General features: G+C 42.6%; 110 protein-coding genes, 2 pseudogenes, 1 CRISPR repeat array and 1 riboswitch (1 of these 114 cut by a window edge). Of the genes and pseudogenes, 94 read left to right on the top strand and 18 right to left on the bottom strand.

Annotation, left to right across the window (positions count from 1 at the left end):
- Nucleotides 1–622: the 5' portion of a GNAT family N-acetyltransferase gene (locus tag H580_RS0120325; RefSeq protein ID WP_051217611.1), read on the bottom strand. 269 nt of this gene lie to the left of the window's left edge; only the first 622 of its 891 coding nucleotides appear in the window; its start codon is at nucleotides 620–622; its stop codon lies off the left edge, out of view.
- 412 nt (nucleotides 623–1034) lie between these two features.
- Between H580_RS0120325 and H580_RS0120320 the strand changes: the two genes are divergently transcribed.
- The 3 genes from H580_RS0120320 (at nucleotide 1035) to H580_RS0120310 (ending at nucleotide 4420) form a co-directional block, all read left to right on the top strand.
- Entirely contained in the window at nucleotides 1035–1628 is a 594-nt protein-coding gene (locus H580_RS0120320; protein WP_028596413.1) for a TetR/AcrR family transcriptional regulator, read from the top strand.
- Nucleotides 1629–1683: 55 nt separating this feature from the next.
- Complete coding sequence (locus H580_RS0120315; protein ID WP_028596412.1) at nucleotides 1684–2337, top strand: DJ-1/PfpI family protein; 654 nt, start codon at nucleotides 1684–1686, stop codon at nucleotides 2335–2337.
- A gap of 247 nt (nucleotides 2338–2584) precedes the next feature.
- The gene (locus H580_RS0120310; protein ID WP_028596411.1) at nucleotides 2585–4420 is read left to right on the top strand and encodes a UbiD family decarboxylase; all 1836 of its coding nucleotides are present in this window, start codon (nucleotides 2585–2587) and stop codon (nucleotides 4418–4420) included.
- A gap of 125 nt (nucleotides 4421–4545) precedes the next feature.
- Here the strand turns inward: H580_RS0120310 and H580_RS0120305 are convergent, their stop codons facing one another.
- On the bottom strand, nucleotides 4546–5001 hold the full coding sequence (locus H580_RS0120305; protein ID WP_051217605.1) for a MarR family winged helix-turn-helix transcriptional regulator: 456 nt from the start codon (nucleotides 4999–5001) through the stop codon (nucleotides 4546–4548).
- A 255-nt stretch (nucleotides 5002–5256) separates the two neighbouring features.
- Between H580_RS0120305 and H580_RS0120300 the strand changes: the two genes are divergently transcribed.
- On the top strand, nucleotides 5257–6840 hold the full coding sequence (locus tag H580_RS0120300; protein ID WP_028596409.1) for an MDR family MFS transporter: 1584 nt from the start codon (nucleotides 5257–5259) through the stop codon (nucleotides 6838–6840).
- A 709-nt stretch (nucleotides 6841–7549) separates the two neighbouring features.
- Here H580_RS0120300 and H580_RS24975 read toward each other — a convergent pair.
- Nucleotides 7550–8230, bottom strand: coding sequence for a DUF559 domain-containing protein (locus H580_RS24975; protein WP_036605537.1), 681 nt, complete (start codon nucleotides 8228–8230; stop codon nucleotides 7550–7552).
- Nucleotides 8231–8564: 334 nt separating this feature from the next.
- A riboswitch (adenosylcobalamin (AdoCbl) riboswitch) is annotated at nucleotides 8565–8716 on the top strand.
- Nucleotides 8717–9270: 554 nt separating this feature from the next.
- Here H580_RS24975 and H580_RS0120290 point away from each other — a divergent pair.
- The 23 genes from H580_RS0120290 to H580_RS24960 all read left to right on the top strand — a co-directional run bounded on the left by H580_RS0120290 (nucleotide 9271) and on the right by H580_RS24960 (nucleotide 30009).
- Nucleotides 9271–10413 (top strand): 1-propanol dehydrogenase PduQ, encoded by a 1143-nt coding sequence (locus H580_RS0120290; RefSeq protein WP_028596408.1) that lies wholly within the window; start codon nucleotides 9271–9273, stop codon nucleotides 10411–10413.
- A gap of 195 nt (nucleotides 10414–10608) precedes the next feature.
- On the top strand, nucleotides 10609–10962 hold the full coding sequence (locus H580_RS0120285) for a BMC domain-containing protein (protein ID WP_028596407.1): 354 nt from the start codon (nucleotides 10609–10611) through the stop codon (nucleotides 10960–10962).
- Nucleotides 10963–10976: 14 nt separating this feature from the next.
- Nucleotides 10977–11408: a EutP/PduV family microcompartment system protein gene (locus H580_RS0120280; protein WP_028596406.1), complete on the top strand. Its 432-nt coding sequence runs from the start codon at nucleotides 10977–10979 to the stop codon at nucleotides 11406–11408.
- Between the two features lie 72 nt (nucleotides 11409–11480).
- Complete coding sequence (locus tag H580_RS0120275; protein ID WP_028596405.1) at nucleotides 11481–12053, top strand: ANTAR domain-containing response regulator; 573 nt, start codon at nucleotides 11481–11483, stop codon at nucleotides 12051–12053.
- Complete coding sequence (locus tag H580_RS0120270; protein ID WP_028596404.1) at nucleotides 12046–13470, top strand: sensor histidine kinase; 1425 nt, start codon at nucleotides 12046–12048, stop codon at nucleotides 13468–13470. Before H580_RS0120275 ends, H580_RS0120270 begins: the two co-directional genes overlap by 8 nt.
- Before the next feature lie 137 nt (nucleotides 13471–13607).
- Nucleotides 13608–15038 carry an ethanolamine ammonia-lyase reactivating factor EutA gene (eutA, locus tag H580_RS0120265; RefSeq protein ID WP_028596403.1) on the top strand — a complete coding sequence of 477 codons (1431 nt, stop codon included), beginning with the start codon at nucleotides 13608–13610 and terminating at the stop codon, nucleotides 15036–15038.
- Nucleotides 15039–15078: 40 nt separating this feature from the next.
- Nucleotides 15079–16443, top strand: a complete 1365-nt coding sequence (locus H580_RS0120260) for an ethanolamine ammonia-lyase subunit EutB (RefSeq protein WP_028596402.1) — start codon at nucleotides 15079–15081, stop codon at nucleotides 16441–16443.
- 17 nt (nucleotides 16444–16460) lie between these two features.
- Complete coding sequence (gene eutC, locus H580_RS0120255) at nucleotides 16461–17459, top strand: ethanolamine ammonia-lyase subunit EutC (protein ID WP_028596401.1); 999 nt, start codon at nucleotides 16461–16463, stop codon at nucleotides 17457–17459.
- Nucleotides 17460–17477: 18 nt separating this feature from the next.
- Nucleotides 17478–18131 carry an ethanolamine utilization microcompartment protein EutL gene (gene eutL, locus H580_RS0120250; RefSeq protein WP_028596400.1) on the top strand — a complete coding sequence of 218 codons (654 nt, stop codon included), beginning with the start codon at nucleotides 17478–17480 and terminating at the stop codon, nucleotides 18129–18131.
- Between the two features lie 11 nt (nucleotides 18132–18142).
- The gene (locus H580_RS25645) at nucleotides 18143–18814 is read left to right on the top strand and encodes a BMC domain-containing protein (protein WP_051217604.1); all 672 of its coding nucleotides are present in this window, start codon (nucleotides 18143–18145) and stop codon (nucleotides 18812–18814) included.
- Nucleotides 18815–18842: 28 nt separating this feature from the next.
- Nucleotides 18843–20315 (top strand): acetaldehyde dehydrogenase (acetylating), encoded by a 1473-nt coding sequence (locus H580_RS24965; protein WP_051217603.1) that lies wholly within the window; start codon nucleotides 18843–18845, stop codon nucleotides 20313–20315.
- Nucleotides 20316–20559: 244 nt separating this feature from the next.
- Complete coding sequence (gene pduA / locus H580_RS0120235; RefSeq protein WP_028596399.1) at nucleotides 20560–20850, top strand: propanediol utilization microcompartment protein PduA; 291 nt, start codon at nucleotides 20560–20562, stop codon at nucleotides 20848–20850.
- A gap of 206 nt (nucleotides 20851–21056) precedes the next feature.
- Nucleotides 21057–21923 (top strand): ethanolamine utilization cobalamin adenosyltransferase, encoded by an 867-nt coding sequence (locus H580_RS0120230; protein ID WP_028596398.1) that lies wholly within the window; start codon nucleotides 21057–21059, stop codon nucleotides 21921–21923.
- 27 nt (nucleotides 21924–21950) lie between these two features.
- Nucleotides 21951–22586: an ethanolamine utilization phosphate acetyltransferase EutD gene (gene eutD, locus H580_RS0120225; RefSeq protein WP_028596397.1), complete on the top strand. Its 636-nt coding sequence runs from the start codon at nucleotides 21951–21953 to the stop codon at nucleotides 22584–22586.
- 212 nt (nucleotides 22587–22798) lie between these two features.
- Nucleotides 22799–23641, top strand: a complete 843-nt coding sequence (locus tag H580_RS26545) for a hypothetical protein (protein WP_028596396.1) — start codon at nucleotides 22799–22801, stop codon at nucleotides 23639–23641.
- 21 nt (nucleotides 23642–23662) lie between these two features.
- Nucleotides 23663–23938 (top strand): EutN/CcmL family microcompartment protein, encoded by a 276-nt coding sequence (locus H580_RS0120215; protein WP_028596395.1) that lies wholly within the window; start codon nucleotides 23663–23665, stop codon nucleotides 23936–23938.
- Entirely contained in the window at nucleotides 23931–24476 is a 546-nt protein-coding gene (locus H580_RS0120210) for a BMC domain-containing protein (protein ID WP_028596394.1), read from the top strand. Before H580_RS0120215 ends, H580_RS0120210 begins: the two co-directional genes overlap by 8 nt.
- 60 nt (nucleotides 24477–24536) lie before the next feature.
- Nucleotides 24537–25640, top strand: coding sequence for an ethanolamine utilization protein EutH (gene eutH / locus H580_RS0120205; protein WP_028596393.1), 1104 nt, complete (start codon nucleotides 24537–24539; stop codon nucleotides 25638–25640).
- A gap of 280 nt (nucleotides 25641–25920) precedes the next feature.
- A complete protein-coding gene (locus H580_RS0120200) occupies nucleotides 25921–26655 on the top strand; it encodes a hypothetical protein (protein ID WP_051217602.1) in 735 nt (244 codons plus the stop codon).
- The gene (locus tag H580_RS0120195) at nucleotides 26645–27403 is read left to right on the top strand and encodes a hypothetical protein (protein WP_028596391.1); all 759 of its coding nucleotides are present in this window, start codon (nucleotides 26645–26647) and stop codon (nucleotides 27401–27403) included. Before H580_RS0120200 ends, H580_RS0120195 begins: the two co-directional genes overlap by 11 nt.
- A 273-nt stretch (nucleotides 27404–27676) precedes the next feature.
- Nucleotides 27677–28495, top strand: a complete 819-nt coding sequence (locus tag H580_RS0120190; protein ID WP_028596390.1) for an amino acid ABC transporter substrate-binding protein — start codon at nucleotides 27677–27679, stop codon at nucleotides 28493–28495.
- 14 nt (nucleotides 28496–28509) lie between these two features.
- Nucleotides 28510–29178, top strand: coding sequence for an amino acid ABC transporter permease (locus H580_RS0120185; RefSeq protein ID WP_028596389.1), 669 nt, complete (start codon nucleotides 28510–28512; stop codon nucleotides 29176–29178).
- Nucleotides 29179–29190: 12 nt separating this feature from the next.
- The gene (locus H580_RS24960; protein ID WP_051217601.1) at nucleotides 29191–30009 is read left to right on the top strand and encodes an amino acid ABC transporter ATP-binding protein; all 819 of its coding nucleotides are present in this window, start codon (nucleotides 29191–29193) and stop codon (nucleotides 30007–30009) included.
- 140 nt (nucleotides 30010–30149) lie between these two features.
- On the opposite strand, the gene H580_RS0120175 is transcribed toward H580_RS24960, so the two are convergent.
- Both H580_RS0120175 and H580_RS0120170 read right to left on the bottom strand, forming a co-directional pair.
- Nucleotides 30150–30776, bottom strand: a complete 627-nt coding sequence (locus H580_RS0120175) for a TetR/AcrR family transcriptional regulator (protein WP_028596388.1) — start codon at nucleotides 30774–30776, stop codon at nucleotides 30150–30152.
- Between the two features lie 333 nt (nucleotides 30777–31109).
- Complete coding sequence (locus H580_RS0120170) at nucleotides 31110–31955, bottom strand: VOC family protein (RefSeq protein WP_028596387.1); 846 nt, start codon at nucleotides 31953–31955, stop codon at nucleotides 31110–31112.
- A gap of 302 nt (nucleotides 31956–32257) precedes the next feature.
- On the opposite strand from H580_RS0120170, the gene H580_RS0120160 reads away from it, so the two are divergent.
- The 27 genes and pseudogenes from H580_RS0120160 to racE all read left to right on the top strand — a co-directional run bounded on the left by H580_RS0120160 (nucleotide 32258) and on the right by racE (nucleotide 57017).
- Nucleotides 32258–32698: a VOC family protein gene (locus tag H580_RS0120160; RefSeq protein ID WP_028596386.1), complete on the top strand. Its 441-nt coding sequence runs from the start codon at nucleotides 32258–32260 to the stop codon at nucleotides 32696–32698.
- Nucleotides 32699–32768: 70 nt separating this feature from the next.
- Nucleotides 32769–33368: a TetR/AcrR family transcriptional regulator gene (locus H580_RS0120155; RefSeq protein WP_028596385.1), complete on the top strand. Its 600-nt coding sequence runs from the start codon at nucleotides 32769–32771 to the stop codon at nucleotides 33366–33368.
- 97 nt (nucleotides 33369–33465) lie between these two features.
- Nucleotides 33466–33930, top strand: coding sequence for a 2-thiouracil desulfurase family protein (locus H580_RS0120150; protein ID WP_028596384.1), 465 nt, complete (start codon nucleotides 33466–33468; stop codon nucleotides 33928–33930).
- Nucleotides 33931–34221: 291 nt separating this feature from the next.
- Entirely contained in the window at nucleotides 34222–35052 is an 831-nt protein-coding gene (locus tag H580_RS25640; protein ID WP_051217600.1) for a stalk domain-containing protein, read from the top strand.
- A 416-nt stretch (nucleotides 35053–35468) separates the two neighbouring features.
- Nucleotides 35469–36365 carry an AraC family transcriptional regulator gene (locus H580_RS0120140; protein ID WP_028596383.1) on the top strand — a complete coding sequence of 299 codons (897 nt, stop codon included), beginning with the start codon at nucleotides 35469–35471 and terminating at the stop codon, nucleotides 36363–36365.
- 118 nt (nucleotides 36366–36483) lie between these two features.
- Nucleotides 36484–37449 (top strand): N-acetylglucosamine kinase, encoded by a 966-nt coding sequence (locus tag H580_RS0120135; RefSeq protein ID WP_028596382.1) that lies wholly within the window; start codon nucleotides 36484–36486, stop codon nucleotides 37447–37449.
- Nucleotides 37450–37485: 36 nt separating this feature from the next.
- The gene (locus tag H580_RS0120130) at nucleotides 37486–38796 is read left to right on the top strand and encodes a 6-phospho-beta-glucosidase (protein ID WP_028596381.1); all 1311 of its coding nucleotides are present in this window, start codon (nucleotides 37486–37488) and stop codon (nucleotides 38794–38796) included.
- Nucleotides 38797–39449: 653 nt separating this feature from the next.
- A complete protein-coding gene (locus H580_RS0120125) occupies nucleotides 39450–40373 on the top strand; it encodes a hypothetical protein (protein WP_028596380.1) in 924 nt (307 codons plus the stop codon).
- Nucleotides 40374–40459: 86 nt separating this feature from the next.
- Nucleotides 40460–45970 (top strand): polymorphic toxin-type HINT domain-containing protein, encoded by a 5511-nt coding sequence (locus tag H580_RS26540; RefSeq protein WP_028596379.1) that lies wholly within the window; start codon nucleotides 40460–40462, stop codon nucleotides 45968–45970.
- Between the two features lie 12 nt (nucleotides 45971–45982).
- Nucleotides 45983–46273, top strand: coding sequence for an immunity 53 family protein (locus tag H580_RS0120115; RefSeq protein WP_028596378.1), 291 nt, complete (start codon nucleotides 45983–45985; stop codon nucleotides 46271–46273).
- 90 nt (nucleotides 46274–46363) lie between these two features.
- Nucleotides 46364–47257, top strand: coding sequence for a polymorphic toxin-type HINT domain-containing protein (locus H580_RS25635; protein ID WP_051217599.1), 894 nt, complete (start codon nucleotides 46364–46366; stop codon nucleotides 47255–47257).
- An 18-nt stretch (nucleotides 47258–47275) separates the two neighbouring features.
- Nucleotides 47276–47743 carry a hypothetical protein gene (locus tag H580_RS0120105; RefSeq protein WP_028596377.1) on the top strand — a complete coding sequence of 156 codons (468 nt, stop codon included), beginning with the start codon at nucleotides 47276–47278 and terminating at the stop codon, nucleotides 47741–47743.
- 190 nt (nucleotides 47744–47933) lie between these two features.
- Nucleotides 47934–48053, top strand: a pseudogene (locus H580_RS26870) (polymorphic toxin-type HINT domain-containing protein); the annotation flags it as partial.
- A gap of 12 nt (nucleotides 48054–48065) precedes the next feature.
- On the top strand, nucleotides 48066–48602 hold the full coding sequence (locus H580_RS25630) for an HNH/endonuclease VII fold putative polymorphic toxin (protein ID WP_281167988.1): 537 nt from the start codon (nucleotides 48066–48068) through the stop codon (nucleotides 48600–48602).
- On the top strand, nucleotides 48592–49059 hold the full coding sequence (locus H580_RS0120095; protein WP_028596375.1) for a YxiF family protein: 468 nt from the start codon (nucleotides 48592–48594) through the stop codon (nucleotides 49057–49059). Before H580_RS25630 ends, H580_RS0120095 begins: the two co-directional genes overlap by 11 nt.
- Before the next feature lie 342 nt (nucleotides 49060–49401).
- On the top strand, nucleotides 49402–49692 hold the full coding sequence (locus H580_RS26720; RefSeq protein WP_028596374.1) for an RHS repeat-associated core domain-containing protein: 291 nt from the start codon (nucleotides 49402–49404) through the stop codon (nucleotides 49690–49692).
- A gap of 25 nt (nucleotides 49693–49717) precedes the next feature.
- Nucleotides 49718–49879: an RHS repeat-associated core domain-containing protein gene (locus tag H580_RS26715; RefSeq protein WP_245583606.1), complete on the top strand. Its 162-nt coding sequence runs from the start codon at nucleotides 49718–49720 to the stop codon at nucleotides 49877–49879.
- A gap of 56 nt (nucleotides 49880–49935) precedes the next feature.
- Nucleotides 49936–50124: pseudogene (locus tag H580_RS26710) on the top strand (polymorphic toxin-type HINT domain-containing protein); the annotation flags it as partial.
- Nucleotides 50125–50255: 131 nt separating this feature from the next.
- Nucleotides 50256–50939, top strand: coding sequence for a hypothetical protein (locus tag H580_RS0120080; protein ID WP_028596373.1), 684 nt, complete (start codon nucleotides 50256–50258; stop codon nucleotides 50937–50939).
- A 237-nt stretch (nucleotides 50940–51176) separates the two neighbouring features.
- On the top strand, nucleotides 51177–51587 hold the full coding sequence (locus tag H580_RS0120075) for a phage holin family protein (RefSeq protein ID WP_036605536.1): 411 nt from the start codon (nucleotides 51177–51179) through the stop codon (nucleotides 51585–51587).
- A gap of 133 nt (nucleotides 51588–51720) precedes the next feature.
- Nucleotides 51721–52680: a methyltransferase domain-containing protein gene (locus tag H580_RS24940; RefSeq protein WP_051217598.1), complete on the top strand. Its 960-nt coding sequence runs from the start codon at nucleotides 51721–51723 to the stop codon at nucleotides 52678–52680.
- A 139-nt stretch (nucleotides 52681–52819) separates the two neighbouring features.
- Entirely contained in the window at nucleotides 52820–53254 is a 435-nt protein-coding gene (locus H580_RS0120065; RefSeq protein WP_028596371.1) for a DUF86 domain-containing protein, read from the top strand.
- Between the two features lie 92 nt (nucleotides 53255–53346).
- Nucleotides 53347–54003, top strand: a complete 657-nt coding sequence (locus H580_RS0120060; protein ID WP_028596370.1) for a helix-turn-helix transcriptional regulator — start codon at nucleotides 53347–53349, stop codon at nucleotides 54001–54003.
- Nucleotides 54004–54519: 516 nt separating this feature from the next.
- Nucleotides 54520–54795: a hypothetical protein gene (locus H580_RS0120055; RefSeq protein WP_028596369.1), complete on the top strand. Its 276-nt coding sequence runs from the start codon at nucleotides 54520–54522 to the stop codon at nucleotides 54793–54795.
- A 282-nt stretch (nucleotides 54796–55077) separates the two neighbouring features.
- Entirely contained in the window at nucleotides 55078–55545 is a 468-nt protein-coding gene (locus tag H580_RS0120050; RefSeq protein WP_028596368.1) for a hypothetical protein, read from the top strand.
- Between the two features lie 68 nt (nucleotides 55546–55613).
- Entirely contained in the window at nucleotides 55614–55976 is a 363-nt protein-coding gene (locus H580_RS0120045) for a YtxH domain-containing protein (protein WP_028596367.1), read from the top strand.
- Between the two features lie 231 nt (nucleotides 55977–56207).
- On the top strand, nucleotides 56208–57017 hold the full coding sequence (racE, locus tag H580_RS0120040) for a glutamate racemase (protein WP_028596366.1): 810 nt from the start codon (nucleotides 56208–56210) through the stop codon (nucleotides 57015–57017).
- A 93-nt stretch (nucleotides 57018–57110) separates the two neighbouring features.
- On the opposite strand, the gene H580_RS25625 is transcribed toward racE, so the two are convergent.
- Together H580_RS25625 and H580_RS0120030 are read right to left on the bottom strand one after the other, a co-directional pair.
- Nucleotides 57111–57656 (bottom strand): GNAT family N-acetyltransferase, encoded by a 546-nt coding sequence (locus H580_RS25625; RefSeq protein WP_169449386.1) that lies wholly within the window; start codon nucleotides 57654–57656, stop codon nucleotides 57111–57113.
- Between the two features lie 113 nt (nucleotides 57657–57769).
- Nucleotides 57770–59104 carry a YncE family protein gene (locus H580_RS0120030; protein ID WP_028596364.1) on the bottom strand — a complete coding sequence of 445 codons (1335 nt, stop codon included), beginning with the start codon at nucleotides 59102–59104 and terminating at the stop codon, nucleotides 57770–57772.
- A 237-nt stretch (nucleotides 59105–59341) separates the two neighbouring features.
- On the opposite strand from H580_RS0120030, the gene H580_RS0120025 reads away from it, so the two are divergent.
- The 5 genes from H580_RS0120025 (at nucleotide 59342) to H580_RS0120005 (ending at nucleotide 62642) form a co-directional block, all read left to right on the top strand.
- Complete coding sequence (locus H580_RS0120025; protein ID WP_028596363.1) at nucleotides 59342–60550, top strand: M14 family metallopeptidase; 1209 nt, start codon at nucleotides 59342–59344, stop codon at nucleotides 60548–60550.
- Nucleotides 60551–60694: 144 nt separating this feature from the next.
- On the top strand, nucleotides 60695–60940 hold the full coding sequence (locus H580_RS0120020) for a YkvA family protein (RefSeq protein WP_028596362.1): 246 nt from the start codon (nucleotides 60695–60697) through the stop codon (nucleotides 60938–60940).
- A gap of 89 nt (nucleotides 60941–61029) precedes the next feature.
- A complete protein-coding gene (locus tag H580_RS0120015; protein ID WP_036605534.1) occupies nucleotides 61030–61254 on the top strand; it encodes a YuzB family protein in 225 nt (74 codons plus the stop codon).
- Nucleotides 61255–61497: 243 nt separating this feature from the next.
- Complete coding sequence (locus H580_RS0120010) at nucleotides 61498–62175, top strand: hypothetical protein (protein ID WP_028596360.1); 678 nt, start codon at nucleotides 61498–61500, stop codon at nucleotides 62173–62175.
- 182 nt (nucleotides 62176–62357) lie between these two features.
- Complete coding sequence (locus H580_RS0120005) at nucleotides 62358–62642, top strand: hypothetical protein (protein ID WP_028596359.1); 285 nt, start codon at nucleotides 62358–62360, stop codon at nucleotides 62640–62642.
- Between the two features lie 66 nt (nucleotides 62643–62708).
- Here H580_RS0120005 and H580_RS0120000 read toward each other — a convergent pair whose 3' ends face one another.
- Both H580_RS0120000 and H580_RS0119995 read right to left on the bottom strand, forming a co-directional pair.
- Nucleotides 62709–64670 (bottom strand): LTA synthase family protein, encoded by a 1962-nt coding sequence (locus H580_RS0120000; protein WP_028596358.1) that lies wholly within the window; start codon nucleotides 64668–64670, stop codon nucleotides 62709–62711.
- Between the two features lie 46 nt (nucleotides 64671–64716).
- Nucleotides 64717–65877: a THUMP domain-containing class I SAM-dependent RNA methyltransferase gene (locus tag H580_RS0119995; RefSeq protein ID WP_028596357.1), complete on the bottom strand. Its 1161-nt coding sequence runs from the start codon at nucleotides 65875–65877 to the stop codon at nucleotides 64717–64719.
- An 84-nt stretch (nucleotides 65878–65961) separates the two neighbouring features.
- Between H580_RS0119995 and H580_RS0119990 the strand changes: the two genes are divergently transcribed.
- The 3 genes from H580_RS0119990 (at nucleotide 65962) to H580_RS0119980 (ending at nucleotide 69511) form a co-directional block, all read left to right on the top strand.
- A complete protein-coding gene (locus H580_RS0119990) occupies nucleotides 65962–66606 on the top strand; it encodes an O-methyltransferase (RefSeq protein ID WP_028596356.1) in 645 nt (214 codons plus the stop codon).
- Nucleotides 66607–66747: 141 nt separating this feature from the next.
- Entirely contained in the window at nucleotides 66748–68082 is a 1335-nt protein-coding gene (locus H580_RS0119985; RefSeq protein WP_028596355.1) for a sodium-dependent transporter, read from the top strand.
- Between the two features lie 76 nt (nucleotides 68083–68158).
- Entirely contained in the window at nucleotides 68159–69511 is a 1353-nt protein-coding gene (locus tag H580_RS0119980; RefSeq protein ID WP_028596354.1) for a sodium-dependent transporter, read from the top strand.
- A gap of 127 nt (nucleotides 69512–69638) precedes the next feature.
- Here H580_RS0119980 and H580_RS0119975 read toward each other — a convergent pair whose 3' ends face one another.
- From H580_RS0119975 to H580_RS24930, 4 genes are all read right to left on the bottom strand, one after another.
- Nucleotides 69639–70850: an MFS transporter gene (locus H580_RS0119975; RefSeq protein ID WP_036605533.1), complete on the bottom strand. Its 1212-nt coding sequence runs from the start codon at nucleotides 70848–70850 to the stop codon at nucleotides 69639–69641.
- 122 nt (nucleotides 70851–70972) lie between these two features.
- Complete coding sequence (locus H580_RS0119970) at nucleotides 70973–72073, bottom strand: Ger(x)C family spore germination protein (RefSeq protein WP_028596352.1); 1101 nt, start codon at nucleotides 72071–72073, stop codon at nucleotides 70973–70975.
- Nucleotides 72070–73239 carry a GerAB/ArcD/ProY family transporter gene (locus tag H580_RS0119965; protein ID WP_028596351.1) on the bottom strand — a complete coding sequence of 390 codons (1170 nt, stop codon included), beginning with the start codon at nucleotides 73237–73239 and terminating at the stop codon, nucleotides 72070–72072. Before H580_RS0119965 ends, H580_RS0119970 begins: the two co-directional genes overlap by 4 nt.
- A complete protein-coding gene (locus tag H580_RS24930) occupies nucleotides 73239–74639 on the bottom strand; it encodes a spore germination protein (RefSeq protein ID WP_051217596.1) in 1401 nt (466 codons plus the stop codon). The genes H580_RS0119965 and H580_RS24930 overlap by 1 nt, the downstream gene beginning before the upstream one ends.
- Before the next feature lie 322 nt (nucleotides 74640–74961).
- Here H580_RS24930 and hemE point away from each other — a divergent pair, with 322 nt between their 5' ends.
- The 6 genes from hemE (at nucleotide 74962) to H580_RS0119930 (ending at nucleotide 81723) form a co-directional block, all read left to right on the top strand.
- On the top strand, nucleotides 74962–76020 hold the full coding sequence (gene hemE / locus H580_RS0119955; protein ID WP_036605532.1) for a uroporphyrinogen decarboxylase: 1059 nt from the start codon (nucleotides 74962–74964) through the stop codon (nucleotides 76018–76020).
- A 21-nt stretch (nucleotides 76021–76041) separates the two neighbouring features.
- Entirely contained in the window at nucleotides 76042–76989 is a 948-nt protein-coding gene (gene hemH / locus H580_RS0119950) for a ferrochelatase (RefSeq protein WP_028596349.1), read from the top strand.
- A gap of 60 nt (nucleotides 76990–77049) precedes the next feature.
- Nucleotides 77050–78507 carry a protoporphyrinogen oxidase gene (gene hemG, locus H580_RS0119945; RefSeq protein ID WP_028596348.1) on the top strand — a complete coding sequence of 486 codons (1458 nt, stop codon included), beginning with the start codon at nucleotides 77050–77052 and terminating at the stop codon, nucleotides 78505–78507.
- Between the two features lie 193 nt (nucleotides 78508–78700).
- Complete coding sequence (moaA, locus tag H580_RS0119940) at nucleotides 78701–79702, top strand: GTP 3',8-cyclase MoaA (RefSeq protein ID WP_157283041.1); 1002 nt, start codon at nucleotides 78701–78703, stop codon at nucleotides 79700–79702.
- Between the two features lie 7 nt (nucleotides 79703–79709).
- Nucleotides 79710–81191, top strand: coding sequence for a molybdopterin molybdotransferase MoeA (locus tag H580_RS0119935; RefSeq protein WP_051217595.1), 1482 nt, complete (start codon nucleotides 79710–79712; stop codon nucleotides 81189–81191).
- A 52-nt stretch (nucleotides 81192–81243) separates the two neighbouring features.
- Nucleotides 81244–81723 (top strand): DUF1579 family protein, encoded by a 480-nt coding sequence (locus tag H580_RS0119930; RefSeq protein WP_028596345.1) that lies wholly within the window; start codon nucleotides 81244–81246, stop codon nucleotides 81721–81723.
- A 122-nt stretch (nucleotides 81724–81845) separates the two neighbouring features.
- Here the strand turns inward: H580_RS0119930 and H580_RS0119925 are convergent, their stop codons facing one another.
- Genes H580_RS0119925 through H580_RS0119915 form a run of 3 tightly spaced genes read right to left on the bottom strand, consistent with a single transcriptional unit; the run spans nucleotide 81846 to nucleotide 84854 of the window.
- Nucleotides 81846–82991: a GNAT family N-acetyltransferase gene (locus tag H580_RS0119925; RefSeq protein ID WP_036605531.1), complete on the bottom strand. Its 1146-nt coding sequence runs from the start codon at nucleotides 82989–82991 to the stop codon at nucleotides 81846–81848.
- Complete coding sequence (gene murQ, locus H580_RS0119920; protein ID WP_028596343.1) at nucleotides 82966–83901, bottom strand: N-acetylmuramic acid 6-phosphate etherase; 936 nt, start codon at nucleotides 83899–83901, stop codon at nucleotides 82966–82968. The genes H580_RS0119925 and murQ overlap by 26 nt, the downstream gene beginning before the upstream one ends.
- A gap of 5 nt (nucleotides 83902–83906) precedes the next feature.
- Nucleotides 83907–84854, bottom strand: a complete 948-nt coding sequence (locus H580_RS0119915; RefSeq protein WP_028596342.1) for an N-acetylglucosamine kinase — start codon at nucleotides 84852–84854, stop codon at nucleotides 83907–83909.
- A 201-nt stretch (nucleotides 84855–85055) separates the two neighbouring features.
- Between H580_RS0119915 and H580_RS0119910 the strand changes: the two genes are divergently transcribed.
- From H580_RS0119910 to H580_RS0119875, 8 genes are all read left to right on the top strand, one after another.
- Nucleotides 85056–86255, top strand: coding sequence for an anhydro-N-acetylmuramic acid kinase (locus H580_RS0119910; RefSeq protein WP_036605530.1), 1200 nt, complete (start codon nucleotides 85056–85058; stop codon nucleotides 86253–86255).
- Nucleotides 86256–86358: 103 nt separating this feature from the next.
- Entirely contained in the window at nucleotides 86359–87573 is a 1215-nt protein-coding gene (locus tag H580_RS0119905; RefSeq protein ID WP_245583605.1) for an exo-beta-N-acetylmuramidase NamZ family protein, read from the top strand.
- Between the two features lie 62 nt (nucleotides 87574–87635).
- Nucleotides 87636–88991 carry an ABC transporter substrate-binding protein gene (locus H580_RS0119900; RefSeq protein WP_028596339.1) on the top strand — a complete coding sequence of 452 codons (1356 nt, stop codon included), beginning with the start codon at nucleotides 87636–87638 and terminating at the stop codon, nucleotides 88989–88991.
- Nucleotides 88992–89086: 95 nt separating this feature from the next.
- Entirely contained in the window at nucleotides 89087–89962 is an 876-nt protein-coding gene (locus H580_RS0119895) for a carbohydrate ABC transporter permease (protein WP_028596338.1), read from the top strand.
- 21 nt (nucleotides 89963–89983) lie between these two features.
- Nucleotides 89984–90817, top strand: a complete 834-nt coding sequence (locus tag H580_RS0119890) for a carbohydrate ABC transporter permease (RefSeq protein ID WP_028596337.1) — start codon at nucleotides 89984–89986, stop codon at nucleotides 90815–90817.
- Nucleotides 90818–90829: 12 nt separating this feature from the next.
- Entirely contained in the window at nucleotides 90830–91951 is a 1122-nt protein-coding gene (locus H580_RS0119885; protein WP_028596336.1) for an ABC transporter ATP-binding protein, read from the top strand.
- 67 nt (nucleotides 91952–92018) lie between these two features.
- Nucleotides 92019–92696 (top strand): DUF2189 domain-containing protein, encoded by a 678-nt coding sequence (locus tag H580_RS24925; protein WP_051217594.1) that lies wholly within the window; start codon nucleotides 92019–92021, stop codon nucleotides 92694–92696.
- Nucleotides 92697–92735: 39 nt separating this feature from the next.
- A complete protein-coding gene (locus tag H580_RS0119875) occupies nucleotides 92736–93581 on the top strand; it encodes a MurR/RpiR family transcriptional regulator (RefSeq protein WP_028596335.1) in 846 nt (281 codons plus the stop codon).
- A gap of 122 nt (nucleotides 93582–93703) precedes the next feature.
- Here H580_RS0119875 and H580_RS24920 read toward each other — a convergent pair whose 3' ends face one another.
- Nucleotides 93704–94117 carry a hypothetical protein gene (locus H580_RS24920; RefSeq protein ID WP_051217593.1) on the bottom strand — a complete coding sequence of 138 codons (414 nt, stop codon included), beginning with the start codon at nucleotides 94115–94117 and terminating at the stop codon, nucleotides 93704–93706.
- A gap of 187 nt (nucleotides 94118–94304) precedes the next feature.
- On the opposite strand from H580_RS24920, the gene H580_RS0119865 reads away from it, so the two are divergent.
- The gene (locus H580_RS0119865; RefSeq protein WP_028596334.1) at nucleotides 94305–95396 is read left to right on the top strand and encodes a ThiF family adenylyltransferase; all 1092 of its coding nucleotides are present in this window, start codon (nucleotides 94305–94307) and stop codon (nucleotides 95394–95396) included.
- 76 nt (nucleotides 95397–95472) lie between these two features.
- On the opposite strand, the gene H580_RS24915 is transcribed toward H580_RS0119865, so the two are convergent.
- Nucleotides 95473–96270 (bottom strand): molybdenum cofactor biosynthesis protein, encoded by a 798-nt coding sequence (locus tag H580_RS24915; RefSeq protein WP_051217592.1) that lies wholly within the window; start codon nucleotides 96268–96270, stop codon nucleotides 95473–95475.
- Nucleotides 96271–97091: 821 nt separating this feature from the next.
- Between H580_RS24915 and H580_RS0119855 the strand changes: the two genes are divergently transcribed.
- The 17 genes from H580_RS0119855 to cas2 all read left to right on the top strand — a co-directional run bounded on the left by H580_RS0119855 (nucleotide 97092) and on the right by cas2 (nucleotide 115192).
- On the top strand, nucleotides 97092–98369 hold the full coding sequence (locus tag H580_RS0119855; protein WP_028596333.1) for a helix-turn-helix domain-containing protein: 1278 nt from the start codon (nucleotides 97092–97094) through the stop codon (nucleotides 98367–98369).
- A 314-nt stretch (nucleotides 98370–98683) separates the two neighbouring features.
- On the top strand, nucleotides 98684–98854 hold the full coding sequence (locus H580_RS27090; protein ID WP_169449385.1) for an aspartyl-phosphate phosphatase Spo0E family protein: 171 nt from the start codon (nucleotides 98684–98686) through the stop codon (nucleotides 98852–98854).
- Nucleotides 98826–99053 carry a hypothetical protein gene (locus tag H580_RS0119840; RefSeq protein ID WP_028596332.1) on the top strand — a complete coding sequence of 76 codons (228 nt, stop codon included), beginning with the start codon at nucleotides 98826–98828 and terminating at the stop codon, nucleotides 99051–99053. The genes H580_RS27090 and H580_RS0119840 overlap by 29 nt, the downstream gene beginning before the upstream one ends.
- Nucleotides 99054–99208: 155 nt before the next feature.
- Entirely contained in the window at nucleotides 99209–99538 is a 330-nt protein-coding gene (locus H580_RS0119835; RefSeq protein ID WP_028596331.1) for a hypothetical protein, read from the top strand.
- Nucleotides 99539–99632: 94 nt separating this feature from the next.
- A complete protein-coding gene (locus tag H580_RS0119830) occupies nucleotides 99633–100019 on the top strand; it encodes a hypothetical protein (protein ID WP_028596330.1) in 387 nt (128 codons plus the stop codon).
- A gap of 598 nt (nucleotides 100020–100617) precedes the next feature.
- Nucleotides 100618–101244: a matrixin family metalloprotease gene (locus H580_RS0119820; RefSeq protein ID WP_028596328.1), complete on the top strand. Its 627-nt coding sequence runs from the start codon at nucleotides 100618–100620 to the stop codon at nucleotides 101242–101244.
- Nucleotides 101245–101261: 17 nt separating this feature from the next.
- The gene (locus tag H580_RS0119815; protein WP_028596327.1) at nucleotides 101262–102014 is read left to right on the top strand and encodes a hypothetical protein; all 753 of its coding nucleotides are present in this window, start codon (nucleotides 101262–101264) and stop codon (nucleotides 102012–102014) included.
- A gap of 815 nt (nucleotides 102015–102829) precedes the next feature.
- A CRISPR array of direct repeats spans nucleotides 102830–103472; the repeat unit is 32 nt; unit sequence GTCACTCTCTATACGAGAGTGTGGATTGAAAC.
- A 421-nt stretch (nucleotides 103473–103893) separates the two neighbouring features.
- Nucleotides 103894–104388 carry a PH domain-containing protein gene (locus H580_RS0119810; protein ID WP_028596326.1) on the top strand — a complete coding sequence of 165 codons (495 nt, stop codon included), beginning with the start codon at nucleotides 103894–103896 and terminating at the stop codon, nucleotides 104386–104388.
- Nucleotides 104375–105871, top strand: a complete 1497-nt coding sequence (locus H580_RS0119805; RefSeq protein ID WP_028596325.1) for a PH domain-containing protein — start codon at nucleotides 104375–104377, stop codon at nucleotides 105869–105871. The genes H580_RS0119810 and H580_RS0119805 overlap by 14 nt, the downstream gene beginning before the upstream one ends.
- Nucleotides 105872–105978: 107 nt before the next feature.
- The gene (locus H580_RS0119800; RefSeq protein ID WP_028596324.1) at nucleotides 105979–106929 is read left to right on the top strand and encodes a helix-turn-helix transcriptional regulator; all 951 of its coding nucleotides are present in this window, start codon (nucleotides 105979–105981) and stop codon (nucleotides 106927–106929) included.
- A 63-nt stretch (nucleotides 106930–106992) separates the two neighbouring features.
- Nucleotides 106993–109467 (top strand): CRISPR-associated helicase/endonuclease Cas3, encoded by a 2475-nt coding sequence (locus tag H580_RS0119795; protein WP_028596323.1) that lies wholly within the window; start codon nucleotides 106993–106995, stop codon nucleotides 109465–109467.
- Between the two features lie 245 nt (nucleotides 109468–109712).
- A complete protein-coding gene (gene cas5c, locus H580_RS0119790; protein ID WP_028596322.1) occupies nucleotides 109713–110423 on the top strand; it encodes a type I-C CRISPR-associated protein Cas5c in 711 nt (236 codons plus the stop codon).
- A 4-nt stretch (nucleotides 110424–110427) separates the two neighbouring features.
- The gene (cas8c, locus tag H580_RS0119785; protein WP_028596321.1) at nucleotides 110428–112350 is read left to right on the top strand and encodes a type I-C CRISPR-associated protein Cas8c/Csd1; all 1923 of its coding nucleotides are present in this window, start codon (nucleotides 110428–110430) and stop codon (nucleotides 112348–112350) included.
- Between the two features lie 2 nt (nucleotides 112351–112352).
- Entirely contained in the window at nucleotides 112353–113213 is an 861-nt protein-coding gene (gene cas7c, locus H580_RS0119780; RefSeq protein WP_028596320.1) for a type I-C CRISPR-associated protein Cas7/Csd2, read from the top strand.
- Entirely contained in the window at nucleotides 113203–113862 is a 660-nt protein-coding gene (cas4, locus tag H580_RS0119775; protein ID WP_028596319.1) for a CRISPR-associated protein Cas4, read from the top strand. The genes cas7c and cas4 overlap by 11 nt, the downstream gene beginning before the upstream one ends.
- The gene (gene cas1c / locus H580_RS0119770; protein ID WP_028596318.1) at nucleotides 113859–114890 is read left to right on the top strand and encodes a type I-C CRISPR-associated endonuclease Cas1c; all 1032 of its coding nucleotides are present in this window, start codon (nucleotides 113859–113861) and stop codon (nucleotides 114888–114890) included. Before cas4 ends, cas1c begins: the two co-directional genes overlap by 4 nt.
- 11 nt (nucleotides 114891–114901) lie before the next feature.
- Nucleotides 114902–115192 carry a CRISPR-associated endonuclease Cas2 gene (cas2, locus tag H580_RS0119765; protein WP_028596317.1) on the top strand — a complete coding sequence of 97 codons (291 nt, stop codon included), beginning with the start codon at nucleotides 114902–114904 and terminating at the stop codon, nucleotides 115190–115192.
- Nucleotides 115193–115343: the final 151 nt, after the last annotated feature.

Genomic DNA, 115343 nt, shown 5'->3' with positions numbered 1-115343 from the left:
TCGTATCACCTTCACGTACAACCATGGCTGTCCATCGCGGATTATTTTTATACTCCGCTAGTTTATCGGTGCCAAGCGGTGCGTCAGGCCATATGTCGGCTTCTATGTCCAAATAATGTTGTTCCTCTTGCGAGGACTCCATCTTCCAATGTGAAAATTGAAAAGATTCAGGCAGCAGAAACGATGGAATCGGCTCTCTAAGATCTCGGGACATCCCGAACGAACTGTTTAAATAGTGGAAGCCTTTTTGTATAAAATACTGATTGTTAGCTGCGTCTGATATATCATTGCCAACACAAAAATGAGTGCCGTAATCGTTAGGTAAAGTTGCCTTTAATTCCAAGGCCGTTGTGTAGAGATAAGGATATACTTTATCGAGCAGTGCATAGTCATATTCTCTTTGCGGCAGCGTCTTCAAGTTCACATAAATCGAATGTTTATAATGAGCGGGACGACCAGGAGGAAGCGTATTTATAATGCTTACCTGGCCTTTGGCGACCATTTTGCCATCTTCAAAAGCGCAGTATACATTGTTCCAATTATGCTCATCGCCAATCCACCAGAAAGAGTCTGGATCACCTTCAGCGACAATAGCATTGTACAATTCACCGAGAGCTGGCATGTCACCATGTTGAAAGTTACGGATTACGATCTCATGTTCTTGTTTGAACGTAGATGTGCTCAACAGAATACCCCTTTTCTTTAGATAGGGGGGAGCTCGCGGTTAAGAGGGCTAGGTAAGCGGCTTCCCCTGTAGAGATATGCCCTGCGATAACAGTTCTGTTTTCATAACAAACGCCTCCTGTAGGTGGAATTACTGTTGATGTTATCACGAATGGTATATTTTCTCAAATAAAATATTTGCATATTTACATTCAGTATGCATGTATCTCAAAGTTTGAATAGGTGGAGTTACTTGAGTCATTCACAACTAGCATTACATAGTTAAAGAATACAGTTGCATCTAGTTGAGAAAATGTGGTAACTTACGTATTGAGACCGAATGGTCCCTATTTTTTCGCGGGAGAGTTAGTATGAGAAATGGTCAAGAGACAAGAAATCGAATTATTGAACAATCTGCTGTCCTCTTTAATGAGAGAGGTTATTCCGGCTCTTCGATAAACGACATTATGGATGCAACAGGGTTAAAAAAAGGCGGCATTTACCGTCACTTCAAAAATAAAGATGAGCTGGCACTAGAAGCTTTCAACTATGCTGTTGACGTGCTGAGGAAGTCCTATCGACAGGCAGTCAGTGGCAAGAACTCAGCAGAGGAGAAGCTGATTGCAGTCCTGTCTGTCTATAGAAATGTCGTAGAGGCACCGCCTTTGCAAGGAGGCTGTCCGGTGTTAAATACGGCTGTCGATACAGACGATACGCATCCGCTCTTAAATCAAAGAGTACGAGAAGTGATGAGCGAATGGTTATCGTTGCTTAGCTCTATTCTGCGCGAGGGGATTCAGAAGAAGGAGTTTCGAGCAGATTTGGACGTGGAAGAGGCGGCTATTTTTTTAACATCTGCTTTTGAAGGCAGCATTATGATGGGGAAGTTGTATAAAGACAACGAGTATGTGGAGAAATATGCGGCTCAACTGAAAAGATATATCAATTACTGCGTAAAGCAGTAATTTTTATATAATAAAGAGACCGAACGGTCTCGTTAAAAAGGGATGGGATGATCGTATGAAAAGTCAGTGGAACGTAGGTATTTTATTGTTCGATGATGTTGATGTCATGGATTTCGGGGGACCGTATGATGTATTTAACTTGACGTTTAGAGATTTTAATAAGATTCAGGAGTCTTTTGAAAGTGAGAAGGAGATCGAGGACAAACCTTTTATCGTGAAGACAATTGCTCAGCACGAGCGAATGATTATTGCCGATCACGGAATGAGAATAATGCCAGACTTCAGCTTCGATACGTATCAGCAGACGTTTGATATTGTTATCGTTCCAGGGGGACCTATTAAGGCGATTAGAAATGGAATGGGCAATAAGGAATTATTGAGCTGGATTGTTACCCAGCACAAGTCAGGAGCAACGATTGCATCTGCATGTACAGGAGCCTTTTTCCTTGCCGCAGCGGGATTGCTAACGAATAAAAAAGCGACGACAAACGTATTAGCGCTGGATATGTTAGAGAGCAAATTCCCACAAATAGAAGTCGTACGCAATACGCGCTTTGTAGACAACGGTGATGTGCTGACTTCCGCAGGTATTTCGGCGGGGATTGATATGTCGATGTATATCGTGGAAAGGCTTCTTGGAGCAGAGGCTGCTCGTACGGCAGCACTGACAATGGAATATCCTTATTATGATTCCGCACTTTTAAAGTAATAGCCTTATCCTTTTTAGTTACCTTTTAGTGAAAAATGGGCTTAATTGCTTCAATCGTACAGAAGTATAAATGATTAATTACAATGTAAATTGGTCCGTCATTGACCTGAGCTGCCAGATTCCTGATAATAGAAGGGACAACTTTTTACTTCGTGAATGAACAGGTTTCATACGATACATTTTAGAAGTGACTCATACGTTTCAGGAAGTCATGAGCTCACTATCTTCAACAGATTGGAGCAATACAATGAGATATCGCAATCTAGAAGAATGCATCCTTGATTTGGAGAAGCATGGGCATTTGATTCGCATCCATGAAGAGGTTGACCCGGATTTGGAAATGGCAGCAATCCACTTGAAAGTGTATGCCGCTGGCGGTCCAGCATTATTATTTGAAAATGTAAAAGGCTCGAAATATCGTGCTGTATCGAACTTATTCGGGACGATGGAGCGCAGTAAATTCATGTTCCGCGATACATTAGAATCGGTGCAAGAGGTTATTGGGCTTCGCAATGATCCGATGAAGGCACTCAAAAATCCTTTCAAATATGCAGGAACAGGCTTATCCGCAGCGAAAGCACTGCCGATTAAGAAGTCGGGTGTACCTTCTAATTTTGAGGAGATCCAGATCTCTGATATGCCTTTAATTAAATCATGGCCGATGGATGGCGGTGCCTTCATAACGTTGCCGCAAGTATATTCGGAAGACCCGGATAAGCCTGGCATTATGAATTCCAATTTAGGCATGTATCGTGTCCAAATTAGCGGTAATGAATATGAACTGAACAAAGAAGTGGGCGTTCATTATCAAATTCACCGTGGTATCGGTGTTCATCAGCATAAGGCGAATAAGCTGGGCAAGCCCTTGAAAGTAAGCTGCTTTATTGGCGGTCCGCCGTCGCATACGTTGTCAGCGGTTATGCCTTTGCCTGAAGGGATGAGCGAGCTAACCTTTGCAGGCTTGCTTGGCGGACGCAATTTCCGTTACAGCTATGAAGAAGGCTATTGCATCAGTCACGATGCGGACTTCGTCATTATGGGTGAAATTTTCCCCGAAGAAACGAAACCGGAAGGGCCATTCGGCGATCACTTGGGCTATTACAGCCTGACGCATCCATTCCCGATGATGCGCGTGCACAAAGTATACGCGAGGAAAAACGCCATCTTCCCGTTTACGGTCGTTGGCCGTCCACCACAGGAAGACACTTCTTTCGGTGCGTTAATTCATGAGCTTACGGGGAGCGCGATCCGTCAGGAAATTCCGGGTGCGAAGGAAGTTCACGCGATTGATGCAGCAGGTGTACATCCATTGCTGTTTGCCATCGGCAGCGAGCGCTATACGCCTTATCAGCAGGTGAAGCAGCCAGCCGAAATTTTAACGATAGCTAACCGTATTCTTGGTACAGGTCAGTTGAGTCTGGCGAAGTATTTGTTTATTGCAGCGGAAGAGAAGCAGCCGATTAGCACGCATCATATTGAGGAGTTCTTAGGCTATATTTTGGAACGTATCGATCTGCATCGTGATATTCATTTCCAGACGAATACGACAATCGACACCTTGGATTACTCTGGAACGGGATTAAATACGGGAAGTAAAGTTATATTTGCAGCCGTTGGTGATAAGAAAAGGGAACTGTGCACAGAAGTGCCACTGCCATTAAAGTCGCTGCCAGGGTATGATCAGGCTCATCTGATTATGCCGGGGATTGTAGCGATTCAAGGTCCTGCCTTTACGAGCTATGCGGAAGTGCAGCGTCAAATGGACGAGCTGAGTGCGGCGATTCGTGAAAAGGGGGAATTGTCATCCTGTCCGCTAATCATCGTGTGCGATGACAGTGCGTTTATGAGCGCGACGCTCGATAATTTCCTGTGGGCAGCCTTTACGCGCAGCAATCCGTCCCATGATATTTACGGTGTGAACAGCTTCTATGCACATAAGCATTGGGGCTGCGATAATGTTATTATCGATGCGCGTACGAAACCGCATCAAGCACCGCCGTTGATCCCTGATTCAGACGTAGAAGAGGATATTCAGCGTTTCTTCCAGCCTGGAGGAGTTTTGAATGGTATTTCAATAAAGTAAATGAAGCAGTAAGTATATAGCAAAAAGTTTTGTTTCATATAAAATGCATCGTGAAATGAAAAGTGACTGTTCCGTTTAATCATTTGGGAGCAGTCACTTTTTTTGTTGTGAGCGTGTTGGCGTTATTATTGTTCATCCAATTGATCGAAATAATCTAAGGATTGGGTGAGGAGTTCAATGAGCTGATCACTTTGTTCTTTGCCAAGATGGTCAATGAGTCCGGAAAAAATAGTCGTAATCATTTCCTGAGCGTCTTGTGCGATTTGTGCGCCTTTCTCGGTCAGTGTAATTTCAACAATTCTTCGATCACTCGAATGAACCGTCCGGTTTACGTAGCCGTCTTTCATTAGGCTGTTAAGCATTTGTGTCACCGTGGGGGAAGTAACTTGTAACAGTTTGCTCAAATCAGACACCGTCAGGCCTTCTAGACATGGCTTATTGTTTGCCTCTTTAAGCGCAATTAATAGACGGACTTCGCTTCCTTTCAGGGTCCACTTCATTTTTTTTCGCCAATCCATTCTTGCCAATGTGGAAAATACACGGCGCAGCGCAATTACATTTTCATATTTAGATTTTGTCATGTATCGTCACTCAATTCCGATTGAAATGGTAGCTAGCTCTAAAAGTAAGGTTACGCAAGTAATGATAAGGATTTGAAACTATTCAGTCAATAAAGAGGAATAAGCGGCATATTTCAAGACATTTCGTCGCTTGAAAGGTTATAAAAATTTATATACTATTAGATAGGTTGCCTAACTAATTAAATTGCAGGTGATATAAGATATATGCAGTGGGCATTCAACAGATAGTTAACACAACTAGAAAAGAGGAATGGAATGGAGAGTTTGTCTCACAAGAAAAAGGTTGTCGTGATGGTCGCGTTAATGACTTCGATGTTTTTTGCAGCGATCAATCAGACACTAGTCGGCACCGCGATGCCGAGAATTATTGCTACGCTAGGCGGAATGGAATATTATTCGTGGGTCATCACGATTTATATGCTTACTTCAACAGTCGCTACCGTATTGGTTGGTAAACTGTCAGATATATATGGCCGTAAGCCGTTCTTGTTATCAGGGATTGTTATCTTTATGGTGGGTGCCTTTTTAACCGGATTATCCACAACGATATTTGAAATGATTACGTATCGCGGTATTCAAGGCTTAGGCGCAGGGGTGTTGATGTCATGTACATCGATGGCTGTCGGTGACTTATTTGCACCGCGAGAACGTGCAAAATGGACAGGGCTTATGATGGCTGTATTTGGCTTCTCCAGTATAATTGGACCTACGCTAGGCGGAGTTATGATCGATCATATGGATTGGCAATGGGTATTCTGGGCGTTTCTGCCGCTCGGTGTTATCGCCTTTGTGATGATCTGGAGAATATTCCCCAAGACTGCCAAGGCTCAAGCGGAATCCATCGATTACTTGGGATCGTTATTGCTATCCCTATCGCTGGTAGCGTTGTTAATTGGTTTCTCATGGGCAGGGACGAAATATGCATGGGGATCGATTGAAATTGTTAGTCTTTTTGCAGCAGCTATTTTGTTTGCAGTTATTTTTGTTATGGTTGAACGCAAAGCAAAAAGTCCGGTCATGCCACTATCCTTATTTAAAAATAAGATTGTTGTAAATACGAGCTTGAGCGGTTTCCTAATGAATGCGGGCATGATGGGTGCTATGATTTACTTGCCATTTTTCGTGCAAGGGGTAAAAGGGTTAAGCCCGACTGAATCTGGCTTCGTGAATATGCCGATGTCGATCATGATGATCGTGTTAAGCTCATTAACGGGGCGGTGGATTTCCAAATCCGGTAAATACAAACGATATGCGATAAGCGGTATCGCGTTCATGGTTGCAGGTATGCTGATGATGGTGATGATGGACAGCATTGCAATGGCTCTGGCGAGCATGTGTGTGTTCGGCATTGTTATTGGGCTAGCAATGCCCGTCTTTACGTTAGCAGCGCAAAATTCCGTTCCGTTGGATCAATTGGGTGTTGTTACGGCTACATCTACGCTGTTTAGAAACTTAGGCGGCACGATTGGAATTGCCGTATTTGGTTCGGTGATGAATGGGGTTCTTACCCGCAATATGGAACAAGCGATGGCTGCCGGACAAGGTCCAGATTTGTCTAAAATAGACCCCGCGCAGGCCGATCAATTGGGCACGTTGATGAATCCGCAAATTTTGCTGAATCAGCCGAAGTTGGCGGAGATTGAAGCTTCGCTGCCTGAACAATTGCAGCAAAGCTTTGTACAGCTTATGGATATGCTTCGCTCGGTATTAAGTGATACCGTATCTACGGTGTTTATGCTCGGAGCGGCTTTGCTTGCGTTGGGTCTTATTTTGACGTTATTCCTGAAGGAAATTCCGCTGAGATCTGCGAATAAAGGTGCAGAAAAGCAAGAGGCATAGGCTGCGGCAGAGGTTATCGTGTAAGGTTGGTAATGTATTGTACTGGTAATGGTAAATTGGTCACGCATCCGCTTGTCGGAATAATCACACAAGCCGACAGGCTAGAAGTAGATTGATTGTGTTGGTGGTAGCTTACGGTAAATATTAGCTGTCAGCAGTAGCAATGTAACATACATGTTTGCAACTTACTTGTATATATGTACTTAGCTCGAATATATGGTATATGCTCGTTTTACTTTTTAGATGTTGAGGTGGATTAACGTTTAAGTTGATCCACCTCTTTTTTATTGGTGTATATACCCAGCTGACCGAACACAATTCGCATAACACTCCAGCCCGCATTCTGTATATCTGTATAACCTGTGTACCTTTATAACCAATAAATCGCCCCCCTTTTCTCTAAAATAATTGCAAAAGTGCAGGCTTTTCATGTGATACAGTCTAAAGAGAGAAAATTCCTGCAAAAGTGCAGGAATTTTACCCTCATTTTGGCCAATCGCTAGTTTTCAACCGTTAAAAGATGCTCTTTTGCAACAATACTACGCTTCACTAACTTTTTGAGGTGAATAAGATGTACAATTGCAGCTTTTTAGCACTTTACTTTTAACACTGTCGAGAATTTTCACTTATGGAGCCAGATCTTCAATCGATTCATAAAAGTTTGTATGACCTTAATAATGAGCGGTTTTTAAGAATGCATACTTTATTTTCATACAGGAGATAACAATTGGTTCCATGCCATAGGTTGTAGCTCGTAACGAACAATATGCCGACCACTCGCACCAGCTATTCCAGACATCATTCCTTTTTTACATAACGTTTGGAGTGTCCGAACAGCGGTGCGATGATTTAGATGGAGATGTTGTTTTACATCAATGGGACGAAGGGGACGAGCCAGTGAGTAGGCAAGTAAGATGATTTCTCGTTCTATAAGGCAAGTTACATTAGTTGAAGAAGAAGTAGGATGATATCTACTGAGCACCATACGAAGCAGAGAAACACATAATTCGGGTCGTTGTGCAACATCATCGTAGGAGTAAGAAATTACCTGATATCCCATCGCAGTCAAAAACGTTTCACGATTAAGCTCGTTGCAATATTTTTGCCTATCCATATCGCGAACATGTGGGCCATATCCTTTTATCTCAATGATTAGTTTGACCGTTGATGTAAGAAAGGCAAAATCGCAGAAATAAGACCGTCCTCGCCAATCCATCACTTCATATTCGGGATGCAACTGCTCAAAATTTCCTCGCAGCGGCCACCATACATTACAGCAAAATAGTTGTTCTCCATGCTGGTGTCCACGCTCCAATCTACCTTTCCGTTCCCCTGATCTTCTTTGAAGATGATGTTGCAAAAAGGCTGCATGCGCTTGCTCGCTAGTCATTTGAAGTTACTCCTTCCTTAGTGAAAAAATAAAAAAGAACGCCCTGTACGATCTCCACAAAAGGATTCGCGTTCAGGACGTTCTTCGTCTATGCTTTATTATACTCGAACGATGAGCAGCTCTCTATCCACATTTTTAATCATTGTTAAAAATTGCAAATGACAGAGGTGTGAAGTATATAATCTGCACGTAGAAGTGTAGTCTAAGAAGCACAAAGTGACAGAATATCGAAATTCACAAAAATTTTCTGAATGCAAAATGTTGTATCTAATATTGCCAAGCAGCATCGATATGCTATAATGATGTCGAATGGGAGACCATTCACGTCATGTACAAACAATAGAAAAAGTTATAGGCAATGGAAGTTTGGTGCAAATCCAACGCGGTCCCGCCACTGTGATAGACCGATCTACGCGGTCTTAAGTCAGGTCGATTGTCTAATAGCTTTGTCTAGCCAATCCTTTCGAGGCAAAAGGATTGGGTTTTCAAGTCTAGTGACGTTTTACGCCTCGCTAGGCTTTTTTTATTAGCTAGAAGGCTGTCAACGATGAGGTTGGAAGGCCAGGTGCTTGCACCTAACTATACAACGGCGTATAGCTAGCACGCGGGAAGTTCTTCAATGATGAAGAATGATATGCACAATGAAGTGCATCCCATTTTTTACATAGATTCTCGTGTGAGAAATCGCACAGAGGACACAATGTATCTGCATATACAATAAATGCGAATGATACTGTAGAAATTCACATATCTTTCATGCACATCGGACAAATGTGCGATTCTGCCACATATCCTGTGGTTGACGAGCATCTGGATCGCAGTGTACAGTAGTAACAGACAATTTCATGAATGTTGCACAATGGCGTGCATCTAACATAACAAGCGAAGAGGCTTTTAAGGGAATACAACTGTATTCCTTTGAAGGCCTCTTTTTATTTTTTTACGTATTTTTCATTTCTTTACGTATGCAGTACTCATTTTTAAGCATGAACGCTTTACGATTTTTTACTATGACTTTGACTTCTTTTGGAGGTGCTTACATGGAAAAAATTTCGATTAGAACAGAAATTTATCTTGGTGAAGGCTCGCTAGATCGCCTATCTGAATACAGAAATCGCCGTATATTCGTAGTAACAGATCCTTTTATTGTGAAGGCTGGACTCCTTCATATGCTGTTTGAACGTGTACATGACAGCAATGAACAGTACATTTTCAGCAATATCGTCCCTGATCCACCGATTGAAACCGTAACAGAAGGCGTTGAGAAGCTTGCTGAATTCAAAGCTGACCTCATCATTGCCATTGGTGGCGGTTCTGCGATTGATGCGGCAAAAGCAATGAAACTGTTCGCACATAAATTGATGGATCAAGTGGACATTCCGTTTGTGGCAATTCCCACAACAAGTGGAACAGGATCAGAAGTAACAAACTTCTCCGTCATTAGCGATACAGAAAAAAATATTAAATATCCGCTCGTATCTGACTTGATGCTGCCGCAGGAAGCTATTTTAGACCCAGCATTGGTGAAGACAGTTCCTGACTTCATTACAGCTGATACAGGTATGGACGTGTTGACGCATGCGATTGAGGCGTACGTTTCCACGAAAGCGAACGATATTACCGATGCTTTGGCTGAAAAAGCGATGAAGCTTGTATTCACTTATTTGCCGCGTGCGTACAAAAACGGGAACGATCTCGTTGCACGTGAGAAAATGCACAGCGCATCTTGCCTAGCTGGTATAGCATTTAATATGACATCCCTTGGATTGAATCACGGAATTGCGCATAATGCAGGTGCGAAATTCAAGATAGCGCATGGGCGTATGAATGCATTGCTATTGCCGCATGTCATTGAGTACAATGCGAACTACAAGCCAGGATACAGCAGAGATGAAGAGACAGCTACAGCGGTGAAATATGCAGAAATTGCGAAAACACTCGGTCTGTCTGCTCCAAATGTGAAGAGCGGTATTCGCAACTTGATGCAGGCGATTAAGCAATTGCAGAAGGAATTGAACATGCCATTGTCCTTGCGTGATTGTGGAGTGGACAAGGCTGCATTGAAAGAGCATAGTCAAGCGATTGCAGAAGGTGCTTTGCAAGATGGATGCACGGCTACGAATCCACGTGTGCCTACACTGGAGGATATTGTTCAAATTTTGAATAAAATGTATCAATCTTAAAATGAATTAACTTTTCGTGCGTTATGCGGTTGACAACGTTTACACAATTAAATATAGTGAAAGTAACACAACGGCGTGTTGCATACAAATACAAGCGATGAGGCTTCTTAAACTTTCCATTCGGATATTTAAGGGGTCTTTATGTTTTTTTTCAGCTAAATCGTGTTTCTGAACAAGAGATAGGATGAGATAAGTATGGATCAACACAACGAAAAGCAACGTGTCATACAGGAATACGTTCCTGGTAAACAGGTCACGCTGGCACATATTATCGCTAACCCCAATGCTGATATTTACAAGAAGCTTGGATTAGGAACCGATACACACGATGCCATCGGTATTATGACCATTACACCAAGTGAAGCCTCCATTATCGCAGCGGATATCGCGACGAAGGCAGCTGGCGTGCAGATCGGCTTTGTCGATCGCTTCAGCGGATCGCTTGTTATTACAGGTGATGTATCTTCGGTAGAAGCATCTGTTAATGAAGTGCTGCTTGGCTTGCAAAATATTTTAGGCTTCTCCGCTTCGAAAATTACGAGAACGTAAGGAGAGAAGCTGGGATGAAGAAATTAATCGTTGCCGGTAGTACCGGTTCAGGCAAGACGACCTTATGCCAATGGCTGCATGGTCAAGAAATTGCCTATAAAAAGACGCAAGCGATTGAAACATTCGATCAAGCGATTGATACGCCTGGGGAATGCATAGAAAATCGATTTTTGTACAAGATGCTGCTCGTTTCTAGCGTAGATGCAGACGTCATTGGTCTTGTACAAGACTGTACGAAGGAAGAAAGCTATTTCCCGCCAGCCTTTGCGACTGTATTTGCGAAACCTGTTATCGGTATCGTGACGAAGATCGAGTTGGCTGAGTCGCAGGAGCAGATCGCGGAAGCGAGAGCTCATCTGCAAGCAGCGGGAGTAGAGCAAATTTTTGAAGTCTCGACGATAGAAAATGTGGGAGTAGATGCGCTTCGATCCTATTTGGAAGCGTAGACGACTTTTTTCATCTAGGTCTTCACAATGAAAGCAAAAGCTAAAAACGGCAGACAATGAGGTGCATGACACATGAATGGAAAAATTGTAATAGTCGACGATGAACCTATTACAAGAATGGATATTCGTGAGATGCTTGAAGAAGCAGGCTACACTGTAGTAGGCGAAGCTTCTGATGGTTTTGAAGCCATCGAACTATGTAAAAAGCATCTACCCGATTTAGTGATTATGGATGTTCAAATGCCTATATTGGACGGGCTAAAGGCGGGTAAACGAATCATTTCAGAGCAGCTTGCAGGCGGAATTATTCTCCTAACTGCATTCAGCGACAAACAGACGATTGAGAAAGCATCTTCTGTCGGAGCGCTTGCTTATCTGGTGAAGCCGTTAGACGAAAAGTCGTTTATACCGATGGTGGAAGTCACTATCGCCAAAGGGAAAGAAATTCGCAAGCTCGAACAAAATCTATCTAAGCTAACGCTAAAGATGGAAGAGCGAAAAGCAGTCGAGAAGGCCAAAGGCATCCTGATGAAGGAAAATGGCTGTACGGAAGAGGAAGCGTATCAAACGCTGCGCAAACTTAGTATGGATAGACGATGTCCAATGATCGAGATTGCGTCGACAATCGTCATTTCTTATGACTGATTTTAAATCGCAAATCGAGCACTTGTGTACTCGGCAAACATCATTGACAGATACAGATATCGGTCGAATTAAAGAGATTGCCGAGTCATTCGAAATATCCGATGTGCAGCATGATGTGTTCATCGATGTGCTATCGAGCGTATCTAATGAGGCTATCGTGGTTTACCACCGTCGCCCAGAAGAAGGAAAGTCGTTGTACGCTCGTTCGGTTACAGGTGAGAAGGCATTACGCGAAAATGAGCCTGGTGTGCTGCGAACGCTGGAGACAGGCATTATGTCTCAAGGACTTGTAGCGAATACGCAGGAAAATCATCTCGTTCGTCAGACCGTATATCCGATCAAGAGCCAAGATGATGTCATCGCGGTCGTTATTTATGAAAAAGACGTTAGTGATAATATACAAGATCATTTCAATGTAACAGGTGCGGAATACGAAGAGAGTGAACTTTCTTCGATGCTGTCTACGATATTGGGCTTTAAGGCTTCGATTATTAATCAGCTTGAGGATGCAGTACTCTTGTTTGACAAGAAAGGCTTTCTGAAGCTGAAAAATAAGAAGGCTGATGAATATTACAGACAGCTGGGCTATTTGGAAAATATACAAGGGTTGCACTATGACAATTTGTCATTGGACCAGACGATATTTTCCGAATTAATGCGACAGCATACCACGTTACCTTCTTCTACATTGACGAAGGATGTAAAGGCAGCTGGACGCTATTATCAGGTGAAGCGAGTGTTTATTGAGCAGCAGGATCTATGTGTAGGCGTTATCTTACACGACGTGACGGAGATTAAGGATAAAGAAGCTGAGATTATTTCCAAATCAGTTGCAATCCGTGAAATTCACCATCGTGTAAAAAATAATTTGCAAACGGTCGCTTCCTTGCTTCGCATACAGAGCAGGCAAAGTGAAAGTCCAGAAGCAAAGAAATGCTTGAACGACAGTGTCAGCCGGGTTCTCGCTATTGCAGCGACGCATGAACTGTTGTCGACAGAGATTGAAGCGCAGGTAGATTTATTGGATGTCATTCGGCTTATTGCCTCAAACGTTCAACGAACATTTGTTAACAATAAAGATATTGATGTTCAAATATGTGCGGAAGAAAGCATTTGCTTGGATAGTGATCGCACGGTTGCGATCGCACTTATCGTAAGCGAACTGCTGCAAAATAGCTATGAACATGCATTTGATAATGGCATGGAAGGTGCAATTACGGTGACTACACAAGTAGAAGCTGGATTAGTAACCGTCGTTGTAGCTGATAACGGAGCTGGATTCGATGTAGGCGAAGTATCACACAAGAGCTTGGGACTATCGATTGTTCGCAGCTATGTGAAGGACAAGCTGAAAGGCAAGCTTGCATTTGTATCCAATGAAGAAGGTACGGCGGTTTCATTTACTTTTAAAAAATAAATATACTAATCTGGCTACAACGAAGTAGTCTAGTAAGCAAAGAGGCTTAAAGTGGACCATTCCTAACGATAGGAGGGGTGTAACTTTAAGCCTTTTTATATACATCTTGGTCAATTCAAGCGATGGGAGATGAGGTTGTGAACGAGCAATTGCTAAGTGTAGGCATTGATATGGGGACTTCTACGACTCAACTTGTGCTGTCGAAGCTGCATATTGAGAACTTGGCATCCTCCTTTACGGTGCCTCGCTTGGTCATTACGAATAAAGAGGTTGTTTATCGCAGTGACATCTGCTTTACGCCAGTACTAGCGGACAACCGAATCGATATGATTCAGATTCAACAGTTTGTTCAAGAGCAGTATGCGAAAGCAGGCATTTCCAAGGAAGAAATCCAAACAGGAGCTGTCATTATTACAGGCGAGACAGCTCGCAAGGAAAATGCCAGTGAAGTACTGCAATCTTTGAGCGGATTTGCCGGTGACTTCGTTGTTGCTACGGCAGGTCCAGACTTGGAGAGCATTATCGCTGCCAAAGGAGCAGGAGCTCATACGTATTCGAAAGATCGTTCGACTTCGATCGTAAATATCGATATTGGCGGCGGTACGAGCAATTTGGCGTTATTCGCAAGCGGTGATTTGTTGGATACAGGTTGTCTCGATATTGGCGGTCGCCTTATCAAGGTAGATCAGAACAGTCACGAGATTACGTATATCGCACCGAAAATAAAGCAGCTCGCGGAACGCAGAGGGATTCCACTTGCCCTTGGGCAGCGTGTGACTCCAGTTGATCTGGAGCCGATTATCGGTGAAATGGTCAAGCTGCTTGAGGAAAGTGTTGGTATTCGACCGCTTGGTGATTTCTACGACACAATCGTTACGAATAAAGGCTTGAAGCTGGATCGAAACATTGCAAGTATCTCGTTCTCTGGTGGAGTAGCTGATTATATTTACAACGAATCTACAGGCGATGTGTTCCAATATGGAGATATCGGCATCTTGCTCGGTAGAGCGATTGCTGCCTCTCCATTGACGAAGCAATTAACGGTTGCTCGTGCTGCAGAGACGATTCGAGCGACGGTTGTTGGTGCAGGATCGCATACGACGGAGATCAGTGGAAGTACTATCACGTATACAGATGAAAGCTTCCCGATTAAGAGCGTTCCGATCTTGAAGTTGTCACTATCAGATGAATCTAGTGATGACGAAACACTGGCACGTGCCATTACGGACAAGCTGAGTTGGTTTAAGCTTAACAACGACCTACAGCAGGTTGCGATTGCGATTGAAGGGAAGAGCAGTCCGAGCTTCCAAGAGGTGCAAAAATATGCTCGTGGTCTCCATAAAGGGATGGCGGAGCTGTTGGAGCAGAAATATCCGCTTATTGTCGTTGTTCATCATGATATGGCAAAAGTACTCGGGCAGACGCTATACGCGCTGCTTGATTACAAGAAAGATGTCATTTGCCTGGACAGCGTGGTTGTAGACAACGGCGATTACATCGATATCGGCAAGCCGATTGCGGATGGAAAAGTGTTGCCGATCGTCATTAAGACGCTTGTGTTTCATTAAATAGAGTTATCAATAGGTGCATTTGGAAGGAGGAGCTTTTGTGATTTTGAAAACGAAACTGTTTGGCCGTGTCTATCAATTCAATTCCTTGATGGAAGTGATGGCTAAAGCAAATGAAGAGAAATCGGGAGATATGCTCGCTGGTTTGGGGGCTACTTCCTCTGAAGAGCGCGTCGCTGCAAAAGTGGTGCTTTCCCAGATTACATTGGCTGACTTGCGCAACAATCCTGCGGTTCCTTACGAACTGGATGAGGTTACTCGTATTATTCAGGATCAAGTCAATGAGCGCATTTATGACGAAATTAAAAACTGGACAGTAGAAGAGCTTCGCGAGTGGATCTTGAACGAGAACACAACCGAGTCCGACATCAAGCGCATTTCTCGTGCGCTTACAGCTGAGATGGTAGCTGCGGTTGCTAAGATCATGTCCAACCTTGACCTTATGTACGGTGCGAAAAAGATTCGCATTACAGCTACAGCGAACACGACAATCGGTCGTTCTGGCACTTTGTCAGCTCGCTTGCAGCCGAACCACCCGACGGATGATCCAGACGGCATCATGGCTTCCTTGATGGAAGGTTTGACGTTCGGTATCGGTGACGCTGTACTTGGTCTGAACCCAGTAGACGATTCCGTAGAAAGCGTTACTCGCGTTCTTAATCGTTTCGAGGAGTTCCGTACGAAGTGGGACATTCCAACGCAATCTTGCGTATTGGCTCACGTTACAACACAAATGGAAGCTGTGAAGCGCGGTGCGCCGACAGGACTTATTTTCCAATCAATCGCAGGTTCTGAAAAAGGGAATGCAGCATTCGGCTTTAACGCAGCTACAATCGCGGAAGCACAAGATCTTGTGTTGAAGCATGGACAAGTAGCTGGCCCGAACGTGATGTACTTCGAAACAGGTCAAGGTTCTGAGCTTTCATCTGAAGCTCACCACGGTATTGACCAAGTGACGATGGAAGCACGCTGCTACGGCTTTGCGAAAAAATACAATCCGTTCCTTGTGAACACGGTAGTAGGCTTTATCGGACCTGAGTATTTGTACGATGCGAAGCAAGTTATCCGCGCTGGTCTTGAAGATCACTTCATGGGTAAACTGTCCGGTATCTCTATGGGCTGCGACGCTTGTTACACAAACCATATGAAGGCTGACCAGAATGACTTGGAGAACTTGGCTGTTCTACTTGCAACAGCAGGCTGTAACTTCTTCATGGGTATTCCTCATGGCGATGATGTTATGTTGAACTATCAGACAACTGGTTACCACGAAACAGCTACCTTGCGTGAATTACTTGGCTTGCGTCCAATCGACGAGTTCGAAAAGTGGATGGAGAAAATGGGCTTCATGGAAAATGGCAAGCTGACTAAAAAAGCTGGGGACGCATCTGTGTTTCTGAAGTAGGAAAGGAGGAATTGAACATGAACGAAAAAGATCTAAAATCCATGATTGAATCGATCCTTAATGAAATGGTAGGGAATGCTCCAGCTGAGACAAGTGCGAAGCCTACAGCTCCGGCTCCTGCGCCAAGCGCTGCTCCAAGTGTGGCGGCTGCTGCGGTTGCAGCACCTGCTCAACAAGCTCAACCTACTGCAAGTGCTGCTGCTCAGCCAACTATGGCTCCACAAGAGCAAATGCAGGAGCAAGTGGACACAGGTGAATGCTTGGATGATATTACGGAAATCAACTTGCGCAAGCTATTGCTCGTTGATAATCCAGAAGATCGCGAAGGCTACTTGAAAATGAAAGAGAAGACACCGGCTCGCCTAGGGGTAGGTCGTGCAGGTCCTCGTTATAAGACGATTACGTCTTTGCGATTCCGTGCGGACCATGCGGCAGCCCAAGATGCGGTATTCTCTTACGTTTCCGAAGATTTCGTAAAAGAGATGAATCTCGTAGCAGTTGAGACGTTGTGCAGCCACAAGGATGAGTACATTACGCGTCCTGACTTGGGCCGCCAGTTCTCCGCTGAAACGATTGAATATATCAAGCAAAATACGACGAAGCAGGCAAAAGTTCAGATTATGGTCGGAGACGGCTTGAGCTCTGCGGCTATTGAAGCGAATTTGCGCGATATCGTGCCAGCCATTACGCAAGGTCTTAAAATGTACGGCCTTGAGGCGGGCAACATTTTGTTCGTTAAACACTGCCGTGTTCCTTCCATGGACGTTATCGGTGATGCAACAGAAGCAGATGTTGTTTGCTTGCTAGTTGGTGAGCGTCCAGGTCTTGTAACAGCAGAATCGATGAGTGCTTATATCGCTTATAAGCCAACTGTCGGTATGCCTGAAGCAAGACGTACGGTAATTTCGAACATTCACTCAGGCGGAACGCCAGCTGTAGAAGCAGGTGCTCACATTGCTGAGTTGATTAAGACAATGATCGATCGCAAAGCTTCAGGTATCGATTTGAAACTATAAAATGTCTAGGAGGAACGTATGAGAAACGATCCGATTCATGCAAAGGTGTTGGGCATGAAGCTCATTTCCAACGTTAGCCCTGATATGGCAAGCCAGTTGGAGCTGAAGCCGCACCATAAAAGCTTGGGCATTATTACTGCTGACATTGATGATGTTACGTACGCGGCACTTGATGAAGCTACGAAAGCAGCAGTCGTAGACGTTGTTTACGCGAAGAGCATGTACGCTGGTTCCGCAAATGCTTCCACGAAGCTTGCAGGTGAAGTTATCGGCATTATCGCAGGGCCTAGCCCAGCGGAAGTGCGCAGCGGACTTAACGCAGTCTCTGATTTCATTGAGAGCGGCGCACACTTTGTGAGCGCAAATGACGATAACAGCATTGCCTATTTCGCACATTGCGTATCTCGCACAGGTACGTACTTGTCCCAAACGGCGAACGTTCAAGAAGGCGAAGCACTTGCTTACTTGATCGCGCCTCCGTTGGAGTCGATGTATGCACTTGATGCAGCATTGAAAGCTGCTGATGTTTCGATTGCGACGTTCTTCGGACCGCCATCCGAAACGAACTTCGGTGGTGCGCTGTTGACAGGCAGCCAATCCGCTTGTAAAGCAGCATGCGACGCATTCGCTGAAGCTGTGCAATTTGTAGCAGATAACCCGACGCGTTATTAAGGTGCTAGCTTATGAGACATAATGCGCTAGGTCTAATAGAAGTAAGAGGCTATTTAGGAGCAATTGCCGCTGCGGATGCTGCCTTGAAGGCGGCAAACGTAACTTGCATTGGTATTGAGCGAGTGAAAGATGGGTTCCGTATGATCAAGCTCAGCGGTGATGTAGGTGCTGTGCAATCTGCAGTGGATGCAGGAGCAGAGATTGCCGTGCAATTGGATGTACTCGTTACCCGCCATGTGATTGCAAGAATGCATGAAGAGACGGCTGCAATGGTATTGGGCCCGAACGAAGGCGAGAAAAAGGTTTCTGTTGCTGCTGATGCGAAAGCACCTGCTGATCGTGTAGATTCTGCTGCGGCAGCGCCATCTGATGCAGACTCATCTATCCCGGCAGAAGAAGCAACTGCACAGGTGACAGCTGCAATGGAGGAAACGTCATCGACGATTGAACCTGCAAAAGTTGCAGAGCCAACTACGACGAAACATCAAGAGTCTGCATCAAATGCTGTAACCATTTCAAATAAACAAGAAATTACGAAAGAGCTGACGCCTTTGAATGGCAAGCAAGAGACAGTAGGGAAGCCTGAAGTGAAACTTGAGGCCAAGCCTGCCGCTGTTCCTGTAAAGCCAACTGCCCCATCGGCAGCAAAGCGTTCTAAGCACAAGAAGAAAGCTAGCTCTTAATTAACGTAATGGGAGAGTAGGAATATTGATGGAAATGCTGGATAAAGACCTAAGATCCATTCAAGAAGTCCGTGATCTTATTAAAAAAGCCAAAGAAGCTCAAGCAAAATTGGCTGTTATGACACAGGCACAAATCGACGCTATCGTCAAAGCAATCGCAGATGCGGGTTATGCACATCGTGAGAAGCTTGCAAAGATGGCTAATGAGGAAACTGGCTTTGGCCGTTGGGAAGACAAAATCGTCAAAAATGCATTCGCTTCTAAACATGTCTATGAGTCTATCAAAGATATGAAGACGGTTGGCATTATCAATGACGATAAAGCCCACAAAGTGATGGATGTAGCTGTACCAGTTGGTGTCGTTGCGGGATTGATTCCTTCCACGAACCCGACATCTACAGTTATCTATAAAGCGCTAATTTCACTTAAAGCAGGAAACAGTATTGTGTTCTCCCCGCATCCGAATGCATTGAAAAGCATTTTGGAGACGGTAAAAGTAATCAATGATGCTGCTGTACAAGCTGGTTGTCCAGAAGGTGCAATTGCATCGATGACAGTTCCTACAATTCAAGGAACAGATCAATTGATGAAGCATAAAGATACATCTGTCATTCTTGCAACAGGTGGAGAAGCGATGGTAAAAGCAGCTTACTCCTCTGGTACGCCAGCTATCGGTGTAGGTCCTGGTAATGGTCCTGCCTTCATCGAGAAGAGCGCGAACTTCGAGCTTGCTGTTAAACGCATCTTGGATTCCAAGACGTTCGACAACGGTACGATCTGTGCTTCCGAGCAGTCAGTAATCGTAGAAGCTTGCAGCAAGGAAGCGGTAATGGCTGAGTTCAAGAAGCAGGGAGCATACTTCCTGACTGCTGAAGAAGCTGTTCAGCTTGGCAAGTTCATTATGCGTGCGAATGGCACGATGAACCCGCAAATCGTGGGTCGCAGCGTTGACCATATCGCGAAGCTTGCGAACTTGAACGTACCAGCTGGTACTCGTGTCCTCATTGCTGAGGAAACAAGTGTTGGCCGCAACGTTCCATACTCCCGTGAGAAGTTGGCTCCAATTCTTGCCTTCTACACAGAAGACAATTGGGAAGCGGCTTGCGCGCGTAGCATCGAGATCTTGAATGGTGAAGGTGCTGGACATACGATGATGATTCACTCTGAAAATGAGGAAATCATTCGTCAGTTCGCACTTAAGCAGCCAGTATCTCGCTTGCTCGTTAATACGCCGGGTGCATTAGGTGGTATTGGTGCTACAACAGCAATCGCTCCTGCACTTACATTGGGATGCGGTGCTGTAGGCGGAAGCTCTACTTCCGACAATGTTAGCCCGATGAACCTGCTTAACATCCGTAAATTGACTTACGGATTGAGAGAGTTGGAAGACTTGGTTGAACAACCAACAACACAAGCTGCTCCAGCAGCAGCAACTATTTCTCAAGACGACAAAGAGCAATTGATCAGCATGATCGTAGCTCGCATTCTCGAAAAAATGTAATTGTTCTCGTTTTCTTATTTTGGACTGGTTATAAGCAACCGCTCGTAATGGCGAAAGGGAGCAGAATCATTTTAAACAATGGCATGGTTCGACGTTATAGATGAGTTTTTCCCCAATAGTTATATAAAAACTCAAGGACAACAGCGAATGAAAAATGTATTGTTTCCCAACTGCTATTGCGAGCAACTGTTTATATATATCTATTTATTCACTAATTTCACATATAACTTAGGAGGAATTTACAATGGCAAACGCAAACGCACTAGGAATGGTAGAAACTAAAGGTTTGGTAGGCGCAATCGAAGCAGCAGACGCAATGGTAAAAGCAGCAAACGTTACACTTATCGGTAAAGAGCAAATCGGTGCAGGTCTAGTAACAGTAATGGTACGTGGTGACGTAGGTGCAGTTAAAGCAGCTACAGACGCAGGTGCAGCAGCAGCTGAGCGTGTAGGTGAGTTGTTGTCCGTACACGTAATTCCAAGACCACACACTGAAGTAGACGCAATTCTTCCAAAAACAAAAATTACGGAGTAATTTCGTTCTGGAAGCATAGGATCTCTCCTATTTAGGCATTACGCATTATGCTAGTTTATTCAAGTTCACGGCTCATGAAATAATAAATGATTTTTACCTAAAGGTTAGGTTGGAGGGTGCGGTGTAAACTTGCACCCCCATCTTGCCTATAGCGATTTTCTCTAAAGGCAGCGGCTCAAACAGCCGCATGTAAAGGATGTGAGAATATGGCTGTTATAACGGAAAGCGAACTGCGCAAGCACTTTCGCAATCAGAACTTGAAAGAGGTTGCCGTTTATGAAGTAGTGAAGGGGACAATTTTGACGCCTTCTGCCAAGAGCTTCCTAACGGATCATCAGATCGAGCTTCGCTTCGTACAACCTGGTCAAGCTTCCGCTTCTGAGACGGAGACATCAATCAAGACGTCAGCAACGACAGAGGCATCAGAGCTAGCTAATACGTCCGCAGCATCTTCCGCTTCACAGCGGGAAGTAAAGCTTCAAATTACGAAAAATTTAGACACCGAGCCACAAACGGCAATGAAAAAGCGTTTTCGTACGTTATATGGTGGTTTTCTAGAAACAAAGCCAGAGCATATGACTCATTTGTATGGAAATATGCTGGTGTTTAAAGATCATCCTCGGATTTTGTTCCGCGGCAAACTAGATTCGCTAGAAACGAAACTATTAGAAGCACAAATCAGCTGTCACAAGCTGAACATGACCAAGCTGGTCGAGGATTTGGAAGAAGTATTGCAATTTGTAAGACGCATCGTTCGATGTGAAGTGTTAAGTGAACCGATTGAACAATTTCATTTGCTTGGGATGACTTCTGAGGAACTGCGGGCGCAGTCTCATTTTCCCAAGAAGCATTTTGGATTGGAACATTTTCAACCCAGCTTTGATATGGGCGAAGCGGTTGTTGTCATAAATGCGTTGCGCACAATGACGAGGGAGACGGAACTGCTGGCTTATCAAGCCTTCAAGAAGGAACACGGCGAAGCCGATCGTGAAGATATCATTTTATCATTGAATCGACTCTCTTCGTTGTTCTGGATTATTATGTTCCGCATCCGCGTAGGACAGTACAACTAAGATCGTACAACTGATGAGGTGAGCAGAATGGATAATCAGCTAGTTGAAAGCATTGTAAATGAAGTTATTAAACGCGTACAGGATGAAGCTTGCTTCGAGGTAGAAGCATCAGGCAAACACGTTCATTTGAATCGTGAAGCAATCGATGCTTTGTTCGGTGAAGGCTATCAATTGACGAAAGCACGCGATCTTTCTCAACCAGGACAATACGCTTGTAAAGAGCGTGTTACGCTAATCGGACCAAAAGGCAGCTTGCACAATGTTATCGTACTTGGACCAGAGCGTAAACAGTCCCAAGTGGAAATTTCACTTACGGATTCAGTCGTACTAGGTGTGTCTGTACCTGTAAGAGAGAGCGGAAAAATTGAGGGAACACCTGGTGTTATTATTGCTGCTGGCAGCAATGTGCACAAGCTTGATCAAGGTCTTATCGCAGCACAGCGCCACATTCACGTAAAGGCAGAAGATGCAGCGAAATTTAACGTGACAAATGGTGAGATCGTGCAGGTAAAAGTAATGGGCAAACGTCCACTTATTTTCGACGATGTACTCATTCGTGTTAGCCCTAACTTTGAGACGTATATGCATATCGATTATGACGAAGCGAATGCATGCGGCTTTGTAAAAGGTACGAAGGGCCAAATTTTAAAGAAAACCAAGTAAAAGTTCGAGCGCAGCATTGTGCTTGTCAAAGTGGGAGTAGCAGGTATTGCTTTCGATCGCTGTTGTCGTCGAGTTCTTTCTATGAATGAATGCTTTCACAGTGGGAGCTCGACGACAAAGGCGACCACTTCGTTTTTTATATGATGAGATGCTACTTCCTATACGCTAAGTAGTATCTTTTTGTTCAATCTATCCTTACAGGGGGTGAAAAAATGAACTTAGAAGCTCATCAACAGGCCGCACTCATTCAGGCGGTAACGGATGAAGTGATGCGAAGACTTGAGCAGATGAAACAAGATCAATCGACAGTAACGAAAAAACGAGCGGTACTACTATCTATGGAATCGCTTCCAGAGTTAGAAAGTATGCTGAATCCGCATGTTGAGGTTTCCTATTATGAAGCATCGATGCGAGATTGTGATTTGCTCATTATTCCAAAAGTATGTCTCCAACTGCTTGCTAATTTAGCAAATGGACTTAGTGCAGGACCGCGTGAACGATTTGTGTTGACGATGCTTCTCAAAGGCAGACAAGTTGTCGTGTTGGAAGAAGGATTGCTTTATCGCAAATACAAAGCAACGGCTCCTATCCATTTGTACAAGTTGTATGAAGGTTTTGCTCATCAGCTTAGCAATTACGGGATCAGAACGATCAAGACTGCGGAATTGTTATCGGTATGCCAAGAGAATCGTTCAGGTGCTGCAGTGTCTGTGGAGACATCTGCTGAAAATATGAGTCATCAAGATCCGAAGCAGGAAGTGAAGCAATTACAACACGACCAGCAGCAATCCGATGCTCAATTGAGATGCTCGCTCACGCGTACACATACGGAAGCAACGGCTTCATCTTGCACGATTCCTCAAGTCAGCACAGCAGAACCGACAGAAGCAATGACACCCGAAGTGTTGACTTCAAAAGTAATCACGGAAGCAGTTGTGAAGAAGTTCCGTCAATCGCACCATCGCGATGAAATCGTAATTAGTAAGCGCAGCATTATCACGCCGCTGGCGCAAGATTATTTGCGTATGCAGCAGATGCAAGTACACAGAAGATAACGGCAAGGTGAGGTGAACCCGATGATCGTGGGAAGAGTGGTAGGCAGCCTGTGGGCTACTCGTAAAGACAACAAGCTTAATGGGTTGACCTTTTTGGTAGTGAAGCCCATAACGCATGAGGATGGAGCGATTCCGCGCGACAGCATTGTTGCTGCGGATAATGCGGGTGCAGGTATTGGCGATACGGTGCTTGTGACGACAGGAAGCGCTGCCCGAACGTCGATATCGAATTCGGATGTTCCTGTGGATGCAGTGATCGTGGGAATCGTCGATTCTATCGAGGTATCCCATGACTAGTGCAGTAGGCGTCGTTGAGCTGCGAAGCATCAGCAAGGGCTATGAGACGGCTGATCAGATGCTGAAAACTTCACCTGTGACGGTTCATCATCTCAAGCCGATATGCCCAGGTAAGTTTCTAATCATTATGAGCGGTGACACGGCTGATGTAGAAGTTGCGATGGCAACAGCCAAAGTAGAGGCAGGCGACTATCGCATTAGTGACTTTGTGCTGCAGGGCATTCATGCTGACATCATCGAAGGGCTAAAAGGACGTAAGTCCTCTATTGCTGTAGATGCGATCGGTATCATAGAAACATCTACCGTGTCTTCTGGTATTTTTGCTCTTAATGAAGCTTTGAAGCAGTGCGATATACATGTGAAAAAAATGAACCTCGGCATGGCAATTGGCGGCAAATTTCTCGCCGCATTTACAGGAAGCGTCAGCGACGTGGAGCAAGGAATGAACGTCTTTATTTCCGCTATGGATCAGAAGCGGATCATTCATACGACGGTGCTGCGCTCTCCAAGCGAAGAAATCAAGCAGCAGTTCCGCTAAGAGGTCATTATAGAAAGATCATTGTAAGAACGCTCATCATAAGAATGGGGGATCACCTTCGTGGAAATCAACGAAATTATTATCTACGCCATGGTACTATTTATGGTTCTCGGTGCGCTTGATAAAGCCATTGGAAACAAATTCGGATTGGGACATCAATTCGATGAAGGGATTATGGCGATGGGGTCTTTGACCCTTGCGATGGTAGGGATCATTTCTCTATCTCCGGTCTTGGCAAAAGTATTAAGTCCGATCGTTGTTCCGATTTATAGCGCGCTTGGCGCAGACCCAGCTATGTTCGCGACTACACTGTTAGCGAATGATATGGGTGGATATTCACTTGCGATGGAGCTAGCGAACACACCTGAAGCAGGATTGTTCGCAGGTACGATTTTAGGCGCAATGTTAGGACCGACAATCGTATTTATTATTCCAGTTGCACTAGGTATCATTAAGAAAGATGACCACAAGTTCCTTGCAACGGGTGTATTGGCTGGTATTATTACCATTCCACTTGGATGCTTGGTTGGTGGATTGGTTGCAGGCTTCTCGATTGGCATGATTTTATCCAACCTAGTACCAATTATTATTTTCGCAGTACTTATCGCACTTGGTTTGTGGAAGTTCCCGCAAGGGATGATTAAAGGCTTCACGATCTTTGGTCAATTTATCGTAATTGTAGCTACACTAGGTCTTGCAGTAGCTATTATTCATCAGCTTACAGATGTTACGATTATTCCTGGTATGGCTCCAATTAGTGAAGGAATCGAAATTGTTGGTCACATTGCTATCGTTTTGGCAGGTGCTTTCGCGATGGTATTTGTTATCACGAAGCTGTTCAACAAGCCATTGATGAAAATGGGTAAATTGCTTGGCATGAACGAAGTTGCAGCAGCTGGTATGGTTGCGACACTTGCTAACGTTATTCCAATGTTCGGTATGATGAAAGACATGGACGCTCGTGGTAAAGTCATCAACGTTGCTTTCGCAGTATCCGCAGCATTCGTGTTCGGTGATCACCTTGGCTTCACAGCTGGGGTAGCAAAAGAAATGATCTTCCCGATGATCGTCGGTAAGCTGGTTGGTGGTATTACAGCTGTATTTGTGGCTATTTTCCTAGCGAAGAAGATGGCTCCAGAGCCTGCAGCTGTAGAAGGAAAGTAATATCTCAATTTAGCATGTGAATTAACATGCAACATAAATGATTAGAGATAGATGATAGTCACCTAAGGAAGTTAACAAAGTAGAACTCGCAGCCCAGACACGATGTCATATGTGTGCTGAGCAGCGGGTTCTTTTTTATTTTGATTACCAGGCGCTCAGGGTTCGTTTCATTTAGAAAGCAAGGAATATGCAAATACGATGTTGAATAAGAAAATAAACGAATAAACGGAAAGAACGCTCTGTTGATGAGGTGATTTTAGAGTGTTGGAGAGGTGAGCTAATGGTTGCTGAGACGAATGGATACAGCCAATATAACATTTTTCAATCTGTCGGCATTGCTTTGGGTGGGGTAATCGTCTTGATTATCGCCATATATATGTATCGCAAAAAGCAAGATAAATCTGTGAAACTAAGGGTCGTTGCTATTGTTATCTACGTAGGATTATTCTCTTTCTCAACTAGTTTTACATTTAATCAACAAACAATGAAGCTCGCCATACTTCCGCTTGGAGTATGGTTTCTACTCGCGGTTCTACCGAAACAATCGAAAGAAAGATACCGTCCTTATGCATGGCTAGGTTTCTGTTCCAATTATTTGTTCCTCTTTCTCACGATTGTTATTAGCTTTATTCATGAAGGCGTGTATCCAAAGTCTAATCCGGCAACCTACATTTCCTACCTCGATAATGCCGCTCTCATTTCAATTCATTCTTCAGCACAGCCAGCCGAATTCAATAAAAATCGACTTCAAGAGCAATTAGAACATCTAGTTCCTACGGATATGCAGGTCGATGAGTGGCATCGTCAGTCAGTTATGAGCACACAATCTCATTATAATCGTGAGCGGTTTCCTTATATGCTCGTTGGTGTAAAGGCTCGGTGGGGAAGCGGTCTGTCTTCAACCATTTATATCGAACACGACGGGAAAGGATTATTGCTTACGACACCTGAACAGCAGCTATACTATCGGGTCGGAGAGTCACTCCTTAAGAAGGAGGTTAACGATGCACAGTAGAAAGAAACAGTGGACAATAGCTGGAATAGTACTATTGGCAGTCATTTTTAGCTGCATTTGGTTTATATGGCTGCCATCGCATCCGAGTCCAATCCCTAGTCGTCAAGCTATGCTTGAAGAGATTCGTAAACACTCCTTTGGCGTCGAAGCGCAAGAGATTGTAGATGTAATCTCGTTAGATGATCGGCACGTCTATGTTCCTTATATTTCAAAGGAAGGTAGTTATGGACAAAGCTTTTGGAGGTGGGATCGTACTCAATGGGTAATGGGTGGGATTTTGGAAAAGGGTGAGCCTTATATTTGGGAGTTCAATGGAGAGCCGTCTAAGCAATATATCGTATATCATGTTGATCCGCAGGATGAAGTAGGAGTGCTGAAGTATCATCTCTTAAGAGGTGTACATTACCAAATAAGCGATGGCTCGCAACGATATACGCCTAGTGTTCAGATGTCTATATCCGTGCCTGTAGAAGAGCGTCGATATGGTGCCATTCCTGTGCCTGATGACTGGATACGTTTAATGGAAGAAGAGGCTCGAGTAAATAGACGTGAGCGATCATCCGATAATTTTGGCTGGATGGCGTCTTCTGCCTTAGTACGGATCGTATGGCATGCATATGATCGCAAGGGCAAGGAGACATTTGCCGAACACTCTGTAAATGGCTCAAGTTATCGTAATGGTGAGCTTGCGCTTCAGTTTATTTCGATTATAAACGAATCTGAGTTGGAAAATGCTCGTAATCCCTGAGAAAGCCACTACATACCCTACAGTTATTATTGCGAATAAGGCTAAAATGTGGAATAAACTATTGTTCTTACGAAGAAGCTATCTACATGATAGGTAATGATTTTAGCTAATTAATTTAAAACTTAGTTAATTCATCGGAATTATAAGAAAAAAAGATTGTACAGAATCGAAATGCGTGATATTATCGGAACAATCATCGAATGCACGGAGTCAAATAGCAACGAAATAATGGCTTGCAAATGGTGATATTACATGTTTAGGGGGCTGTACGATATGAAGAAAAAGACGCTAACAATATTGTTCCTTGCATTTGTCACAATGGTACTGGCAGCATGCGGCAGTCAAAGTGATAGCACCAAGTCGGGAGCTGGCCAAAGTACAGAAGCGAACCATTTGCTTGCGCAAATTAAAGCAAACGGCAAGATTCGTATCGGTACAGAAGGAACATATCCTCCGTTTACGTTTCATGATGCTAGCGGTAAGCTGACAGGCTTTGACGTAGAGCTTGCTGAAGAGATAGCAAAACGCTTAGGTGTAACACCAGAATTTCACGAAGCAAAATGGGATGGCATGTTTGCAGGCTTGGATAGTAAGCGGTTTGATATTGTTGTGAATCAAGTGTCCATCAACGAAGATCGTAAGAAGAAGTATGACTTCTCTGATCCTTATAGTGTGTCAAAAGCCGTACTCATTGTGCATGAGGAAACGACTGATATCAAGTCTTTGTCTGATATTAAAGGTAAGAAGGCTGGTCAATCCTTGACATCTAACTTAACTGAGATCGCTAAGGAAAACGGTGCGGAAATTGTACAAACAGATGGCTTCAACCAAGCGATCGAATTGCTAGTTTCCAAGCGTATTGATGTGACGATTAATGATGGTTTGTCTTTCTTAGACTTTAAGAAACATCGTCCTGATGCAAAAGTAAAAGTTGTCGATGAGCATCCGAATGCTTCCAGAAGCGGTGTATTGATTGCTAAAGGTGAGCAGGAGCTTGTTGATGCGATTAACAAAGCACTTGCGGATATGAAAGCAGACGGCACGTATGTAGCCATTTCTCAGAAATACTTTAATGCCGACATTTCAAAATAATTGGGTGATCGCTCGTGGATAATAAATATTTGGAAATATTTCTTGACTCCCTGTGGCCGTTATTGAAAGCTGGATTGCTGTTCGCAATTCCGCTTACACTGATCTCTTTTGCTATTGGCCTCGTGTTGGCGTTGTTAACTGCGCTTGCTCGCTTGTCATCCATTAAGCCATTGGTATGGCTTGCGCGGTTCTATGTATGGATTATACGTGGAACGCCATTGCTCGTGCAGCTGTTTATTATTTTCTATGGACTTCCGAGCTTAGGTATTACAATAGGTGCATTTCCAGCCGCCATCATTGGGTTCTCGCTTAGTGTTGGCGCATACAATGCAGAAGTGATGCGAGCTGCTATTCAGTCGATTCCAAAAGGGCAGTGGGAAGCGGCGGAGTCGCTTGGTATGACACGCAGTCAAATTTTACGTCGTATTATTTTGCCTCAAGCAGCTCGAGTATCGGTACCGCCATTATCGAATTCATTTATTAGTTTAGTTAAAGATACTTCCTTGGCTGCTACGATTACGGTGACGGAAATGTTCCAACGTGCCCAGCAAATTGCAGCAGTAACTTACGAGCACATGCTTATTTACTGTGAGGTAGCCTTAATTTATTTGTTTTTCAGTACGATCTTGTCTGCACTGCAAGCAAGAGTGGAGAAATACTTTGAACGCTATACGGTTCGATAAGGGGGCTACGTTATGATTCGGTTAAAAGACATAAACAAGAGCTTTGGAAACGTCCCCATCTTAAAACATATTGATCTGCGCGTAAATAAGGGAGAGACAGTCGTTATTATTGGGCCTTCTGGATCAGGTAAATCAACTTTACTGCGCTGTTTGAATTTGCTGGAGCAGCCGACGAGCGGTTATTTACGTATTGCAGACGATTCTCTGCAATTGAAGGATGGGGATTCGATCAAGCAGACAGATGTGATGAAAATACGATTGCATACAGGGATGGTGTTTCAAGCCCACCATTTATTTCCGCATATGACGGCGGTGCAAAATGTAATGGAAGGGCTCGTGACCGTTCGACGTCAAGCAAAAGTAGAAGCTCGTGCAGCAGCACTTCGGCTATTAAAGAAGGTCGGCTTGGCTGATAAGGCAGATTCGTATCCATTTCAGCTGTCTGGGGGACAGCAGCAGCGCGTCGGTATTGCGAGAGCATTGGCATTGGAACCGAATGTATTGCTGTTTGATGAACCTACTTCTGCGCTTGATCCTGAGATTGTGGGGGAAGTACTTAATGTTATGGACGATCTCAAGCAAGAAGGGATGACCATGGTCATTGTCACGCATGAAATGCAATTTGCTCGCCTAATTGCTGATCATGTTGTCTTCCTAGATCAAGGTGTCGTTGTTGAGGAAGGGTCACCGGATCAAGTATTTGATGCTCCGACTCAGGAACGGACAAAGCAGTTTCTACAGCGTCTTGATTGGATGAGGGAGCGCCTTCCGACGGGGCCTGACGCAGAGCTGTTTGCGCCTCAAAATGAGGAGGTTGGCATTGTTCATTAAAAGTAGACATACAGCGAGACAGCGTAGGTGAAAGGTTCACCCTCGCTGTCTCTTTGTGTTGCCGCATATGTACTTATTCGTTTATAAATGTTCTGTGTAATCAGCTTGTCATGACTAAGCAGGCTAGGCCAGTTCCTGCTTTACAGTTTCATGGTGGCTTGTTGAATAATACGAATAAGTTCACTGCTGTACGTCTCTAAATCTACATCTTTCGTGGAAGGATTCAGCAAGAACTCACCAATCGCACCTTGAATGACATTTGACATGATGGCTACATGGAAGTTTCCGAACACACCTTGCTGCTGACCTTCTCGCAAAATATGCTGCAGCGTACTTACTAACGCATCTTCCTCGTCTTCCTCAGCACCTAATTTGTAATACGGAACTTGCTCAGGTGTTCGCGCATTGAAAATAATTTCGATCAGTGCGGTTTGATGAGCAGGATGCGTGACTTGATAGGCTAGGCTGGCAGTGATAAAGGCTTCTAGCTTCTCTTCAGGTGTATTTCCCTGAGCAACTCTCTCTAGCACATACGAAGTGGAACGCTCTACCAGCTTGATGAGCAAATGATTCATCAGATCATTCTTATCCGAAAAGTGGTAGGAGATAAGCGCTGTGCTAATCCCAGCTCGTTTTGCTATTTTAGCTAAACTGGCATTTACATACCCAATATCATCAAGGGTTTGAACAGCAGCCTCAATAATTTGCTCCCGTCTTGCAGCTGCAATAAACGATTGTTTTCCTTCTGGTTTATGGTCTTGGTTCATCTAACATCGCCTCAATTGTCGCAATTATTTGGATTTTGTCTGATTTAATTTCCCGAGCAATAATAAAGCTACGACGATAATGGGAATCACTATATTGCTTGGATCTATCCGTACCAAGGGAAGTCTAGTGTATTCATATTATCGCTGTACATATACCAAGTATACCAGAGTGCAGCCCCTCCAAGTAATACACTTAGAAAAGGAATGACTGCTTATAAGTTCGATGAAATATTGAAAGAAAATCGCGGACATACAAATACACCCTGCCAAAATGGAAGGCAGGGTGTTAGGTCCATTCATTTGAATGGAAATAGCGACTGACATCGCGGCGGATCAGACTTGTAATTGAATTCGGTTTCCTGACGGATCTATCGTTATGAGGTGACCATCTTCTTCTTGGACCTTTTCACCGATTTCTTTTAACTGAGCAATAACTCGTTGTCTATTAGCAGCAGTGGGGAACACGATTGCATAGGATTCCAGGCCTGTGCTGTTCGGGGGTGGTGTAGGAGCGCCAACTCCAGCCCATGTGTTTAATCCAATATGATGATGGTATTTACCTGTCGAAATAAATAGTGCCTGAGGGCCGAAGCGGTTTACCACTTCAAATCCAAGACCATTTATATAAAATTGCTCTGCTCTAGCTAAATCCGCAACATGAAGATGAATATGCCCCATAATCGTTCGATCTGGAAGGCCGCTCCATCTTCCCGTTTCATTGGTCATAAGCTCGGGGAAATGTAATGGCTCTGTTGTCATGGCCACGATATCATTATGCCAATCCCACGCATTAGGGTCACGATCAGCATAGATCTCGATTCCATTTCCGTCTGGATCAGATAAATACAGAGCTTCACTTACAAGGTGATCGGCCGATCCAATCTGGATATCATGCTCTACAAAGTGACGAACGACATGAGCTAGATCCGAGCGCTCTGGCAGCAATAAGGCGAAATGATAAAGTCCAGTAGTTCTTGGCTGCTTCGGTAGAACGTGCTCGGGCTGCTCAATCTTTAACAGAGTTGTTTTGCCGTCAGCAGTCAATTCTGCACTTTTATCAGACCGTTTCAGTATTTTAAACCCAATGACTTCTTGATAGAAAGTAAGGGAGCGTTCTATATTTTGCACCTTTAGGTTGACTTGGCCTACAAAAGTGTTCGGTTCGCGATGGAAATGCATAATGATTGCCTCCTTGTGTATATTTCATATGTTCCGTGTATAGTGGCATTTTAAAATGGGTCCATTACAGGTCATAGCTGCATTTAATATACTTACTTTTAGTAATGAAATAACTATAACTTATAAAATTGATGTCGTCAAATACGAAAAAAAGTTCGTTATGAATGAACAAAATTCCGATTCATTTTCCACGTGTGTTTGTGAAAAAAAGGTTGAGCATATTTAAGTAAATACATAGTTTACATACATTCAGTATGTATGTTAAATTGAAATCATGCTAAATATTGAAGGAGAGTGCTCGTATGAAATTATCCAGCTTTTATCCTGTCGTTTTGTCCGAACAAGTTGCTGCAAGCTCTGTCTTTTACAAGGAGTACTTCGGTTTCGAGGCTGTTTTTGAGTCAGATTGGTATGTAAGTTTGCGATTGTCTCACGGTGATCGATCATATGAGCTAGCCATTATGGACCCTGCTCATGCAACGATACCTGCTGCTTTTCAACATAAAGTACAGGGCTTACTTTTAAACTTTGAAGTAGAGGATGTAGACGCAGAGTATGAGCGATTAATTCAAACAGCGAAGCTGCCCCTTCACTCGGACATAAAGGATGAAGCGTTCGGACAGAGACATTTTATTACGGCTGATCCGAATGGGGTATTGATCGATGTCATCACAATCATTCCTCCTTCAGAAGAGTTTGTAAGTCAGTATAATGAAAGCGTTTGGGACGATAGCAAAACATAAAGAAAATGTAGCAAGACTAGATAGATGTAGGGGATAACAATATCAATCGAATGGAGATATGTAGGAGGAAATGAAGAGAAACAAAGCAGATACGGATGTAACGATACGTCAGTTGATTGAAGTGGGCAGAGCCCATTTTACGGAGCATGGATATGCAGATGCGTCATTGGAATCGATCGTTCAGGAGGCAAAGTTAACGCGTGGAGCACTTTACCATCATTTTGGAAATAAAAAAGGATTGTTCCGTATCGTGCTTGAATCTGTACAGGCAGAAGTTGCCGAGCATGTAGAGCAAGCAGCTTCCATGAGTGAAGATGTATGGGAACAGCTTCATCTTGGATGCCGTGCGTTCGTCATAGCTGCTGTAGAGCCTCGGCGCAAACATATTATGCTTATCGATGGTCCATCTGTCTTGGGCTGGGAAGAATGGCGGATGCTAGACGGGAAGCATTCGATGCGTCTGCTGCGTGAGCAGCTTCAAATGATGAAGGAACGGGGACATCTGCACCCTGTCTCTATCGATGCGATTACCCATTTTCTATCAGGAGCATTAAATGAAATCGCACTGTGGAATGCGCAGCACTCAGATTCGAAACAATCGATGGAAGAAACGATGGCAGTTATTTCCCTATTTCTAGAAGGATTTAAACGAAGATCGTCTAATAGGTAGATAATGTCATGCCGCAGCTTGTCTATACGATGATAAGGACCTATATCGTCTTGAAACAACAACACGGCATATCGAATAGGCGAAAGAGGTATCCAATATGATCATGGTTAGTTCTTGTCTTGCAGGCTTGGAAGTCAGATATAATGGTACTCATTGTTTACATGATAAGGTAAAGCGGCTAGTGGAGAATAATCAAGCTGTAACGGTATGTCCTGAGCTTATGGGAGGGTTACCGACACCGCGAGAGCCAGCTGAAATTGTTGACGGTGATGGCTATGATGTGTTAGATGGAATGGCTATCATTCGGGATCGTGCCGGTGTAGATGTGACTGCTGCCTATATGGAAGGGGCTATGCGTACATTAGAGTTGGCGCAACAACTTCAAGCTACGCTTGTTGTATTAAAAGAGAACAGTCCATCCTGCGGCAGTTCCATGATCTATAACGGCCAGTTTATAGGTGAGAAAATAGCGGGGAACGGAATTACCGCTGCATTGTTGAAGAAGCATGGTTTTAACGTTATATCTGAAGATGACTTTATGCAGATGTTGGATGAATTTTAAGTACGATAGCGTGTACATTTTATAGCTTATAAGGGTTACCTTTTCATTAAGATGTGCAATCCTAGTCAAAAATAACGAACAGGGGCGAAGATATTTCTTTAGCCTCTTGTTTTTATGCTTGTTGATAGAATTGATCTAATATTTAAATAGTCTAAATGGATCAAAAAGGAATGGAAGAGAAGGAAAAGTCTTGTATTTTATCGGTATCTATCGCAAAATATAAACATTACATATGAAAATAATAGAAATTATGTTCTATTTTAAATTTGTACAAAAGGGGTTAATTCGCTCATGAAAATGGTCAAAATGAAGAAGTCTATTTTTATCGCAACTATGGTTTCTGTAAGTCTTATGTCTGGTGCAGTAGCTGTCGTTGCTTCAAATGGAATGGAGAAAATTTCGGCGTTCCTGAATCATAAAGTTCAATTCAAAGTAGATGGTAACGAGTGGACACCTAAAAGTGATAACGGTAGCAAATTGGCTCCTGTTGTGTATAAAGGGACGACTTACTTGCCGGCTCGTGCAGTTGGTGAGGCCGTTGGTGCTGAAGTGAAATGGAATGGTACTACGCAAACGATTACAATTCATACAGGCAAAGGTTCTACTGGCGGTACTTCTACACCAACTGAAAAGCCTACTAAGCCAGTTGAAGTTCCGCAAGCTAATGGCATTATTAAGCTAGGTAATAAAGAAGAGACAACGAAAAAAATGCGTGAGCAAGCAGTAACGCTTATTAAATTGTACGGTGAAGCGCTCGAAACAGGCAGTACGAAAAAGTACGATGAATATATTACGAAAATTACAGCTGATAAATACCCAGACTCTCCAATTCGTAACGGACATCAACACTACAAAGATATGTTCAAAAAGAAAGTAGACGAAGTTATCGCTGCGAATTCCAAAGAAAAAATAGCAGACTATGCAAAAGCAATGAAGGCAGTTACGTTGGATCAAGTTGAAGTATTTACTATTAGTGATAAGAACGAATACAGCCAATCATTCTCCTTTAAGTACTTCCCTAAAGGCTGGACTGCGTTCAGCAGCACCTATGTCTACTTCGAGTTCGGTGCAACGAAGTACAAAAGCACAGACTTTGAGTTGTTTGCTGCGTACATTAACTAATAGGGCTTCGTATTTCTAGCAAACCTTATCTGGGATGAACTTATGATTCATCGGCATAATCTAATAAACAAGTAAAAAGTCTCCATTTCCGCTTGATTCGGAACTGTCGCTATCTTACAATCAGCGCAGCCAGTTCCTGAACCGTGGTTGGGGGCTTTTTTGTTTTACTAATTGATCTTAGATGCTCGATTATTGACTCTAAAGAATTGATTTCCTATAATGACCAATAATTAGGTGGACGATAGCTATAATTTGATTGCTTCCCATGTGAATTTACGGTATAAATAATTTCATTATCATCTGTTGCATGACTAGGCTTTCTCTTCTTATGAAAGAAAGTTAGTTTATAAAAGAGGATAAGTCGTATTTATATCGAAATCGTGACATAGGATGTGTTTGAAAGGAGTGGCTGTTGAATGGTAAGACCCCATATGATAGAACGTGATAAAACCCAATTCAATAACCCTTCATTCCCTTTAATGGCAACGACGACAGAAGGAGTAAGCCCTGGATTCCAGCGGCTTCATTGGCATGTCGCAATGGAGATGAATTATATTCGTCAAGGTTCCGGATATTACTTGATTAATGGTATCAAGGTACCTTTTAAACAAGGCGATTTGATTATGATAAATGGAAATGATGTTCATCGTGCATTCGAACAGGAGCAGCTCGTGATGGATGTTATTTTATTCGAACCTTCTTTATTAGCAGTTGATCTGAAATATGACCCAGACATCTTGCGTCCCTTCCGCGAAATGGGAGTGTCGTTCTCTCCACTTGTTGAGGGTGAGCAGTGGGTGTCTACAGACTTCATTCATCTTTTTAGAGCGATAATGGATGAAATCAAGGATGAACGACCTTCTGCAATGACCCTCGCCCGCGCCTACTTGCTGCAGTTTCTCGCACTTGCCAATCGTCATTTAGCATTATCTGAAGTTCCTCTGACTCCGGTGAAGCACCGAGGAATGAATGCGATAAAGGAAATTATTCATACGATGGAAATGAATATGGCGTACCCTTGGACGCTTGGTGAGTTGGCGGATTTCGTGCATTTAAGCCCGTCACGCTTTAGCGCGTTATTCCAACAAACGGTAGGTACGTCACCGATGGATTATTTGATTCAGCTTCGATTGACCCAAGCGGTTCATTTGCTAGAATCGACGGAGCTTAAAGTTATTGATATTGCAGAACGATGCGGCTTCCGCAACTTATCCAACTTCAATCGATTGTTCAAGCAGCATATTGGAACCTCGCCAAGCGATGTAAGACAACACTATGAAGGCGGTTCCAATTTTGTAGAGACAGTAAGATAGTATCAGTCATTGAAAGTATAGTAGTAGTTTTGCGATCTGCAACGGTGTATCGTTAGCAATAGATAAATGGATTTAGAGCTAACGATTACTGACTCTAGGTACGACAGGAGAGAGAACGATGGGCATTTTCTTGGGTGTAGACGCAGGTGGAAGCAAGACGCATGCTGTCCTCACCAATCACAATGGTATCGTGCTTGGCAAGGGGCTTGCAGGCAATGGTAATCATCAGACTAATCGCCAAGCAGCAGAAATTAACATTCGTCAAGCTTGTGAGAGTGCTTTGAAACAAGCGGGTATTACACATGAGCAGGTAGATTATGCTTACTTCGGCTTGGCTGGAGCGGATCGTGAAGTAGACTATGCAGTATTGCGTCCAATGATAGCGGGTTTGGGATTCCCACGCCATGGTATTACATGCGATACGATGATTGGTATGAGAGCAGGCACGAATCAAGCTCACGGCGCAGTTATTATTTGTGGGACAGGATTTAACAGTGCTGCGCGGAATCGAGCTGGAGAAGAACTGCAATATGGTGGTTTTGGATATAAATACGGGGATGGTTATGGAGCAGGTTCGAGCTTGGCGAAGCTCGCATTCCGTTCCGTTATACGAGCGTGGGACGGACGCGGGCCTAAGACGGCACTTACAGATTTGGTACTCCGCCATATGAATATAGGTAGTGTTCAACAATTATTTGATGACGTATTGGATCAGAAGATTTCCATCCCGCTTGATTTAGCCAAAACATTGTTTGAGGCCGCTGAAGCAGATGATCAAGTAGCCATTAACATTTTAACAGAGGAAGGTGAAGAGCTTGGCAACGCGGTGGTTGCCCTTATTCGCCGGTTGAATATGACAGAAGATAAGTTTGATATCGTTTATATTGGCAGTGTTCTGAACAAAGGAAGAGGCACTTATTTGACAAATGCGATTGAAAGAGTTGTTGCTCAGCACGCACCGCAAGCACGCTGTGTGCGTCTAACGGCAGATCCAGTGGCCGGTGCGGTAATGAGTGCGATGGAATGTTCTGGACTAACATTGAGTGAAGATATCGAATCTCGTATGAAATCACTAACATTTTAAACTTATTCTAGTGTACATAATGAGGAGGAGAGCTGGATGACACAACGTCCTGGGTTGAAGATTGCAGTTATTGGTGGAGGTTCATCGTATACACCGGAGATCGTAGAAGGATTTATTCGCAATTATGATCAAATGCCGATTCGTGAATTATGGCTTGTAGACATTGAGCAAGGCAAGCATAAGCTAGATATTGTAGGTAACTTGGCTAAACGTATGGTGGAAGAGTCTGGACTTCCAATTGAGGTTCATCTTACACTTGATCGTCGTCAAGCGATTAAGGATGCTGACTTCGTATCTACGCAAATGCGTGTCGGATTGCTTGAGGCGCGTAAGAAAGACGAGCATATCCCGATTACGCACGGTGTAATTGGCCAAGAAACGACGGGACCAGGCGGCATGTTCAAAGCACTGCGTACCGTTCCTATTATTCTTGACATTTGCCGTGATATTGAAGAGCTTGCACCAAATGCTTGGATGCTGAACTTTACGAATCCTGCTGGTATCGTAACAGAGGCAGTTGCGAAGTATAGCCGTGTTCGCTCGATAGGTCTTTGCAACTCTCCAATTAATGTACAGAAGTTCTTGGCTGCACAGTATGAAGTGTCCGAGAAAGACGTATTGCCAGAGTTCGTAGGTATTAACCATCTTCACTGGGTAACTTCTTGTCAAGTTAAGGGTGAAGAGAAGCTACCTGAAATCTTATCCGGTGGCATGGCATATACGGCGAAGAATGTGCCAACGGTAGGCTGGGATGCAGACTTCTTGAAGTCGCTTGGTGGCATTCCAACTTATTATTTGAAATATTTCTATATGACGGATTATATGTTCAACGAGATGAAGGAAGCGATGGAGAAGAACGGTACTCGTGCTGACGTGGTAAGCCGTGTAGAAGAAGAGTTGTTCGAGTTGTACAAAGATCCGAGCTTGCGTGAGAAGCCGAAGCAGTTGGAGCAGCGCGGTGGCGCTTATTACTCCGAAGCAGCGGTGAATCTGATGAACTCGATCTACAATGATCGCAAAGATATTCAGACGTTGAACGTTGCGAACGGTAACATCTATGACTTCTTACCAGCTGATGCTAGTATTGAAGTGAACTGTGTCGTGACGGCACAAGGCCCAATCGCTCTTCCTCCGCGTAACGTGCCAGAGCATGTAAAAGGCTTGATGCATGCGGTGAAGGTGTATGAGCAGCTTACGATTGAAGCAGCAATTACGGGAGATCGCGGTATTGCTTTGCAGGCGCTTGTTCATCATCCGCTCGTTCCTTCCATTGAAGTAGCGAAGAAGTTGTTGGATGAGATGTTGGAAGCGAACCGTGAGTATTTGCCGAATTTCTTTCGTGAATAGAGCGGGAAGATAGTATAAAAATGAAAATAATTCATTAGCGATCATTTTCGAGAGTGGTTGTTAGTTGGAAATAATAAATAAGGCATCTTGCGTATATGACGGTGAAGATAAATCAATCCCGTTATTTCGCGAAGATGTCTTTTTTTGTATGTTTTCGATTGACAGGATTTTACTTTCGTTGGATAATAATCGTATTTCGCTTGTAAAGACCACTGTTTACTGTATGGATTCTCTGATGTGTTTTGTGATGTAGAAGAGATGCAGGTCACCATATTCCGTGTGTAGTACAAGCGATACTTCACCGTTACGGGAAACTTCGGAATTATCTTTTACCTCAATATCCCGTATGTTTAACACTATAGCTTCTGTAGTCACAATTTTTTTATTTGTTGACCTCTTTAATTTTAATAATCGTTTAAAACTAGCTACCAATTCCATCACGAAATGCTTTATATGTAAGCCTGCAAACAAAATAAATCGAAGTGTAGAATAAGGAAGATGGTGCTTGCTATGAATTAGGCTGTGGTGACTTGATTCAGAAAAGGTCTTTTTTAGGTAAGCTTCGAGTTACACTCTGTTTGTAACACAAAAATAGGAGGTGTTCTTTCTAAGAAATACACGTAAGTAAATCATGTTTTGGAGGTTTGTACAAAGTGAAAAAATTCAATTTTTCAACATGCTCATTGATTTTTTGTATCCTTACAATATTGAGTACTATTAACATTCCAATTTCTGCTGCAAAAGCAGGAAAGATTCAAGGTAACACTAGCAGTATTAGTTATTGTTCTCGCGACACTACAAATGATGGTTATATTGATACACTTGTATACAGACAATTGTCGAAAACTAGTATTGAACTATCTTGGACAGTCGTGTTAGATACTGCATATGAACCAGAAACTCCGCTTCCAGGTAGACCATTTGAACCACCAGTAGAACCACCTTGTGAGATGTTAATGGCATCAAATCAATGGCAAATACCCAGACCTGATCTCAAGCCGCAGAGAAATACAAATTATACCATATATAATGCTAAAAATGAAATTGTCTCATCCACATCAAGCAACTCCATTGTAATAAATAATTTAACTTCTGCTGATTTCTATAGGTTTAGAGTCGAGCTTCGTGAATTTCAGTCATATGTCAACGCAAAAAGTATTGACGTTCTACTTAATCCGACTGCTCCTTCGCAGCTAGCGGTTCAGGTACAGAACAATAAAAACTTGGCTATGAGCTGGAATGCATCCACTAGCAATTTTCCTGTTGTCTATTATATTTATGACGGTACTACCCTCCTAGGAACTACACAATCCACTAGCTTTACTGTAAATAATGCTTCTAGAAAATTGTATAGTATTACAATCGTCGCCGAGGACACTACGTTTAAAAACAGATCCCATGCTAGTAACACAGTCGCTGTTTTTCTCATTAGTGGGACGAACTATGTGTATGATGCTGACGGAAAGCTCATTAAACAGACTTTCAGTCGCGTAGTTAACAATGTTGCTACAGAAGTTACTTATTTGTATACCTATGATCAAAAAGGAAATTTGTTGAAAGTTGAAAAACTGCCGTGACCTTAGATAGGTTGTATATTTGGCGGCATCATACTTGCTAGAAATTTTTAGTTGTTAACTACATGTAAATAGGGGAATGTGAGCAGATGAAAAAGATGAGACATTTATCAGCTTTACTTGCTTTACTACTATTTTTAGAAATGACGTCGCCTTTGTTCATGAAGGCTATAACAGCTGCGGCATCGCCTGCATCTATTTCAACCCAGACAGCTGACAATAGGGCATTACTCACGATTGATTACATCGCAAGGAAATACAATGTATCTCCTTCAGAAATTCTACCTAAATTAAATGAAAGTTACACGTTACAGCATATCCATGACGCTCTGGCGAAAAATCCAGATGCAACGGTATTGTCGACTACATTAGAGCAGTTATATCCGGGTGTGGGTAAGAAGTATGCACCACCAACGGTGGTAGATGCAACCTATACAAGTAGCGGAAATATCAATTCGGTCACCAATGTTACTTATCCATCCTCGGATGATTCGAATGTTACAGACTCTGTTTATGGGATCATGAAAGCGATGAGTAGCGTGAATCTGCCTCCGGTTACTCATGACGCATTAAGCCTTGTAAAACATAATACCAAGTTAGATCAAGCACCTTACTCTATTCAAACAGGAAATGAATCTATTTCAAGCGTTGATGGTTCCTTGAACTTATCATCGACTGATTTATCTATTCCGGGAAGGAATGGATTATCTTTTTCACTACGTAGAAGTTATAACAGTAACGATGCGGAGTTTTTTCAGAAAACAGTAAAGAATAGTGAATATTTTAGGCATTTTATTGTACCTACTTTTTGTGGGACCGTGTACAAATATGAAAATGGGCTTCATAATCCACGAGTGAAAAGGGATTACAGATGTTCCCAAGATGGGGTCATCATTTACGGCCCCGAAAGATTTGTATATCCAGAAGTAGATGTTGTGTATCTTGCTGGAAGAATTGAAGCCCTTGCAAAGAAAGCCAATGAATTATATACACAAGAAAGAATTAAAGTGCTAAATAGTAAATTTTACTGGTTTGATGCATATTACGATATTGAATTCGAGATTGTACCAAAAGATAACAAAATTTACGAAGTTACTACTGGTTATAATTATCCTTACTTCCCTGTTCTTGATAATGATGTCAAAAGAAATGACATGGACTCGCGAGTAGGAGTAGGGAAAGGCTGGACTTGGGATATCGCTTATATGAAGTTTGATGGTAATGAAACTTATATTCGCATGCCAGCAGGTGGAGTCTATCAAGTAGATAAAGATCTTAAGCTTAAGCGCTATCCTTGGAAAGATGCTGTGTTGACGAAAGATACAAGTAAAAAAGTAGACTGGCGAACTTCTGCGTATGCATTGAAAATGAAACAAGGCACAACCTACTATTTTGATTCATATGGTGCTTTGATTCGAGTAGAAGACAACTATTCCAACTTTTTAAATTTCCAACACGGAGGTTCTGGATTACAAAAAGTTACAGATTCTTTAGGGAATTATATTCAACTTAACTTTGATTCGTGGACGGGTAATATTACGGCTACGAACGGCAGAGAATCTGTAACCTATCATATGAACACATTACCTGTAAATGATACTAGCATCTCATATTTATCGGCTGTTACGAATTCGATGGGGAGAACGACTCACTATGCATATGACTTTGCTCCTTCTAAATTCTCGGTAACCTCAGAACCAGTTAATCAAAGAAATGACTATGCTTTACTAAAAACAATTCATCATCCAACAGGGGCTCGTACAGAGTACCGTTATGATAAAATTCTTCGACATTTGGGACATGATTCTAAGCAAGAACAGTATAGAGTCGTTGAACGAAAAGATGTTGTTCAATATGTTAATGGTTCCGTAATTGAAAGTAATCAAACGAATATTCAATATGAATCAGACCCGTATGCCTCTTCTGGGGGCGGTAGACATAAGACTGTATTTAAAAGCGGGGATTCAACCGTTATATCTACTTACGATAAAGCATTTGCGTATGATGATTTTACATTCCGAAACGTTGAGACTGTACAACAAGCTGGACAAGTACAGCACATTACGAATCAAGCATATACATCCGATATTTTTAACCCTCATCCTACACAAATTACTTCCAAGAAAAGAAACAATGGGGTGGAAAGTCCATCTCTTATCATCAACCGTCAGTACGATGAGAATGGAAATGTAACCAGTGAAACGAATAATCTCGGAGCTAGCACGACGACTACGTATGATGCAAAATGGGGATTGCCAGAGACGATTACGTCCAAAACTGATGCCAATCAGCAGACTTTTACGCGTTTATTTCGTAATGACAAAGGGTCTGTCAATCATTCAAAAACATACGCGAATGCAGAAAGAAGCCAACTTCTTAGTGACAACAATTACAATTACGATGGATTCGGAAATGTTACAAAAGTAAGCACCAATAAAGAGGGTGTATTGAACGCAGTCGTTTACAGATATCAGTATGGTCCAGAGTATCAACATGGATTCCTGACCCAGCAAGAAGTAGATGTGACCGATGCAAATAGAAAAGTTTCCACGATTGTGGAAAAAGCGAAGTATGACCAAGCTACAGGACGCTTGCTTTCGTACACTGATGGTAAGCAGCAAACGACATCCTATACCTACGATGCATTAGGCCGAACGACATTAGTTACGATGCCAAACCAAAGTCAGATTAGCTACGTATACAACGATGCCAACAACCATGTTCAAATGAAGAACACCCTTGGCGAAGTGACGGAAGCTTGGTTTGATCCGCTTGGTCGTAAAATTAGAGAGACACAAGGACTAGGTCAGGTCAAATATGGCTATGATGAGCGCACAAGTCAACTACAATGGACAGACGATGCGTACGGCAATCGTACATCGTACAGCTACGATGGTTTTGGACGTCAGATTCAAACGACCTATGCCAATGGGACATCGGATCGTGTGGAGTATGATGATGCCAAGCTGATGATGACGACTATTGATGCAGAACAGAACCGTACAAGAACGACAAGTGATCTATTGGGAAGAGAAATACTCGTAGAAAAGCTGCACAATAAGCAGACTTATATACCAATAGAACGCACGGAATATAATTACGCAGGTGATATCACAGCTTCAATTGATGGGAATGGTAACCGTACCTCATTCCAGTATGATGCTGCGCGTAAACTAACTGCGGTGACGGATGCATTGAATCAGACGACAAGCTACTCCTACGATCTTCTTGGTAATTTAATCGAAACTACCTATGCGAATCAGCAGAAAGTGAAGAAAGAATACGATCAGCTAGGTCGTGTCGTTAAGAAAATTAATGGCACAGGCCAGGAACAGCGATATTATTACGATGCAAATGGCAATCTGGAGAAATATATTGATCGCAGCGGTACGGAAACGAGTAATCGTTATGATGTCATGAATAGACTGATTCAAAATACGGTAGGCACTGAAAACGTTCATTACAGCTATGATACCGAAGGTAGAATGCTAACGATGACGGATCATAGAGGAACAACGAGATATGAGTATCAGCCTAGCTCTGGTTTTTTGACTACGATCCAATATCCAGATGGTTTCAAGCTGGAAAACCTTTATGACTTGAATAAAAAAACAGGTTACGAATTTTCGCTGCCAACATCAATTTATGCGAAAGTTTGGGGTACTTATGACAATGTGAATCAACTGAAACAGTTGAACATATTTAGAGGTAATTTTTCGAATACCATTTCATATGATCGCTTGGCAAACGGCTTGCTGGCGAAGCAAACCTTCGCAGACGCCTTCGTATCGCAATATCAATACGAAGATACGAAGCTAAAACAGTTAACCTATCTCAAAAACGGAGTAGCACAAAATACGTTCCAGTACGGATATGACTCAAATGAAAATATTACGCACCGCAATGAAAATAACTACATCACGAACTTTACGTATACCCCATTGAATCAAATTCAAACATCAAGTGAATTCAACGAGACTTATTCGTATGATGCAAGATACAATCGACAGACGCTAGACAGTAATCGAGATCCGTCAATTAAGGAAGCGCAGTACGAGTATGATAAGAAAAATAGATTAATAAAAGTAATAGGCAATCATAGTCCAGTCACATATTCGTATACAGGAGATGGACTGCTGTACGAGCGTGTGGAGAACAACATTAGAACCCGTTACTATTATGATGGGGAGAAACGATTAGTTGCAGAAGGTACAGTCGCCGCAGAAGGGAAAGCCAACATTACTTATACTTATTTGTATGAAGTAGATGGTAAGTTAGTTGGGCGTCAGGATCGGTCAACAGGTAAGCCGCAATATTATCAATTAAATGGACATGCTGACGTTGTAGCTCTGGTAGATGAGGCGGGCAATAAGCTCAATGAATACCGCTATGATATTTGGGGCAAGCCCTTGGAAGAACGAGAAACGGTTCCAAATAACTTGAAATATTCCGGTGAGTATTGGGATAATACGACTGGTCTTCAGTACTTAAGATCGAGATGGTATGACCCAAGCATGGGACGGTTTATAAGCGAGGATACGTATGAAGGCGAACTGAACGATCCGCTCAGTTTGAACTTGTACACCTATGTAGAGAACAATCCGCTCATTTACCATGATCCAAGTGGAGAATTTGGAATTACGAACTGTCATATGCGCTGCTTCTCTGCTGGAACCAAAGTACAAACGGAAGACGGCTACAAAGCCATTGAAGACATCAAGGTTGGAGATAAGGTTCTAGCAAAAAGTGAAGAAACTGGAGAGCTTGCGTACAAAGAGGTAGAAGAGACCTTCCTGCGAATAGCGGAAGAGACGTATCATGTCACGGTAAAAGATACGACGTTTGTAACGACAGAAGAGCATCCGTTCTGGGTACCTGGAGTAGGTTGGGTAGAAGCAAGGCACCTCAAAGTAGGCGATAAGCTCGTCGACAATGAGGGAAATGAACATGCAATTGAACAAATCGAAGTTAAAAAAGAGCAAACAAAGGTATATAATTTTAGAGTCAATAGTTATCACAATTACTTTGTTACAGATCTGAAGATCTGGACGCATAACTGTGGCAATAGCCGCATAGGAGCGCCAAGCGGAGGCGGCGGTGGTTTTAGTGGTGGAGGCGGTGCATACAGAGCTGCAGGAGGCGGAAGCTTTACGGACTTCCCTCTATTTAGACCAAGCACGATTTATAGGCCGTTTAAAGCGCCTGCAGTGAAGCTTCCTAAGAAGAGTATCGCACCGGCTGCAAAATCTACTAAGACGAGTTCAAGCGCTAATTCAAAGGTAGCGGGAAATGCAGATTCATCTAAAGTTAATGGTGGAAAAAGTAAAAACAATATGAAGTATGACCCTAGTGCACTAGGAGAGCATTCAACTTATAAACGTGATTCTCAAACAGGAGAGATAACAAACTGGCAAAGGTGGTATAAATCAGATCCACGTAATCCCCAACCCTTTACTCCTGGTGAGAGATATGATGGTAAAGGGGCTGGGCATTTTAATAAAAAAACAGGTATATTTGTGGAAACACCTCACGTTAATGATCCAAGAGTACCAGGGGGAGTAAGAAAACCATATCCTTGGGAAATTCCAGGAAGACCATAAGGAGTGAAATAGATGGAAATTTTAAGTTGGTTACAAGAATGGTATTCAAAACAATGTGATGGGGATTGGGAGCATGGAAATGGTATTAAAATTACGACGATCGATAATCCTGGTTGGTATGTTACAGTAAGCTTGAACGGGACGCATTTTGAGGAGATTCGAGTAGACGTAGTTCAAGTAGATAGAACAGATGAGGACTGGATTTATTGTAAAATAGAAGATGGTTGTTTTACTGGGGCTGGAGGACCAGGAAACCTTGAAGAGATATTAAATACGTTTCATAAATGGGTTACTTTTGAATGATTAGTTTAAAAACCTTGATTGGCATCGTGCCATTCAAGGTTTTTTTGTGGAAACTATCCAAGCGGAGAATTTGGGACTACGAACTGTCATATGCGCTGCTTCTCTGCTGGAACCAAAGTACAAACGGAAGACGGCTACAAAGCAATTGAAGACATCAAGATTGGAGACAAGGTTCTAGCCAAAAGCGAAGAGACTGGAGAGCTTGCCTACAAAGAAGTAGAAGAGACCTTTCAGCGAATAGCGGAAGAGACGTATCATGTCACGGTAAAAGATACGACGTTTGTAACGACAGAAGAGCATCCGTTCTGGGTACCTGGAGTAGGTTGGGTAGAAGCAAGGCACCTCAAAGTAGGCGATAAGCTCGTCGACAATGAGGGAAATGAACATGCAATTGAACAAATCGAAGTTAAAAAAGAGCAAACAAAGGTATATAATTTTAGAGTCAATAGTTATCACAATTACTTTGTTACAGATCTGAAGATCTGGACGCATAACTGTGGAAACAGTCGTCTTGGAGCACAAGGCGGAAGTAGTGCTTCGAGTGCAGCTAGAGTTACTGGTGGTGACGGAGGGGCTAGAACGAATACTTCTGGTTCTAAGCCAAACACTGCAACGTCTCCAAAGCCTTCTAATTCGAATGCTAATGCGGATTCTACGATGAAAGGTAAGCAAGAACCTATTAAAGAGACAGCAAGACCAAATTATGCACCTACAGATAAGAGTGGAAAAAAATTAGAGCTTCCCAAAAATTTAGATGGAAAAATGGAGAATGGTACTTCTCATCTACCAGAATCTATGAATCCGCATACCCAAATAGGGATTAAAAAAGGTCGAAAAGGAGAATATATTCAAACACTTGAGTGGGGATATAATAAGAAACCTATTCAACGGACAGACTGGACAGATCATGGGAGAGGGGACCATATAAATCCACACTCACATCCAGCTATTTTTAAAAATGGATCATGGAGTTTTAAGGAATAATTGAGGAGTGATATGTGGATGGATTTAAAAGAACCGGCTTTTTTGCTAAAAGTACGTGGAAGTGAATATTTTAATGAAGAGCTTTCTTGTTTAGGGTGGCAATTTGCTGAAATTTTATTATCTCTAAAGGAATATTCACATGATTATATTTGGTACATCTTTGATGTATCAGCTACTAGTGAGTCATCTCTTTACGAGTTGTTTCCTAAGCACTCACAGGAGTTTTTTTCTGTACTATCAACCGACGAATTAATAGCTAGTGTAAAGAGAGTAATACAATTTGAGTCAGGTGTATTTATAGCAGTTCAAAAAGGGGCAGGAGTCGATTGGGATTTTGACCAGTTGCCTGAAACTGAAGAAAGTGAGGGATTGCAACATCCACTGGCAGAAATAGAAATTCGTACTTTTGATTATTCATTCTTTGAGATTTACGGAAGTAATATTGAAGTAAAAAAAATAATACTAAATCATATTAAGAAAAATTAAATTCTGAAAAATAAGATTTTCTAACCTTGATAGGCATTATGCCTTTCAAGGTTCTTTTTCTGAAGAAATAATTCATATAGCATTGCCAAGTGGAGAAGCGAGCATGTTGAACTATTCAATATACAGCTTCATTGCTAGAACTAATGACAAAACTTAAGATTGCCTACAATAAGTAGAGGAGGCAAGACATCACCAAGTAGGTGACATGTTTGTCAACAAAGAAGGCAATGAATACGCGATTGAACGAATTGAAGTTAAAAAAGAGCAAACGAAGGTTTATAATTTTAGAGTTAATGGGTATCACAACTACTTTGTCACGGACCTGAAGAAATGGACGCATAACTGTGGCGGAGGCCGCGCTGGGTTTATACCAAGCGGAGGTAATGTAACTAGTGCAGCTAGAGTTGCAGGTGGTGACGGAGGGGCTAGAACGAATGCTTCTGTCACTAGGCCAAACACTGCAGCGAAGCCTTATAAGCCTGATAGTATAAATTCTAAGGGGAAAGGTAACCAAAACTCAAAGGTAGCGAGTGAGGTCACTAGAAAACAAGCTTTTAATCAAGCTAAACGTGACTCTGGTATACCTACATCAGCAACCCCTAAGAAGCAGGGACAAGTAAAAGACTATAAAAACCCAGCGAATGATAGAAGGGTATATGCCTATGACGTTTACCGTCAGAATAGATATATAATCGAGCATAGAAACGACCCATTTGGTAGAGGCCCACATTTTCATGGTGCTGAGCAGAAATATCCTGGACAGGATTTATTCAAAGCAGATGAAAGATATAGGGGGATTCAAGGAACACAAGGTCATTATCCAGAATACTTTGGAGGGTTTAGAAAAAATGGAAGGTAGTAGAGAAAAGTTAGCCAAGCTCATGACTTTGAATAGAATGAAACATTCTAGAAGAGAGGTAATTAGGATTTTCTCTGAGAAGACAGGTATAGTATTGACCGAAGATCATTTTTTGAACCCAGATGAAACCGACACTGTGAGATCATTGATATATATGAAAGTTAAGGATTGCAGTATCTCATATCAATTTGAAAGCATAGGGGAAGTAATAGAAGATTTTAAAATAATTTTTGAAGCAAATCAACATTTGAGAGACGAGAGAATCATATTGTTACATTATCTAGATGTTGAATCAGGGGCAATTGTTATAAAGTTTACAGAGCTATCTACTCATTTTGAGAAAATCATTGATTTTCTAGGTAATCAAGATATAGTCGTCTTTCAAAATGAAGGAAATTTCGGGATTTGTTTTGAAGCCGAAGAACATAATTATTTAAAAACAGTTTGGGGAATTTGATGAGAGTAGCCCTGGATGCATCAGGCTTTTCAAGGCTTCTTTTTGAAGGGGGACGAATGTCATATAGAGATTTTCAGATTTAAGTAGATGAATTCAGTATCCAGAAAGTTTCAAGTTGCTCTACAATTATGAATTAATCAAAAAGATAGGCTATGAAGTAGAGGCTCTAGGTGTAAATGTCAATGCCAGTGGCTCCTTTGACAATGTCAATTAGTCAAAGCACTTGAATATTGCAAGCGGTAATCATGCTACCAAAACGCTATCATATGAACGCTTGGCAAATGGTCTTCTGGCGAAGAAAACCTTTGCTCAGACGAGAAAGCTAAGATTACCTATACTTATTTGTATGAAGTAGACGGCAAGCTAGTCGGGCGTCAGGATTGGTCAACAGGTAAGCCGCAATATTATCAATTAAACGGACATGCTGACGTTGTAGCTCTAGTAGATGAGGCAGGTAATAAGCTTAACGAATACCGCTATGACATTTGGGGCAAGCCGCTGGAAGAAAGAGAAACCGTTCCGAATAACTTTAAATATTCCAGTGAGTATTGGGATAAAACGACTGGTCTTCAGTACTTAAGATCGAGATGGTATGACCCAAGCATGGGACGGTTTATAAGCGAGGACGTATGAAGGGGAACTGAACGACCCGCTTAGTTTGAACTTGTACACCTATGTAGAGAACAATCCGCTCGTTTACCACGATCCAAGTGGAGAATTTGGGATTACGAACTGTCATATGCGCTGCTTCTCTGCTGGAACCAAAGTCCAAACGGAAGAAGGCTACAAAGCCATTGAAGACATCAAGGTTGGAGATTAGCAAAAAGTGAAGAGACTGGAGAGCTTGCGTACAAAGAGGTAGAAGAGACCTTCCAGCGAGTAGCTGAAGAGACGTATCATATCACGGTAAAAGATACGACGTTTGTAACGACAGAGGAGCATCCGTTCTGGGTACCTGAAGTAGGCTGGGTAGAAGCAAGGCACCTCAAAGTAGGCGATAAGCTCGTCGACAATGAGGGAAATGAATATGCAATTGAACAAATCTGTCTAATGGAAAGTGATTAGTTTCCATTGGGTTTGAGCCACAATAAATTAGACGATAGATCAGACCAGCCGACCATTTTAAGCAACAGAGGATATAATAGTAGTTAATATTCATATGTACTTTTTCTTAAATCAGGAGGATTATATCCTAGATGATACAGCGAATCTTGCCAACAATTTTCTTTCTTGTACTAATCGTAACAACCATATCTGCTTGTGGAAATAAACCTAGCACTAGACCTTATGAAGAACAGCAATTCTACAACGGAATGTTCGACTTAGCTATTCATTATCAAGCGCTTGAAGAATTGGCCTATGATGCTGAATTAATCGTAGAGGCAGAGTTAACAAATGAAACGGAACAAACCAACGTATCAGGCACTCGCTTTACATTTACAGATGTGAAAATAAATAAAGTAATAGAAGGAAATCCCCAATTAGTCAATCAAACCATTCAAGTTTTAGATCTAGGTACATTTCGTGCCGAGCCGCACAAAAAGAATGTACTCTTCTTAGTGAAATATGATGAACCAGTTGATGGAGAAGCGTATGCTCTCGTCGGATACTATCAGGGAAGGTTTAAAATTAATGACGATAATAAGGTCGTCTATGATGCTGATAAATACGGTGGTGTAAAGTATTTTCAAGGAGAGTTAGAGGGACTTAGTATAGAAGCCTTCGACTTAAGGATACAAGAGGCGGTGAAAAACGCCAGAGAGCCAATGTGGAATAAGCCGCAATTAAGTGAGGAAGAACGGAAGTTAGCAGAGGAAGAGAGTCGTAAGCTGTATTTGGAGGATAGAAAGAGGATTGAGGAGGAAGAGAAGTTTGAATAACACAAAGTAGGAAATGGTGTAGCGTTACATAGTCGGTTGTCCGCTTTAATATCGAAAATAACTATGATTAAAGAAGTCTGATTCCATTTTTTTTGTTTAAATGGAGGTAGGCTTTTTTATGCTGTTCTGTTTAGAAAATATCAGGTGTACAAGCTTCACTCCCTAGTCGTCCTGCCGTGTCAGCACGGGACAAGTCGAATACAATATATCATCCCTTAGAGATAAGGAGGAACAGGGATGAACCAATTGGCAGTGAATACGTTTGCTGGTGTAATGGGCGGAATTCTTACCTTTTTGTTTGGGGCGTGGGACCCGTTAATTACCCTATTTATGCTAATGATTTTGATTGACTATTTGTCCGGTCTTGCAGCTTCCGTTCGAGAGGGGAAAGGATTAAGCAGTAATGCCGGATTCTGGGGTCTGGCCAAAAAAGCGCTCATGCTGCTCATTATTGGGATGGCATATCATATGGATTTGCTTTTTGGAACGAATGGATTTAGAGATGGAGCCATTTGCTTTTATATGGTGAATGAGCTGCTAAGCATTACAGAAAATTATGGGCGGCTCGGACTTCCTCTCCCAGATCGCATTAAGCAAATCATGTCTGTTCTCAAAAAGGATGACAATAAAAAAGATGCCGACAAGTGAGCCTATCGATAGAAAGCGGGCAAGGTTGTTCGCGGAAAAATACGGGCTACAAGGCGGCTGTACAAACTGGTCTTATGTGTAGCGAATAGACTGTATTAAATTCTATAGCTGCGATTGAAGGATGTGAAGACCGGTGAGGATAGACTTGGGTTGTGGACGGAATAAGCATTCTCATTGCATAGGCATTGATAAGCATCCATATGAAGATGTTGACCTCGTTCATGATCTGAACGATGGGATTCCGTTTCCCTCGAATCATGTACAGTTTGTTATGGCATCACATGTGCTCCAATATGTGAATGATCTGACATATATCATGCGTGAAATTTATCGGGTGAGCCAAGATAGGGCACTCGTTTGCCTTGTCGTCCCCTATGCACATGTAAGCTCGCATGTTACCCATCCTCATTATCTGCATTTATTTAATGAACATTCTGCTCGTCACTGGTCCCCTTATTCGAATTCGATGTTAGATGAGGAGGATTTTATCCACCCACTTAGTGAAAACTGGTCTTTGCTTCTATCGAATAATGAGACGGTTTCTGAGGAAAATATAGATTTGCGGCTGCTGCGAATGGAGTATTTCTACTTTCCTGAATATCAATGTCTTTATGATGAAGTGGAACTTCGACGGTTAAGACAGTCCCAGATGAATGTAGCTTACCAGCTCATGCTGCATTTGCTAGTCATTAAAAGCCCCATTCAAGAAAGAGAATTGAGAGAGTGGTCCCATCGCGAGTTGGAGGAGCCACAAACAGTCACGGAGCAGCGTCTGGAAGCGAAGAGGCATGCGGTGGAAGCTGAGCGGCCTTTTGAGGTAGATATAGATGGGCGGAAAGATCAAAAGAATAAGGAACAGGTGACTTTGCAAGAGGAACTGCGCATAGACGAACGTCCTGGCAAGCAGCAGGTAGGGCAGCAAGACGAAAAAACAGGCAAGAGCGCGATAGCATCATCGCCTTCCTCGACTAATTCCTATTCTGTAAAACGACGAATGGCTGCAAACAGACGTGTAACGGAGCGATCTGATAGGAAGCAGTCACGAACGAAGAAGAATGCTCGGGTGCAAGGTAATAAGTCTCGTCGCAAATAACTATCACAATGAATTCGTCTAAAGGATAAGGATGACAGTAAATCCCCAAGTGTGGTTAAATAATAATTAGAGGCAGAAAGGGCTTTCATTTGCTGAAAGCCTCTTTTTGATTCACTATGACTCGTATGGGGGCTGTGCTATGTATTACGTAAATCGTCAACAGATTGATAATCGTTTGGATCAAGCCCAATTGCTAGAACAGGCAGTAGGCAGCTTAACATCAAATTGGAGCGGTTCGATTGTAGATCATTTGGCCCAAGAACGAGCTTTACATATTGCCATTGAGATTGTTACTGATGTTGGCTCGCTATTAATTGACGGCTTTATTTTGCGGGATGCCAGCAGTTATGAAGATATTGTAGATATTATTGCTGAAGCGGGAGCCATGGATGAAGAATTGCATCAAGTCTTGATTCAATTAGTAGCTTTGCGTAGACCTCTTGTTCAGGATTATGAGAAGTGGAAGCGTGAAGGTGTGCATCCGTTATTTACAAATTTGGATGTTACGATGCGACAATTCAGCGAAAGTGTACATCGTTTCTTACAGAAGGAATTGCCTGCACTGCAAGTTTAATGCGTAACCAAGTAAGATGTCATTGAATTTACAAGATGTATGATATGCGTTACAATGACGGTACTAAATGACCGTTAAAAAGGTGAATGCCAGTGAATCGAGCGCAACAGAAACCGTCAACGCGTAATGTGCTGCTCATGCTGCTTAAGAGAAACGGCCCGATGTCTGCTGCACAGCTTGCAGAGCGTTTGGGGTTAACAGAAATGGGCGTCAGACGCCATCTTCATCAAGGGATCGAAGAAAATGTGCTGGAAACCGTACAGGTCAAACAGCCTATGGGACGCCCCTTACAGTTGTACCGTATCTCTGCACAAGGCGATGAGCAGTTTCCGAAGCAATACCATCAGTTGCTATTGGATTTGCTGCATGAGGTAGAATCGAATGATAGTGGTTCGGATAATAGCGTGCAACAGTTATTTGAAGGTCGACGTCGTTCTTTAAAGCGCAAATATGAATCATCAATGTTAGGTAAAACGTTCGGAGAGCGTGTTCAACAGTTAAGCAGCATTCAAGATGCAGGCGGATATATGGTAGAAACGGAGCAGTTGTCTGATGAAGAATGGCTTCTGCATGAATATAACTGTCCCATTGCCCAAGTTGCACAAGCGTATGAATATCCTTGTCATTGTGAATTGGAACTGTTCCGTGAATTGCTCGGAGCTGATGTAGAGCGGCTTGAGTGCTTAGCGAAGCAGGGCAGCAGATGTACGTATCGGATACGTAAATCGCAGTCTTCGTTAGATAGCTGAATAAGCGAGCTGACCTAGATAACGGATGGGATGTAGATGGGAACTGGATACTTTCTACATTCAGATTCATACAATCTTCCTATATTCGAATCAAATGGTAATGAAAATGGAGACCGGCCTAGTGGCTGGTCTTTTTATGTTGCCATTCTATATAATGATGCTAGGATACATCCATCCGTGGATTGGAACTCTGTGGAATAGTGACTGTATGTATTTATGTTTAGCCTATACGTGAATCGATAGCTCTACTACTAATATCAGGTTATTGCTTCGACTCCGTCGTTGCAAAAATAGTAGGAATAGGAATCGTATGGGCTATTGTAGTTAGTATTTACTTATATCAATATCCTTTTGGTGATGGGCATATGCGATAGAGTTACAGATAGGTAGATAGATCTCGTTGAAATTTATCAGTCTTTATGTATTTTTAAATATCCAAGTATTGTTGTCATTTGCTCTGGTGGTATATTATGGTCTTATGTGATTATAAGTACTAAAGTACTAATGGAGGTCCAAGTGAATAAACTCATAGAGATTTTCATCGCTGTCCTAATTTTTAGTTTTGCTAGTGTTTGTCTAGTATCTTTATCGTATCTTGTAATTGGCGGCTTTCTATATGGCAACTATATAGCGAAAACGTTAAGCCTCGGGGTCATTTGGGGCATCGCTGCTGTAGGCATTAAGTACTTGCCATATAAAATGACTCGCTATGCGAAGGCGCTTATTGTTAGTTTTTTGCTCGCCATTAGCATTTTTTCATACATCTACCCGTTAGTAGATGACCAAATGTAACATAAATGTATGCTCGTATCCCATTCCATTTTAGTAGACGTTCTCTGCTGATCCACATTTCTGTATCCATTCTTCCATATTCATTTTTTTGTTATTGTTACTAATCATCTTAATTATCTCTCCCCTGTAAAGATACTTCATATGGACAATCTACCGATACGACACCTTTTCTGTACTAAAAAGTTTTTTCCGTTCCTTTGTGTCAAGCCAAGCCCAACCTTCTTATACTGTCACTATGACATGGGCATTCGCCCGTCAAGACCGTTGTTAAGGAGGGATTCGATGAATTGGATCATTGCTATCGTGCTGCTGTTCTCTGTCATTGCAGCCGCTGCTGCTCTGCTTTTGCTGGACCGTGTAATGAAGTTTATGCATCGTACGGAGCACATGCTTGTAGAGCTGCATAAAGAGACGCTGCAGCTCATTCAGCAAGGGCGAGCGATTACCGAGCGAGGGCAGCATTTACTGGAGACGGTAGAGCGTGTAAGTCAAGAAACCGCTTTGTGGAGTGATACATCTTCACGTATACGCGGCTCGGTTAATCATGTCCATGAACAGGTGGATGGCTGGATTACACGTACGATGAATACGTTAGATAGCGCTTATGAAGCCCAACAACATCGAATCCAGGATTTGCTGCGCTGGATAGATACCGCAGCAGGGTTGTACGCCAGTGTGGCCGCACGTCGTTCGCCGCCGAGTAAGCCTGAGCGAAAGTCAGATGAGGTTGATGCAGCGACCAAACCATAACAACTGGTTCGTTGGACATATGCTTGTCGGGATGAATGACGGAGACAACAGCGAGGAGGACGTTGAATATGGCAAAGGGCACAAAGCCATTTTGGATTGGGGCAATTATTGGTACAGTGGTAGGATCGGTATCCGCCTTATTGTTTGCGCCAAAGTCTGGGCGCGAGTTAAGAGAAGATATCGCGGAAGGTGCCAAACAGATTGGAGAGCGTACACAAACGATTGCGAAGCAAGTTGGTGAATCGACGAGTGAAATGATTGAGGCTTCCAAAAATCGTATCGGCGAAGTGAAGCAGTCTATTTCTGAATGGAAGCAATCTAGACTCCAAGTATCTTCCGTAGCCGAAGAGATTTCTGATAATAATGAAGCGAATGAATCTCCGTGTGGTGAAGAAGTATGCGAGAGCGACAGTGCTTGTGAGTCCAAATAAATCATTTTCGTAACAAGTAATTGGATCCATATAGCCTTGACCTTGGTTAGCGCCGATGTCAAGGCTATTTATTTTGGATACCGCTCGACTTGAACCTTGTCCCGGTATCAGTTAAGATCAAGGTACGTTTTACAAGGACTGTACATATGGTGTACCATACCATCCGCATCAGCTATTGCGGAAGTTCTAGCATAAGTCAGTCAAACAAGAAATGAAGGAAGCGGTGTATTCGTGCAGCAAGCTATCGCAATGTTTGATTCGGGGGTTGGCGGGTTAACCGTTGTTAAGGAAGTTATGAGACAGCTCCCGAGGGAAAAAATTATTTATTTTGGTGACACGGCTCGTACCCCATATGGTCCTCGCGATGCAGACGAGGTACGGTTGTTCACCCGACAAATTGTCGACTACTTAGCACAATTCGATCCAAAAATGATCGTAATAGCCTGTAATACCGCGACAGCAGTTGCCTTGGAAGAAGTAAGATCCTACACAACCGTTCCGGTTGTAGGGGTGATTCATCCGGGAGCAAGAGCAGCAATATCAGCTTCGCAATCCGGCCATATCGGTGTAATTGGAACAGATGGGACGATCCGCAGTGCGGCTTATGAATCGGCTCTTAAGCGGTTATCTCCTCATGTGAAAGTCTACAGCTTGGCTTGCCCGTTACTGGTGCCGCTAGTAGAGAAAGGCATGTTCCGAGATTCCAGCACGTACAGAATTGTAGCTGATTCTCTTGAGCCGTTGAAGTCAACGCCAATTGATACGCTCATATTAGGCTGTACGCACTATCCATTTTTAACAGATCCAGTCCAAGAAGTAGTAGGTTCTCATATACAGCTTATTAATTCAGCAGAAGAGACAGCGAGAGAAATAAGCACCATTCTTCACGATAAGGGACAATTGGCTCATGAGGAAGACCACCCGATTCATCAAATGTTCTGCAGTGGTGATCCGAGTATGTTCCAGTATATTGCGAAGCAATGGCTAGGCGACCAATTGGAATCCATTCCTGTCGTTTGGCAAGTACCAAACTTTTATTAATGGAACCCATTTATTTGTATGTTAAGAAGAGACTTCTAGGAGCAAGGTTCCTAGAAGTCTCTTCTTTTGTTGGGGAATAGCGGGTATCACAGCTTAACGTTCCCCTTTCCAGCGGGGGGGAGCAGTTCGAATCATGCGAACGATGGAGCCGAGATCTCTGGTGTTCGAAGGACGATATTTGCGATCATGAACGTAGCCGCAATTGGTATACGTGCGAATGGCATTTGTATTTGTAATTTTGACAAATAACTCTACCCAGCGCAGGGAGAGCATCTCAATCCCGAAATCCGTTATGCCCCTTACGATTTCTTCCCCGTATCCCATACCTTGAGCATCAGCCTCTCCGATGAAGACACGACCGAATTCGGCTGTTCGAGACAGCTTATTTATACGATATAAAGATCCGGCCCCGATCGGTTTATTTTCGTTCAACACGACGGCGACGAACATCATATCATCTTCGCGTTGGCGGTAACGTTCATACCATGTTAGCTGCTGCTTAGGCTCAATGGTAAGGTCATCTGGAAACCATTTTCGTATATGGTCGTGACGGCGCCATCTGAGCACAATCTCGAGATCATGTTCCGTCAAAGGACGAAGCAGAAGACGGGAGGTCAAGACTCGATAAGAATGATCCACGCTCATACCTCCTCTTGTTGCTTCTAGAACGTTCAGATAGGCTTTAGCACTCAATACGATGGTTGCCTCATCTATGCGTTCTGTATCATATTCACGAAGCTGCATCATTCGTGCTAGACAATAATATGAGAGAAAGCGACTCTTACAGGCTGAAATCCAGTAGGAAGAGGGAGTGGTTGAAAAGTATTAGTACGTCGATTCCAAATAAGAACAGTACTTTCAAAACCCCAGTTACTCACAATATATACTTCCCAGCCGTCAGGAGTGACGTTAATATGTTCAGGCGGACCACTTGGCACGATAATATCTGGGAATAGGCGGGGAGAAGCTGGACTTTTGACATTCAAACTCACGACTCCGTTGTAATTAGACATAGCTGCGAATAAGATGGCGCTATCGTAAGAAATGCTTAAGCATCTAGGAATGTAGGTAGATGATACAGGTGAGTGCTCCAGCATAATGGGATTAAGCAGTGTATTGGTTTCCGTTTCAATGACTTGTATTTCCCCAGGCAAGCCTTTAGCTGCAACATATACGTATCGCCCATCTGGACTGCACACGAGATCGACAGGTGCACTATTATTAGGGTTGCCAGGCAATAGTGGGATAGTTGCAATTACGGAGTAGCTTGTTGCATCAATGACGGATATGGTGCCCTCATCTTGATTGGCCACATACAAACGGTTATGTGTTTCATTGAAGCTAATGGCAACGGCATTATCGCCTACAAGTATTGTGGCAGTATTTCCGCTGACGATGTCGAATACGGTAACGGTACTCGTGGGAGAGTTGTTGTTAACAGCAAATATCCGAAGCCCGTATGGCTCGTCCGTCTCGATGGCTATCGGTTCAACACCAAGTTTTAGCGTAAGGGGCCACAATTGATTACCGCGTGTATAGATAGTCGAGCCATTATCTGTCCCGCTGTTTGACGTATATACGAATGTGCTGTATTTGGAAGTAGCGATATCTAAGGGAAGGGCATGTTGAGGGAGTTGAATGGGGCTGCCTACCATTTGATGCGTATCACGATCAATAATAAGAACCGTATCATCACCGCTGTTTGCAACATAAGCATATTTCGGAAATGTCCCATGTAAAGGGATTTGATGATGATGTTTGACAGTAGCTAGCTTATTTTTCAAAATGAGTGTGGCAAATATCGAGTTTGGCTGTTCACTAGTGGTTGTAATTTTTACGCCTATCCAATCTCCGGTTATTGTGGTGTTCAGCAAGTTGAAGCAAGAGCCCTTAGATGCAAAGGGCTGCAGCACAATGATGTGCTGGTAATAGACATCGGCTTTGGATGGACCAGTTGCAGGGTCGAGTTGATACAGTTGGATATGTGCTTCCACAGGCTCATTGGATTGATTCAGCAGATGTAAATCTGCCCAACAGGCTCGGTCGTCACCAGAGGCGACATGCGTATTTAATTGATACACGTACATGGCAGGTCCTCCCGTTAGAGTCGCGCTTCTTTGCTATATCTTATGTAGAACAAACGACGGTGAATTGGACGTTCCTGCTAGCTTGTGGGAAAAGAGGCTAAGCGCCTTGTTGCTGACGTATGCATGCACGCTCATTCCAACAATGGTATGGTGAATCACAATTACGGTGATGGTGCAAGCCTTTATATGCATAGAGTTTACTTATAAGAACATAGCTGCAGAAGGGAGAAGCGTCTTATGAGCACCCTTTATATGGTACGAAAAGGTGACACGCCTTTGCGTATCTGTCTGCGTTGTGGAATTACGCTGGAAGCTTTGTTAGCGGCTAATCCCACCGTCAAGGTTAGTCCTTATTTAATGCCTGGGCAGCATTTATTCATCCCTGAACGACCACCTGCCATGTACACGGTCCAGGTTGGTGATTCGTGGGAATCAATTGCGTGGAGGCTTGGTATATCAGAACAATTGCTCAAAGAAGCGAATGAATCTGTTCGCAGCTGTGAGCTTGTTCCTGGACTGTGTATTTCATTAGCTTATGCGATACAACCTTCGGATTGGCGGGCTAGAGCAGAATATGGCCCACTTGAATTGGAGCAGGATGTAAAGTATGTGCAGCGTACTTTTCCTGGAATCGCTCATGTAGAATCGATTGGTAACAGTGTATTAGGGAAGGAAATATTCGCTATTCGGATCGGAGAAGGGCCGCGGCGCATTCATGTAAATGGTGCTGTTCATGCAAATGAGTGGCTTACGTCATCTTTGCTCATGCAGTTTGTAGAAGAATACGCTCGATATTTGCAATTAGGTCTGTGTTGGGGAAGGTGGAATGCTGGACTGGCTAGCGAGCATACTTCAGTCTGGTTCGTGCCAATGGTGAACCCGGATGGAGTAGAGCTTGTACAGGAAGGGGTTAGCGGGCAGCATTCATGGGACCATAGCCTAGTAGAATGGAATGAGGATGATCGTAGGTTCGATCGTTGGAAAGCGAATATCCGAGGTGTTGATTTAAATGATCAGTTCCCTGCTTATTGGGAAGAAGAGCGAGCGCGTAGGGGAGTATTTGAGCCATCTGCCATGAATTATAGTGGAGAAGCTCCATTGACAGAACCAGAGGCATGCGCCCTGTATCGAATGGCGGAAGAGAAACAATTTGCGATGGCGTTAAGCTTTCATTCCCAAGGCAGGGAAATCTATTGGAATTATCGAGATTATGAGCCGTCAGAAGCGGAAGTTTGGGCCAAAAAACTGGCGCAAGTTAGCGGGTATCGAGCCGTGAAGCTGACAGGGAGCGATGCGGGTTTTAAAGATTGGTTTATTCAGCAATATCGCAAGCCAGCATTTACGATTGAGGTTGGATATGGTATTAATCCGCTTCCGCTATCACAGTTTGGCACTATTTATCACGAAGTGTGTGCTATTTTGAAGGAGGCGCTGTTGCCAGAGTAAGTAACGTGGAACTAGATTGCTAATGTCGTAGATGCTTGTAAAATAAATATAAAGGTGCATGATACGACAACTTACTCACCATTCCAGTTGCATGTGACGAATGCTTCGGTATACACTAGGGTTATTAATAAGGAGGTGTATACGATGGCAAGTCGTACGCGCTCATATGGGCGTCTATGGAGTTTGTTCCGAGCGGCTCCCAAGATGCTGACTTCACGTAAAGTTCCATTTAGACTAAAGGCAATTTTTGTCGGTGCTGTCGTTTTGTATTGGCTGCTTCCTGATTTCATGCCATTCATTCCGATCGATGATATTGCATTTACGATGATTGTTATTCCTTGGTTCACCAAAAAAGCGGAGCAATATGATCATCCTAAGCATTTGCAATGATAAGAGTGGTTGCGTCATTGAAGATGTTCTCGTACAATATAGGTTGTCTGTCTTATTGAACAATATAGGGAACAATCGGAGTGACTACTATGTCTAATAATGATATTCGTATCTGTGATAAATGCCGTCATATTAAAATGAAAACTTTTTTGCCTAAAGTAGAAAAGCTTGATCCAAATACAGAAGTAAAAGTAGGATGCAAGTCCTACTGCGGCCCTTGTCAGAAGCGCGTGTTCATTTATATTAACGGTCGTTATATAACGGGTGCTACGGAAGAAGAGGCTATCGAAAAAGCAAAGCAGTACGTGAAATAAAGTGGCTAGCAAAAGGAACGGAACATAATAGCAATCGGACAAACGAGTGAGCATAGGGTTCAGCCCTTGCTTACTCGTTTTTTGTTTGTTTGGTTTTGAGGTGAGGATAAGATATGGTGATTTGCAAAATGGAAAAGTGTTACAATATAAATCGAGCATAAACATGACTTACGTCTGTAAATAACAATGAATTAATCTGAACCGTAGAACATGTTTAATCTGGGAAGAGGAGATGAGCTTAATTTGAAAATGGTTGAAGGCTTCATACGAATTAAATTATCGGTCTTACTCGCCATGATTATACTGCTGAGTGGAATGTTAAGCGGATGCGGTCTGTTTAATGAGCATACTGCTGATAAGGATGAGATTGCTGTTATTGATGTAGATAAGTCTCATGATCATGCAGCTACATTCAAGGCACTGTGGATTGGGAAAGTTGGGACTTACAGCTTGAAGCTTCACCGTGCAGACCGCAGTTGGGTTGATATTTGGGTGGAAGGATATAAGAAGGGGAAGAAGCTAGAACAGCCTTTACTAGCACTTTCCTATGGTCGATATCCACATGAAACCTATGATGGAAAAGTCGGTCTGGTGTGGATTTATGGAGCCAATAACAAGGATATGATAAAGCTCTATTCGGAAAGCAGTAGCGTTGGTATGGTGGCCATCGACCAATTTATTGGTGACAAGTCTGAAGCAGGACGGACAGGATGGGAATATACATTGGGTGAAGATGGCCTCTCTTTAAAGCCGGGAGAAACAGCTCTTATTGGTTCCTTTCGTATGAACAAAGGCAGTTTAAGAACAGGATATGATTGGAACGATCCTGAAGCTGTTCAAGAAATGATTCAATCGAATGACACGGTTATGCTGTTAAAAATAAAGGTCAGAGAAGAAAAAAGCAATACACACCATCGTTAACTTCATCGTTAATCGTGTCACTCTTCACAATTCGCTTAGCAGAATGCCAATCATGCCTTATGGATATAAATATCCCGTTCTGCACAAGATGAAGATGGTAGTACGAACGACGAAAGATCGAGTCATATTTACTTCATCTATTCCGTGTATTCATGACTTGAACGGAGGAGGTTATACCATTGGTGAAAAGGTACGATTCCAGTTTGCAAGCGCAGAATCCGATCTCACAAGCTCAGAATTCCGTTGAGAAGGCTCACCATGCTGTATCTCAAGCATTAACGCATCCAACGGAACAGTCTGTCTTGCAGGCACAACAGTCGTTGGCACACGCAGACCAATCTGTGACGCAATCGCATGCGAGCTTGAACCCGCAAGCGGTGGAGTTGGCTGAAGAAATGCTTGGAGAAGAACACGCTCGATTGGATAAGCTGCTGAGCAGTGAACAATGGGATAACCATCGTTCTTAACTTTGTGCAACAAATAAAGGGTGTCCCAATCGTTAGACCAGGGGACACCCTTACACCATTTTTCTGCTATGAAGCAGGACGGAGTTGTGGAATTACGTTTCGTGTAATGACGAGATCAGACAGTTTGAGTCGCAATTTCGCTTCATCATGAAGCGGCCTGCATGGCTCAACATCGATTAGTTCTCTTGTCTTGTAATCGTAGCATTTTCCGTTTTGGAACACGCCATCTGCTGCTGGAACGAAGAATAGATCGCCATTTGTGGCTGCTCCTGTTCGAAGCACGATTAAGCGTTCTCCTTCCGCTTGCAAATTGCTGCCCATATAAAACTTAGAAGTTGGGTCAATCCCGAGCCAATGCAGCACAGTTGGTGCAATATCCATTTGCCCAGTTACTTGATTGTACACGCCTGATTCGGCTCCATCTGGCAAGTGTACAATGAGAGGAACTTGATTTTTCATCTCTAGCATATCAAGATCACTTATCTCGTGTCCAAGAAGCTGTGCTAACGGCTCGCGCTCAAGGATAGAGTTGTCATGATCACCGTAAAACATAAAAATCGTATTGTCCCAAAGCCCTCTCTGCTTCAAATCCTCGATCAAAGTTCCAACTGCTGCATCTACGTAATGAATGGAACGCAAGTACTCTCCGAAAATGGTCTTATCAAATGGAGCTACATTCAATGCAGTATATGTATCTGGCATTGTATATGGATGATGGCTCGTGAGTCCAATCATAAATGCGTAGAATGGCTGCTTTTGCTCTGCAGCTATACGCTCAACAGATTGACGGAAGAAGGAGTTGTCTCCAAGTGACCATCCTAAAGGCTCATCCATTTGGTAATCTTTCTTACTCATAAAGTAGTCGTAACCGAACTTTTCGTACATCACATAGCGGTTCCAGAAGCTGCCCTCATAAGCATGGAAGGCTCCTGTTGCATAGCCATTTTCCTTCAGTACACCCGGTAATGCATCATAGGTATGATCCGGATAGCGAATAAATACAGAACCCGTTGGAAGCGGATGCAAGCTCGTTTGAACCGCAAGATCAGCGTCTGAAGTTCTGCCTTGTCCTGTTTGATGGAAGAAACGATTCATATACATGCTATTTTTAACTAGTGCATTAAGATTCGGTGTAATTTCTTGACCATTAATCGTCTGATTAATAACGAAGTTCTCGAAAGCCTCTGCTTGGATGACGATGACGTTGCTTCCTTTGTATTTACCGAAAGTAGAGCTAGGTCCTTTTAACATAGGGGCATGGTTATCGAACCATTCCTTAGCCAGCTGCTTTTCTTCTTCTGTAATCGACTTATCTGCGAACCAATTCTCTTTTGCGTATCGATAAATATCATAGCCATGGAATCCATAGAGTCCTGTTATATTGTAAACAGCAGGATTCCACCAGTTAGAGGCGAGCAAGCCTTTTGCCCAAGTGCTTGTTGCTTTATGGATAGGCATATACAGCATGATTGAACCGATTACCAACGTTAGCGTACCGATGCTGAATCGCATCCACATAATATTTTTTTTGTTTCGAATGGAATATTGCTGCTTTTCCTTCCGTTCTTGCTTCATCAGGCGGAATTGTATGATGTGGAACGGAATAAGAATAAACCAGTCGATGAAGTAGACGATATCTCCCCAGTAGATTAGGGATGCAATGCTTCCACCAAGTGCGCTTACTTGTCCAGCCTGCATGAGAACAGGTACGGAAATAAAGTCTTGGAAGTAACGGTAATACACTAAATCTGAAAATAGCAATAACGTAAGAAGTACGTTCAGCACGATGAAGGTGATAGGCCGCCAATGCCTTGGCAGCCACCATGTCCAGCCTCCCAATAGGAATAAAGCGCCTAACGTCACATAAATATCACTGCGATCTGTAGCCATATTCGGAATAGCTAAAGTGTCATTTAATATGATGCATTTCCACAGCATAACGCCAAGAAAAAGGATGAACGCAATACCGCTTACCGTCATCCAGCGTGACGTTTTTAGTGTGGAGAATCGAAAGTTACTACTCGACATATGAGCAACTCACATCCGTTTCTAGTCATGTCTCTGTCTCTATTGATTAGTTCGTCGTTGTGTTTTTGTCTTGACGAGGAGGCAACGGACCGAAATATTGATAAAATTGACATTCTATATTACCGTTGAACAGCTTTCTGCGCTTGTCTGCTGGACGTCCAATATAATGTTCGAACTGCTTGCTTGGGCTAATGCTGAACATCGACCAGGTAGGCAGCGATTTCATAATGAAGCCTAGCTGACGAATCAATTTTTCTACTTCAGCTTGTTCACTTAGACGTTCACCGTATGGCGGGTTGGTTAAGATGATTCCGTACTCACCTTCAGGCTTCACTTTATTAAGCGCACCGACTTTGAATTCGATTTCTTTGCCAAAACCAGCACTCTTAGCTGCTGCGCGTGCCAATTCGATAGCTTCTGGATCAATATCAGAGCCATACAATTGCAGCTCAATATCATCATTAACGGCATCGAATGCTTCGTCACGTGCATCTTCCCAGTCGTCTTTGGAAATAAGCGGCCAATGCTCGGAAGGGAAGGAACGGCGCAGGCCTGGAGCAACATTCCATCCAATCATAGCTGCTTCAATAAGAAGCGTGCCTGTACCACAGCAAGGATCTACGAGCGGACGAGATGGATTCCAACGGCTTAGCAAAATGAGTGCTGCGGCCATTGTTTCTTTTAATGGAGCTTTACCAATCAGCTTGCGATAGCCGCGCTTATGTAAGCTCGGTCCAGTTGTATCAAGCGTAATGGTCGCAATATCATTTAGCAGGGATACTTCAATACGGAAGTACGCGCCTGTTTCTTTGAACCAATCGATATGGTAGTTTTCCTTCATTTGTTCCACGACAGCTTTTTTCACGATACCTTGGCAGGCAGGGACACTAGACAGCTGTGATTTGTGGGAACGGCCTTCTACTGGGAATTCACCGTCAGCGGGAATCCACTTGTGCCAAGGAATGGATTTGGTTCCTTGGAATAGCTCTTCGAACGTACGAGCAGGGAATTGTCCCATATTAATGAGGACGCGATCAGCTGTACGAAGCCATAGGTTGGTACGGCATACGTCTAGAGGTCCGCCTGTGAAATGGATTTTACCATTTTCTACTTTTACATCATCATAACCTAAATCTTTCAGTTCTCTCGCAACAATCGCTTCAAGTCCCATAGGGCAGGTTGCGATTAACGACCAAGGTCGCTCCATCTGTTATTTCACTCCGATCTGCTTGTCTAACTTGTGTTCATACGGGTTCCATCATATCATAATTAAAGGAGGTTGTGAAAAAGGATGACGAATGAACATTTGCAAACAGTAGAGACTTATCTTGACAGCCATTACGAGGAAGATAAGCAATTAACAAGTATTAAACAATCGATAACGGAAGCTGACATGCCTGCGATATCAGTGGCTGAAGGATATGGGCGCTTGCTGACGTTGTTGGCTCTAAGCTCCAAAGCAGAACGCGCCTTGGAAATAGGTGCGCTTGGAGGATATAGCGGTCTTTGTATTTTGCGCGGATTAACGTCTGGTGGTAAGCTTACTTCCTTAGAATTGCGCCCTGAATACGCTGAGCTTGCGCATGGCAACTTAACAGCAGCAGGGTATGGAGAGCAAGTAGAATACCGAATCGGCGAGGCACTTGACTCCCTTAAGCAGCTAGAGGAAGAAGAAGCGAGGTTTGACTACTTCTTTATAGATGCGGATAAAGAAAACTATGCCAACTACTTAGAGTATGCGATTCGTCTTGCACGTCCTGGAGCAGTTATTGCCGTTGATAACTTGCTGCTTCAAGGTCGTACGATGAATCCAGAGAAACAGGGGCCTTCTGTACAGGCAATGCGTAAATTTATTGATGCAATGGCGCATGATGAGCGGCTCGTAAGTGCGATGTTGCCTGCTTATGATGGGCTAGCAGTTGCAATCGTAAAATAGACTTTACAATCAATAGGAATGAGCGAAAAGTTGTTTCTGGGAAGTGTTATATCCAGAAGCAACTTTTTGTATTATTTTCACTCTAATATCCAGCCAAGCTTGTGCTATAATGATGCAATATGTAAATGGAGGCAATGTACGATGAAGTCGAATGAACAATGGACTTCCAAGCTCGGGTTTATTCTGGCGACAGCCGGCTCTGCCATTGGCCTAGGGGCAATATGGAAATTCCCGAACGTGGTGGCCACTAGCGGTGGTGGCGCATTTTTTCTTGTTTTTATGTTATTTACTTTTGGGATCGGGCTGCCGTTACTGTTAGCGGAGTTCGTCATCGGAAGAAGCACTGGTAAAGAGGCCGTATCTGCTTATAAAGAGTTGGCTCCGAATTCGAAGTGGCACTATGTTGGATATCTTGGCATGATCCTATGTAGTATCTTGTTGTCGTTCTATAGCGTTGTAGGCGGATGGATCGTCTTGTATACGATACGAGGCTTCACGGGTCAACTGTTATCGGCCGGTGCTGATTATGGACAGCTCTTTACAGACACCGTATCGAATCCATGGATTGCGGTCTTGTCACAAGGCTTGTTCATGTTAATTACGACGATGGTTGTCGTCAAAGGAGTGAAGGGCGGGATTGAAAAGGCAAGCCGTATTATGATGCCAGGCTTGTTTATTTTATTCGTCATCTTGATTATCCGTTCACTGACGCTGCCGGGAATGGCTGCTGGCTTGGAATATTTCCTTAAGCCTGACTTCAGCCGTCTTAGTTCGGAAGCGATTCTCTATGCGCTGGGTCAGTCTTTCTTTTGTCTAAGTGTAGGAGCATCATGCATGGTTACGTACAGCTCGTATTTAGGTAAGAATGAACCGCTCGGCAAGCCTGCCCTATCGGTTGTTAGCTTGAATGTAATGACATCATTAATGGCAGGTCTAGCTATTTTCCCAGCGCTATTTGCACTTGGAATGAAGCCAGTAGAAGGTCCGGGCTTGTTATTTATGACATTGCCAGCGATGTTTGAACAGCTCCTTTATGGAGAATTTTTTATTGCTATATTCTTGGTACTATTCTTATTCGCAACGTTGACGTCAGCATTCTCTTTATTAGAGATTGTCGTTGCTGCCTATTCGAAGGGCGATTCGAATAAGCGAGTCAAGGGCAGCTGGTGGATCGGGCTTGGTATCTTTTTATTAGGCGTTCCTTCCGCGCTGTCATTTAGCGGGCATCCCTTGTTTATTTGGGGGGACAAGCCTATATTTGATTGGGCGGATTTTGCTGTTTCAAATGTGATGCTGCCAATGGGAGTATTTTTAATTTCCTTATTCGTAGGCTACCGTTTTCCTAAGCAGCGTCTTGAGCAGGAATGGGCCTATATTGCGCCAGGATGGCGTATGGGCATGCATGCATATTTATTTATGCTTCGCTACGTACTGCCTATTATCGTTCTAATCGTTTTTGTGAATGGTATTTTGTAAGCACATAAAGCACGAGCGAGATAACGGATGAGGCCAGTCCACATCTTTGATTTGGGAACTAGGGGGCTGTCTGGTAATGGTAGAAAAAGAACAATGGACGTCTAAACTTGGATTTATTTTAGCAACAGCAGGATCGGCGATTGGATTGGGCGCTATTTGGAAGTTTCCGAATACGGTAGCTACAAGCGGTGGGGGCGCCTTCTTCCTCATGTTTATCGTATTTACGCTGTTAATTGGATTTCCGCTGCTTATGGGGGAATTCTTTATCGGCCGTAGTACGGGCAGAGAGGCACTAACTGCTTATAAGAAGCTGGCTCCGCGCACGAAGTGGCATTGGATCGGTTACCTCGGTATGGGAACTTGTTTCTTGCTTCTCTCTTACTACAGCGTTATCGGTGGATGGATCGTTATTTACTTTATTAAAAGTATAAGCGGTGGCTTGCTGCATAACGTTGTACCTTATGAAGCGATGTTTCAGACGACGGTAGCTGATTGGAAAATGGTCTTGCTTGCACAACTCAGCTTTATGCTCATTACGATTGTTGTCGTAGGGCAAGGAGTGAAAAAGGGAATTGAACGTTCCAGTCGTATCCTGATGCCGGGCTTGTTTATTTTATTTGTCGTATTGATCCTTCGTTCGTTGACCCTTCCGGGCATGGAAGAAGGGATTCGTTACTTTCTAACACCGAACTTTGCACAGATTGATGCGAAAACGATTCTGAACGCGCTCGGGCAATCCTTTTTTTGCCTTAGTGTAGGTGTATCGGTTATGGTGACCTACAGCTCCTACTTGAGCAAGAAAGAGTCGCTGACACGTTCGGCGGTCTCGGTAGTAGGATTGAATGTGTTAACTTCCTTTATGGCAGGATTGGCGATCTTCCCAGCGTTATTCGCTTTGGGCATGACGCCAAGTGAAGGGCCAGGATTATTGTTTATTACACTTCCAGCTGTATTTGAACAAATGTACGGTGGCAGTCTATTTATAGCTCTGTTTTTGGCATTATTTTTGTTTGCGACCTTTACTTCTGCATTCTCGATGCTGGAGATTCTTGTTGCAGCTTATTCGAAGCCTGAGCAGCCTGCTCGCTCGCGCAAACGCCTGAGTTGGTTGTTCGGCGCTATTATATTTGTGGTTGGTATCCCGTCTGCCTTATCATTTGGGCCTTGGGCGGATATACAATGGTTTGGTAAGTCGATCTTCGATCTAGCAGACTTTACGGTATCGAATGTGCTGATGCCGATCGGTGTTCTTTTAATCGCTGTATTTGTAGGTTATCGATTCCCCAAGGACAAGCTGCTAGCGGAGTTGGAGAGCGAGCCAGCATGGTGGCGTAAAGGGTTGGCGGTTTATATGCTGCTTATTCGTTACGTCATTCCAATCGTCGTTCTACTTGTATTTCTTAACGCATTAGGGCTGTTGCCTGTATAAAATGAAAAAAAGGATTGACCCTGAACCAATGTGCGGCGGTCAATCCTTTTTTTGCGACATTATTTCTTACAAAAGTTCTTACAAATGACTAACGTCCAACTTGTGGCCTTCACGTTCTTGATTGGTATTACGGACGGAGTGAAGAACGTGCCTTGCCATACAGGGAGAAACGAACCCATCCCATATTTACGAGCAGCAGTATTCCTGACATGATGAAAATACCTTCGATACCAAACGTACCTGCCAACAGACCGCCGATTACCGGTCCTACCGCATTGCCTAACGCCAACGTACTCGTGTTGAAGCTGTACGCTCGACTTTCCATGCCTTCTGGTGTGAAGCGGTTAATGAGTGCATTTACAGATGGCAACAATCCACCCATAAAGCAGCCGAACAAGAATCGAATCGCTACCAGCTGCCAAACATTCGTTACAAATGCTTGTGGAATAAGGGTACAGGCCGCGCCGATAAGTGAAAAGGTCAACACTTTGTTAGCTCCAATTCGATCACTCAGTTTACCTAGCAGAGGAGAGCAGATCATGTTGGATAAGCCGGTAACGGCACCTACGAAGCCAGCCATGAAGGCTAAGTTCTCTGTTGTTCCATGCAGCTTCTGCACGTACAGCGGAAGCAGCGTCATTGGGCTAAGCATCGCGAATTGCAGTAAAAAAGTTACCGCAAACAATGACATTAGCTGTGGGATCTTGCTAAGCTTCCTAAAGCCCTCCATGACAGAGATTTGAGGCTTATCCATCGCTTTTTGTTTGTCAAACGACTCTTTAATAAAGAACATCGCCATCATCGAAGCGAAGAACAATAGGGCACCTGTAATGTAAAAGATAGGGCGATAGCCGATCGTGTCAGCCAACAATCCTCCCATGAGCGGTCCTAGAATCGTCCCTGCGACGCCGCCTGATTGGAGTGTGCCCATCGCAAATCCCATTCTTTCTTTTGGCGTCGTCGTAGAGACAAGCGCAACTGCGGCTGGATTAAAGCCAGAGATGGTTCCATTCAGCATACGAAGGAGCAGTAGATGCAATGGTGTGGCTGCGAAACCCATAAGCACGGTAACGAGCGCCATACCGAATCCCGAGCGCAGCAGCATCACTTTGCGTCCATACTTATCAGCAAATTTCCCCCAAATCGGTTGTGCAATAAAGGATGTCACAAAGTTACCTGCGAAGATAATGCCTGCCCACAGCGCTATGCTGTTAGGATCTGTCAAGCCAATGTCAGTCTGTAAATACAAGGGTAAAAAGGGAACGACCATCGTCATTCCGGCCATAACTAGAAAGTTTCCGAACCATAAAATGATTAGATTCAGTTTCCATTGCTGCATGTGTGATTCACCACTTTCTAAGGCCACCATCCGTCCGATACCAGCAACTGGAACTAGTATACCACATTCTCAACAAAATGCAGGAACACTCTTTTCGTAAGTAAGTTTGGAAAAATCCATCGTTATATCTTATTTTCTAAATTAAACTTCACTTTGCATTGAATTTCAGCCTGCTTAAACATTTCAGGCCACTTTGCGTCGTCCCATTCCTCGAAAGCCATCTTATTGCGCACAAACATGCCAAATCCAACGGGATCTGATTGAAAATCTTGCAGCTTGCGAATCGTTTTTGTTATCTGTTTCTCCATGGCCTGCTCGACATGTGATTCTTGTACTTGCTGGTCAGAAGTAAGTTCACTGAGTGTCGTATCAAGTGTTCCCTTCACATGCAACGTGATTATTATTTTTGGAACTGGTTTCGTTTCAAGCACCGTAATCGTACGTTTTGACACTGCATTTTGCATCGTGATCGGGATCGGTGCGTTTCCCTCCTCCTTATCGAGATGTATAAACGTATTAAACTTAGGACTACGCATCATAAGCATGCAGATCGTTTCTTGCTCACTCAGTGTACCTACCCATTTTCCTTGTTTGTTAAATACAGCAGAGCCAGACAAAGAGGCGCTTTTGCTTTTAATTTTGACGATAAAGCTGTAGGGATCAGCACCGTTCTCAATATAATCGCGTACAAAATTAAATATTGTAGAAATGGAAACTTTGTAAAATCCTTGAAGTTTAATTAACAGTCGATACAAGTTGAAATCAGTGACATCTTCTCCTAATTTTAAAAAGTCTCTTGCTTCTCCTTCATAGACCATCAGTCTGGTCGTAATAGGGAACTTAGGCTGCAGTAGCAGATTGTTGATCGCTGGGATCACGAGTCCTTCCTCTGCTAATGCTTTGCCGACAATGATGTTGCGTACTTGCCCAACGACTAACGTGAAGCGTGTTTGCATGAGAAAATGATCATAAGCCTCTTCAAAGTTGCTGGCTCTGTAAGCCATATAGACAGCCTTAGTGTTTCCGTCTGGCTTCAGTTCAGCGAAAGTGATGCCAAAAAAATATTCATTTGGTTTATCTGACTTATCAATAGTAACCGTTTGAATAAAACCATTCATATTAATAATGCGCTTCGTTTGACAGCTAGTAAGCAGCAGAGAAGTGCATATTATGACAACAACAAACGTCAGCAGAAATCGAAAGTATAGTCGATTTTGATTCATAGTTGAGTGACTCCTTCTGATGACGATGAAGAAGATGAAGCTGGTGCAGGGGCTGCCCCTGATTGATTAGAGGTACTGTCACAATTCGCTGTATCCGAACTGGCCTTATTCTCTTTGTAGGGCAAAATAAAATACAGCAGCGTAAATATAACGATGAAGCATACAAGTATGGTATTGCTTATACTAAAGAGCAATTTAGACTCATCAAAGTTGAATGGAACATAGCACAAAGCAATCATGATTATGCCTGCGATGAGCAAATTTTCTTTATGACGGTCTTTTGTTTGCAGCGTTTTCAATCCTTCCAGTCCACTCCAAGTATAGACGGAAGCGGAAAGGATGGCTGAGAAGATGAATGTGATGAACAGCAAGTCTGTAATATATTCGAGCGCATTGATCTGAGTGGCCCCATACAATCTCAGGACGACAAATCGTACATCTTCAATTTGTTCAACGGGCAGTAGTCCTTGCGCTAGGAAGCAGTACATGCTGTAGTAGGTCCCTATAACTAAAGCGGAAAGAGCGGCATAGGTTATCCATTTTGTATTTTTTTCTAAATAAGGCGCCATAAACATGATCGTCTCATAAGCAAGAAAGGCGCCGAGTATGTCGAGTATACCATTAAAGGTCAAATGCCCATTTTTGAGAAAAAAGGGTGTGTACCGTACAAACTCAATGTCTTTAAATTGCAGCAGCTCAAAAAATACAATCCAAAACGAAAACAAGTAGTAAAGCACCGATGTTTTTGTGATTGTATACAGGCCATGTGCTGCTGTAAATAAGACAACTACCAATATAATGATCGAAATGGAGCGTATGTTTACGCTCGGATCGCTTGTGAACTGAAGAACGCGAGCATAAGCATTCGCTAAATTGAAAGAGACCACCCAAAATAAAAGGCTGGGTATAACGATTAATATGGTAGCAATCGGCTTGGGGAAATGAGTATGAATAATCGTCCAAATAGAAGCATTTTTATGCTTCTTGCTCCCTTTATAGATCAAATACATGTGGCCAATAACAACTGCTGTATATACATAAAGCATCACCCAACTGTTTGTTCCAAATTCTTTAGTGACAAGAGAAGGCAGTTGAAAGAAAATAATCCCTCTTACGATCATGAACAACAAAATAGCAAACGCGTAGCCTTTGATAGGTGGGTTCATTACGATCGACCTCCTCGACGAAAATAACTTTTTTGCACAACAGACCTAGGACGCTTTTCTTTGCTCCAGAAGAAAAAATCAGCAAAATAGGATAGGTCAATATACTCTTTGTTCAAGGAACGCAAATGGCATAATCTCGTTATAATCAAGGAGATAAATATAACGATACCGAAATACCCCATCAGTCCTGCGAGAACAATATTAATGAAGCGCAGTGCACGCATGGACGTTTCCAGCGTATAGTTAGGTATAATAAAAGAAGCTAATGCACTGCTGGCAACGGCCACAATAAGAACGTTACCAGTCAAGCCAGCTTGAACGATTGCTTGTCCAATAACCAAACCACCTACGATACCTATCGTTTGAGCGATTTTTGTGGGCAGCCGCGCACCCGCTTCTCGTAAAATTTCGATAACACCCTCCATAAGTAAGGCCTCCATCATTGGTTCGAATGGTACGCGCAAACGGGAAGTAATCATCGTTTCCAACAGAGTTGGTGGGATGAATTGATAATGATACGTAGTAACCGCAACATAGAAAGCACTCGTCATTAAGGTTAACGTGAATGCAAATAAACGAAGGAAGCGGATAAATCTACTGAAATGCCAGCGCTCGTAGTTATCACCAATCACGGCGAAAAAATCTAAAAAATTGACAGGTGCTACAACAACCGTCGGACTATTGTCTGTTATGATAGCTACTTTTCCGTTTAATAAATATTGGGTAACACTATCAGGTCTCTCCGTTCCAATCCATTGTGGAAACACGGCAAATGGCGTATCATCCATCTGTTTAGCTACTTCGTTACCGTCCAATACTTCTCTCATATGCAAGTTTTGCATTCGCGTGCAAGCTTCGCTAATAACGTCTTCTTCAGCCACTCCTTCGACATAAAAGAGATAGGCGTAAAAGGGAAAATCTTTGCCGATGTTATATTTAATTCCTTTTAATTTGGGTGTGCGAATTCGACGGCGAATGAGAGAGGCGTTAATTTCAGCACTTTCCACAAAAGCATCATGAGGGCCTGTAATTACATTCTCCTTGGCAGAGCTTTGAATGGACCGGAAGCTGGCAGCACCGGAATTAATCATTCCCACTTGATTGTTGTAAACGCCGACAATATCACCATTAACGATATGCTCTGAAATTTTCGCGAGCATATCTTGTTCGTTATGACCTTGCAGGGGATTCCATACGGACATGAGCCGATTCAGTGCTATATTAGAATCACTATCTTGTGTAAATGCAGTAATCACTTGATGATATTCATTTTTATTCAATAGATGGTGGATATACATGATTGTCATTTGACCGCCTAAAATAGCTTCGACTGTCAAATCATTTACATTAACGAACTCGTTTCGAGTCAGTTTAACCCAGTCACTTTGAACCACTGACATGCTCAGCCTCCTCCTCTCTATTTCCATTTGTAGGAGTTAGCATGTGCTAAAGGATTGGGAACTATGTGCGTGAAGTCCATATTTTTGCAGTTTATTTGAGGACAAATAACAGGAAATGTCATGGCTTGGCGCACTTTGTCAATAGATTGTCATAGCTTTCAAGCGCAGTATAGTTGTGAGTGAGGGCAAAAAGGGGCATAATGGAAACGTTACAATATCACTATTGGGATATTACTATCGCGTTAGATTTAATATGAAACAATTGGAAAAATGTAAAACGTATACAGAAAAATTTACTCATGTTAGACGGGGGTTGAGGAATATGACTAATTCCAATTATAATGACCGATTTTTACGTGCATGCCGCAAACAGCCGGTGGACCGATTACCAGTATGGTACATGAGACAAGCAGGTCGTTATGACCCTGAATACCGTAAAATTAAGGAGAAATACAGTCTTCTCGAAATATGTCAACAGCCTGAGCTTACTGCTGAGGTTACATTAATGCCTGTTCGCAAGCTAGGTGTTGATGCTGCTATTTTATACTCGGATATTATGAATCCTGTAGCTTCGATCGGGGTTGACTTCGATATTGTAGCAAATGTGGGACCTGTTATTGCCGATCCGATTCGTTCAATGCAGCAAATTGAAAGATTAAAGCCTGTCGATCCTGAGGGGGATCTTGGCCATGTTTTGGAAACGATCCGTATTCTAGAGCGTGAATTGAACGTACCTTTAATTACATTTGCTGGTGCGCCGTTTACAATTGCGAGTTATTTGATAGAAGGTAGACCTTCCAAGTCTTATATACATACAAAAACGATGATGTATGAGCGTCCTGATATGTGGTTTGCATTAATGGACAAGCTTGGGGATATGGTAGCGACCTATTTGCGTTCGCAAGTTAACAACGGAAGCAAGGCGTTCCAATTGTTCGACAGTTGGGTAGGTTCTTTGTCTCCGCGTGACTTCCAGACGTATGTGCTGCCAACGATTGAACGCATTTTTGCATCTTTGTCTGATTTGGATGTACCAAAAATTTACTTCCCTGGCGTTAGCTCTGGTGAACTGCTTCCGTTGCTGCACAATTTACAAGTCGATGTAGTTGGCCTTGATTGGCGTGTGTCGATTGAAGAAGGCAGAAGAAGGCTTGGCGACCGTTTTGCTGTACAGGGCAATTTGGACCCATATCTATTAACAGGACCAATGTCCAAAATTCAAGAAGAAGCGAAGCATATTATGGATCTGGGTATGAAGCAGCCAGGTTATATCTTTAACTTGGGACACGGATTATTCCCTGAAGCTTCATTAGACAAGCTAAGACAATTGACAGAGTATATACATGAATATTCCAGTCAGGTGTTGTCAGCGAAATCTTAGGAGGAATTAGGAGGGATAAACATGAGTGAGCGTCGTATTGGTGTCCTTGTCATGTCTTATGGCACACCGGAAAGTCTTGACCAAGTTGAAGCGTATTACACACATATTCGAAGAGGAAGCCCGCCATCGCCGGAACAGCTGGAAGAACTTCGTTCCCGCTATGAGGCGATCGTCGGCGGTGTATTTCCGCTTCGTCAACATACAAATGAACAAGTTAATGCCTTGCAAGCAGAGTTAGATGCTCGTACAGCAGGAACAGGCATCACGTATATATGCTACCAAGGATTGAAGCATGCTGCGCCATTTATTGAAGATGGCATAGAAGCGATGGCACGCGATGGAATTAGCGAGGCAGTTGGCATCGTATTGGCTCCTCATTATTCCATTATGAGTGTAGGCAGCTACTTGAAGAGAGCCCAGGAAGAAGCGGACAAGCATGGTATCACTTTCGCAGGTGTAAAGAGCTACCATTTGCACCTGCAACTTATTGAGGCGCTTGTGGAGCGTGTGAATGAGCAGCTCGACGCTTATGAGCAGGAAGGTCAGAAGCGCGAGCAAGTACAAGTACTGTTTAGTGCACACAGCTTGCCAGAGAAAATTTTGGAGATGAATGATCCTTATCCTGAGCAGCTGCTGGAGACGTCTAGAGCGATTGCTAAAGCTTCTGAGTTGACCGATGAGCAATGGCAGTTCACTTGGCAAAGTGCTGGTCAAACGGGCATGCCGTGGCTAGGCCCAGACATTTTGGATACGCTTGAACAATCAGCTGGCGAAGGTCGTCCAGCGGTCATTTCTGCACCGATCGGTTTCGTATCTGATCATTTGGAAGTGCTGTACGACTTGGATATCGAAGCGAAGCAGAAATCAAATGAATTGGGTATAGGATTCAAGCGTACTCGCTCTTTGAATCAAGATATTCGCTACATTCAGACGCTGGCAGATAAAGTAGTAGAAGCGTCGCAACGATAGTCTATTTACTTGCTTATTTGCTAACCAAATCAATGGACTCGACGAAAGAAGGGACGCACGATGAGCGAATGTCAAGACATCGTCATCATAGGCGGCGGACTAACAGGCCTGTCAGCTGCTTACTACGCGATGGAAGCGGCTAAGGCAAGCGGTCAACATTTATCCATAACCATTGTAGAGAGACGACCAGAGTTAGGCGGAAAGATCGATACACTTCGTACCCAAGGCTGTGTGATCGAAAAGGGGCCGGATTCTTTTTTGGCACGCAAGCTGCCGATGTACGATCTAGCCAAGTCGCTTGGCTTGGAGTCGGAATTGGTCTCAACCAATCCTAACGCACGTAAAACGTACATTTTAGCCAATGGCAAGCTGCATCAGATGCCAGCAGGACTCGTACTAGGTATACCTACTGAAATTAAGCCTTTTGTGAAGAGCGGTCTGATTTCAATGGGTGGAAAAGTCCGTGCTCTGACGGATCTTGTGCGCAAGCCACGCCAATCTACGGAAGACGAATCGTTGGGTCATTTTCTTGATCGGCGATTAGGTCCCGAAGTAACGGAGAATATTGCTGAGCCATTGCTAGCAGGTATCTATGCTGGTGATTTGCGCAAGCTGAGCATTCAGGCTACATTCCCGCAGTTTGCTCAACTAGAACGCAAGCATGGCAGTTTAATCAAAGGCATGATGGCGAACCGCAAGGCGGGCAATTCCGTGCCAGGACTTCCTGATGTGGTGAAGAAGACGACCTTCTTAACGTTCAAGAACGGATTGAGCACGATCGTGGAACGTTTACAGGAAGTGCTGCTGCCGCATGTCCAGTTGCGTTGTAGTGCTGGGGCGAGCGAGCTTCATAAGCATGAGGACGGGACGTACACGTTGAAGCTATCTGACGGATCAGACATTCGGACGAAGCAAATTGTCGTCACAACGCCATCTTATGATGCTGCGCCACTGCTTAAGAAGCATATGGATGTTACGACACTGGAGCAAATTCGCAATGTATCTGTTGCAAATGTCGTCAGTGCGTTTGACCGAAGCAAGCTGCCGAACACGTTGGACGGGACGGGCTTTGTTATTGCCCGGAATGAAGGGCGAGCGATAACGGCATGTACATGGACGTCGATAAAATGGACACATACAAGCCCTGAGGATACGATGTTGATTCGCTGTTATATTGGACGAGCGAATGATGAAGAGCGTGTGGATTGGCCAGATGATGCGCTAAAACGGACGGTTCGAAACGAGCTAAAAGAGCTGATGAACATTGATATTGAGCCTAAGTTCATGGAAGTGACGCGCTTGCATCGTTCTATGCCGCAATATGATGTAGGCCATGTGCAGCGTATTGCAGCATTTAGACAGCAGTTAAGCCAGTCGCTGCCAGGTATTGCTGTGGCAGGCGGCGCTTATGACGGTGTCGGAATGCCTGATTGCATTACGAGCGGTAGGAAGGCAGGCGAACAGGCTGTTGCTGCACTGCTAAATGGAACGGCTGATTCAAGTGCCAGCTTATCATGATCGTAGTGTCATATTGAGGATAGGCAAGGAAGTAAGTGTTTTTCATGTTGCATCCCATTCATACTCGTCAGTTGTCATATAAAAAGGTAATATAAATAAACAACAGACAGGAGAACACCGCTTGTAAAGCGCTGGTTGTTATCCTGTCTTTTTTGTAATCGTCTTCGAAGGGGAGTGGGTTAGCATGACGGCAATACCATCTACGCTTACGGACAACTACAATCGCATACATAACTATATACGTATTTCCATTACTGATCGCTGCAACCTTCGATGTACTTATTGCATGCCTGAAGAAGGGATGACGTTTCTGCCGAACGAGCAGTTAATGACAGATGATGAGATTGTTCAAATTGTTCGCGTCGCTGCCAAACTTGGTATTCGAAAAATAAGGTTGACTGGCGGGGAGCCATTGCTGCGCCCGAATGTGGTCAATCTCGTACAGGAGCTGGCACAAGTTGAGGGGATAGAGGACTTGGCGCTCACAACCAATGGTCTGCTGCTCGCGAACATGGCGGCTGATTTGAAGAGGGCTGGCTTGAAGCGTGTGAATATAAGTATGGATTCCTTAAAGCCTGAACGATTTAAACAAATGACAAGAGGCGGAAATCTACAGCGTGTGTTAGAGGCGGTTGAGCGATGTACGGAAGTGGGACTAGCTCCTTTAAAATTAAATGTGGTCCTCATGCGGGGCTTCAATGAAGATGAATGGGATGACTTTATCCAATACACGATTGACCATCCAATAACGATACGTTTCATTGAATATATGCCGATTGGTGGAAGGCAGCAGGGCTGGAAGCGGGACTTCATTTCGCTTGAGGAACGCTTGAAAGGGAGTAAATGGCATGACCAAGCCATTCCTGTTGATAAGCCTCGTCATGGAGGGCCAGCAGCGTATTATCGTTTGCCTGACGCAAAAGGACAATTTGGTTTAATTCATCCTGTAAGCGATCATTTCTGCGATACATGCAATCGACTGCGTATTACGGCGGATGGTTATGTGAAACCATGCTTATATTGGTCGGACGAGTTCCATTTGCGTCATCATATCGGAGATGATGCGAAGCTTGCTGAAGTGTTAATCCGATCCTTGGAGGCTAAGCCGCTTAATCATGAAATGGCTTATGAGCTGTCGGGTCAATCGTTATCACATCAGCCAACTACGCGTACGATGTCTCAGATCGGAGGTTAGTAAACGGATGACACAGGATAAGAAATCATCCAAGCTAGTAATAGATGAAGCAGCAGCAAATTTTAATCCTTCTAATACTGCTGCGACTGCTGCAATCCATACAAGGAAGCATGATATAAAGTTCAATCGAGAGATTATGCCTGTGCAAACTGCTCAGGCACTTGTGTTGGAGCGGGTTCAGCGTGGATTCATCGAACGTGTCCCGCTAGCACAAGCATACGGGCGTCATTTAGCTGAAGAAGCTGTGGCTAATCGTCCTGTGCCGCATTTTAGACGTTCGATTATGGATGGATATGCAGTAGCTGCAAAGGACACGTTTCAGGCAGACACGTCAAATCCGGTTACTTTACAAGTAATTGGAGAAGTTCCGTGCGGTTCGGTATGGAAGGGTGAACTGCGCCAAGGTCAAGCGATACGAATTATGACGGGTGCCCAAGTGCCAGATGGTGCGGATGCCGTTGTTCGTTTGGAGTGGACAACAACAGTCGGCAGTGGTGTTTATGATGACTCCAATGCTGAAAAGTACGAAATGCTTTCTACATCAAATGATGAATACGATAAAGTATCCTGCTCAAGTTTACCGATGACAGAAGCTGCACAACATGCTCAGTCCAAGCAAGTCATAGCTGTGCATCAAGCAGTGAAGTCAGGCGAAGCGATTCACGGCATTGGCACAGAGATGCAAGTTGGTGAAGTACTCGTCCAACACGGTCAGCGCATAGGTGCTGGTGAAATGGGACTGCTAGCGATGTTCGGCTACGCTCATGTACAAGTGTTTTGTCGGCCGCAGGTAGCGATTTTATCAACGGGAGAAGAGCTGCTTTCCTTAGATGAGGAGCTATCACCGGGTAAGATCTACAACTCCAATAGCTATATACTGCTCGCCCAAATCGAATCGGTAGGAGCAATTCCACACTTGCTCCCACATATTCCGGACGATATCGATACGCTTCGTGAGCGATTGGATGAGGCGATGGAGCAGTATGATGTCGTAATCACGACAGGCGGGGTGTCTGTTGGGGACTATGATTTGCTCTATGAATATACGACCAATTGGGATGGAGAGCTGTTGTTCAATAAGGTGAAAATGCGTCCAGGAAGCCCAACAACGGTCGGTTTCCGGCATGGTAAGCCTTTATTTGCGTTATCCGGCAACCCGGCTGCATGTTATGTAGGAGGCGAACTATTTGTTCGCCCTACTTTGCTGCGAATGCAGGGCATAGAGGAACCGCTGCCTAAGCCTATAACTGCTGTATTGACAGAGCCTTATCGGGTGCGCGATACATTTGATCGATACGTGCGTGCTGTGCTCACGATAACCGATGAAGGTCAAGCTGAGGTTCGTCCGACGAGAGCAGATATTTCGAGTGCCACTGTTTCCATTCGGGATGCGAACTGCTTATTCTTGTCACCTGCTAGCCAAGTTGGAATGGAAGCAGGGGCCTTGGTACAAGTATTTCCACTGGGTGGGCTACACGAACGCAAGTGATATCAACAATTTCATAATGACAGCATTCGCTGTGTCAAAGGAGTGATGATAAGTGACAGAACATGATCATGGCAACGATTTAGAGAAGATTAGCAATCCGAATTCTTTTCTTACGAATTTGAATGTATTTGTAGGGAAATGGCGCACGGAAGGAATCGTAAAGGATCGAACGTCCGGGTCGACAATAAGGTTGAGGGCAACGGATACTTATGAATGGTTGCCGGGAGGCTTTTTTCTCATTCATCATGTAGATGGTCACATTGGTGTGGCTGAGGTCAAAGCCATTGAGATCATCGGTTTTGATGAGGCAAGTCAGATGTACTTCACACACTCTTTTGACAATCAACGAAGCAGGGGGAATTATCAAGCCAACCTTCAGGATGCTGTCTGGACCATTACAGGAACATCAGAACGCTTCTCAGGTATATTTAGCGATGATTTCAATACGTTATCTGGAAGATGGGAGCTTCTAAATGAAAGCTCGGAATGGGAACAGTGGATGGATATCACATTGACGAGAATCGTATCATAAATCATAGAAGATATCCGAATCAGGCGCTGTCCTAATTCATTATAGAACGAAAGGGCAGCGCCTGTTTGTTATTGAACAACATCGTTTCGTTATGCTGTTACATACATACTCGTTCTTCATGTTTAAACATAGTTTAGCCCGCTTGTTGAAGGTAGAGGAATAGGCAGCAGTTTATGAAGGGCAGCAGCCCATTCTTCTACAAGTTCGATCTGTGCAGCTGGGGTGAACAGCAGGGATGTAAGCTCTTGCCCGCGCAGCCGTAGAGTAGGCAGCTGCGGCAAGGACAGTACATATTCATCATCTGCCGCTAAATGTATAGTGAGTTGTGCACCGACCGATGCATCATGCTGCATCCAGTATGGGCGAATTTCTTCTACGAATTGCTCGATATTAGCTATATAAACGGTGCCCAAATTCTGCTCGGGCGTAGAAGGTACATGATGCAGCACCTCAAGTAAATCATGTTCATGCCAATTTACAGGCACTTCAAGTGCAGCAATATCGCTGCTTATCGTGGCAAAAGCAAGCAGGCTGGCAACAGCGGAAGCATCACCCGCCCATTCTACAGCGAAGGGTGGTCTGCGTGATTGGAGCGTACCTTTAGGTATGGCTACAACCGCAAAGGCAGCAACTTTACCGTTACGTTCGGCAACGACTATTTCATGCTTCAGCTTTACGCATGAAGCGTATGCTTCTGCCTTGGTTAATCCAGCTAAATCCCATACGCTTTGCTCGTAGTGTACCTCACGGCTTCGTGCTACCGTATGCAGCTTTAGCCATTCATAGAGTTCCATAGCTCGTAAATGGAATGGCTGGCTCACTTTACTCGCTAACAGACAATGGGCATGAGATTGATCCAAGTGCACTCGTGTCACGGCCCCAAATAGATGGCATGCAGCACGGGTATACAAGGAGCGCGTACCCGTCACGAGCAGCAAGGACGCACCTGCGTCTTTTACATGATTTTTTACGTTAGCCAGCATGCTGCTGGCATAGCCTCGACCCCGCACCTCTGGATCTATGCAAACAGAACCAAGTGAGAACACATTTATAGCAGCAGGTCCGACTCGAAGAACGGCAGGCAGCAGCCCATTGAAACCTAGCAGCCTATCCCCTTCGAAAGTGCCGAATGATTGCCCATAGGTTGTGGAATACAAGTAGGGGAAGCCTGACTGCATCGGTACTTGTTCAGCATCTCGAAACATACGATTAGCAAGTAGGATGGCTTCTTGCATCTCTTGCTCATTTAGGATGCGAATGTTTGTCATTATCAGCCCTCCACAATTTGACGGCTTCACGAACATAACCTTTTGCTTGGTCGAGTAGACGAGTAGCATCAGCAGCGCTTACATTTAGAACGATCATAACAATAGCCAATTTGACATGTCCATTCGCTTGTTCGTAAGCATGTTCAACGGTTTCATTGTCAGCTGCTGTAGCCATTTGAACTAATCGCTTTGCTCGACTAATCAGTTTATAGTTGGATGGATTCAGATCGACCATTAAATTGTCATATACTTTTCCCATTCGAATCATCGATGTGGTCGTGAGCATGTTAAGGATGAGCTTTTGCGCTGTACCAGACTTCATTCTTGTAGAGCCGAGAATGGTTTCTGGGCCGACGACTGCTTCAATCATATATTTGGCAAGCGGTTTCATCGGTGTGTTCTCATTGTTGGAAATACCGATAACGGTTGCACCTAGTTGTTTGGCTCGTTCCATCGCTCCTAGCACATAAGGAGTACGTCCGCTTGCTGCAATGCCGATGACAACGTCGTTTGCCTGAATATGATGCGAGTCTACGTCTCGAATGCCCAGATCCTTGCTATCCTCAGCGCCTTCAATTGCACGATATACGGCTTCATTTCCGCCTGCGATAATGCCTTGGATCATTTCAGGGTCTGTACCGTATGTGGGCGGGCATTCTGAAGCATCGAGAATACCAAGCCGCCCACTAGTGCCTGCACCAAAATAAAATAATCGACCTCCAGCTTGAAAGCTTGCCACTATCGCATCTGCAGATTCAGCTATGACAGGGATAATAGAGGCTATGATGCTGGGAACTTTAGAATCTTCCTGATTAATTAGTGTTAACATTTCAATCGTAGATTTTAAGTCTATATCTCTCGTATTTTCATTTTGCTGTTCTGTCGTAAGCTCCTTAATGAATGAGTCCATACGGGTTACCCCCTCTTATTCTGCTGCACAAGCAGCGCTGCTCCCCAAGCAGGCTGTTTCTCGGCGATTATAATCGTTGATGCTTGTTCAGATTGGTTCACGCATTGTTTGAACGTGTCTACAAAAAGCGTGCTATGTTTAAATATGGAGCCAGTAACAGCGATGGGTGCTTGTGTAAGCCATCTATCTTTTCTTCTCATGGCAAGCGTCAGCTGTCCCAGTTCTGTGGCAGTACGAACAATAATATGTTGAGCAGCTTCATCTCCATGATTAGCAGCGTGTATACATAGTTGTGCATATTGGGCAATATGCTGCTTGCGGATGGAGGCGCCATAAATGTAAGTACGTAGTTGTTCGGGGGAATTCAATTGATGTTTTTCTAGCACAAGCTCCGTTAGCATAGTAGGTGGGAGGGCACCATCGTGGCTGAGCATAACGGCTTGGAGGGTTTGTAGACCTATTTCATATCCGCTTCCTTTGTCACCGAGAATATGACCCCATCCTCCTGCACGATAGCGTTCACCACTTGGAGTGATACCTAATACAATTGCTCCAGTTCCTGCGATGACAATCGTACCTGACTCCTGTCCCAAAGCGGCTATCAAAGCAATTTCCGCATCATTTCGAATCAAAATAGGCAGCGCTCTTTTCTTCAAATCCCATAGGCTCATACGTTCGTCATGCAGCAATGAATCCAGGAACTGCTGCTGTTCTTCAGAGGTGCTTATTCCTGCAATGCCTAATCCAATACCCTTGCATCGTTCTGGGACTAAACCGCTTTCAAAAAGAAGTCTCTGAAAGAGAGCTGTGAGATTATCAATTGCTCCTGTAAATGTTACTGCATGTGGGTTCGTCGCGGCTCCTTCGATTTGGGCAAGAAGATTCCCAGCTGAATCCAGAACGATAGCTGCTGTCTTCGTGCCACCGCCATCTATGCCAATTACATACTCCATGACGTCACCTACTTTGTATGATATAGCAACAGTATAACCGAATAAGAATGAGATTGTAAAATAAAAGTTTACATAAATAAAATTAATGTGAAATAATAAATTAAAAGGATGTTTCATATTGCATAGGTGATATTGCATACGGGCATAAAGATTTTCAGTTTATCTGCTCCACCATAAATGGGAATGAGGAGGACAGCAATCATGTCACAATCGGATGTACAAAAAATCGCAGGCAAGTCAGAGAAACTTATTATTGGTCTAATGTCTGGCACATCACTAGACGGAGTGGATGCGGCGCTTGTGCGCGTACATGGCTCCGCTATGGATACAAAAGTTGAATTGCTTGCCTATGAATGCCTGCCATATACAGTTGATGAGCGGGAAATGTTGAAGCGGCTGTGCTCACCAGATACGTCCAACGTCCAACACGTTTGCACGATGAATGTTTATCTTGCTCATCGATTTGCAGCAAGTGCACAGTCTGTTGCGGCACGCGCTGGCATCCCATGGCACGAAATCGATCTACTTTCCTCACATGGACAGACGATTTGGCATGCACCTGAGGTTGATCCATCGCTACCATTTGCTGTTCCGTCCACGCTGCAAATTGGGGATATATCTGTCCTAGCTAAACGGACAGGCAAAATCGTTATCGGTGATTATCGTACCGCAGATATAGCGCTTCAAGGTCAAGGTGCTCCCTTGACTCCGTATGCCGATTATTTAATGTGCCGCCATCCATTTAAAGGACGCATTATGCAAAATATTGGCGGTATCGGCAATTGTACGGTACTGCCAGCAGGTGGGCTTACTGAAGACATCATTGCCTTTGATACGGGACCGGGAAATATGTTAATCGATCAAGCGGTTGTCGATGTTACACAGGGAGAGTGTTACTATGACCATGATGGAGACATGGCTGCTTCAGGTCAGGTGCATGAACCAATTCTCACCGAAATGCTTGCCCATCCATATTTTCGCAAAGAGCCCATGAAGACGACGGGAAGAGAGCTGTTTGGCAAGCAGTATGCAGATGAATGGATCAAGTATATGAAACGTGAATCCTGTTCTCCTGCTGATATGGTGGCTACCTTTACTGCATTTACAGCGAGATCCATTGCCCAGTCTTATCGAGAATTTATATTGCCGAAATATGCGATTGCGGAAGTGATTGTATCGGGCGGTGGTGCGCGTAATTGTACGTTAATGGCTATGCTGCAGGAGCAACTGCCTAAACAAAAAGTAATGATTCATGAAGAAATAGGTCTAGATGGAGATGCCAAAGAAGCGGTTGCATTTGCTATACTAGCAAATGAATGGATAAACGGCAATCCCAACTCCTTGCCTCATGTGACAGGAGCTGTCCGTGCAACGGTGATGGGGAAGTTAGCACTTCCGTAACGATCAATTGTATATGCTTCTAATTAAGATATAGTTACAAAATTTCATAATTAAATAAACTACTTGAAATATTATATCACTATCCTTATAATGATGGTACGTATTGGAAACGGTTTCACAATTCTGTGTTGTGCGCTATGAGGGGGGAGCTTCCATTAACAAAGTGCGAACAGGAGCGGATCAGCTATCTGCTATTGCCACTGATTTGCTTGCTGGGAAGAGATTCGGCCTGCTTACTAATCCTACAGGTATAAATGCTCAATATCGTTCAACGATGGATAGCTGCGCAGCGATAAGCGAAGGGAAGCTCACTGCATTTTTTGCTTGTGAGCATGGACTACGGAGCGAGAAACAGGCGGGCATACAATTCGAAGATGAGCTTGATCCGGTTTACGGGGTTCCAGTGTACAGTCTTTATGGCAGCAATCGTAAGCCTACTGCTTCTATGTTAGCGGATTTGGATGTGCTAATCGTAGATATTCAAGACTTGGGCATACGTTTTTATACGTATGTAACGACACTTATCCATGTCATAGAGGCATGTGCCGAACATGGGGTTACGCTCATTGTGCTGGATCGACCGAATCCACTCGGCGGCAATAAGGTTGAAGGTGGATTGCTTAATGAACAGTACCGCTCTATGGTCGGAGCTTGGCGAATGCCTATACTTACCGGGATGACGATTGGTGAATTTGCACGGCTTTTTAACGGACAACGAGATACTCCATGTGATTTGAAGGTCATTCCACTTCTAGGTTGGAATCGTAAGATGGAATATTCGGATACGGGCTTACCATGGCTTATGCCATCACCCAATATGCCGACAATCGATACAGTCCGTGTGTACGGAGGACATTGTTTATTTGAGGGAACAAATTTGTCGGAAGGACGAGGAACAACAAAGCCATTTGAGCTGATTGGCGCCCCATGGCTTCAGAGTGAGAAGCTGTGCAAGGTGATGAACGAACTTAAATTGCCAGGTGTTCATTTTCATCCTTATACGTTCACACCTATGTTCTCCAAGCATCAAGGTGAACGGTGCCAAGGTATTTTTACGTACGTTACTAATCCCTCAACCTATCAATCTGTTGAAACGGGGCTTCACCTTTTGCATTATGTTATGTTGCTTCATGAACAGAACTTTGAATGGTTAGGGAATAAAGCGGGTCATCCGTTTATTGATCTGCTGACAGGAGACAATCGGGTACGCTTGCAGCTTCATGAATCTCAGGGGCTGAACGACGTTGTGGAATCTTGGAGCCATGATAGTAGGCAGTGGAGGGAGATTCGCAAGTCATTTTTACTGTATGAGGAATAGGGAGTTACGACATCATTAAGTTATTTCATAAAGTCATTCACAATCGAATGGGGGAGTAACAAATGAAGTGGAATAAGGCCATGGCTATCTTATTAGCGGCAATGCTAGTTGTACTTTCTGCATGCAGCAGCAGCGGTTCTAAAGACGGGGCATCTGATAACGTAGATGTCATTAAAGTATGGACGTATCCTGTACACGGCAATTATAAGGATGATATTGCAAAATCAGTAGCTGAATTTCACGCCAAACATCCCAACATACGAATTGAATATGAATTACTGACTTGGGCGGAAGGTCCGAAGAAATTCGATGTTGCCTTGAATGCAGGATCACCTCCAGACGTTTATTATCATGGAGTTAGCGGCCAATATGTAGATACAGGGCTTGCGCTGAATCTGGACCCTTATATGACGCCTGAAATTGTAAACGATTACTTACCGGGTGTGTTGGAGAAGGCAAAAATCCAAGGCAAGCAGTACGGCTTGCCGATGTATCAGTACCAATGGGCATGGAGTGCCAATCAACGCATTTTAGAGGAAGCGGGCATCGATTGGAGAAAAATTCAGAAAGAAGGCTGGACTTGGTCTGAATTCAAAACAGAAGCGAAAAAAATGGTGAAAGATCTTCCAGATGGCAGTAAGCAGTACGGCATTGTAACGGATGCAACGACGACCGATTTCATTGAAATGTTAGCTCGCAGCAGCGGCTTGGTCGACGTTGTAGATCGCGATGGCAAGTTTATTTGGAACGATGAGCGGATGCTTGAAACATTGAAGTTTATTCGTTCTATGGTGGATGAAGGTATTATGCCGAAGGAAACGGCGGCCATCGATCCGGCGAAACGGGTGGAATATTTCTATAACGGCAAAACGGGTATCGCGAGTAAAGGCTTGCCTTATTACGACGTAATGTTGGAAACGCGTGCTAAAGATATTGATGCGGGTAAAGTAAAGGGCGAAAAGATTGAGCATGTCTACCTGCCTATTCCCTATAAAGATGGTGGCAAGTGGCAGGCAACGGTAGGTGGTGAAGGTTACGTAGGCTTCCGCCAAAAGGATGATAAAGGCGAACAGCATGCGAAAAATACGTTCCTCGTAATGGATTGGTTGACGAAAGGTGTTCATGGCGGCAACTCGGCTAGCGAGCTATGCGTACCGTTCGCTCGACAGTCTCAAATCGATGCATTCAAAGGCAAGGATAGTAGAGGAAAGCCGCACAACAAGATTGCAGCTGAAATCAATCAAAGTCATGGTGTACCAAGCTCGGATTTATATGTAGATGCGAAAGTGTCTGCAAGCAAGAAGAAATTTATTGAACAAGCGCAAAAGCCGATGCAGCAAGCTTTGTTCAGCGGCAGCAGAACGCCAGAGCAAATCTTTGAGGAATTCAAAAACAAAGGTGAGCAATTATTCCGATAGTGCGGAGCAGGCGCTAGCAGCTTAGGATGCTGCGCAGGTAGTGGTCTCATATGAATACGTTCATATGGGGCCTTTTTTCACAAGGAGGAGAACACATGGTGCAAAAGCTGCGGGATCATATGTGGGCGTATTTATTCATACTCGTACCCGTTCTGCTGTTTCTCGTCTTTACGCTATATCCGATCATTTCAGCATTCATGATGAGCTTCCAGCGGTATCATGTCCTGAATCCAGAGTGGATTGGCTTCGATAATTACAAGACGATGTTTGCGGACTCAGTATTTTACAAGTCACTTTGGAACACGTTCTTATTTACGGTATGTACGGTGCCGGTAAATATCGCGATTACGTTTATGCTTGCGTATTTTATTTTTCAGCTGCGCTCGAAATGGCAGACATTTTTCAAAGCAGTCATGTATTTGCCAGCGGTTGCTTCTGGCGTTACGATTTCGCTCGTATGGTTCGCCATGTTCGATCCGACGAAAGACGGGATGATTAACTCGTTTCTCGGCTTTTTCGGAATGGAGCCTGTGATGTGGCTGAGCCAAACGTCGACGGCCTTATTCTCGCTTATGCTGATGACTTATTTAGGATCGCACGGGGCAGGCATCATTTTATATTTGGCTGCAATGGGCGGCATCCCGAAATCATTGTATGAAGCAGCAGATATTGATCATGCCAGCGGCTGGGCGAAATTCAGTAAAATAACGTGGCCGTTGCTCAAACCGACTACGCTATATTTGTTAGTAACAGGAGTTATTATTTCATTCCAAGTATTTATAAGCGTCTATATGATGACGCAGGGTGGGCCTGACTTTGCAACGACAACGATCGCGTACCTCATTTATCAGACTGCATTTATGTTCTATGAATTCGGATTAGCCTCGGCACAATCGTTTGTGCTTACTGCGATCATTGTGGTCGTATCTATTATTCAGTTCAAAATGTTCGCTACGGATATCGAATATTAAGCCCAAAGGAGGCATTCACCTATGCAGTCAAAAGGGAAAATCGCCGTTCTGGGCGTTTCTATTACGATGCTTGTGATGTGGGGAATCATTACGATCATTCCGCTGTATTGGATGATTATCGGTTCCTTTCAGGATTCTTATGCTGATGCTTCTATGAAAATATCCATGTGGCCGGAAGTGTGGTCATTCGAGCCGTTTAGCCGTTTCTTCGATAAGACGATGGCATGGCGTTGGCTGCTCAATTCCTTAATTGTTTCATCTATATTGACGGTTACGAATGTATTTTTTGCTTCCCTTGCCGGCTATGCGTTTGCGAAGCTGCATTTCCCAGGTCGCAACGCGATATTTTGGATATTGCTTATGACGATGATGATTCCGACTCAAGTTACGCTCATACCACTCTATATTCTCGTTATTGATGTATTTAATTTAAAAGATTCGTATATGGGACTTATTCTGCCTTCCATCGTAAGTGTGGGCAATATTTTCTTAATGAAGCAGTACATGTCCACGCTGCCGACGTCCTTGATTCATGCGGCGCGTATCGATGCGTGCAGTGAGTTCGGCATTTTCTACAAAATTATTTTGCCCATGGCGAAGCCTGGGTTGTCCGTTCTGGCGATCTTCTCGTTCGTCTTCCATTGGAACGATTTCTTCTGGCCGTTGCTCGTGACAGAATCTGAAGCGATGCGGACGATCCAGGTAGGCTTGGCTGGATTCAAGTTTGCGGATACGACGGACTTTGGTGCCATTATGGCAGGGGCAACGGTTGCCTCACTGCCGATGATTATTTTGTTCTTCGCATTGCAGCGATACTTCTTGCAAGGCATTACGATTGGAGCCGTCAAAGGTTAGGGGGAGCTTACTATGGCACGGGTTGTATTTAAAAACGTAGAAAAAGAGTTTGTAGATGGCAACAAAGAAACCTTTATTGCGGTTAAAGAGTCTAATTTTACAATTGAAGATAAAGAGTTTGTTGTGTTTGTAGGGCCTTCTGGCTGTGGTAAAACGACTTCATTGCGTATGATTGCTGGGCTTGAGAAGCAGACACGCGGTGATATTATGATTGGTGATCGTGTTGTGAATAAGCTGCATCCGAAGGATCGCGATATTGCGATGGTGTTTCAAGATTACGCGTTGTATCCGCATATGACGATTCGTGAGAATTTGTCTTTTGGATTAAAGAATTTAAAGCAGCCGAAAGATGTCATTGCGAAAAAAGTGAAAGACGCGTCTGAGGTGCTAGGTTTGGATCATCTGCTCGATCGCAAGCCGAAGGAGCTAAGTGGTGGTCAGCGCCAGCGCGTAGCAGTTGGTCGAGCTATCGTGCGTGATCCGCAAGTCTTTCTATTTGACGAACCACTGTCCAATTTGGATGCCAAGTTGCGCGTGCAAATGCGTGTGGAGCTTGCCGAGCTGCATAAGCGATTGGAAGCGACGATTGTGTATGTCACACATGATCAAATTGAGGCGATGACGTTGGGGCAGCGTATCGTTGTTATGAATAAAGGACAAATTCAGCAGGTTGCTTCACCGACGGATTTGTACCAAAAGCCTGAAAATATGTTTGTAGCAGGCTTTATCGGCTCTCCACCCATGAACTTTATCGATGTCATTTATGAACATGGAAAGGTGACGATGGAAGGGGCACAATTCGAATTGCCTGAGCACTGTGCGCATGCATTACGTGCCTATGAAGGTAAGAAGCTTGTACTAGGCATTCGCCCAGAGCACCTATTTGGCGAAGATATTACGATGGGCGTTCCGGATACGTATGCATTGACGTCTACGGTGCAGGTGGTTGAGCAGCTTGGTTCAGAGAATCTCGTTTATTTCCGAGTAGGCGAGCGGATGGTTACAGCCAAGCTTCACCCCGATTCAGATGCAAGAGTAGGTCAAATGAAAAAGTTCCTGTTGGATATGAGTAAGGTGCATTTCTTTGATGTAGAGACGGAAAAGCGCATACCTATGAAATTCATGTCAGCATAGTGCATTTTATAAATCAGCACAGGAGCTTTGCTCTAGGTAGCACAGCATGTAGTAAGAGGTGAGCGTTATGAAGAAGTTAAGTGTAGTTATTGCGCAAACAGGAAGACAAGTTTACGAACAAATTTTGAAGGTGCTCGGATATAGTCTTATCTGTTCGCTCGTTCTAGCACCTATGCTGTTACTTATGAATGTTGCCTTAGCTGTCATATGCTTCTCGCTCGTATTGTTTCCATTACTGTCAGGTGTGTTTTATGCGTGTCATCTTCAATTGAGCGGGGAAATGGTGACATTTAGGCACATTGTCGCAGGATTTCGTAAATTTTATGTTCGTTCCGTCGGATTTGGTCTATTTTTAACCCTTTTCGCACTTATCCTAATTTCATCGTGGTGGTATTATGGAGATCAAGGAAATATGCTGCATTTCACAATCGCTGTATTCCAGACGTATTTTGTGATGATGGCGCTTATTTCTCAGTTGTATACGATGCCGTTAGTGTATCGAGAACAGCTGTCTATGTTTCAAGCGATGGGTAAAAGTGTGAAGCTGTTTTTGAGGCATCCGCTCTATACGGTCGGTGCATTTTTACAAGCCTTGTGTCTGATGTTTATTTTGGCTGTAACGGTAGTGGGGTTTTTAGGGTTGTTTGTTGGTATGTTTGGCTATTACTTGAATTTGTTGACGGCGAATGTTCTAAAGGAAACGGAACCTCAACATGGTGCTCAGCCTATCCCTGCTGAGGGCTGAGAACAGCGAGTGTTGAATAAGGGTTGAAGGAGTAACGGTATGAACGGTGGATTAGTTCGATTACGTGAAGTGTTGGCAGATATTACACCTTCGGAGCGTAAAGTAGCGGAGTATATTTTGAGCCAACCGAAGCAAATGATTGGGATGTCTGTAGCACAATTGGCCGAGCACAGTGGCGGCAGCCAAGCGGCAGTTATTCGTCTTTGCAAGTCTATGGGTCTTAAAGGTTATCAAGAGCTTATGCTCAAAGTAGCTGGTGATTTGCAGCAGGATGCAGGTACAGCAGGGTATCAAGAGTTTCGGCGTGACGATACGATAGAAATGATTATGGAGAACGTGTCCAACAACAATATTCAGTCCATCCGCGATACGTTGAAAATACTAGAACCTGAATTAGTGACGAAAGCGGTAGAGGCGTTGCGACACGCGAAGCGCATTTATTTTTATGGAATTGGTGCTTCCTATTTGATCGCTTTGGATGCACAGCACAAGTTTCTGCGGATTAATAAGACGTGTTTTTCCTTCGCAGATGCAGATATGCAGTTGATTTCATCGCTGATGCTGACGGAAGAGGATGTAGCGGTCTGTATCTCTTATTCAGGAGAAACAACGGCTGTTGTTGAGTGTACAAGGCAGGCTAGAGTGCAAGGAGCAACAACGATCTCGATTACGAAATACGGAACAAATGCCGTGAGTTCACACGCGGATATTCCGTTATTTATTACATCAACCGAGAATGAGATTCGCAGTGGGGCGACCTCTTCTCGTATTACGCAGTTGAATGTGATTGACATTTTGTATCTAGGTGTGACGAGTCGAGACTATGATCAATCTCTTTTGTCGTTGGATAAGAGTAGAGAACTGATTAAGAAGATGAAGAAGTAGTAGTGGGACGAGTTGATATCGTTTTGGAGTCAATCGATTCGATGTGATATGCAATGCAATGAGGGCTGTTCCAACTTGTCAGTAATGACTTTGGGAACAGCCTATTTATTTTATTTGTATAATTATTTTCCAATAGAATCTAAGTTTTTTGCCGGGACGAACATCATTGTTCCTGCACCAACACCAGCTTGAAAGTTTAGAAGCTCCATCATGGATTTTGTATTATTGCTAGCAGGTATGCCATTTCTATTTGTGAATGCTGCTGCTAATGCAGTTGAGTTTTCTTCAGCTTCACCGGTGGGATGCACTGCGTTTTGTTTTACTTCAGTCAGAAGAATTTTACTTCCATCTGCTTGAACGAGGTATTGTCGGAGATAGCCACCTTCTCTGGCTGTAACTAGCTTTCCTCTTTTTTCATTCTCTTTTGATTCTTTTTGTTCGGCTTCTTTAAGGGAGGTTTCGAAACTATCGCTGCTTAGTTTTCTGCTCGGTTGTTGATTAGTTTGCAGTGGTTTATAAGCGGAATAAATTCGCATGTTACCATAGTGCCTCCTTTATTTATGGATCCTATATTTGTAAATTACACTTACTAGAGTTATCGGCTTCGAAGCTATGAAAGTTTATATATTGCCGTTGCAACATTAGTATGCTTTTCCATACGGTTCATGTAAAATAATAGGTATCACAAATACATCATTACTCGCTAGAAAAAGAGGAGGCACAATGTTGCACAATTTGGTGGAGACTCAACTAAATGAAGAACAACGTACGCATCCTGCACTTCCTGCGCATTCCGATAGATATTCTCGACAAGAGCGTTTTACCCCGATAGGTATGGAAGGGCAGCAGCAATTGAAGCAATCACGTGTTCTTATTATTGGTGCTGGTGCGTTAGGTTCGGCAACGGCAGAAATGCTTGTACGTGCTGGCGTTGGACGGGTCACTATCGTGGATCGCGACTATGTAGAGTGGAGCAATTTGCAGCGGCAGCAGCTATATACCGAATCAGATGCGCAAGATCGGCTGCCGAAGGCGATTGCGGCTGAACAGCGTTTAAAGGCTATTAATTCGGAAGTAGAAGTTATCGGCATCGTCGGCGATGTTACGTTATATGAATTAAATGAATGGGGCGCAGAACATGATTTATTCATGGATGCGACGGATAATTTTGAAACTCGGATGCTGTTAAATGATTATGCATTGAAGCATGGAGTTCCGTGGATTTATGGTGCTTGTGTTGGTAGCTACGGGATGACGATGATGATAGAGCCAGGGGTTACACCTTGCTTGCGCTGTGTCATGGAAAGTGTGCCTGTCGGTGGGGCAACTTGTGATACTGCTGGTATAATTCCGCCTGCGGTCCAGATGGTTGTTGCTTATCAGACGGCTGAAGCATTGAAATGGTTAACAGGTAATCATGATGCGCTGCGGAGAAAGTTAGTATCCTTTGATCTGTGGACGAATCAATATACATCCATTGATGTACGTTCCGCGAAGCGAGACGATTGTCCATCTTGTGGGACGAATGCGACTTATCCGCAGTTGGAGGGGATGAACCAGCGTCGTACTGAGGTGCTGTGCGGCAGAGATACAGTGCAAATTCGCCCAGCTCGGCCAGTTCCTATGGATTTGGCGGCTTTGGCAGAGCGCATGCAAGCTGTGCACGGAATGACCGTACACAGCAATGCATATCTTGTATCCATTCAAGCGGATGAACAACATCGCTTGGTTGTGTTTAAGGATGGCCGCGTACTTGTACACGGGACGAAAGAGCCTGTTGTGGCGCGTACGCTTGTAGATCGATACATTGGCTAGTGCCAGTAGAGATCTCAGTAAGAAGCGATTCGTTGTAATTATGAACGGTAATTAATCGGATTTAGCAGGTTGTATTCTAGTCTTGATTGTGTAGGTTGGCATGGTCCGTATGGTTAGCGTTGTCAGCATCGTTGCGAGCAATTGGGTTCCAGTTCGGTTGATCAACCCAGAAGCTCCCATCGGACATTACTTCCTTCTTCCAGATCGGAACAATCTGTTTCAGCCGGTCGATAGCATAACGGCTTGCTTCGTAGCAACTAGCACGATGCGGTGCCGATACGGAGATAACGACACTTGCTTCACCAATACCGACAGTACCTACACGGTGGGTGATGGCAGTGAGTGTTCCTGGCCAACGTGTTTTAACTTCGTCTCCGATCTGCTCCATGATTTGCAGCGCCATGGGTATATAGGCATCATATTCTAGTGTTAATGTTTGCTGATTGCCTGTTATTTCACGCGTCGTACCTGAGAAGGTAATGGTAGCACCGTGATTGGGATGCAGCACTTGGCGTTCAACTGCTTGAGCGTCGATCGGCTGACGAGTTAGGCGGAAACGACCATTTTCCGAGAAAACGTCTTGTTGTTGGGAATGGGGTAATTCTCCTATTGGCTGAGTTTCTCCTTGTCCTCCAGACACTGGCGGGATTATAGCAAGTTCATCTTCTGGTGTAACGATGCTATCATCAGGTGCATACTGCTGATTGGCTGCTACGAAAGAGCGCATGATTAGCTCGGCTGCTTCTGGGTATTGCGCTGCTAGTGTTTGTTTAAGTTCAATGACACGTATAGTATCGTTATCTGCGGGCAGCAGTAGTTCAGCTAGTCCAATACGTTCAGCGATGCTAGCAAAGCATTGGATGCGATAGTTCATGTTAGTTCCTCTTTTCTGAGCATGTTGTGGCATTCCTGTTCTTCTCTATATTTTAAAGGATATTGACATGATAGAGAAGGTGGGAGTGAACTAGATGGTTAGGTGCTTTGAATATTTTTCATCTATGAGGTTTGATAGAGCTATGTGGGTTGATGTTCAATTGAATATTGGATGAGGTATAGCACCGTTGTAAATGGTGGTGCGAATGTGAAGTGCACATGAAATCTCCGGGTCATTCGCACCGAATTTCTTCCATATTAATTCCATTTGAGGGAGTATTAAATGTTTGTATTGTGAAAAAAAAATTGGTTTTTACATACAATTTAAGTGATTACTTTGATATGAATTAGGAATGTTTGTTCTAATTTGTTTCAAAATAGCTGTCACATCCTACACGGATGTGTGGATTGAAACGTGCCTGTGCTGACTTAATAATTGTCTTGTTCGTGAGTATTTTTGTGAAAAAACTGGACAACCATACCGGTTCTTAGGGGATTATCAGGGTGAAAAGTAGTGACGACACTAAAATCACTAAACCACTAAATCATTAGGATGTTAATCGACTAATGTGAGGTGGCTTTTTTGTTGCTCAAATTCGCAATAATTAACTGACAAAACTCTTATCATCTTATTGTTTTCGATTAACTATATAGATTGATATATTGAATACTGGTAAAATTATGATATAATGAATTCTCAGGTTTCCCCGAACCCCATAAACAAAATTGCCTCGAAACGAATTTTGAGCTTAATATTCTCTTCCCCTTCTTAGATATTTATAATTCCCTTTGTTTTAAAATAATAAAGGATGTGAATGTAAGATGAAAGTTTCACTTTTTTCACTTGCAGACATGATCAGACATTACAGATTAAAAAATAATTTAACACAACACGATGTGGCAATTAAAACAAACATGACTACGGGGGCAATTTCCAAGATAGAAAATGGAAAGACTAAACCTGAGTTTCAAAATATGAGAGCTATTGCTTCTGTATTAGAAATACCTTACAATAAGTATATAAAAATATATATTGATCTTGAGAAAAATTCAGATACTATATGTGATATTTTTAATGAATGTATAACCCTCCATGATGACACCTCAACTCTCATTCCTAAAATAGTCACCAAATACCTTGAGCTATCTTCAGATACTTATGATGCAGTGGAACAAATTTATAATGTTGCCACTAGCATGAATATTCAAATTCCGTCAGCTACTAAACTTTCAATTTATAAAACAATTATCGATTATTCCCGAAGTCATGGTATTATGCTTTTTTTGGCAAGAGCGCTTTATCAAGAATATCTTATCGAGAGAAATGACAGTTCAAAACTTAAAGAAACCTATCAAGCAGGAAGATATATTCTGAAATATATAGAGAAACTTTCTCCAGAAGAATTTATTTCTCTTATTTATGCTCTTGCAGTACACGCTTATGCGTTACAAAAATATGAGGATGTTATTCACTTCTGTAAACTTATTATTAATAATGAATATGCTATAGACATTTCAGATAAGAGAATATTTGCTCTAGGAATGTTGCGAGATTCATACTACTATTGCGATAATATTAAGTTAGCAGAAGAATATTTTCATCAGTTAAAAAAACACTCATCTACAGATGAATCAGATGGTGATAAGTTGTTTATAGCTGTTATTAATTACAAAAAAGGAAATGTAGACCTTGCAAAAAAGCAATTTAAAGAATGTCTGAATGAGTGTGCGGAGGACTTCGTGCCTTATGTAACAAACGAGTATATTTCCTTTTTACTTCAAATTGGAGAAATCTCTAAAGTTGAAGAGATACTTCCAGAGCTAGAGCATAAAATTAATGATTTAACGCTTTCAAATCCTCTTGAAAAAAGGGAGTTAGCTTGGTTTTACAAGCTTAAGGGAGATTATTATTCCCGCATAAATGACGTCAACAAAGCATTAAATAACTACATAGACAGTGCGTTTGAATATTCTCAGATAGATGACATCAATAATGAGCGTAATTGCTTAAAGTTGATGTATGATCTATATAGAAATAATAAGATTATGGTAGACGCAAAGACAACAGAGAAGGTAAAAAAGGTAAAAGGGAGGAAGTAAAAAATGAAGCAGAATGGAATAAAATTTATTATTGCTCTCTCTTTGATTTTACCAATAGTTTCAAATGTTGCTGGCGAAATTACACCAGCAGGATGGCCGTATCCATGGATAGTAAGCAAGTGAACAATTTAAAGGTTCTTCTCCCGACAGACACTTTTAAAAGTGTCTGTTTTTTATTCCTAAAAAATATATAAATAATCACTTTAGGAAATATTAGTTATAATTCAATTAGGGGAAGAACCTGATTGATGGTGAGCGAATAAGGGGAAGTTCGCTCACCGATGTACGAATGTGTTAATTGAAGGTGATGTATATTGCTTGAAGATATCGAACGTTTGCGCTTTCGATTAAATGAAGAGTACAAAAAAGGTTTAGAATTGACCGATGGTAGGATGCTAGCTATGAGTCAGGACTTAGATAAGTTATTGTTAAAGTATCAAAGGGAGAGCCTTCACAATGAAGTTAAAATTGAAGCATTTACGTAAAGACGAATTTGCAGAAGCAAATATACGTCTAGTGTGTAGTAAGTTAGTAGGAGAAGAGATTAAGGACGTAGATTTAACCAATAAAACTCTGGGTGTGGTTGTCTTTACAAAAAAACTTACTATAAGCGTTTTGAATTTGAAAAAACATTTATTGATGCATTTGCTTGCTCATGCGGTGCATGGACAGTTAACCAAATGAAAAATTGGTGAAATGTAAGTGTTTTCATTAATGTAAAAAAATATATGTTAATGCGAGCATATGAAAGGGGTGAGAGGGTATTAAATAAAATAGTAAGGTTTGAAAGCCTACAAAATCCTACATCAAATTAAATTAATTATGATAGGAGAATTTGCATGAAACTTAAAAAACTCTTATTATCATTTTTAACAATCGCTTTACTAATTACACTTGCTATTCCATCTTCGTTAGCAATCGCAGAAGAACTGCCAACCTCATTTAGTGAAACACTTCAAACAACTGTTTCTACATCTGAAATCAATTCAGAAGTAAGTGTTAAACATGGACAACTTGCCCAATCTCTTGGTGTAACAATTAGAAGTTATGATGAACTTAAATCAGATCCCAATGCGCCTAAGAATTGTATTACTACATCGAATATTCCACAGAAGACCATAATTCAGCTCTTTCTACAGATTCATAAAAGCATAAAACCACTACAATAACTCACATTCCAAAAGATCAGGTGCAAACATTAATAGAGCAAAAAAATCAGCAAACAATAGTTTGTAGATAAAAGTAGGCGGAGTAGTAGCTAAATTGGAACTTGCCCCCAACAATGCTGGGCAAGTTAAGGTCAAATCAACCATATTAGAAATAACTGGTATAAAGTCCGAACCCTTTAAAGTAGCATTTGATATGAAACTGTACAGAGGAGATGTTCGAGGGCATACAGATTACCCTGTAAGTTCAGTAAATATGGATTTAACTGGAATGCTAGGTGTTCAGGCGGGAAAATATGCAGATTACAACGTATATCGTGTAATGCATAAGCCAGCGACAACAAAATATCCAAGAGATTATGTTTTAGAGTGGAACACAAAAGATAGAGATAATTTTCAAGCTGCATATGACAAAGCATATCTAAACCATTCAATTAAATGGGTTCTTCATGGTGGACGGGATACTAATTTACTAATCAATTAAAGGGTGAAAAAATGTTTATAGAAAAAACACTACAGTCGTTAAAGGAAGTTAATTCACATGGTTCTCGGACAACTGTTTCCAATGAAGGTTACCTCTATGAGAGTACATGTAAGTTCAATGAGTCTGTCTCTGAAAATGATATTTTTCATTTACTAAAGACATATCGTGATCTTCCTAGTGATTACTTGAAATTCTTGTCGTTAACTAATGGCTGTACGCTTTTTCAGACGTTGTTCACTCTGGAGAAAATGAAATTTATAAAATTGATGAAGTCTATCAGTTAGTTCAGCTCATAGTCATCCTACTAAAATTGTGATTGCATACATAATGGGTGACCATATTCTGATTGACCTCGAAGATGTGAGGGCAGGTAAACCAGAATATGTGTATGTAGTCGATTGTATGGATAACTTTGATTACGCATGTTCATTATATTGTGATTTTCAGACATGGATAGATAGAGTTGTTAGGGCACAAGGTAATAAATATTGGACGTGGCGTGTAGAAGATCGTAAGTTTTAAAGAAGTATGAAAGAAAAGCCTGTTCTTGATTGGACAGACTTCCGTTTCTTAAATAAAGTGTTGAGAGGAGTATTTTATGATTATTTCAAAACGTATAAAAATCACAACAATACTTGCTTCTTCGATGTTGTTAGCTTCTATTATTAATCCACTCGACTCATCTGCATACCAATATTATTACAACTATGATGTTGATTTTACACCCAAAAAACATGCCAAAGGAATCTCTTCTAATGTATCTTATACAGAACGTGCAAGCGATTACTTTCATTATAAAGAAAAAGTATTTCATTTTGAATCCGCTTACCATCAAGCGATGGAAGAATGGAATGCTAAGACAGAAGCTTATATCTTAGACCATCAGACCTATGGTGGATTAGAAACAGTGCGTTTAGAGGTTGCTCCAGCTGTACCAAATGGGCTTAGAGGCTGGGCGAAGTTCTATAGAAACGGAAGTCTCGTTAGTGTAGATCGTAACGATTACCCAAAGGCAATTTCTGATTGGGATTTGGGCGTTGTACACTTGAATCCTTACCTCCTAAGATACGACAGCTTTATAAGCTATAAAGGAACCGCTTTGCATGAAATTGGTCATGTCTTAGGGCTAGCGCATGAAAGCAGTGGAACATCCGTTATGCATCCTACTAACAACATAAATGACGTTCATCAAGATGATATCAATGGAGTTAATAATCTCTATTAGAGGAGGAAATTTGAGGGATGTTTAAAAAACTTGGGATATTATCAGTGTTGAGCTTGCTTACCTTCACAACAATTGCTTGTACATCAGCATCAGAAAAAAATCAAGCTTCAAGCTCTTATAGAGATCAAAAAGATGTAGGAGTTAATTATGGTTTTGCTTTAGTAGCAAATGGCTATAAAACGATGGAAGAGATGATTTATGATGCGGATGTAGTTGTAGAAGTTGAACCAACTGGAAAAACGGAAGTAAAAGACTACCATGGAGACAAGTATGTCATTACCGAACTTAAAGTAATCAGAGCCTTACACGGTAATGAAAACTTAAAGTCAGATATTATAACTGTCTTAAGTTTAGAGCATTTAAGTGGCGACCTGTACAACCATGAGATTGTTTTTTTAGACATTGTTGAGCCTGAGTTTCAGTTATCAGACTTTGTAGTTACTGGTGTATATCAGGGGAGATTTAGGATTGAAGATGGTAAGGTGATGTATGATGCTGATAAATATGGTGGAGTGTCGTATTTCCAAGATGAGATTAAGGGTATGGATGTAGCCTCCTTTGAAAAGCGTATCCAACAAGCGGCTCAAAATGCTACACCGCTTGTAAAGCCTCAATCGACTTTGAGTATTGAGGAGCAAAACAAGATAGATGAGCAGCAGATGTTAGAAGGTAATAAGGCAATGGAGGAAAGTAAACGAAAACGACAGGAAGAGCGTGAAAAGAAAAAGAAACAAGAAGAAACTAAGCAACACGAAGTGAGGCAACCTTAAGTATCATTCATAAGACATGGCGAGTAGAGAAAAGTAATTATTGATACAGTAAGAGCCTGTTCGATTGAGAACAGGCCTTCCTTTTTCTAATATCTTGTATAAATATCATATGTAAATGTGATAAGTATGCAGGAATACGAAGACGGTGAAACGATGTAATGAGGGAGGATTTAAAATCTATCATAAAGGAGCTTTACTTAATTATTTCTTCGAGATAAACCCTTATGCTCAATCATAAGACTTAGATTTGCTAGAAAGAGAATGCGAAATAATTTTACCAATTGAGTATATACAATTCTTATCGCGCGCAGATGAACTATTATTTTGGAATTAAGAACCCGCATGTTTCCATGCAGATTACATTTATCTAGTTAAAAGTTAATCTTGTTGAGAAACTTTTGGATTTAAATTACAATAAAATTGCGGTCACATTCTGCGTGGATGTGTGGATTGAAAGATGGCTGTGGAGATAATATTAGTAGCTTCGGCCAGTCACATCCTACACGGGTTGTTCTCCGGTTTTATGTAATTTATATGTTTAGTCAAGAAATTTTTTCGCTGTCTTGTTAGTTTTTTAAAGCCGATTTTGTAGGAAATTCAACAAGTTGATGGAAAAAAGTTTGATAACCCTATAATATATTTGTTTTGGTGCGAACCTGAAGTGCACATAAAATTCCAGGGGTATTCGCACCTGCATAGTGAAGCGGGATTAGAGCAATTTTTTGATATTTAAACCTTTTAAAGCGGATTGAAAAGGGTGATTCGCACTTTTGGATCTCTGAGCCCTTATACAGCAAGGGTTCAAAACGGTCGCTGTCACTCTCTATACGAGAGTGTGGATTGAAACAGACGGTATAACAACAAAGTTCGTGCTCGTTTGAACGCGTCACTCTCTATACGAGAGTGTGGATTGAAACTTGGTGGCGAGCCAGAGAAAGTTGAAGTAACGACTTTGTCACTCTCTATACGAGAGTGTGGATTGAAACTTCCATGCGATACGGGTAAAACGCTTAATATGCAGTCACTCTCTATACGAGAGTGTGGATTGAAACGATCCCAACGCGCCATATATGCCATATGGTGTTAGTCACTCTCTATACGAGAGTGTGGATTGAAACACTGATAAGTACCAGGAGACGTATTCCACGACGTTTAGGTCACTCTCTATACGAGAGTGTGGATTGAAACACGTCTTGGATAATATCCATTTTTCATTAGGTAAAAGTCACTCTCTATACGAGAGTGTGGATTGAAACCGTGGAATAAGTAAAACGGCTTGAGCAAAAAATGATAGTCACTCTCTATACGAGAGTGTGGATTGAAACTCTTGGGTCTCCATCTAGAACCCTGAACGGAAGGACGTCACTCTCTATACGAGAGTGTGGATTGAAACACCATAGACGCCCATGCATATTCTAGTGCTAAGGTCACTCTCTATACGAGAGTGTGGATTGAAACTATGATGTGTGGTCAGGTGGAGCAACTGTATTTGATGGTCACTCTCTATACGAGAGTTTAATTGTACAATGCAAATAAAATCTAACATGCCTCATTTATCGTATTACATCCTATATGGATGAAAATTTTCATTATGTATAGGCGATAGCATCTATTCCATGAAACAGGTTGATTGTGATCATTGTGTATCCTAATCTGCCTGTTTTTTGTGCTTTCCATCATCAACTAAACCTAATGTACATGGTCACTGTATTAATTTTGATGCATTCAGAGCACTACCATGAAATACAGTCCTACAATTAACATCCTCCCTTATCTAAACTCCGAAAAAAATTGACATAGAACGTGTATTCGCTGACAAGCTGTGGTCATACGATTGCGCTATGATGTGGTAGACCCAAAAATAAGGAGAGAGCGATCTGTGGAAAAAGAGCAACGACTTCATCCAAATGTCATTCCATATTGGAGGCTACGGCGCTTGATATGGTTATTCAAGAGTACTACGTTATGGAGTGTGCCAATCGCCATACATTTAATATGGATGGAGGATTGGAAGTGGTTAATGTATATAGCCTCGATTTACATTATGTATCGCTGGTTAACTTCTATTTTATATATGACATATGGAGTGCGGTACCGATATGAACGCAGTAGCTACAGATTAACAAATGATGAAATTATTATTCGCTGGGGAGGTTGGTGGAGTAGTAGTTCCTGTGTTATTCCATTGAATCGCGTACAGCATGTAGATATTGAACAGGATGTGATCCAGCGAAAATTTGGTTTATCTAATCTCGATATCGTAACTGCAGGAGATGTTAACTCACTCATCGGTTTGCGAGAGTCAGATACAGAGCTGCTGCAAAGGAAGATTATTGAACTTGCTAAGTTAGGTGATACGAATGCATACCACTAGACAACATCTTATTCGAATTGTGAGCTACTTATATCGAGCAGTGCGTTACACAATAATTCCTTACACTTTACTGCTATTTAATGAGATACAGGCTGGTACGGGAGAACAACCTTATTGGCTCTATGGAGTGGCAGCAGCAATTGGCACCATCGTCTTCTTATGGTCTGTTGTGGCTTGGTGGAGAGATTTTTATCGTATTGAAAATCAGGCTATATATTTGCAGAATGGGGTGTTTACAATTATCCGTCGTACAATTCCGATAGAACGAATCGCCAGTTTATCAATGGAACAAACATGGATGGATAAATTATGTGGAGCTGTAACTATAAAGTTACAAACGTCAGATTCTTTCGAAGAGGCCGATGTAGTTCTAGTATTGACAAATCGTAATCTCCAAGCATTGCTGACTGCATTACATAGTGTGAAAGTTCTTGATTTAAAAATACGAACGAAGAATATTCAGCGCACGGGTGTTGTTCAAAATAAATTACTGTGGGCTGCTAGTCCTAAAGATATTTTAATGAGATCGCTCAGTTCAAATACGTTTTGGATGGGTGTTCCACTATGTGTGACTTTGCTTTCGTATATCGTTAAGTGGATTAAACCTCAAGAACCAGAAGAACAAGTCAGTGTAACAACCTTTATTCAAAATAAAATGTGGGAAGAACTTTTAGAGCTTAATATGCTCCATGTACTATTCGTTGTAGTAGGGATTTTTGCAAGTAGTGCTTTCGTATGTTGGTTGCTATCGCTCGTGATGATGCAAATTCGTTATTACAATTGGATAGTTGTACGTAAAGGCCATCATATTGAGATAAAGTATGGGGGAATGGAGAGAATGGTATTTTCCTTACAAGTTTCTAATATTCAGTCCATCCGTATAAAAGAGCATGTACTTCATCGTGTATTTGGTTATGCATCCGTATGGATAGATAGTGTTGGTTATGCGGGAGAGAGACGGGCTAAAATTTTAATTCCAGCAATACGTAGAGATAGACTGCTTACTGTCATGCATTCTCTATTACCAGAATTCGAACTTATTTCTCCAGAGCGAAATTTGCCTATTGGTAAAGCTGCCTATTTTATCGGTCTACCTGTCCTAACAGTATCACTCTTATTGTTAATAAGTGCATTCATCTCATCATGGGTACTGCTGATCTCACCTTTACTATTGTGTATATATGCATATGGAAGTGGGAGGTATAACCTAACGAAGTGGGATGTACATAATCAGCAATGTGTAATCTCCAAGCCGGGAATTACGCTGACAACCGTGTACGTGAAAAGAAGAGCTGTGCAATCTATCTCCCATAGACAAACTCGAATCCAGCGTAAGTTCGGTATATATCGCATAAAGCTGGTAATTGACTCGCCTTCTAAATGGAAAGAGTACGTTCTTACAGGACCTAATTTCGAAGACGTACACCATTTGTTGAAATGGTTTAAAAATAATAAAGATAACGATCAAGCTAAACTTTATTAAATTGATTAATTGTTAGAAATTATTTAAATATAGGAAGGATGGCCTAAGTTGTTGTCGAATATCCAATATTTATGGAGTGATTGGATATCAGCTGAAGGAGAGTACAAATGTCCGATAAGTTAATTAGACTATTAAAGCTTGTATTTGCTATTCAAGCCAATCCTGGTATATCAGCTCAAGAGCTGGCAAATAAATGTGAAACGACAGTACGAACCATTTATCGAGATTTACAACTGCTAGATCATGTTGCTCCGATAACCAATGAAGGATATGGTACAGGCTATCGTTTTATCGGAAACTTTGCTATGTTTCCATTGAATTTCACGGAAGATGAGGAGCTTACATTTTCTGTTCTTCCTTCGCTATTAGATACCAATCAACAGCTACCTAGTTTTCATTCTGCTTACGATAAAGTAATGGCAACGCATTTCAAGGTGAAGCAACAACGTCGTACTGCGATGGAGCAAGTAGCAGAGCTAATACAAATGGGACAACCAGCTTATAAAGAGGACAATACTAATTTTCTATTACCCATTATGGAAGCAATCATGTCTCAGAAGACACTGCGTGCTGTTTATCATACGCAGAGCCGTAATAGTCAAAATGAGCGTTGTATCGATCCATACTATTTGGTACCGAGGGAGCAGCGTTTCTACCTGATAGGCTATTGTCATAGGAAGCGGGAAGTGCTTATGTTTCGCATTAGCCGTTTTCGCGAAATTGAGATTACGAATAATAGTTTTGATAAAGGTGATTTCAGTATACAGCAGTATATGAAACACACATGGTCCGTTCATCGGGGAGAAAAGTTGATTACCTTTAAAGTTAAGTTTCAGGCAGATGTGGCTAGATACATCAAAGAGGAAGAAATGTTTGTACGTCCGAAAATGACGGATTTGCCAGATGGCGGCCTGTTATTCGAAGTGACAGTTAATCATAAGCAAGGATTTCTTAATTGGATTGCACAATACGGACCTTCTGCTGAAATCTTAGAACCCAAAGACATACGCGACCAATTTAAAGACCAGTTATTACATTGGATTGACGTTTACCAATAAGCATCCCATATTGTTAGGTTTAAAGTGTGACAATATGTATCTATTATGAAGGGGGTTCACAAATTGAGGTCAATTGCACATATTCGCGAAAGCGATAAACAGGAACAAACGATAGAAGAGCATTTACTAGGGGTTCAGATGTTAGCCGAGAGATATGGTGCAAAGCTCAATTTGCGACATGTTACGGGACTGGCTGGCTTACTTCATGATTTAGGTAAATATAATGTTCGATTTATCGAATACATTTTAGCAGCTACAGATTCTTCTATAACTGATAAACCAAAGCGTGGAAGTGTGGATCACTCTACAGCAGGCGGCAAGCTGCTATATGACTTCTTTCATTCAAAGGATAATAATTCCTATAAACGTAGACTAGCAGAAATCGTTGGCAACGCAATTATTTCACATCATTCCTACTTGCATGATTTTCTCAATTCTAGTGGGTCAGATTATTTGAGAAGAGTTCGTGATAAAGCGCTTGATGAAGAGGAATACGAGTTGATGAAACAGACCTTTTTCAAGAAAGTCATGAATGAACAAGAATTTCATCATTATGTGAATAAGGCTACCACTGAACTTGAGCAATTCTTAAATAAAGTCGAACCAACCCCTAAAAAAATCAGCAGCTTACCTGCGACAAAGTACATGTTTCTGTGCAAATTTGTGTTCAGTGCGCTAATTGATGCGGATCGCACGAATACAAGACTTTTTGAACAGAATAGATCAGAAGATCCCCTTATCGATACAGGACAGTTGTTTCAGGATTACTACGATAAATTAATGACAGAGATTCATTCATTGCAGAAAGACGGAGAAGCTCACTCAACGATTAAGTTGCTTAGAAGAAATATGTCTGAACAGTGTGAACGATTCGCCTGCAAGCCCTCGGGAATCTATACCTTATCCATCCCAACAGGTGGAGGGAAGACATTAGCAAGTTTGCGATATGCACTGAGACATGCTTTGGAGTACGGTAAGAAGCGAATTATTTACATCGTTCCTTACACAACAATTATTGAACAAAATGCTCAGACAGTTCGGAAAATTTTAAATGATGAAGTCAACATATTAGAACATCATTCGAATGTAATTGAGGGTGCATTTGAGCTTGATGATGAAGATCAAGATGGATTTATTACGACGGAACAGAAGTTGAAACTGGCCAAAGATAACTGGGATGCTCCGATAATTTTTACAACTATGGTGCAATTTCTAAATGCGTTTTACGCGAATGGAAGCGGAAATATACGAAGACTGCATAATTTATGCGAAGCAGTCATTATTTTTGATGAGGTACAGAAGGTACCAACTCCATGTATCTCCTTGTTTAATCAAGCGCTGAACTTTTTAAAAGAATATGGTCAATCTACACTTGTGTTGTGTACGGCTACTCAGCCTGCACTTGATTTTGTAGAGCAGAAGTTAGAGCTTAGTCCAGATGGAGAAATGATAGAGAAAATTGACGATGTGATTCAAGAATTTAAGAGAGTTGAAATTTTAGATCATGCTTCGGATCAGACTTTTGATAATGAGAGACTTGATGAATTTGTACAAAACACGTTGCAAGATGAAGGCAGTGTTCTTGTTATTTTAAATACGAAATCCGTAGTCAAGAAATTATATGAACAGATGATGGAGCAACAAATGAAGTATGATGGTGGGTCAGTTCCTATCTATCACTTGAGTACTTCGATGTGTGCCGCACATAGACAAGCAATTTTGGAGAAAGTCAGAGAACATCTACACGATAAAGAAAAAGTGATATGTGTTAGTACACAACTAATTGAAGCAGGTGTTGATATTAGCTTTGATTGTGTCATTCGTTCATTAGCTGGCTTAGATTCTATTGCACAAGCGGCTGGGCGCTGCAACCGACATGGAAAAGATACGTTGCGAAACGTGTACGTGATCGATCATGAAGAAGAGAATTTAATGCATTTAACTGAAATTAGGAAAGGAAAAGAGATTACGAAGCTTATACTTAAAGATTTACAACTTAATCCTTCCCACCATGGCGGACATCTGTTGTCTCGACAGGCGATGGAGTTTTACTTTAAGAAATTTTATATGAAGGTAAAGCCTGACCTGAACTATTTCGTTAAGAAAGTAAGTAGAAATATGACTGATCTATTGTATTCCGCGAAAAATGATGTAGATGGATTCTATCAACATTATATAAGAAATAATGGAGGACAGCACTTGCCTTTATTTATCACAAATAGTTATCGAACGGCTGCTGAGCATTTTCATGTTATTAAAGAGGTAACGACTTCTGTTATTGTCCCCTATGGTAAGGGGAAAGAGATAATCACAGATCTGAATGGAAATGGGACGATAGATGATCTGACAAAGGTATTGCGAGAGGCGCAGCAGTATACGGTTAACCTTTATAAGCATGAGCTTGATGAACTTGATAGAAATGGTGGTTTAAGCAGTTGTCTTGATGGGAAAGTGCTCGTACTAAAAGAGGGCGCTTATAGTGAGGAGTTTGGAGTCGATATTGATAATGACAGTGATATGGAGTTCTTGGGGAGTTAACAGAGCAAAACCTATCTTTGTTCAAAGATAGGTTTCCTAATCAAATACTGTATCTTTAAATCCACGCTTTAATTGCGACGACTCATTATAGCATATGTTATCCAATTGTTAACAGATTGAAGTAGTGTTTTTTATATTTGAACGACATAAAACGTTCATACAATATTTTATTAGAATATATATTGATTCAATTCTTTTCCATGTATATAATTGGATTAGGAAAATTGAGGAAGAGAGGCGGCGGCGTGAGAAATAGCATAGAGTTCGAGGTTTACGGTAAATATGCACTGTTTACCGATCCGCTTACAAAGTTAGGTGGGGAGAAACTCTCCTATCAAGTTCCAACCTATCAAGCTTTGAAAGGGATTGTAGAGAGCATTTACTGGAAGCCCACGTTGTTATATGTGGTAACCGAAGTTAGAGTCATGAATGCGATTCGTATGGAGTCTAAGGGTATCAAACCAATTGATTATGGTGGGGGAAACACACTAGCAAACTATACATATTTGCGAGATGTGCGTTATCAGTGCAGAGCCCACTTTATTTTTAATGAAAATCGACCAGATTTGGAGTATGACCGCAACGAAAATAAGCATCATAATATACTGAAGCGTTCACTCCAAGCTGGAGGTAGAAGAGATATTTTTCTAGGTTCTAGAGAATGCCAAGGTTATGTTGAACCGTGTGTGTTTGGTGAAGGTGAAAGTTTCTATCAAGACTATGGTGATATCCATTTCGGAACCATGGTTCATGGGATTAACTATCCAGATGAAACAGGACGGAATCAAATGGAGGCACGACTTTGGAATCCTGTTATGAGTAACGGAATTATTAAATTTGATAAACCAGAAGAATGTACCCTAGTACGTAAAGTAAAAGATATGGAGCCGAAGTCATTTACAGATGCAAATGTTGAATCTGCTGATGAACTGTATGCACAACTGGAAGAGAGGTGAGAGCATGAGTTGGCTATTGAATCTATATCAGACTTACGAGTCGAATATGCGCAGAGTTGGCGTAATTGAGAAAAAGCATAACGATCAAGAATACACCTTGCTCCCTGTCTCTCATACGACACAGACTGCGCATATTCAAGTGAATGTGACGGAAGATGGAAATTACCATTCTGCTTTCATTATTACAGACAAAAGTGATGCTAGTACGTTAATTCCATGCACGGAAGACTCTTCAAGCAGAGCAGGTTCTAAAGTTGCCCCGTACCCACTTCACGACAAGATCAGCTATGTAGCGGGCGATTATATCGCTTATGGTGGTGCAGTGAAGGAAGAAGATCCTTTTACTGCATACATTAATCAACTACAAGATTGGGCCGACTCTCCTTATGCACATCCGAAAGTGAAAAGCATTTTTGCTTATTTGAATAAACGACAACTGATTCAAGATTTAGTGAATGGCAAACTATTAGCTCTCGATGCAGACAACAAGCTGATAGGCAAATGGGACAAACAGTACAGTTCTCTTTATGAGGACAAGCCTACTATTTTTTCTATTGTTAGTGGCGAACAAGAAAGCGCATTCATTCGTTTTAATGTCCATTCGTCTACAAATTGGGTGGATATATGGAATGATAAAGAAATGTATGCTTCATTTGTACAGTTCTACAGTAACAAGTTGGGAGAAGAGAAACTTTGTTACGTAACGGGAGATCTGCTGCCAGGAACAGATAAACATGCAAACAAAATACGAAATGCAGCAGATAAGGCGAAGCTAATCTCAGCCAATGATACAAGCGGATTTACGTTTAGAGGAAGGTTCAATGTCAGTCATGAGGTAGCAGGTATTAGTTATGATGTATCGCAGAAGGCGCATAATGCGTTAAAGTGGCTTATCCATCGTCAAGGCAAATTTATTGACCAACGGGTGTTTTTGGTGTGGGCCAACGATAAAGAGGTAGAAATTCTTGATCTTGATGATCCCTGCACCATGGAAGATATCGTTGAACTGACCTCAGATGGGAAGTCTTTTACCAATGCGGAGTATGCGAGAGAAGTGGCCAAGGCGTTAGATGGTTACCGTAATACATTATCCAGTCCAAATAAATCAGATGTAAGTATACTCGTACTTGATTCAGCAACAACAGGACGTATGGCAGTGCTTTACTACCGAAATATGAACAAAGAACTGTATATTGATAAGCTTATAAAATGGCATTCAACCTGTGTATGGCGTCACCGTTATCGTAAAGATCAGAATGGTCAGTATATCGAATTTATTGGTGCCCCTACAACTAAGGATATTGCATATGCAGCTTATGGCCCGAAGGCAAATGAAAAGGTTGTAAAGGGTTTAATGGAGCGGATGCTTCCATGCGTAGTGGATGAACGAACGATTCCATTGGACATCATTAAAAGTGCTTTCTATCGAGCTTCTAATCCTGTTGCTACGGAGAAGTGGGAATGGGAGAAGACACTGAGTATTACATGCGCACTAATAAATAAATCGTTAATTGATAAGCAGGAGGGATACGAGGTGGCTTTAGATAAGGGGAATGATAACCGGGACTATTTGTTCGGACGTCTGCTGGCAGTAGCTGATGTGCTGGAAAGACGTGCGTTAGGTGCAGATGAAAATCGTGCTAGTAATGCGATTCGCTATATGAACTCATTTGCTAAACATCCTGCTAGAACGTGGAAGACCATCCAAGCAAGCTTGCAACCATATCAAGCACGCTTAGGGGCTAAGGGCTACTATTATTCAGGGTTAATTGATGAGATTGCTTCTATGCTAAAATATGAAGATTTCAACAATAAACCACTATCAGGAAAATATTTATTAGGATTTTACAGCCAAAGACATGAACTCTATCAGAAGAAAGCCAAAGAAGACAATACTATCAATTTATCTAATAGTGAGGAGATCTAACCATGACAATTCTAAATCATAAAATTGACTTTGCTGTTGTATTTTCTGTAACGAAGGCTAATCCGAACGGGGACCCATTGAATGGAAACCGACCACGCCAAAATTATGATGGCCATGGAGAAATATCTGATGTAGCGATCAAGCGTAAAATTAGAAATCGCCTTCAAGATAGCGGTGAATCGATATTTGTTCAATCCAATGATAAAACCACTGATCAATTGAAGAGCTTGCGCGAACGTGCAGAAGCAAATGAGTTATTAGCGAAACTATTAAAAGCCAAAAACAGTTCATCCGATGAAATTGCTAGAGTTGCTTGTGAGCAATGGATTGACGTTCGTAGCTTTGGTCAAGTGTTTGCATTTAAGGGAGGTTCGGAGAAAGGGGTATCGGTAGGTGTGCGCGGTCCCGTTTCCATCCATACAGCTACAAGCGTAGCGCCAATCGATATTACGAGCATGCAAATTACAAAGAGTGTCAATTCAGAGCCAGGGAAAGAGAAGGGTTCAGATACGATGGGTATGAAGCATCGAGTGGACTATGGATTATATGTTTTTTATGGAAGTATTAATACGCAGTTGGCAGAAAAAACAGGCTTTACGAACGAGGATGCAGAAAAGATCAAGCAGTCACTTGTGACTTTGTTCGAAAATGATGCTTCTTCTGCTCGTCCAGATGGCAGTATGGAAGTACATAAACTGTACTGGTGGGAGCATACTTCCAAGCTTGGACAGTATTCCTCTGCAAAAGTACACCGCTCGTTAAAGGTAGAAGCGAATACGGATGAGCCAAAAAAATTCGAAGACTATAGCATTACTCTTACTGAACTAGAAGGACTAAAGGTTGAAGAAATCAATGGTCAATAATGATGAAGATCATTATTTGATGTTGTCTGGCATTCAACACTTTCAATTCTGCAAGCGACAATGGGCCCTTATCCATATTGAACAGCAGTGGGAAGAAAATGTACGAACGATCGAAGGACAATATCTACATCGAAATGCAGACCAGCCGTTCACAAGAGAAAAACGCGGTGAAAAGCTTGTCGTTCGTTCTATGTCCGTAAAATCTCATGAGTTAAAATTTACAGGAATATGCGATGTAGTGGAATTTATTCAAGATAGTCGTGGTTTTAACATACATGGAAGAGATGGGAAGTATATCGCATATCCGGTCGAGTATAAACGAGGTAAGCCGAAGAAAAATGACTCGGATATTCTACAATTAGCCGCACAAGCGCTATGTCTGGAAGAAATGCTGATGTGCGATATAGATACCGGCTATATGTATTACCAGGAGATAAAACACAGAGTTGAAGTGCCGCTTACGAAGGACATCAAGCAGAAAGTCAGGGCTGTCGCGGCTGAAATGCAAGAGTATTATGTTCGTAGGCATACACCAACAGTAAAGACAGGCTCATTTTGCAAAAGTTGTTCCCTTCAATCAATTTGTTTGCCAGTCTTAATGAACAAAAGGACTGTGAAAAGTTACATCGAAGGGAGAATTAGAGAATGAGGAGACTTCTTAATACGTTGTATGTAACTCAACCAGATGTGTATTTATCCCTAGATGGCGATAATATCGTATTATTGAAAGAGCAAGAAAAAGTAGCTAGATATCCTCTGCATAATTTGGAATCAATCGTTGCATTCGGTTACACAGGGGCAAGTCCTGGATTAATGGGTTATTGTGCCGAGCGAGATATATCGATCACTTTCATGACGATGAGTGGTAGATTTTTAGCTAGAGTAATTGGGCAAAGCAAGGGAAATGTGGTACTGCGCAAAAAGCAGTACCTTCTTTCTGAAAATGATGACCTATCTGCTAAGATTGCACGTAATTTTATTGTAGGGAAGATTTATAATCATAAATGGATGATAGAGAGAATGACAAGAGATAATCCACTTCGAATCGATGTTGCACAGTTCAAGGAAATCTCTCAGCATCTTTCTGCTATTATTTTGGATGTAAGAATATGTGAGGATCTAGAGCGTTTAAGAGGATTGGAAGGTCAAGCTGCTGTAAGCTACAATAAAGTATTTGATCAGATGATTTTGCAGCAAAATGAAGATTTTTATTTTCGAGGGAGATCTCGGAGGCCGCCGCTGGACAACGTCAATGCAATGCTCTCATATGCGTATACACTATTAGCAAAAGATACGGCCGCTGCATTGGAAGCAGTGGGTTTGGATGCTTATGTAGGTTTTTTGCATCGTGATCGACCAGGTCGAGCTTCGCTAGCGTTGGATATGATGGAAGAATTGCGTGGCATATATGCAGATAAATTTGTCCTCTCACTAATTAATAAACGTATAGTGAAGAAGGAAGATTTCTTCAAGAAAGAAAATGGCGCAGTGCTAATGACAGATGAGGCACGTAAAACATTTCTCAATGCATGGCAAAGCAAAAAGCAAGAAAAAATAACCCACCCGTATTTAGGAGAGAAAATAGCATGGGGATTGGTTCCTCATGCGCAAGCTCTACTACTGGCAAGACATTTGCGCAATGATTTGGATGAGTACCCTCCATTTCTATGGAAGTAGGTGATATTACATTGTTGGTGTTGATTACGTATGATGTAAGTACCACTAGTCATGCAGGACAAAGAAGGCTGCGTAAGGTCTCGAAAATGTGTCAGAACTATGGTCAGCGAGTTCAAAACTCTGTTTTTGAGTGCAACGTAGATGCTACTCAATTTGCTAGTTTAAAAATTCTGCTTAGTGAAATGATTGACCCTAAGGAAGACAGTCTTCGTTTCTATCAACTAGGAAACAATTATAAAAATAAAGTAGAGCATATTGGAGTTAAAGAATCGATTGATATGGAAGAGCCGCTCATTTTCTAGTGCGAATGTGAAGTGCACATGAATTTCCTGGGGCATTCGCACCTCTTTTTTACCATTACTCTTCCATTTTTTGAGCTTGTATTCGCTAGTTATTCTTTATATTTATACGATTATTACTATTCTAAAGCGAATTCCGAGTAAATTAACGCAC

The organism is Paenibacillus assamensis DSM 18201 (assembly GCF_000422445.1).
GTDB classification, from domain to species: Bacteria; Bacillota; Bacilli; order Paenibacillales; family Paenibacillaceae; genus Paenibacillus_B; species Paenibacillus_B assamensis.
The sequence above is the reverse complement of the archived record's forward strand: the minus strand, read 5'-3'. Positions and strand labels throughout refer to the sequence as shown.

What these genes read in the sequence shown, in the direction of transcription:
- cas4 (WP_028596319.1), top strand. Translation starts at nt 113,203, where the DNA reads ATGGTCAATAATGATGAAGATCATTATTTGATGTTGTCTGGCATTCAA.
- hemH (WP_028596349.1), top strand. Translation starts at nt 76,042, where the DNA reads ATGAGTGAGCGTCGTATTGGTGTCCTTGTCATGTCTTATGGCACACCG.
- H580_RS0120095 (WP_028596375.1), top strand. Translation starts at nt 48,592, where the DNA reads ATGGAAGGTAGTAGAGAAAAGTTAGCCAAGCTCATGACTTTGAATAGA.
- H580_RS25645 (WP_051217604.1), top strand. Translation starts at nt 18,143, where the DNA reads ATGAGACATAATGCGCTAGGTCTAATAGAAGTAAGAGGCTATTTAGGA.
- H580_RS0120210 (WP_028596394.1), top strand. Translation starts at nt 23,931, where the DNA reads ATGACTAGTGCAGTAGGCGTCGTTGAGCTGCGAAGCATCAGCAAGGGC.
- H580_RS0120285 (WP_028596407.1), top strand. Translation starts at nt 10,609, where the DNA reads ATGGATCAACACAACGAAAAGCAACGTGTCATACAGGAATACGTTCCT.
- H580_RS0119805 (WP_028596325.1), top strand. Translation starts at nt 104,375, where the DNA reads ATGCATACCACTAGACAACATCTTATTCGAATTGTGAGCTACTTATAT.
- H580_RS0120015 (WP_036605534.1), top strand. Translation starts at nt 61,030, where the DNA reads ATGTCTAATAATGATATTCGTATCTGTGATAAATGCCGTCATATTAAA.
- H580_RS0119855 (WP_028596333.1), top strand. Translation starts at nt 97,092, where the DNA reads ATGAAAGTTTCACTTTTTTCACTTGCAGACATGATCAGACATTACAGA.
- H580_RS0120170 (WP_028596387.1), bottom strand. Translation starts at nt 31,955, where the DNA reads ATGCATTTCCATCGCGAACCGAACACTTTTGTAGGCCAAGTCAACCTA.
- H580_RS0120290 (WP_028596408.1), top strand. Translation starts at nt 9,271, where the DNA reads ATGGAAAAAATTTCGATTAGAACAGAAATTTATCTTGGTGAAGGCTCG.
- H580_RS0119990 (WP_028596356.1), top strand. Translation starts at nt 65,962, where the DNA reads ATGACGAATGAACATTTGCAAACAGTAGAGACTTATCTTGACAGCCAT.
- H580_RS0120300 (WP_028596409.1), top strand. Translation starts at nt 5,257, where the DNA reads ATGGAGAGTTTGTCTCACAAGAAAAAGGTTGTCGTGATGGTCGCGTTA.
- cas7c (WP_028596320.1), top strand. Translation starts at nt 112,353, where the DNA reads ATGACAATTCTAAATCATAAAATTGACTTTGCTGTTGTATTTTCTGTA.
- H580_RS0120310 (WP_028596411.1), top strand. Translation starts at nt 2,585, where the DNA reads ATGAGATATCGCAATCTAGAAGAATGCATCCTTGATTTGGAGAAGCAT.
- H580_RS0119820 (WP_028596328.1), top strand. Translation starts at nt 100,618, where the DNA reads ATGATTATTTCAAAACGTATAAAAATCACAACAATACTTGCTTCTTCG.
- H580_RS0120200 (WP_051217602.1), top strand. Translation starts at nt 25,921, where the DNA reads ATGGTTGCTGAGACGAATGGATACAGCCAATATAACATTTTTCAATCT.
- hemE (WP_036605532.1), top strand. Translation starts at nt 74,962, where the DNA reads ATGACTAATTCCAATTATAATGACCGATTTTTACGTGCATGCCGCAAA.
- H580_RS0120025 (WP_028596363.1), top strand. Translation starts at nt 59,342, where the DNA reads ATGAGCACCCTTTATATGGTACGAAAAGGTGACACGCCTTTGCGTATC.
- H580_RS0120075 (WP_036605536.1), top strand. Translation starts at nt 51,177, where the DNA reads ATGAACCAATTGGCAGTGAATACGTTTGCTGGTGTAATGGGCGGAATT.
- H580_RS0120115 (WP_028596378.1), top strand. Translation starts at nt 45,983, where the DNA reads ATGGAAATTTTAAGTTGGTTACAAGAATGGTATTCAAAACAATGTGAT.
- H580_RS0120305 (WP_051217605.1), bottom strand. Translation starts at nt 5,001, where the DNA reads ATGACAAAATCTAAATATGAAAATGTAATTGCGCTGCGCCGTGTATTT.
- H580_RS0120020 (WP_028596362.1), top strand. Translation starts at nt 60,695, where the DNA reads ATGGCAAGTCGTACGCGCTCATATGGGCGTCTATGGAGTTTGTTCCGA.
- murQ (WP_028596343.1), bottom strand. Translation starts at nt 83,901, where the DNA reads ATGGACTCATTCATTAAGGAGCTTACGACAGAACAGCAAAATGAAAAT.
- H580_RS0119900 (WP_028596339.1), top strand. Translation starts at nt 87,636, where the DNA reads ATGAAGTGGAATAAGGCCATGGCTATCTTATTAGCGGCAATGCTAGTT.
- H580_RS25640 (WP_051217600.1), top strand. Translation starts at nt 34,222, where the DNA reads ATGAAAATGGTCAAAATGAAGAAGTCTATTTTTATCGCAACTATGGTT.
- H580_RS0119800 (WP_028596324.1), top strand. Translation starts at nt 105,979, where the DNA reads ATGTCCGATAAGTTAATTAGACTATTAAAGCTTGTATTTGCTATTCAA.
- H580_RS24960 (WP_051217601.1), top strand. Translation starts at nt 29,191, where the DNA reads ATGATTCGGTTAAAAGACATAAACAAGAGCTTTGGAAACGTCCCCATC.
- H580_RS0120175 (WP_028596388.1), bottom strand. Translation starts at nt 30,776, where the DNA reads ATGAACCAAGACCATAAACCAGAAGGAAAACAATCGTTTATTGCAGCT.
- H580_RS0120050 (WP_028596368.1), top strand. Translation starts at nt 55,078, where the DNA reads ATGAATTGGATCATTGCTATCGTGCTGCTGTTCTCTGTCATTGCAGCC.
- H580_RS0119935 (WP_051217595.1), top strand. Translation starts at nt 79,710, where the DNA reads ATGACACAGGATAAGAAATCATCCAAGCTAGTAATAGATGAAGCAGCA.
- H580_RS24915 (WP_051217592.1), bottom strand. Translation starts at nt 96,270, where the DNA reads ATGAACTATCGCATCCAATGCTTTGCTAGCATCGCTGAACGTATTGGA.
- H580_RS0120315 (WP_028596412.1), top strand. Translation starts at nt 1,684, where the DNA reads ATGAAAAGTCAGTGGAACGTAGGTATTTTATTGTTCGATGATGTTGAT.
- H580_RS0120130 (WP_028596381.1), top strand. Translation starts at nt 37,486, where the DNA reads ATGACACAACGTCCTGGGTTGAAGATTGCAGTTATTGGTGGAGGTTCA.
- H580_RS0120230 (WP_028596398.1), top strand. Translation starts at nt 21,057, where the DNA reads ATGGCTGTTATAACGGAAAGCGAACTGCGCAAGCACTTTCGCAATCAG.
- H580_RS0119915 (WP_028596342.1), bottom strand. Translation starts at nt 84,854, where the DNA reads ATGGAGTATGTAATTGGCATAGATGGCGGTGGCACGAAGACAGCAGCT.
- H580_RS24925 (WP_051217594.1), top strand. Translation starts at nt 92,019, where the DNA reads ATGAAGAAGTTAAGTGTAGTTATTGCGCAAACAGGAAGACAAGTTTAC.
- pduA (WP_028596399.1), top strand. Translation starts at nt 20,560, where the DNA reads ATGGCAAACGCAAACGCACTAGGAATGGTAGAAACTAAAGGTTTGGTA.
- H580_RS24975 (WP_036605537.1), bottom strand. Translation starts at nt 8,230, where the DNA reads ATGACTAGCGAGCAAGCGCATGCAGCCTTTTTGCAACATCATCTTCAA.
- H580_RS0119875 (WP_028596335.1), top strand. Translation starts at nt 92,736, where the DNA reads ATGAACGGTGGATTAGTTCGATTACGTGAAGTGTTGGCAGATATTACA.
- H580_RS0119865 (WP_028596334.1), top strand. Translation starts at nt 94,305, where the DNA reads ATGTTGCACAATTTGGTGGAGACTCAACTAAATGAAGAACAACGTACG.
- H580_RS0119910 (WP_036605530.1), top strand. Translation starts at nt 85,056, where the DNA reads ATGTCACAATCGGATGTACAAAAAATCGCAGGCAAGTCAGAGAAACTT.
- H580_RS0120080 (WP_028596373.1), top strand. Translation starts at nt 50,256, where the DNA reads ATGATACAGCGAATCTTGCCAACAATTTTCTTTCTTGTACTAATCGTA.
- H580_RS0119995 (WP_028596357.1), bottom strand. Translation starts at nt 65,877, where the DNA reads ATGGAGCGACCTTGGTCGTTAATCGCAACCTGCCCTATGGGACTTGAA.
- H580_RS24965 (WP_051217603.1), top strand. Translation starts at nt 18,843, where the DNA reads ATGGAAATGCTGGATAAAGACCTAAGATCCATTCAAGAAGTCCGTGAT.
- H580_RS0120105 (WP_028596377.1), top strand. Translation starts at nt 47,276, where the DNA reads ATGGATTTAAAAGAACCGGCTTTTTTGCTAAAAGTACGTGGAAGTGAA.
- H580_RS0120270 (WP_028596404.1), top strand. Translation starts at nt 12,046, where the DNA reads ATGACTGATTTTAAATCGCAAATCGAGCACTTGTGTACTCGGCAAACA.
- H580_RS0119840 (WP_028596332.1), top strand. Translation starts at nt 98,826, where the DNA reads ATGAAGTTAAAATTGAAGCATTTACGTAAAGACGAATTTGCAGAAGCA.
- H580_RS0119895 (WP_028596338.1), top strand. Translation starts at nt 89,087, where the DNA reads ATGGTGCAAAAGCTGCGGGATCATATGTGGGCGTATTTATTCATACTC.
- H580_RS0120030 (WP_028596364.1), bottom strand. Translation starts at nt 59,104, where the DNA reads ATGTACGTGTATCAATTAAATACGCATGTCGCCTCTGGTGACGACCGA.
- H580_RS0120065 (WP_028596371.1), top strand. Translation starts at nt 52,820, where the DNA reads ATGTATTACGTAAATCGTCAACAGATTGATAATCGTTTGGATCAAGCC.
- H580_RS26540 (WP_028596379.1), top strand. Translation starts at nt 40,460, where the DNA reads ATGAAAAAGATGAGACATTTATCAGCTTTACTTGCTTTACTACTATTT.
- H580_RS26545 (WP_028596396.1), top strand. Translation starts at nt 22,799, where the DNA reads ATGAACTTAGAAGCTCATCAACAGGCCGCACTCATTCAGGCGGTAACG.
- H580_RS25635 (WP_051217599.1), top strand. Translation starts at nt 46,364, where the DNA reads ATGCGCTGCTTCTCTGCTGGAACCAAAGTACAAACGGAAGACGGCTAC.
- H580_RS24920 (WP_051217593.1), bottom strand. Translation starts at nt 94,117, where the DNA reads ATGCGAATTTATTCCGCTTATAAACCACTGCAAACTAATCAACAACCG.
- H580_RS0119975 (WP_036605533.1), bottom strand. Translation starts at nt 70,850, where the DNA reads ATGCAGCAATGGAAACTGAATCTAATCATTTTATGGTTCGGAAACTTT.
- H580_RS24930 (WP_051217596.1), bottom strand. Translation starts at nt 74,639, where the DNA reads ATGTCAGTGGTTCAAAGTGACTGGGTTAAACTGACTCGAAACGAGTTC.
- H580_RS0120195 (WP_028596391.1), top strand. Translation starts at nt 26,645, where the DNA reads ATGCACAGTAGAAAGAAACAGTGGACAATAGCTGGAATAGTACTATTG.
- eutL (WP_028596400.1), top strand. Translation starts at nt 17,478, where the DNA reads ATGAGAAACGATCCGATTCATGCAAAGGTGTTGGGCATGAAGCTCATT.
- H580_RS0119885 (WP_028596336.1), top strand. Translation starts at nt 90,830, where the DNA reads ATGGCACGGGTTGTATTTAAAAACGTAGAAAAAGAGTTTGTAGATGGC.
- eutD (WP_028596397.1), top strand. Translation starts at nt 21,951, where the DNA reads ATGGATAATCAGCTAGTTGAAAGCATTGTAAATGAAGTTATTAAACGC.
- H580_RS0119985 (WP_028596355.1), top strand. Translation starts at nt 66,748, where the DNA reads ATGAAGTCGAATGAACAATGGACTTCCAAGCTCGGGTTTATTCTGGCG.
- H580_RS0120280 (WP_028596406.1), top strand. Translation starts at nt 10,977, where the DNA reads ATGAAGAAATTAATCGTTGCCGGTAGTACCGGTTCAGGCAAGACGACC.
- H580_RS0120155 (WP_028596385.1), top strand. Translation starts at nt 32,769, where the DNA reads ATGAAGAGAAACAAAGCAGATACGGATGTAACGATACGTCAGTTGATT.
- cas8c (WP_028596321.1), top strand. Translation starts at nt 110,428, where the DNA reads ATGAGTTGGCTATTGAATCTATATCAGACTTACGAGTCGAATATGCGC.
- eutC (WP_028596401.1), top strand. Translation starts at nt 16,461, where the DNA reads ATGAACGAAAAAGATCTAAAATCCATGATTGAATCGATCCTTAATGAA.
- H580_RS0120045 (WP_028596367.1), top strand. Translation starts at nt 55,614, where the DNA reads ATGGCAAAGGGCACAAAGCCATTTTGGATTGGGGCAATTATTGGTACA.
- H580_RS0119980 (WP_028596354.1), top strand. Translation starts at nt 68,159, where the DNA reads ATGGTAGAAAAAGAACAATGGACGTCTAAACTTGGATTTATTTTAGCA.
- H580_RS0119925 (WP_036605531.1), bottom strand. Translation starts at nt 82,991, where the DNA reads ATGACAAACATTCGCATCCTAAATGAGCAAGAGATGCAAGAAGCCATC.
- H580_RS0120275 (WP_028596405.1), top strand. Translation starts at nt 11,481, where the DNA reads ATGAATGGAAAAATTGTAATAGTCGACGATGAACCTATTACAAGAATG.
- H580_RS0120140 (WP_028596383.1), top strand. Translation starts at nt 35,469, where the DNA reads ATGGTAAGACCCCATATGATAGAACGTGATAAAACCCAATTCAATAAC.
- cas1c (WP_028596318.1), top strand. Translation starts at nt 113,859, where the DNA reads ATGAGGAGACTTCTTAATACGTTGTATGTAACTCAACCAGATGTGTAT.
- H580_RS0119890 (WP_028596337.1), top strand. Translation starts at nt 89,984, where the DNA reads ATGCAGTCAAAAGGGAAAATCGCCGTTCTGGGCGTTTCTATTACGATG.
- hemG (WP_028596348.1), top strand. Translation starts at nt 77,050, where the DNA reads ATGAGCGAATGTCAAGACATCGTCATCATAGGCGGCGGACTAACAGGC.
- H580_RS0119835 (WP_028596331.1), top strand. Translation starts at nt 99,209, where the DNA reads ATGAAACTTAAAAAACTCTTATTATCATTTTTAACAATCGCTTTACTA.
- H580_RS0120135 (WP_028596382.1), top strand. Translation starts at nt 36,484, where the DNA reads ATGGGCATTTTCTTGGGTGTAGACGCAGGTGGAAGCAAGACGCATGCT.
- H580_RS0120160 (WP_028596386.1), top strand. Translation starts at nt 32,258, where the DNA reads ATGAAATTATCCAGCTTTTATCCTGTCGTTTTGTCCGAACAAGTTGCT.
- H580_RS0119815 (WP_028596327.1), top strand. Translation starts at nt 101,262, where the DNA reads ATGTTTAAAAAACTTGGGATATTATCAGTGTTGAGCTTGCTTACCTTC.
- H580_RS0119970 (WP_028596352.1), bottom strand. Translation starts at nt 72,073, where the DNA reads ATGAATCAAAATCGACTATACTTTCGATTTCTGCTGACGTTTGTTGTT.
- H580_RS0119965 (WP_028596351.1), bottom strand. Translation starts at nt 73,239, where the DNA reads ATGAACCCACCTATCAAAGGCTACGCGTTTGCTATTTTGTTGTTCATG.
- H580_RS0120215 (WP_028596395.1), top strand. Translation starts at nt 23,663, where the DNA reads ATGATCGTGGGAAGAGTGGTAGGCAGCCTGTGGGCTACTCGTAAAGAC.
- H580_RS0120320 (WP_028596413.1), top strand. Translation starts at nt 1,035, where the DNA reads ATGAGAAATGGTCAAGAGACAAGAAATCGAATTATTGAACAATCTGCT.
- H580_RS0120190 (WP_028596390.1), top strand. Translation starts at nt 27,677, where the DNA reads ATGAAGAAAAAGACGCTAACAATATTGTTCCTTGCATTTGTCACAATG.
- H580_RS0120150 (WP_028596384.1), top strand. Translation starts at nt 33,466, where the DNA reads ATGATCATGGTTAGTTCTTGTCTTGCAGGCTTGGAAGTCAGATATAAT.
- H580_RS0120000 (WP_028596358.1), bottom strand. Translation starts at nt 64,670, where the DNA reads ATGTCGAGTAGTAACTTTCGATTCTCCACACTAAAAACGTCACGCTGG.